We start from the raw sequence: 115343 nt of genomic DNA, 5'->3' as shown, positions 1-115343 counted from the left end.
CGACCTGCTGCGGCTGCATCGGCTGCGCCGGGAAACGCTCGGCGGGGCAAGCGCGTTCGACGCCTCCCGGCGACCGCTGCACGCGGCGCTGGCCGCCCGCGCGGCGCCGGGACGCGGGCCGTGTGCGCTGGTCGCCCGGGATCCGGCGGGCGTCGCGGTGGGGGTCCTGTACGGGTTCCTGTGGCAGGACACCTTCGCCTACTACCAGTTGGGCTGGGACCCGGCGTACGCCAGGGCGAGCCTGGGCACGGTGTTGTTCCACGAGACGCTCACCGCACTCGCCGGCCAAGACGTCGCCACCTTCGATTTCCTGCGCGGCGCCGAGGAGTTCAAGCATCGGTTCGGGGCGACGGATCGATACGACACGACCTGGTTGGTGGCCCGGGGTGCGGGTGGTGCGCTGCTCGGCGCCAAATCCGCGGCGCGCCGGGTCCGGGATCGCCGGTTGCGGCCGGTGTGGAGGGAATCGTGACGGACGTGCGGGATCGGATCAGGCTCGTCCACGTGGTGTGGCGGTTGAGCGTCGGGGGCGGGATCCCGCAGGTGAGCCGACAGGTGCTGGCCGGGCTCGACCCGGCCCGCTTCGACTGCCACGCGATCATCGCCAGGCCGGCCTGGGAGGAGGACGAACTCGGCGAGCTGGGACCGAATGTGACGGTGCATTCGCTCGACCACGAAGGGCCCACCCGGCCGCCGGACGAGATTCGGCTCGGGGTCCGGATCGCCGCGCGGGTACGCGCGTTGCGCCCGCACGTACTGCACGCGCACAGCGGCACCGCCCGACTCTCCCTGCCCGCCGCGCTCGGCTCGCCTCGGCTGCCTCGGGTGCTGGAGGTCCACGAGCCGCTCAAGGACGGCCTGCACTCGCGGTTGACCAACGGCATCGAGGTCGGCATGGTCAAGGCCGCCGGTTTCCGCCCGTTCGCGCACTCGACCCAGGTCCGCGATGCCACGGCGGCCATCGTGGGGTGGCGACCGTCTCGAATACCCCTGGTACCGCTGGGCGTTCCGGCACACGAGCCCGATCCGGCGGCGGGCGCCGCGCTGCGCGCCGAGTTGGGCATCGCGCCCGAGACACTCGTGGTGGTCGGGGTGGGGCGGGCCGCGCAGAAGAACATCCCGCTGATGGTCCGGGTCGGCGCGGACGTGGTGCGCGAACTCGGCGACGCGGGTCCGCCGGTGGTGTTCCTGATCATCGGCCGCCAGGAGCCGGAAATCCAGGCGCTGATCGACGAGTTGGGCGTCGGCAGGCAGGTGCGGGTGATTGCGCCGTTGCCTCGGCTGAGCGATGCCTTCGACGCGGCCGACCTGTTCCTGTCCACGTCCCACTACGAGGGCTTCGGCCTCGCGGTCGCCGAGGCGATGATGGCCGGCGTGCCGGTCGTCGGCACGGCGGTGGGCGGGGTCACCGACGTCGTGGCCGACGGCGTGACGGGCCGCCTGCTGCGGGCCGGCGACCGGGGCGGCCTGGTGGCGGCCTGCCGCGAGTTGCTCACCGATCGGGCGCTGCGCGCGCGGATGGGGGCAACGAGCCGGGAGCGGGTGCTGGCCCGCTTCACCCGCCGGCACATGCTGGACGGCTTCGCCGAGATCTACGAGCGAGCCGCGCTCCGGGGCCGCCGAAGCTGAACCGGCCGCCGGCCGATTGGCCTCAACCGCCGGCCGGGCCGAACTTCAGGTCCGTGAGAATCCGGTCCGCCACCCGCGGCCAGGTCATCGTCGCGCGCAGCTCCGCCCCCCGCGCCAACGCCCGCTCCCGGAACCGCGGGTAGTCCGCCGTGACCCGCTCCAGCGCCGCCACCAGCGCATCGACATCCCCCGGCGGCACGGCGACCCCCGCGTCACCGACGAGCCACGGCTGATTGCCGACCGTGGAGGCCACACACGGCAGACCCCGGGTCAGGCCCTCGACCAGGGCGATCCCGAACGCCTCCATGTGCGTCGGGACGACCACCACGTCCGCGTCGGCATACGCGGCGCCCATCGCGGTATGCGGCACCCGGCCCAGCGCCCGCACCCCGGGCGGCAACGCCCCCGCCGGGCCACTCCCGACCAGGGTCAGCCGCCGCCGCGGATCACGTGCGTACAGTCGGGCGAAGGCGTCGAGCAGGACCGGACCGCCCTTCAACTCCCATTGTGTACCGACGAACAACAACCGAGGCGGATCCGCCGGGCGCGACCCCGGATCCACCACCCCCGCCGGCGGCGCGTTCGTCCCCGCCCCCACCACCCGCACCCGGTCCGCCGCCAGGCCGTACTCCCCCACCAGCACGTCCGCCGTGCTCGGCCCCATCACGAACACCCGGTGCGCGCCCTGCAACAACCGCCGTTCCCGGGCCAACCACCCCGCCGTGTACCGGGATCGATGCACGCCGCCGACCGCGGCGCCCTCCAGGCCCACCCGGTCGGTGTACACGCCGTAGCGCACCCCCGCCGGCGGTACCAACGCGGGCAACGTCTGCACGATCAGCACCGGCCGATCCGGCCCGAGCAGCCCCCGCGCGCGCACCCGCCGATCCAGCGCCGCCGCCCACGCGCCGGTCTTGGTCCACGGCGTCCCGGGCCCGCCCCCGCGCGCCTCGCACACCGCCCGGACCCGCGCGCCGAGCAATCCGGGCGCGCGGGCCAGCGGCATCAGGTCGTACGCGTCGACCGCGGTCCGCTCCGCGAGCGCCCGGCGCAGCGCCGGCACCGATCCGGAGAACGCCCCGACGTGCAGCATGGTCAGGCCGTCCGACGAGGTCATCCGCGAGCGCCTCCGCGCCGATCCCGCACCTGCCGGCGCAGTGCCTGGCCGCGCTGTCCGGCCTTGAAGCCGACCAGTCGCCCACCGACCCGAACCGCCTCGCCGACCCGACCGCGCGCCACCGACCGGTCCGCGCAGGCCTGTTCGTACCACTCGACCAACCGCTGCGCCTGGCCGTCCAGCGCGAACCGCTCGTGTACCAGGTCGAGCGACCAGGCCCCGATCCGCTCCCGCTCGGCGGAGTTCCGCAGCAGTGCCGCGAGTTGGTCGGCCAGCGGGTCATTCGCCACGGGCACCCGGCCGGCGCCCAGGCCGTAGAACCCGAGCCCGTCGAACTCGCCGATCGTCTCCGCCGTGACCGGTTTGCTGAAGCCCTGCTCGCCGACCACGACGGTCGGCTTGCCGAAGGCCATCCCGCGCAGTGCCGAACTGCCCATCCCCACCACCACATCGGCCAGCGCGTAGGCCGGTCGCGGATCGGCCAGCTCGCCGGTCAGCACGATCGCCTGCCGGCCCAGCACGGCGTTCGACTGGGCGGCCCGGGCCTGGAGTTCCGACTCGATCGAGCCGCCACCGACCAGCACCAGACGCAGTCCGGGCAACTCGGGGGCCAGCCGGGCCACCGCGTCCATCGTGCGTTCCAGATGCTCCTGCTTGAGGTGCCGGGCCAGCCGGGACACCAGCACCACCGTCGGCGCGGGCTTGACCAGCCCGTGTTCCGCGGCGAATCCGGCCACATCCACCTCGGGCGCGCTGCCGTTGACGCCGAGCCCCACCGGGTGGTCGATCGTGGTGTCCACGGGCGGTTCGAGCAGATGCACGCGCGCGCCCTCCAGGCCGCGCAACTCGCCGGTCTCCTGGTACAGATCGCCGTAGCCGACGGTGAGCGGCACGCCGGTCCGCGGGAAGTACGGCGGCAGACTGCCCATCGACATGATCGTGCCGAGCACCGGCGTGCCACGCGGTACGAACGCGCCCAGGAACGCCTCGACCAGCGGCCAGTATTCGTACGTGTGCACCACGTCGATGCGATGCCGGCGCACCGCCGCGGCGATCGCCCGGGAGACCGCGGGCGAGGGCCGCACATGCGCCCGCTCGGGCAGCGCGAGCAGCGGCAGACCGGCGGCCGCGACCCGTTGCCGCAACGGGCCCTGACGGCCCATCACCCACACCTCGTGACCGAGGTCGCGGACCGCGCGGGCCAGGTCCACCGCGTTGATCGAGCTGCCGCCCAGTTGCATGTCGTGTGGGCAGACCAGGATGCGCACCGCCGTTCACCCCTCCCAGGTGTGGTCGACGTATACCGGCGCGGCCAGCACGACCGCGCGCGGCGGGGTGTCCAACTCGGGCCCGGCCACGTCGAATTGTTTGGCCGGATGCCAGGTGGTCAACGGATGTCCGTCCGGGTCGTACACCCCGATCCACAACGCGTAGCGTCCGCGCGGCAACGGCAGTCGGTCCAGGGTGCACTTGACCCGGTTGCCCGACGCGGCGAATCGCACGTCGCGGCGGGTGGTGAAGACCGGGCTCGCGGTGCCCTCGGTGACCCCGATGTGCACCGTGGCCGGGCCGCGGTAGTCGCCCGCGAAGTCGGCCTCGACCACCATGGACCGGTTCGTGGTCGGCCCGGCGGTATCCACGCCGCGCACGTCCACGAACGTGGTGCGGATCGCCTCGTCGGTGCGGGTGCGGGCCTCGGTCTCCTCCTCGACGCTGTCCCGATAGCCGCGCAGGGCCTGCCGGATCGGGCCGTCGGTGCGGATCTCGCCCTGCTCCAGCCAGATACCGCGCGTGCAGATCGATTCCACCGAGGCGAGGTCGTGCGAGACCAGGACGAGTGTGGTGCCCTGTTCGAGCACCACCCGCATCCGGTCCAGGCACTTCTGCTGGAACAGCGCGTCGCCGACCGCGAGTACCTCGTCGACCAGGAGCACATCCGGTTCCAGGAACGCGGCGACCGCGAAGCCCAGGCGCATCTGCATGCCGGAGCTGTACCACTTGACCTGTCGGTCGATCGCGGTGCCCAGTTCGGCGAAGTCCACGATGTCGTCGAAGCGTTTGGCCACCTCGGCCCGTTTGAGGCCGAGCAACGAGCCGTACAGGAACGCGTTCTCACGGCCGGTCAGGTCCGGGTGGATGCCCGCCCGGACCTCGATCAGGGCGCCGACCCGGCCGCGTACCTGAAGCCGGCCGGCATACGGGTACATCACTCCGGTGAGCATCTTGAGCAGCGTCGACTTGCCCGATCCGTTGGAGCCGATCAGGCCGACCGCCTCGCCGGGGTCGATGTGCAGGTCGATGTCGCGCAACGCCCAGCGCCAGTCGCCCTGATCGCGGCCGGTGACCTTGCGCACGATCCGGCCCAGGTTGTCCCGCAGCAACATCCGCCGGCTGTCCGCGCGAAATCGTTTCCACAGTTGCTCGGCCCGGATGGTGCCCGGCGGCAACAGGCCCGGCTTGCCCGGCGCTTCCTTGAGCACGGTCGGGCCGGCCGGCATCGGGCTAGGCGACATCGGCGATCCCCGCCTCGAGCTTCTTGAAGACCTTGTATCCGACGATCAGCAACACCGTGGCCGATCCGGCGGCGGCGCCGGTGAGTTCCCAGTCGGGTTGTTGTCCGTAGAGGATCGAACGCCGGTAGCCGTCGATCACCGCGGCCAGCGGGTTGCAGATCACGTACGGCAGCAGCCAGTCCCGGGTGATCTGGTCCATGCCGTAGGCGACCGGGGTGGCGAACATGCCCATCTGCATCAGCAGCGGGAGCACGTGTCTGATGTCGCGGAAGTAGACCACCGCCGCGGACAACACGAGCACCACACCCAGGGTGACCTCGAATTGGATCAGCAGCAGGATCGGCAACGCCCAACTGGTCGCGGCGGGCGGCGTGGTGTAGGCGGCGAAGAGCACGACCAGCACGGTGGAGGCGATCAGCATGTCCACGGTGGCCACGATCACCGTGGCGAACGGGAAGACCTCGCGCGGGCAGTAGACCTTGTTCAGCAGCGGCCCGTTGGACACCAGCGAGGACGAGCCCTGGGTGACCGAGGACATGAAGAACGTCCATGGCAGCAGGCCGAGATAGCTGAACAGCGGGTAGGGCACGTGGTACTTGTGCGCGGCGTCGCTGAGGTTGCCCACCCGCTGGAAGACGATGGTGAAGACCAGCATCAGCAGGACGGGGGTGATGATCGCCCAGGCAAAGCCGAGAACGGCTTGTTTGTAGCGGGCCTTGAGGTCGCGTTCGGCCAGGGTGCGGACCAGTTCGCGGGAGTGCCACAACTCGCGCATGCCGCGCAGCAGGCTGGTGCGGCGCTTGAACCTGAGTTCCGGTGGTGGTCCCTTGATCTCGGGGTCGGGTGCCTGGGCCGCGGCGATCCGGCCCGTGCCGTTGCCGACGCCCGCCGTGGGCGCTGCGGGTCGTCCGGTGCCGGTGCGACTGTCGATGGTCGGCGTGGTCGCTCCCCCGTGGCCCGCAAGGGGCGCTCCGTTGACGTGTGTTCGGTGATCGGCGGGTTCGTCGACGCCGCCCGGCCGGGCGTGCCGGCTCGCCCGGTCGACGCCGCCCGCGCGGCTCAGGCCGTTGCTACTGCCGTCGCCGGGCATGCCGACGGCACCCCCCACATACTCCCCCACGGACTCCCCCTCCCTGGTTCGAGAACAACCTTGGCACATGCGACATCCCCACGAGTCGCATTCGGCCGCACGGGAGGTCGGTCCTCCCGCCCTTTGTCAGCCCGGCCGTTGGCGTCCGGACCTCATCGACACTGCTCGTCGAGCAGCGCCGTCCACGCGTCCACGACGGTCTCCATCGTGTGCCGTTCCAGGCAACGGGCCCTGGCCGCCTGCCCCATCGCATCGCGATCGGCCAACACCCGGCGGATCGCGGCGACCAGGGGCGCCGGGTCGCCGGGGCCCGGACCGACTTCGGCGAGGGCTCCGGTGACCCCGTCCACGACCACGTCGCGGACGAAGCCGACATCGGTCGCGGCGGCCGGGATCGCGGTCAGTCCCGCCTCGACCAGCACGCCGGGCACCCCCTCACTGGTACTGGACAACACCAGCACGTCGCCCGCGCGATAGACCGGGCCCAGGTCGGCGAGATTGCCGGTGAAGGTGATCCGGCCCGGCGCGCGCCGCTCGGCGAGCGATTCCAGGGCGGCCCGTTCCGGGCCCTCGCCGGCCACCAGCAGGTGACACGGCGGGAGTTCGGCCATCTCGCCGGAGCCGGAGCCGGAGCCGGCGCCGGCACCGGCGGCGAGCAGCGCGAACGCCTCGATGGCCAGCGCCACCCGCTTCTCCACGGCCAGCGCGCCGACCACGATCAGCACCGTGGCGTCCACCGGCAACCCCAACTCGGCGCGCGCCTTGGCCCGATCGGTCGCGTCCGGCGGGGGAAATCGTTCCGGGCGCCGCCCGTTGGGGATGGCCCGCACCCGCGCCGGCGCCAACCGGTAGGTGTCCAGGAGGATCTGCCGACCCGTCGGGGACACCGAGGCGATCGCCGCCGACCGGCGCAGCAGCAGGCCCACCCGGGCCCGGCGCAGCGGGTCCCGGGCCCAGTGCCGGGGATCGCCGATGTTGACGTAGACGAATGGTGTCCGGGTGCCCGCGAGGGCGATCCCGCACGCGTCCAGGGTGGTCGAGCCGTGCGCGATCACCACGCCCGCGCCCGACGCGCGTCGGCGCAGCGCGCGCAGCGTGCTCGGATGCAGCCGGCCCGGCCCGAGCAGCGGGATGTCCATCTCGCCGGAGCCCGCCAGCGCGACGATCGACGAGGCGCGCCCACGATCGCGCAGGGCCGCGTCCAGATCGTGCGCGAAGGCCTGTGAGCCTCGGCGTCGGGGGTCGGTGACGACGTGCAGGACCGCACGCCGGTCCGTCGGTGCTCCCATGAGGTGACAGGTTGTCACGAATCCCGCCCCGCCGGGGGCGTATCGATGACATGCTCAGCCGTGCGGGGTGGGGGCGCCCCGGCGTCGGCGGCTTCGGGTGCGGTCGGCGGGGTGGCTGGTGGGATTGCCGGCGGGGGGATGGCAGAGGTGATGCAGTGCACGTGCTCCAGGTGATCGACAGCGTGGACCGGGTCGGTGGGGCGGAGCGGGCGGCGGTGGCGATGGCCCCGCAGCTGATTCGGCGAGGGATCACGCTCGATATCGCGTATCTCCTGGATCTGGACGGGTTTCAACCGGAGTTGGCCGCCGCGGGCGCGACCTTGTTCGGCGTGCATCGGGGTTCGCGGGCCGGTTCGACACACGGGCTGGCCCGGCTGATCCGGGATCGGCGGCCGGATCTGGTGCACACCACGCTCTACGAGGCGGATGTCGCCGGGCGGATCGCCGCCCTGGTGACCGGTGTTCCGGTGGTTTCCAGCCTGGTCAACACCGCGTATGGCGCGGAGATGCGGGCCCAGCCGGGGATTCGGCCGTGGAAGTTGCGCGCCGCGCAGGGCCTGGACGCGGCCAGCGCGCGTGGCGTACGCCGGTTCCACGCGCTCACCGACCATGTGGCAAATGTGATGGCCCGCCGGCTCGGGGTGCGCCGGGCGCGGATCGAGGTGGTGCCGCGGGGCCGCGATGGCGAACTGCTGGCCACCGCCCGGGATCGGCGCGCGGCGACGCGCGGCGCGCTCGGGTTGGCCGAGGATGTCCCGGTCCTGCTCACCGCCGCCCGGCAGGAGTACCAGAAGGGGCTGGACGTACTGCTCACCGCGTTCGCCCGGGTCCGCCGCGAACTCCCGGACGCGGTACTGCTGCTGGCCGGTCCGCCGGGTGGGCAGACCGAACTGTTGCGCGAGTCGGCGGCGCGGCTGGCGCAGGAGTCCCCGGGTGTGCGCGAACCCGTGCGGTTTCTGGGACATCGGGACGACGTGCCCGATCTGATGGGCGCGGCCGATGTGTTCGTGTTGCCCTCGCGCTGGGAGGGGCTGGGCAGCGTACTGATCGAGGCGATGGGGGTCGGGACGCCGATCGTCACCAGCGATCTGCCGCCGGTGCGCGAGATCACCGGCTCCGGCGACTGCGCGGCGCTGGTGCCGCCGAACGCGCCCGAGGCGCTGGCGACGGCGCTGGTCGCGGCCCTGACGGAGCGGGAGAAGACCGCGATGCGCGCGGAGGCGGCGTATCGACGTTTCGGCGAGGAGTACACGATCGACAGTGTGTGCGACCGGATGGTCGCGTTCTATGCCCGAGCCCTCGACCCCCGAGCCGGCCGTGACGCGTCGTCGGGTTCGGTGCGGTGAGCGGCGCGCAACCACCTCGGGTCGGATCTCGACGGAATCTCCACACTTCCGGCACCGTCCCGGGCCCGATCGGCATCGCGTTTGCTCTACGTTTGGCCTGCCTCGCGGTCCGCTCGCGGGACGGGAACTCGAACCGGAGGGGGACCGGTGGAAACCTCTAGCTACTTCTCCGTACTCCAGCGCCGTTGGCCGCTGGTGCTGGCGTGTCTGGCGATCGGCCTGCTGGCCGGCCTGGTGCTGACCCCATCGGACCCCAAGGGCACGGGCAATCAGTGGACCAGTTCGGTCAATGTGCTGCCCGCGGCCAACTCGGCGAAGGACTTCAATCTTGCGCCCGTACAGCTGATGACCGACGGCGGCGAGGTGGCCCGCCGGGTGGCCAAGCGGCTGAACAATCCGGATCCGGCCGTGCTGGCGGCCAAGGTCACCTCACAACTGAACCCGAATCTGGGCCTGGTGGCCATCTCGGCCAAGTCGCCCTCCCGCAGGACGGCCGAGGATCTGGCCACCGCCTGGGCGCAGGAGACGGTGTCCGCGTTCGCCGATTCGCAGCGCCGCACCCGCCAGGGTCGGGCGGACGGCATGACCGCCCAGTTGGACAAGCTCAGGAACGACCTCGACATCCTGGATCGCATCGTCACCAAGAAGGCCACCCAGCAGGCCGAGTTCGACGCGAAGCGCGGGCAGTACACCACGCTGGTGGGTCAGCAGCAGGATCTGCTCAATCCGCTGAACGACCCGAAGATCGAGGTGATGGACGGCCTCAAGAGCACGCCGAACTCCACCACGAGCATCCTGGCGCCCACGTCGCGGCCGTTGCGGATCGGCCTCGCGGCGGCGCTGGGGCTCGCGCTCGGGTTGATCGCGGCGCTGATGGTGGACCGGATGGACGTGCGGTTGCGCGGCCGGATCCGGTTGGAGGACGCGTTCGGGCTCCCGGTGATCGCCGAGGTGCCCAGGGCGACCCGGCGGCAGCGGGCGGGACACGCGGTGCTGGTCGCGGGTCGCCCGGAGAGCCCGGTGGCGGAGGCGTATCGCACGCTGCGTTCGGCGCTGCTGCTGTCCGGGCCGCCCGGGCTCGCCTACCGGCTCGGCGGCACCGATCCGCGGCACAGTCGCGGCACCACGATGCCGGCGCGGCGGGTCGGCGATCCGGCGCCGGTGATCCTGGTGGTGTCGCCGCGACCGGGTGACGGGCGCACCAGCACGGTGGCCAACCTGGCCGCGGCGCTGGCCGAGGCGGGTCGTTCGGTGCTGGTCCTGGACTGCGACTTCCGCAACCCGGCCACCCACCTCTACCTGGGCGCCAAGCCCGGCAAGGGCATGTCGGAGGTGTTGCTCGCCGAACAGGAGATCGACCTCGGCGACGTGGTGCGCGGGACGAACATCCCCAATGTTCGGCTGATCACGGCCGGCGCCCCGGCCGCCTATCCGGCCGCGTTGCTCCTGCGGGCCGGCGAGGTGGTCCAGCGGGCCCGCCATCACGCGGACGTGGTACTGGTGGACAGCGCGCCGCTGCTCTACGCGAACGACACCAACGACCTGGTGCAGCACGCGGACGCGATGCTCGTGGTGGCCCGGAGCGGGAACCTGACGGCCGATCAGGCGTCCCGGGTGGGCGAGCTGTTGACCCGGACCGGGGTACCGATCGCCGGGGTCACGCTGCTCGGGGTGGATGCGACCCGGTCGATGGGCGGTGGGCTCAAGCGCGGCCCGCGTAGCGGACCGGTGGGTCGTATGGGTTCGTCCGCGGGGCTGGTGCTGCGCGGACGCGGCGCCGGCTCGACGCCGGAGCCGGCCCAGGACACCGAGCGGGCCGCGCCCAGTTGGGCCAAACGCGGCGAACTCACCGAGGCCGCGCCGAAGTCGGCCGATGCCGAGGCCGGCGGGCACCGCGCCGATCCGCCCGCCGCGAGCGGGGAAACGTCCGGAGCGGGCTTTCGGGTGGAGTCCGCCGCCGAGCGGGCGCTGCGCAACGGCGCCGGCGACGGCGCGCATCCGGGACCGCACTTGGACACGTGGTCCGCCGTCGAACTCGGGTCGGAGGAACGCTGATGGGTGAACGCGTCCGCGTCCTGTGGCTCGCCAAGGGCCTCGGTCGCGGTGGCGCCGAGCAGTTGCTGGTCAACTGCGCGCGGCACCTGGACGAGGAACGCTACGAGGTCGAGGTCGCCTACGTACTGCCGTGGAAGGACGCGCTGGTGCCGACCCTGCGTGAGCTGGGCATCGAGGTGCACTGCCTGGGCGGCGGCCGGGCCTGGCCGGTGCGGCTGCGCGCGCTGCTGCGGGCGCGCCGCTACGGGCTGATCCACACACACATGCCGGTGCCCGCGGTGGCCGCGCGCGTGCTCGCGGGCCGGGTGCCGCTCGTGCACACCGAGCACAACATGTGGCCGCGCTATCGGCGCCCCACCCGGCTCGCCAACGCGTGGACGTATCGGCGCAACGCCGCGGTGATCGCGGTCTCCGCGGCGGTGGCCGAGAGCATCGACCGCACCCGGCTGCGGCGCGGGGTGGTGCCGACGGTGATCCACCACGGCCCGGACCTGGGCGACGCGTACACCGGGCCCGGCGCGCGCGAGCGGGCCCGGCAGGCGTTGCACCTGGACCAGGAGGCGTTCACCGTCGGCACGGTGGCCAACTTCACTCCGAAGAAGGACCAGTTGGGCCTGCTCGACGCGCACGCGCTGGTCCGGGCTCGGGATCCGGGCGCGGTGCTCGTGCTGATCGGCTCGGGACCGCTGGAGGCGACGCTGCGCGAGCGGGCGAGCCGGGCCGACCTCAAGGGTTCGGTGGTGTTCGCCGGTTCGCGCGGCGATGTGCCGGCGCTGCTGCCGGCGTTGGACGTGTTCGCGCTCAGTTCCCGGCAGGAGGGGTTGCCGGTGTCGTTGATGGAGGCGATGACGGTCGGTTTGGCGTCGGTGGTGACCGCCGTGGGCGGGATGCCGGAGATCGTCACGGACGGGATCGAGGGCACGGTGGTGCCGGCGGGTGATCCGGCGGCGTTCGCCGCCGCGTTGCTCGCGTTCGCCGAGGACCCGGCGCGTCGGCGGGCCTGCGGGGAGGCGGCGCACAAGCGCTCGGACGAGTTCGACGTCGCGGGCGCGCAGCGGCGGATCGAGGACGTGTACGCGAGGGTGTTGGAGGGATCGCGGTGAGCGGGCAACAGGTCGAGAATTCCCCTTTCACCGTCCGGGAGTTGGGCGAGCACGACGAACCGCGGGTGCCGGCCCTGCTCGGTGCGGCGCTGTCGGGTGGGCCGACCGGGGAACGCACCTCGGAGTTCTTCCGCTGGAAACATCGGGACAACCCGTTCGGTGCCAGTCCGGGGCTGATCGCCGAGGCGGCCGGTCGGGTGGTCGCGGTACGGCTGTTCCTGCGCTGGGAGTTCGTGCTGGGCGGCGAGGTGATCCGGGCGGTCCGCGCGGTGGACACCGCCACCCATCCGGACTACCAGGGCCGCGGCCTGTTCCGCCGGTTGACCACCGATCTGCTGGCCCGGATCGAGGCGGACACCTCGCTGGTGTTCAACACCCCCAATGGGAACAGCCTGCCGGGCTATCTGCGGATGGGCTGGCAGGAGGTCGGCAAGGTACCGATCTCGCTGCACCCGATCCGGCCGCTCGCCTTCGCGCGCGGGCTCAAGGAGTTGCGCGCCACCGGCGATCTGACCGGCGCCTCGCAGACCTGGAACTCGGTGGATCCGGGCGCCCGTTGCCGCTTCCCGACGGCCCGACAGTTCTTCTCCGACGCCAAGGCGGCGGTGGGCTTCGACGAGTTGGTCGCCGAGGCGGACGCGGGCGACGCGGCGATCGGGCACGACAAGCTGCGTACCGCGCTCACCGGTGACTTCCTGCGCTGGCGCTACGGGGACGCGCCCGGTTTGGACTACCGGGTGGTGGCCTCGTACAAGAACGGCGAGTTGACCGGTGTGGTGTTCGGCCGACCGCGGCTGCGCGGCCCGCTGGTCGAGTACACGCTGTCCCAGATGGTGGTTCGCCCCGGCGACCGGGACACCGCCCGCAAGTTGTTCTCCGGGGTGGCCATGTCCGGGTGCGATCACGTGGCCACCCATCTGGCCCGCGGCTCGGAGGCGGCCCGGGCGGCCCGCTACGCGGGATACGCCACGCCGCCGCGCACCGGCATGTTGCTGGTCGCGCGGACCGGGCACCCGCAGCCGATCGACGTCCACGACCTGCGCTCGTGGCAACTCTCCCTGGGGGACTTGGAGGTCTTCTAGCCCCGCGGCGGGCAGCCGCCGGACCGGCCGCAGCCGGCTCCCACGCGCACCGCCGCCCGACGTCGCGCCGGTTCGCCGTCCCTGCAAGGAGTTTCGTTGCCGTCCCGACTTGCGTCGTTCCACCGGTGGGTGCCGCCACCGCGACTGCCGTGGGGTTCGCTGCTCGCGCTCGCCGCGGTAGGCGTCTACGTCTCGGCGTTCGCGTGGGCGATGGAGCATCGCCCGTACGACATCTGGGGCGCGCTGATCGTCTTCCCGCTGCTGCTGACCATCAGCGTGCCGCTGTTGTCCCGGTTCTCCCGCGACGAGCCGCCGTGGGTACGGCGGTTGGTGATCGGCGCGCTGGTGGCCAAGCTGCTGGCCTGCTTCGCCCGCTACTGGATGTCGTTCGTGCTGTACGAGGGGCGCGCCGACGCGGCCACCTACGACCTGGTCGGGCGTACCATCGCGCCGCACTTCCGGGACGGCGACTTCACCGTGGACATCGGGCGCAAGGTGATCGGCACCGGGTTCATCATGATCGTCACCGGGATCGTCTACGCGATCGTCGGCCAGTCGTTGCTGGCGGGCTATCTGGTCTACTCCTGGCTGGGGTTCTGGGGCCTGTATCTGTTCTGGCGCGCGTTCAACGTGGCCTATCCGGACGGCGATCGGCGGCGCTACGGCAAGCTGCTGTTCTTCCTGCCGTCGCTGCTGTTCTGGCCGTCGGGGATCGGCAAGGACACCTGGATGATGTTCACCCTCGGCCTGTCCGCCTACGGCGTGGCGCTGCTTCTGGTGCGCAGGCGTGGGGCCTTCACGTTCCTGATCCTGGGGGCGGTGGGCACCACGATGGTGCGCCCGCATGTGACGGTGCTGCTCCTGTGCGGGTTGTGCGTGGGCTACCTGCTCCGCAATCGGCCGCAACAGGCGTCCGCGCTGGGCCCGTTGCGGGCGGCGTTCGGGATCCTGGTATTGGGCGTGGGCTGTGTGCTCGCGCTCCAGCAGGTGGGCAACTTCTTCGGGACGCCGGGGATCGGCGCGGCGCAGGCGAATCAGGTGATCGCCAAGACGCAGACGCAGACCGCGCAGGGTGGTTCGGCCCAGGTGGTGGACGACTCGGCGGCGTTGTCCATCTCGCCGGCCGCGTTGCCCCAGTCGTTGGTGACGGTGTTGTTCCGGCCGTTCCCGTTCGAGGCGCACAACATCCAGGCGCTCGTGGCGTCGTTCGAAGGCGTCGTGTTGATGGGGCTGTTCGTGGTCGCGCTGCCCCGATTGAAACGTATTCCCGGGCTGCTGATCCGAAGACCCTACGTGGCCTTCGTGATCGTCTACACGCTGGTGTTCGCGCTCGCGTTCGCGAACATCCGCAACTTCGGCATCCTCACCCGGGAACGGGTCCAGGTGTTCCCGTTCGTCCTGGTGTTGTTGGCGGTGTCGAAGCCGGATCGCACCGAGGACGAGGGTGTGGGAGGTCCCCGGCGGCGGGTGATGGGGCGCGGCGCGACGTCCCGCGCGGCCGATTCCGGGGTGGGGAAGTCGGGTTCGATCGATCCGGGGAGTCCCGGGGAGTCCAGGGGGGATGGGATATGGCGATGACCGGCAAGCCGGCGGTGCTCGGTGGGGACCCGATGTTCGCGGAGGGCCTGCCGCTGACGCGCGTGCGGGTGCCCGAGCGGGAGGAGTTGGCCCGGCGACTGGACACGATCCTGACGAGCGGTCAGTTGACCGACGGGTCCACGGTGCGCGAGTTGGAGGAGGCGGCGGCGGCGCAGTTGGGCGTGCCGCATGTGGTGGCGGTGTCGAACTGTACGAGCGGGCTGATGCTGGTGCTGCAGGCGCTGGGGGTGAGCGGGTCGGTGGCGATGCCCGGGTTCACCTTCTCGGCCACCGCGCATGCGGCGCATTGGGCCGGGGCCACACCGGTGTTCGCCGAGGTGGACCCGGATTCGCTGACGCTGGATCCGGGCGACGCGGCCGAACTCCTGGCCGAGTCGGGGGCATCCGCGTTGATGGCCACCCATGTGTACGGAACTCCCTGCCGGGTCGAGGAGTTGGCCAAGGTCGCGGCGGACGCGGACGTGCCGCTCGTCTACGACGCGGCGCACGCGTTGGGCAGCCGGCGGGCCGGTACGCCGATCGGCGGATTCGGGGTGGCGGAGGTGTTCTCGCTGAGCCCGACGAAGGTGGTCGTGGCGGGCGAGGGCGGATTGATCGCGACCCGGGACGAGGAGCTGGCGCGGGCCTGCCGGTTGGGGCGCGGCTATGGCAATCCGGGTGACTACGACTGCGTGTTCCCGGGGTTGAACGCGCGGATGTCCGAACTGCACGCGGCGCTCGCGCTGGTGTCGTTGCGGGGGCTGCCGGAGCGGGTCCGCACCCGTGCGGCGCTGGTCGAGGTGTTCGCGTCGGCGATCCGGGACGTGCCGGGCCTGCGGTTGCCCGCGCTGGCGGCGGGCGATGTGTCGACCTGGAAGGACCTGACGCTGATCGTGGATCCGGCGGCGTTCGGGATGGATGTGCCGACGCTGGCCCGGGCGTTGCAGGCGGAGGGGATCGACTCGCGACGGTACTTCCACCCGCCGGTGCACCGGCAGAAGGCGTACGCCCATCTGGCGGCTCGGCCGCTGCCGATCACGGACGACGTGTCGGCACGGGTGCTGACGCTGCCGCTGTGGTCACACATGGACGCGGGGACGGTCCGGTCGGTCGCGAACGCGGTGGTACGGCTGTGGGAGCACGGGGGTTCCGTGTAGGCGACGGGCGCGCCGTGGCCTCACGCGCCGGCCGGGCTGGTGTTGTGCTTGGCCGGCGCGTGCGGCGGTCGGCCGGGTCGGCGGTGCCGGCCTGCGGCCCGCTCGGCCTCACGCGCCGGCCGAGCTGGGGTCACACTTGGCCGTTGCGTGTGGATGCGGCCAGGGTCGGCGGTGCCGGCCTGCGGCCCGCCTGTCCTCAAGCGCCGGACGGGCTACTCGGCCTCAAACGCCGGCCGGGCTGGATGTGTGCCCGGTCGGCGTTTGGCGCTGCGGAGCCGAGTGGGCTGAACTCGGCTCGGTCGGCGATTCGGGCTCCGGAGCCGAGCAGGCAAAGAGACCAGACGCGCCCCTGAGCATCGTGCCGAGCCACACCTCCAGCCCGGCCGGCGTTTGAGGCCGAGCGGGCCGCAGGCCGGCCCCGCCGACCCGGGCCGCCGTCACACACCCGGTCAAGGGTGACCCCAGCCCGGCCGGAGCTTGAGGTCACGCGCGCCGGTCGAGCCGTACATCCAGCCCGGCCGGCGTTTGAGGCCAAGTAGCCGGTCCGGCGCTTGAGGACAGGCGGGCCGCAGGCCGGTCCGGCCGACCCGGGCGGTCCGCCACACGCGCCGGCCAAGCACAACCCCAGCCCGGCCGGCGCGTGAGGCCAAGCAGGCCGCAGGCCGGTGCCGCCGACGACCCCGGCCAACCCCCACACGCGCCGGCCAACTGCGACCCCAGTCCGCCGCCGCGTGTTTGCCGGGTGCTTTCGGGGGCGACCGTCGGGGGATGGTGGTCGGTCGTCGGGTGTTGGTGTTGCGCGTTGTCGCCTGCGTGGTTCTCGTGTTCGCCGTCGTCGTGTTGAGCGCGGCCGGCACCGCTCGCAGCACCGTGTTGAATCGGGCCTTCTATCAGGCGGCGCTCGACGACGAACACACCTACAGCCGGATGTACGACGAGGTTTTGGTGGATCCGGCCGCCGCGCAGGTGACCCGGGATCTGCTGGCCCGGATTCCGGTGCCGTCGTCCGTGGTGACCGCCAATCTCAAGACCGTGCTGCCGCCCGCGACGCTGCGCGGGATGGTGGACGAGCAGATCGCCGGGACGATCGGGTATCTGCGCGGTGAGCGGGACGAGTTGCGGTTGGTCGTGGATCTGCGGCCGGTGCTGACCAACGTCGGTGGGCTGGCCGAGTTGTACCTCGGGGACCTGGTCGCCAACGTGCAGGGCCGCCCGTCGGCGGACTTCGCCGCGTTTCGGGCCGGCCTCGAATCGACCCTCGACGAGTTGGCCGCCGGGCGGCGGCCGGCCGACTTCCCCGTCTTCCCGCTCGACGCCCCGAGCGTCGCCGCCACCACGGACGCCCTGGTCGCGGTGGTCCCGGCCCAGGCCCGCCCCGGCGTGCGGGTCCAGGTCACCGCCGCGCTGGCCACCGGCGACATCGCCGGCGCGCTCGCCGTGGTCGGCCCGTACGTACTGGGCGGCAACGCCGGTTCGGCGGGCGCCGACCTGGCCGGTCTTACCGACGACGGGCAATGGGACGTCCTGCCGGACCTGCGCCACGCCGGCCTGAACCTGAGCAGCATCTCGACCGCGCGCGGCTTCACCAGGTTGGCCCTGGGTCCGATCCAGACCCTCGCCACCGTGCTCGGCATCGCGGCCCTGCTCGTCCTGTGCTTCACCGGCCCGAAGTCGTGGTCCCGTCGGGTGCCCGCGATCGGCTGGTCGCTCGCCCTCGGCGGCGTACTGGCGGGCGCCCTGGTCCTGCTCACCCGCGTCCGGCTCCCGCGGGTATTGGCCAAACCCTCCCCCACCTGGCCGCATTCGGTGAACGCCCTGATCGGCGACGTCCAGCACGCCGCGATCTCGTCGCTGACCGGCGTCGGCCTGTTCGTCGCGCTCGTCCCGCTCGCCCTCGGCCTGGTCCTCGTCGCGGGCGCCTGGACCTGGCGTCGAGCCGCCGCACGCCGCGCGCTCGACCTGCCCCCACGCCACCGGATCGCACTCGCCGCCACCGTGGCCACACTCGCGATCGCCACCCTGGTCCTGGGCGCGACCGTGGTCCCGGTCGCGGCGGGCAAGAGCGAGGAGCGGCTGTGCCTGGGCTCGATCGAGCTGTGCGATCGCCGCTACGACGAGGTCGCCTACCTCGCCACGCACAACGCGATGGCGACCACCGCCGACCGCTTCATCGGCCCGCTCCAGGATCCGGACATCATCGCCCAACTCAACGCGGGCGCCCGCGGCCTGCTCCTGGACACCTACACCTGGGAGCAGCCCGACCAGGTGCAACCCCGGCTCAGCCTCTCCGGCTTCGCGCCGGACATGCAGGCCGAGATCGTCCGGCTGATCGACCTGGCCAACCCGCCACGCCCGGGCCTGTGGTTGTGCCACGCGCTGTGCCGCGCGGGCGCCCTCCCGCTGGCCCCGACGCTGCACCGGATCGGCGCCTGGCTGGACGCCAACCCGGGTGAGGTGGTCACCCTGATCCTGCAGAACGAGATCACCGGCGAACAGACCGAACAGGCGTTCCACGAGGCGGGCATCGAACGACTGCTCTACACCCCGTCCCCGGATCCGACCGCAAAGTGGCCCAAGCTGGGCGACCTGGTCCGCGACGACAAACGCCTGGTGGTGTTCGCCGAACGAGGCAGCGGCCCGGCACCGTGGTACCGCAACTTCTACGAGTACGGCATGGAGACCCCGTTCGCGTTCACCTCCCCCGCCGAGATGTCCTGCGTACCCAACCGCGGCGGCACCGACAAGCGGCTGTTCCTGCTCAACCACTTCATCACCAACCTGGGCGGCAGCCGACTGGACGCGGGCAAGGTCAACGCCCGCCAATACATCCTCGACCGAGCCCGCACCTGCGAGACCCAACGCGGCAGACCAGTGAACTTCGTGGCAGTCGACTACGCCACCATCGGCGACGCCGCCGGCGCCGTGGAGACCCTCAACGCCGCCCGGGGGCGCTCGGGTTGAGCCCCGAACGCGCCCGCCCCTATGCCCCACCCTCCCGCAGTGCCGGGACCCGGCTCGGGCGGCGGCGTTCGGCGGCTTCGAGCAGTGGGAGGGTGCGCATCGGGACCACCTCGGACAGGACGATGACGCTGGTGGAGCGGACCACCTCGGGGATGCGGTTGATGTCGATCAGGATCTGTTGCAGGTCCTGGTTGGACGTGGCGGCGATGCGGCAGTGCACGTCGGCGATGCCGGTGGTGCCGTAGGCCTCCAGCACCTGGGGGACGGCGGCCAGTGCGGTGGCGACGCCGGCCAGGCCGCCCTGGGCGATCTCCAGTGTGACGAAGGCCAGGACCGGGTATCCGGCGGCGACCAGGTCGACCTCCGGGCCGTAGCCGGTGATCACCCCCGCCGCCTCCATCCGCTCCAGGCGGGCCTGGACGGTGGCCCGGGACACCCCGATCACCCGGGACAACTCCAACATGCCGGCGCGCGGGTGCTGCCGGCCGGCCCGGATGAGACGTACGTCCAGTTCGTCGAGCGTGATGCGCGAATCCTGCAGATCGTCCCGCATATGGCCCTCTCGGCTAGGCAGTTTGTACAGCTCCCAGGTTTGATGTTGTCAGATGTTGCATTCGGAAGTGTACTTCCCGCATCCGTTCCTTTCCGAGGGGATCGTCGTCATGAGCACCTTCACCACCCTTGAGGACACCGACGCCCTCGTCGGCGCCGTCGAACACGACCCGGCGAACGACCCCTTCCCGGTCATCGCGGTCGACCACGTCCGCTTCTACGTCGGCAACGCCAAGCAGGCCGCGCACTACTACTCGACCGCGTTCGGGATGACCTGCGTCGCCTATCGCGGACCCGAGACCGGCTCGCGCGACGTCGCCGAATACATCCTGGTGTCCGGCAAGGCCCGCTTCCGGATCACCGGCGAGGTCCACACCGGCACCGAGGTCGGCGCCTCGATCGTCGCGCACGGTGACGGCGTCACCGACATCGCCATCGAGGTCCCCGACGTCGACAAGGCGATCGCCTTCGCCCGGGAGAACGGCGCGACCATCCTGGTCGAGCCGCACGACGAGAGCGACGAGCACGGCACGGTGCGCAGCGCGCAGCTGGCCACCTACGGCGAGACCCGGCACACCCTGGTGGACCGCTCGGCGTACCAGGGCCCGTTCCTGCCCGGCTTCGTCACCGCCGAGCCGCTGTTCCGCGGCAAGCCGGCCGGCCACCCCAAGCGCTACTTCCAGGCCATCGACCACTGCGTGGGCAACGTCGAGCTCGGCCACATGGACGAGTGGGTCTCCTTCTACAACCGCGTCATGGGCTTCACCAACATGAAGGAGTTCGTCGGCGACGACATCGCCACCGAATACTCCGCGCTCATGTCCAAGGTGGTCACCAGCGGCAACCACCGGGTCAAGTTCCCGCTCAACGAGCCCGCGGTCAGCCGCAAGAAGTCGCAGATCGACGAATACCTCGAGTTCTACGGCGGCCCCGGCGTGCAGCACATCGCGCTGGCCACCGGCGACATCGTCGCCTCCGTGCGGGCGATGGCGGAGATGGGCGTCGAGTTCCTGTCCACCCCGGACAGCTACTACGACACGCTCGGCGAGTGGGCCGGCGAGACCCGGGTGCCGGTCGAGACGTTGCGCGAGCTGAAGATCCTGGTCGACCGCGACGAGGACGGCTACCTGCTGCAGATCTTCACCAAGCCGGTCCAGGACCGACCCACCGTCTTCTTCGAGCTGATCGAGCGGCATGGTTCGCTGGGTTTCGGCAAGGGGAACTTCAAGGCGTTGTTCGAGGCGATCGAGCGCGAGCAGGAGCGCCGCGGCAACCTGTAGGTCGAAGCAGGACGGCTGCAGGGGCGCGGGGAGCGGACGGAGGAGTCGGGCAGTCATGGCGTACTACCGCAGTGTGGGCGAGGTGCCGCCCAAGCGGCACACCCAGCACCGCCGCCCCGACGGCGGCCTGTACTACGAGGAGCTGATGGGCGAGGAGGGCTTCACCTCCGACTCCTCGCTGCTCTACCACCGGGCGATCCCGTCGGCCATCGCGGACGCGAGCGTGTGGGAGGTGCCGGACCAGAGCATCACCGCCAACCACCCGCTCAAGCCGCGCCACCTCAAGCTGCACGAGCTGTTCGCGGACCACGAGTGGAAGGCCGTGGACGCGGTCACCGGCCGCCGGCTGGTGCTGGGCAACGCCGACGTACGGATCTCCTACGTCGTCGCCGGCAGCCCCTCCCCGCTCTACCGCAACGCGCTCGGCGACGAGTGTGTCTACATCGAGTCCGGCTCCGGCACGGTGGAGACCGTGTTCGGCGCGCTCACCGTGGGCGCCGGGGACTATGTGATCCTGCCGCGCGCCACCACCCACCGGTGGGTCCCCGGCACCGACGAGCCGCTGCGCGCGTACTGCATCGAGGCCAACTCGCACATCACGCCCGCCAAGCGCTACCTGTCCCGCTTCGGCCAGCTCCTGGAGCACGCGCCGTATTGCGAGCGGGACCTGTGCGGACCGGTCCGGCCGCTGCTCGCCGAGGGCACCGACGTCGAGGTGCTGGTCAAGCACCGCGGCCTGGGCGGCGAGATCGCGGGCACCCGATACGTCTACCCCACCCACCCGTTCGACGTGGTCGGCTGGGACGGGTGCCTGTACCCGTACGTGTTCAACATCTCCGACTTCGAGCCGATCACCGGCCGGATCCACCAACCGCCGCCCGCACACCAGGTGTTCGAGGGCAACGGCTTCGTGATCTGCAACTTCGTGCCGCGCAAGGTGGATTACCACCCGCTGTCGATCCCGGTGCCGTACTACCACTCCAACGTGGACTCGGACGAGGTCATGTTCTACTGCGGCGGAAACTACGAGGCCCGCAAGGGCTCCGGGATCGGCCAGGGGTCGATCTCGCTGCACCCGGGCGGGCACGCGCACGGCCCGCAGCCCGGCGCCTACGAGCGCAGCATCGGCATCGAGTTCTTCGACGAACTCGCGGTCATGGTGGACACCTTCCGCCCGCTGGGCGTGGGCGAGGGCGGGCTCGCGAGCGAGGACCCGGGCTACGCGTGGACCTGGGCCGGGAAGGCGCCGCGGACATGACCTCGGACGTCGACGCCCCCCAGGCCCTGCACCACTCGTTGTTCACCGGACTGTGGGACGACGCGGCGCTGTTCCCGCCCGGCAACGCGCCGATGGCCGAGGCGGTGCCCGCGCACCGGCTCTACCGCACCGAGTGGTTCGCCGGGTTCGTCCGCTACTTCCTGGTCGGCGTGGCACACCTGCCCGAACTGCCCCCACTGGCCGACGGCGCCGACCCGCTGCGGGTCGTGCTGGTGGCACCGGGCGGGCCGAGCACGGTGGGGCCCGCCGTCCGCACCATCCTGGACACCCCCGGGTTGCTCCTGGCGGGCATCGAGGTCGCCGGCGACGGCGAGATCGGCAAAGCGGTCGCGGTGCTGCACGAACACCTGACGGAGCCGACGGCGGGCTACGTCGAGGTCCGCAACGGCGCGGGCCTCGACGCGGACCTGGACGATCTCGCCGGCACGTACGGGCGGCCCAAGTTCCGCACCGGCGGAACCACCGCGCACGCGTTCCCGAACGAGGCCGAACTGGCCGCGTTCGTGCACGGGTGCCGGCTCCGCGAACTGCCGTTCAAGGTCACGGCCGGGCTGCACAACGCCGTGCGGCACACCGACCCGACCACGGGTTTCGAGCACCACGGTTACCTCAACCTGATGCTCGCCACCCACCACGCCGTCGCCGGCGCCGAACCAAACGCGCTCGCCGACCTGTTGGCCATCCGGGACAGCGCCGAACTCACCCGGATGGCACACGAGCTGACCCTGCCCGAGCGCACCCGCCTACGCGGCTACCTGACCTCGTACGGCACCTGCAGCGTCGCCGAACCGCTCCAGGACGCACTCACGCTCGGCCTGCTCGACGAACCCCCGCACCACCGCGACTGATCCGACCAAGGAGCCCGACGTCATGCCCACCACCTGGGTCCCGCTGCCGACCGACACGGGCTACGGCATCGACAACCTGCCCTACGGCGTGTTCACCACCGACCGGGAGCCGGACCGGCCCCGGATCGGCGTGGCGATCGGCGACTTCGTGCTCGACGCCGGCGCGGCGGCGCACGCGGTGGGCGCACCGGCCGAGGTGGCCGACGTGTTGACCGCGCCGAGCCTGACCGCGCTGCTCGCGGCCGGCCGGCCGACCTGGCGCGCGGTGCGCGCCGCGCTCGGCACGTGGCTGACCGACGCCGCGCTGCGGGCGGACGTCGAGCCGCAGTTGATTCCGCGTCAGGACGTGGTGTTGCGGCTGCCGTTCGAGGTCGCGGACTACGTCGACTTCTACGCCTCCGAACACCACGCGACCAACCTGGGCAAGATCTTCCGCCCCGGCTCCGAGCCGCTGACGCCCAACTGGAAGCACCTGCCGATCGGTTACCACGGCCGCGCGGGTACCGTGGTGGTCTCGCACACCCCGATCGTGCGACCCAGCGGGCAGCGCAAGGCGCCCACCGACGCGGCGCCCTCGTTCGGGCCCAGCCGGCGGCTCGACATCGAGGCCGAGGTCGGCTTCGTGGTCGGCGCCGGCACCGCACTCGGAACACCGGTGGCCCTGGGCGACTTCGCCGACCACGTGTTCGGCGTGTGCCTGCTCAACGACTGGTCCGCGCGCGACATCCAGGCCTGGGAGTACGTCCCGCTGGGCCCGTTCCTGGGCAAGTCGTTCGCCACGTCCGTGTCGCCGTGGGTGGTCCCCCTCGAAGCCCTCGACGTCGCGCGCGTGGCACCCCCCGCGCGCGACGTCGAGCCACTGCCCTACCTGGACGACCGCGGCGCCGAACCGTGGGGCCTGGACCTGGCCCTGGAGGTCCGGCTCAACGGACATGTGATCTCCCGGCCGCCGTTCGCCGCGATGTACTGGACCGCGGCGCAACAACTCGCGCACATGACGGTCAACGGCGCCTCGCTGCGCCCGGGCGACCTGTTCGCGTCCGGCACGGTCAGCGGCCCCGAGGTCGGCGAGCGCGGCGCGCTGATCGAGATCACCTGGAACGGCGAGAACCCGCTCAAGCTCCCGGACGGGTCGACCCGAACCTATCTGGAGGACGGCGACGAGGTCACGATCACCGCTACCGCCCCCGGTCCGAACGGCACTCGTATCGGATTCGGCGAGGTCAGTGGGCGAATCGTGACGGCGCGCTGACCCGATGCCGGCTCCCGCAACTTGCGGGAGCCGGCATTATCCTGGGGGGATCAGCAAGGGGCGGGCCACGAGGGGGTCCCATGTCGTCGTTCGTACGCTCTTCCTGGAGCAACACCGCCGTGTCACCGGTGTTGGCCGGCCTCGGCGGGGCCTTCCTGGTGGCCGGCCTGGTGGTCACCACCACGCTCGGATTTCCCTCCGGGATCGGGCTGTTGGCCGCCGTACCGCTGTGCGCGGGCGCCTCGATCATCCGGGTGCGGGTGGATTCGCGCGGGCTTACCGTCGAGTTCGGGCTGTTGCCGTGGCTACGCAAGCGGGTACCGCTGCGCGAGATCCGCTCGGCCGGTCACCGCGAGGTGCGCGCCTTCCGGGAGTTCGGTGGGTGGGGCTACCGGGTCAGGTCCGGCCGGACCGGCATCGTGCAGCGCTCCGGCGACGCCTTGACGCTCACCCTGCGTTCCGGGCGCGAGTTCGTGGTCACCGTGCCGAACGCGCGCCAGGCAGCGGCGGTGTTGAACAACCTGATCGGCACCAAGGTCTGAGCACGCGTCAGGGCTCCAGCCGGGCCGCGGCGTGTTCGGCGCGGATCAACTCCAGCAGCCGGCCCACCCAGTTGCGGCCGGTTTCACCGGACTCGCCCCAGAAGTCCGAGTCGATGTCCCGGTAGCCGATCCGCGCGTCGCCGGTCTCGGCGAGCACGTGCGCCAGGGCCGGGTCGGCGGCGAACTTGGCCCGCAGCAGCCTCGCCATCACCGCCGTGCGGGCCGCCGACCAGCCCGCCCGTACCGGCGCCTCGGCGGCGATCCGCTTGGCCTCGAACGGGTCCGCCGTCGCCGCGATCCGGGCCCGCGCGGCCGGGTCGGCGGTCGCCGTCGCCCAGTAGGCGTGCGCCACCGACGGACAACTCAGCGCGCCGACCTCGATCGCCACCGGATACTCGTTGCGCAGCACCAGGACACCCGGCTCGGCCGGCCACCCGTCCCGGAAGAACCGCGCCGGCACGTCCACCGTCGGCGTCCACGCGCCCTCCGGGCCGTCCCAGGGCGCCGGCGGCCCCGGCGCCGCGCGGCGCTCCGTACAGTAGGCAAGCGCCTCCGTGTACGCCTCGGCGGTGACCACGTGGTCCGGCCACAGTTCGCCGCCGATCCCGGTCACCAGCACCCGCAGCGGGTAGTCCTTGCGGTCCTGGTCCTTGAGCGCGTACCTCCGCTGCCCCTCGGGGATCGTGTGGTGCGCCCGGGACAGCGCGACCCGCCGCTCCTCGCCCGGTTCGGCGAGGAACTCGTCCAGCACCGCCAGGCACCGGGCGGTGGAATCCGGTCGGCCGTTCAACCGATCGACGATGTCGTGGACCTCGCCGAGCAACTCCTCGGCGCTGATCCACGACTCCGGCTCGTCGAAGCGCCACGACGCGGTCGAATCCAGCGAACCGCGCGCACCCGCCTCGAGCTCGGTCGCGACCCATCCGGACTCCACCTGCTCGGCGAATTCCGCGAGTGACACCAAACCCCAGCAGTCCACCATCGCGTCCGCGTACACGAACAGGTCGGTCAGGTGGTAGTCGCCATTCCTGATGAAGACGTGTCGCCACGTCCCCGGGACCCGCTCGCCGTCGACGTGCCGCCAGGTCGGTGGATCGATCGTCATGCGAGCAGGCTAGTCGTCCGTTCGGGCGAAACCACCGCCCGGTTCGGATCGGTTCAAATCGCTCGGTGCTGGCCGCTCTTGTCGTAGTAGCCGGGACCGGCCACCAGAGCGGTACGGAAGTACAGGCCCTCGCCGACCACGCCGTTGTTGTTGCCGTGTCCGGGCACGAACGGCTGCCACAGGGCCACCAACAACTCCGGAGCCACCAGCGACGCGCCCTCGGTCTCCACCCGAACGGGTGTCAGTTCACCGAGCAGTCGGGTGACGTCGACGGCCGGCGTGCCGAAGACGTCGACGCCCAGCAGGAGCACCGTGTCCGCGAAATCGTCCTCGGACCGATGCACCTCGATCGCCTCGACCAGTCCGTCCTTGTCACTCACCACATGAATCGAGAGGTCCGCCCCGAAGTGGGCGAACCCACGAGTGCGTCCCGACAGATCTCCTCCGAGTTCGCGCAGAGCCGCCTCTGCCTCGTCCATGGACATGCCGATCTTGATCGGCCCTACGCCGTAAGGCGGATCCAACTCAAGCTGCACGTGATCTCCCTCGCCTCGAACAACCGAGTATGACGCACCGTCATCGGGCACCCTCGCACCCGGTTGCCGGTTCGGCGCGGGAGGGTGACCCACGGCCTGCGCACGGACGGCAATGCTCCCGTCGACGCCGATCCCGGCTTCGCCTTTATACCCGTTCGGGCCAATCGGAAGACCGCCGGATCGGCCTCGACAGGGGGTCGATCCGGGGTCGGCTCGGGGAACACACGGGGTCGGCGCGGGGTCGACGCGACGTCGGCGCGGTTCAGCGCGGGGTGCCGAAGACCTGGGTCCAGGACGTGCCGTAGGTGCCGCCGGTGACGTAGCCGACACCGATCTCGGTGAACTCGGGGGTGAGGATGTTCTTGCGATGACCGGGGCTGTCCATCCAGCCCTGCACCACCTCGGCCGGGGTGCGCTGACCGCACGCGATGTTCTCCCCTATCCGGCTGTACAGATAGCCCGCCGCCAACGCCCGGTCCCACGGCTGTCGGCCGTCCGGATCGGTGTGCGAGAAGAACGCCCGGGTGATCATGTCCGCGCTGAACGCCTGAGCGCACACGGTCAGTTGCGGCTGCGGGGCGAGCGCCCGCAGGCCCTGCCGGCCGCGCTCGACATTGGTCAGCTCCACCACGCCGCGCTGGAACTCGGTGGGCGCCGACGGGGTTTGCGTCTCCTCCTCGACCTCGACGCCGAAGTCCCGGGCGATGCCCGCGAGGCCGTCCGCGTAGCCCTGGCCGAGCGCGCGTACCTTCCAGCCCGCGCCGCGCCGATAGATCTCGGCGAGCAACAACACCGTCTCGGTACGTGGTCGCGGCGGCGTGAACCGGGCGAGGAGCGCGCCGCTCGCGCCGGTGAGCGTCATCGCCGGCGGCGGCAACTCGCCCAGGGTGTGCGTGGTATCGGCCGGGCTGACTACCACGGTCACCCGGGTGGCCCCGGCGCGCAGCCCGATCGGGTCCACCGTGACGGTGTCCCCGCCGAGCCGTACGCCGGGCGCAAAGAGCTGGTTGAAGAAGACGAAGTCCGCGTCGCCGGACACCCGTCGGTCGTCGCCGGTGATCAGCGCGGAGATGTCGAAGGGGCCGGGCACGCGTACGCGCACGACGCCGCCCGGTAAGGATTGGTTCGCACCCGGCGGCAGTTCGTTCATGACCTCGGATTCTAACGAGGATGCCGACGGGGGTGCGGACGAGAGGTGCCGACGGGCGATGCCGGCCGAGGACACCGGCGATCGCCGGTGCCGGGCCCGGCGCTAGCTCTCGGTGACCCGGCCGGCCGCGACCTCGAGCCGTCGGGTGACCCGGACCGCCTCCAGCATCCGGCGGTCGTGGGTGACCAGGAGGAGGGTGCCCTCGTAAGCCTCCAGCGCGCTCTCCAACTGCTCGATCGCGGGCAGGTCCAGGTGGTTCGTCGGCTCGTCCAGGACCAGCAGGTTGACCCCCTCGGCCTGGAGCAGCGCCAGCGCCGCGCGGGTGCGCTCGCCCGGGGACAACGTCGCCGCCGGGCGCAGCACGTGCGCCGCCTTGAGCCCGAACTTGGCCAGCAGCGTGCGCACATCGGCCGGCAGCAGCTCCGGGACCACCGCGCAGAACGCCTCCAGGAGCGGTTGATCGCCCAGGAACAGCCCGCGCGCCTGGTCCACCTCGCCGACCACGACGCCCGAGCCGAGCGAGCCCTGTCCGGCGGTCAACTCGGCCCGGCCGAGCAGCGCCGCGAGCAGCGTGGACTTGCCCGCGCCGTTGGCCCCGGTGATCGCGACCCGATCCGCCCAGTCGATCTGCGTGGTCACCGGACCGAGGGTGAAGCCGCCGCGCTGGACCACCGCGCCGTTGAGCGTGGCCACCACGGCGCCGGCGCGCGGGGCGGCGGCGATCTCCATCCGCAGCTCCCACTCCTTGCGCGGCTCCTCGACCACGTCCAGGCGCTCGATCATCCGCTCGGTCTGCCGGGCCTTGGACGCCTGCTTCTCGCTCGCCTCGGCCCGGGTCTTCCGGCTGATCTTGTCGTTGTCGGTGGACTTGCGCCGCGCGTTGCGGGTGCCCTTGTCCATCCACCCGCGCTGCATCCGGGCCCGGGCCTCCAAGTCGCCGCGTTTGTCGGCGTATTCCTCGAAGTCCTCGCGGGCGTGCCGGCGGGCCACCTCACGCTCGGTCAGATACGCGTCGTAGCCGCCGCCATAGCTGCGGATCTGCTGCTGGGCCAGATCCAGCTCGACCACCCGGTCCACCGTACGGGCGAGGAACTCGCGGTCGTGGCTGATCACCACGGTGCCCGCGCGCAGCCCGGTGACGAACTTCTCCAACCGGTCGAGCCCGGCCAGGTCCAGGTCGTTGGTCGGCTCGTCGAGCAGAAATACGTCGTAGCGGCTGAGCAGCAGCGACATCAGCCCCGCGCGGGCGGCCTGGCCACCGGAGAGCGCGGTCATCTCCCGGTCCAGGTCCACCGCCAGACCCGGTTCGGCGGCGACCTCCTCGGCCCGCTCCTCCAGGTCCGCGCCGCCCAGGTCCAGCCAGCGGTCCAGGGCCACGCTGTACTCGTCGTCGGCGCCCGCGCGACCCTCGACCAGGCCCTCGGTGGCGGTGTCGAGCGCGGCCTGCGCGGCGGCGACGCCGGTACGCCGGGCCAGGAACGCCCGTACCGTCTCGCCCGGCCGGCGGTCCGGCTCCTGCGGCAGATGGCCCACCGACGCGGTCGGCGGACTCAGCTGTACGGTCCCCGCCTCCGGCTCGCCCAGGCCGGCCAGCAGCTTCAACAGGGTGGACTTGCCCGCGCCGTTCACCCCGACCAGGCCGACGACGTCGCCGGGGGCGATCACCAGGTCCAATCCGGAGAACAGGACACGGTCACCGTGTCCGGCGGCAAGGTCTTTGACGACGATCGTGGCGCTCATGAGGATATGGATCCTATCGGCCGCTGCGAGGATGACGGAGTCCGCGTACATCGGGCATACCTCCGGCCCGTGCGGCCGCCTTGGAAGGACGAAGCGATGACCACCGAGCCCCGCCCCGAACCGTACGAGCCGCTGCCCGAGGACTGGGAGCGCGCGGTGGCCATCGTCGCGCACCCCGACGACCTCGAGTACGGCGCCGCCGCCGCGATCGCCCGCTGGACCCGGCGGGGCAAGCGGATCACGTATGTCATGGTCACCAGCGGCGAGGCGGGCATCGACGGCCTGGATCCGGACGAGTGTCGCCCGTTGCGCGAGGCCGAACAGATCGAGTCGGCGCGGATCGTCGGGGTCGACACGGTCGAGTTCCTCGGCTATCCGGACGGGGTGATCGAGTACGGGCTGCCGCTGCGCCGCGACCTGTCCCGGGTGGTCCGCCGGCATCGCCCGGAGATCGTGATCACCGGCAACTTCCGGGACACGTGGGGCGGGGTGCAGCTCAACCAGGCGGACCACATCGCGGTCGGCCGCGCGGTGGCGGACGCGGTGCGCGACGCGGGCAACCGCTGGGTCTTCCGCGAATTGCTCGCCGAGGGCCACGAGCCGTGGGGCGGCGTGCGCGCGGTGTGGGCGAGCGGCTCGCCACAGTCGCGGCACGCGGTGGACACGACGGCGGACTTCGCCCTGGGCGTCGCCTCGCTGGAGGCCCACGCGGCCTACCTGGCGGGCCTGGGCCAGGGGCAGATGGCCGACGCGGGGGAGTTCTTGGAGGGCATGGGACGAACGGCGGGGTCCCGACTGGGGACCAGATTCGCGGCGGCTTTCGAGGTGTTTCCGATGGGGTGATGGGGGGTGGGGCGTGGGGGTGGGCGGTTCTTGCTCGACGGCGACCCGAATGGCTTCGGCGGCCGGGTCGACCTCCCGGCGCCCTTCGGGTTCGGGTTCGATACGGGTTCGGGTTCGATACGGGTGAGTGGGAGTCCTGGGCGGACTGATCGGCCGGCGGCGACCCCGGTGGGGTTGCGCGACAACGGTGTGGTCGGGGCGGGAGAATGCCGGTGATGCTTGGTGATGGAGTGGATCGGAACGTGACGATGTCGGTGGCGGCGCAGCAGGGTGGGCAGGATTCCGTGCATCGGCGGATCGCCGAGGAGCTCGGGGTTCGCGAGGGGCAGGTTCGGGCCGCGGTCGAGTTGCTCGACGGCGGGGCGACGGTGCCGTTCATCGCTCGGTACCGCAAGGAGGTGACCGGGACCCTGGACGATACGCAGCTGCGCAATCTGGAGGAGCGGCTGCGGTATCTGCGCGAGTTGGACGAGCGGCGCGTGGCCGTGCTCGCCTCGATCGAGGCGCAGGGGAAGCTGGACGACGCGCTCAAGGCGCAGATCCTGGCGGCCGACTCCAAGGCTCGGCTGGAGGACATCTACCTCCCGTACAAGACGAAGCGGCGGACCAAGGCGCAGATCGCCCGCGAGGCCGGTCTGGAGCCGCTGGCGCTCGGGCTGCTCGGCGACCCCTCGCGTGATCCGGTCGCCGCGGCGGCGGCGTTCGTCGACCCGGACAAGGGGGTCGCGGACGCGGCGGCGGCGTTGGAGGGGGCACGTTCGATCCTGGTCGAGCGGTTCGCCGAGGACGCGGACCTGATCGGCGAGCTGCGCGAGCGGATGTGGACGCGCGGCCGGGTCGTGGCCAAGGTGCGCGAGGGCAAGGAGGAGGCGGGCGCCAAGTTCGCCGACTACTTCGACTTCGCCGAGCCGTTCACCCGGCTGCCCTCGCATCGGATCCTGGCGATGTTCCGGGGCGAGAAGGAGGACGTGCTCGACCTCACCCTCGCGCCGACCCGGGACGACGGTGAGGTGGAGGGGCCGACCGAGTACGAGCGGGCGATCGCGCATACGTTCGGCGTCGCCAATCGTGACCGCCCGGCCGACAAGTGGCTGGCGGACACGGTGCGTTGGGCCTGGCGGACCCGGATCCTGGTACACCTGGGCATCGACCTGCGCGGTCGGTTGCGGCAGGCGGCCGAGGACGAGGCGGTACGGGTGTTCGCGGCCAACCTGCGCGACCTGCTGCTCGCCGCGCCGGCCGGCACGCGGGCCACGATGGGTCTCGACCCGGGCCTGCGTACCGGGGTCAAGGTCGCGGTGACCGACGACACCGGCAAGGTGGTCGCCACCGAGACCATCTACCCGCACGAACCGCGCCGCCGGTGGGACGAGTCGATCGCCACGTTGGCGCAGTTGGCCGCGGCCCACCGGGTGGACCTGATCGCGATCGGCAACGGCACCGCGTCGCGCGAGACGGACAAGCTGGCCGCCGAACTGATGGCCAAGCACCCCGAGTTGGCGCTGACCAAGGTGATGGTGTCCGAGGCGGGCGCGTCGGTGTACAGCGCCTCCGCGTTCGCATCGCAGGAACTCCCGGACCTGGACGTGTCGTTGCGCGGCGCGGTCTCGATCGCCCGGCGACTCCAGGACCCGCTGGCCGAGTTGGTCAAGATCGACCCGAAGTCGATCGGCGTGGGCCAGTATCAGCACGACCTGTCCGAGTTGAAGCTGTCCCGCTCGCTGGACGCGGTGGTCGAGGACTGCGTGAACGCGGTCGGGGTGGATGTCAACACCGCGTCCGCGCCGCTGCTCACGCGCGTGTCCGGGATCGGCGCGACGCTCGCCGAGAACATCGTGCAACACCGGGACACGAACGGCCCGTTCAAGACCCGACGGGACCTCAAGAACGTCGCCCGCCTGGGCCCGAAGGCATTCGAGCAGGCGGCGGGCTTCCTGCGGATCCCGGCCGGCGACGACCCGTTGGACGCGTCCTCGGTGCACCCCGAGGCATATCCGGTGGTACGCAAGATCGTCGCGGCGGCCGGTGGCGAGGTACGGACGCTGATCGGCGCGGCGCCGAGGTTGCGCGCGCTCGACCCGAAGGCGTTCACCGACGAGAAGTTCGGGCTGCCGACGGTGACGGACATCCTGCGCGAGTTGGAGAAGCCGGGGCGCGACCCGCGACCGGCGTTCAAGACGGCCACCTTCAAGGAGGGCGTCGAGAAGTTGTCCGACCTGCGACCCGGGATGCTCCTGGAGGGCGTGGTCACGAACGTGGCCGCGTTCGGCGCGTTCGTGGACGTCGGCGTGCATCAGGAGGGGCTCGTACACGTCTCGGCGATGTCGAAGACGTTCGTGAGCGACCCGCACGATGTGGTCAAGTCGGGCGATGTGGTGCGGGTGAAGGTGCTGGACGTGGACATTCCGCGCAAGCGGATCTCGTTGACGTTGCGGTTGGAGGACGAGGCGCAGGAGCGCGGGTCGCAGGAGCGCGGAGCGCGCGAGGGCGGGTCGCGCGAGGGTCGGTCCGGGGACGGGCGGCAGGCCGGCGCGCGACAGGGGCAGGGGCCGGGCGGTTCGCGTCGGGGCCAGGGACAGGGTGGTGCGCAGCAGGGCCAGGGTGGTCCGCGGCAGGGTCAAGGCGGCGGTGCCGACGGTGGCGGCCAGGGACGACGGGGCGCGCCGCCGAAGCAGAGCCGTGGGCCGCAGGCGCCGGCCGGAGGTGGTGGCGCGATCGCGGACGCGCTGCGGCGGGCCGGGCTGGTGGAGTAGCACGGTTATCGGTCGGCTTTGGCTTGGGCTTCCTCTCAGCTTGGGCTTCGGCTTCGGCTGATCGCGTACGTGCGCGCCGGGTGGGCTCGATGCGCCCGCCTGGCGCGCACGGGCGTGTCGGGGTCTCGGCTCGGGCTCGGGGTCTGGGGGGTGGGGGGTGGGGGGTGGAAAGTGGGGCCGAGATCGCCCCGACGGCCAGGGCCGAGGCTCCCGGACCGTCGACTACCGCTCGCCGACATGCGTCGCGCCTCGCACCTCGCACCTCGCACCTCGCGCGCCGCGCGGTCAACCCGCCTGGGCCTGTGGGGCCAGCGCCCGTAGCACCGTCATGCGGGTCACCCCGTGTTCGGCGAGGAGATCGGCGACCACGCCCGGGCGGGACGTGAGGGCGAGCAGGATGTGTTCGCCGCCGATGTGCTTGTCACCACGCTCGAGCGCCTCGCGCAGCGACTTCTCCAGCACCGCCTTGGCCCCGGCCGTGAACGGTCCCGCCGTCGACCGCCCACCGAACGGCCAGGTCCGCCGCCGGCGCGGCGCCACCGCCAACGCCCCCTCCCCGTGCACCCGTTCGACCCGGGCGACGATCTCGTCCACGTCGATGCCCAGGTCGGCGAGCGCGGCCTGATCGGCCTCCGACACCCCGCCGCGCCGGCGGGCCCGATCCAGCGCCCCCGCCACCTCGTCCCGATGCGCGACGAACCCGAGGGTCGCCAGCGCGAGCGCCGCGGGCGTCCCCTGCGCGTCCAGCAGTGCCGTGAGCATGTGCTCCTCCCCCACCGTGGCGGCCCCGGCCCGGCGCGAGTGCTCGGCCGCACCGCGGACGATGTCGCGGGCATCGGCGGCGAACCTCTCGAACATCAGTTCCTCCCGTGCTTCTTGTGCACTGCCTGACGACTCACGCCCAGCTCGGCGGCGATCTCCTGCCACGACCACCCCTGCACCCGCGCACTGCGCACCTGCACGGCTTCGAGCTGTTCGAGCAGCCGCCGCAGCGCGGCCACGGCCCGCAGGCCCACGCGTGGATCACGATCCCCCGCACGACTGGCGAGGTCGGTTGCTTCGGTCATGCCTGTCAACATACGTTGACATCCTCGACGCGTCAACCATCATTGACACGCGTGCCGCGCCCCGCGGTCTACCCACCCGCTCCCCGAACCGCTACGGTCGCCGACCATGCGAATTCTTGTGCTCGGAGGAACCGCGTTCATCGGACGGGCCATCGTCGAGGACGCGCTGCGCGACGGCGCCGAGGTGACCGTGTTCGGTCGGGGTCGGACCGGTCGGGAGTTGTTCCCGGATGTCCCCCGGCTGATCGGCGATCGCGACACCGGCGACTACGCCGCGCTGCACGGCGGCGAATGGGATGCGGTGGTGGACGTCAGCGGCTACGTCCCGCGCCACGTGGGCCAGGCGATGGCCGCGCTCGACGATCGGGTCGGCCGCTACCTGTTCCTTTCCACGCAGGCGGTATACGTACAGACGGGCGTCGGCCCCGACGCGGACGAGGACACCCCTCGGCGCGCGCCCGTACGCCACACCGAGGTGCTCGACAACGACACCTACGGCCCGTGCAAGGTGGCCTGCGAGGACGATGTGCTGGCCCGGTACGGCGACCGCGCCACGATCGTCCGACCGGGAAACGTGGTCGGGCCGCACGACGTCCAGGACACCATGACGTATTGGCTCCGCCGGGCCGCGCGCGGCGGGCGGGCGGCGCTGCCGGGACGGCCCGAACAGCCGGTGCAGGTGCTCGACGCGCGCGACCTGGCCCGCCTGGTCACCCGCCTGCTCCGCGACGATCGCCCGGGCGCCTTCAACGCGGTGGGCCCGGCCGAACCGACCACGCTGGCCGGGCTGATCGGGGCCTGCGCGCAGGCGGCCGGCGCCGAGGTGGAACTGGTGCAGATCTCCCCCGACGCCGCGCCGGGGCCGTTCCCCCTGATCCTCCCCGAGCCCCAGTGGCCCACCCGACAACGCAGCGCCCACCGAGCCCGCACCGCCGGCCTCCCCGCCACGCCCCTGACGACCACCGCGGCCGACACACTGACCTGGGACCACGCCCGCGGCAAACCCCCACTGCCCTGGGACCTGTCGCCCGAGGCCGAGGCCAACCTCCTCGAAGGCGCCTAGCCGGCCGATCCGGGACACCACCACGATCAACGCCCCGACCGACGCCCCGAACGGCCCGCCACGACCCCCGACGAACCCCACGAACCCCCCGCCAAGCCCCAGGTCAGCCCCCGTACACCGGCGTCCGATGCCCCTCCGGATGTTTGATATGGTTCTCCACGTCGCCGCACGGAACACCAGCGGAGACCACCCGGTCCGGGTGGCGGAATTGGCAGACGCGCTAGCTTGAGGTGCTAGTGCCCGAAAGGGCTTGGGGGTTCAAGTCCCCCCTCGGACACCGCGGGGCCGTTCTTGAGATGGCCCGAGATGAATTGACGAGATCCCGTTTCGACCGTTGAGGTCGGGCGGGATTTCGGCTTTTCCGGGTGTGTTCGCGCTGGAGTGCGGGGTCGGGTGGTGGTCGGTGGGGTTGCGCGGTGTGTGCCTTGGTGCTGTGGGTGTGCCGGGGCGCACCGTGGCGCGTCAGGGCGTTCATCGCCGGGACGTGTTGAGCGCATCCCCCCGATCGGCATGGTGGATCGTTGATCAGGACGGTCCGCTGCAGGTCTGCTTGGGGTGGTCGTTGCTGTTGTAGCCGGTGTAGTAGTTGTGCCAGCCCGTGTAGAAGTCGGTGGAGCCGATGCACATGGGGATGCCGCCGGTGGTGCCGATGTGCATGAAGGCCAGGCTGTGGTAGTAGAAGTTGCCCCTGTCGATGCTGATCAGCGCGGACACCTGCCCCGCCTGTCCGATTTGGTTGGTGACCTCGGCAGTTCCCGCCCTGTCCCCGTAGGCGTCGCGTACCTCGATGTATCCGTCGGTGGCGTCGGTCCAGTTCTTGTCCCAGAGGATCGACGCGTACTCGGAGCGACACGCGGGGCGGTACCACAGGTACAACGTGCCCATGTGCTGGGTGGTGATCCAGCCGTGGGCGTAGAGCTCGGTCGAGGTGATCTTGACGTACGCACCTGCACACGGATCGGCATGCGCGGTGCCCGGGCCGATTGGCCCTACCGCAAGTGCCGTTGTGGCGCCGACTGCGACGATGGCGGCCTGGATCGCCCTGATGACGGTAGGAAAGCGCATGGAGGGTCCTCCTTGTGTGTGGGTTCAGGTGCAGTAGGGGCGGGACGGCGGAGTGGAGGAGACGGCTCCGTAGTGCCAGCGCCCGGATTCGGTGAAGAACGCCTCTGTCCAGTAGCAGTAGCCGTGCCTGGTGACTCCGCCGCTGCCGGTGGACGGGTCGCCGTCGCTTATCGAGCCGCTGTACTGCCCGTTGCCGGGGAGGGTCAGGTTCCCGGAGGGGAACGTGTAGGAGATGTACCAGCCGTTGGCGAGGTCGTCGGCCGGTGCCTCCAGCACCGCAAATCCCATCCGGACGTCGGTACTTCCGCCACGGAACCTTGCCGATCGGGTGAGTTTGGCGTCGGGTATCCCGCCGCCCATCGGTGCCACCGTCAGGCAGGCGACGACCTTGTAGTTGTAGGCGGCCTGGTGGGGCGACCGGTCGTTGCAGATGGTGAAGTCGGGGTCGGCGTGTGCCGTGCTCGCCGATCCCACGACGGAGGTCATGGCGAGCGCCAGAGCTCCGATGGCCGGTGTCAGGGTGCGTTTCAGCGACATACTCGCCTCCTGCGTGGAATGAGCTTTTGCCGGGGCTGCACGAACTTCCGGGTCCGTCCGGATGCGGAACGGGCGCGGCCACGCGGGCCCACCCGAAGCCGCTTCTCGTGTGGCAAACTCGACCCGTCGACAAGCCCTACTCGGTGACGGAAGTGGCAACCGGATGCCCACACCCGTACTCGATCGCCGTCGCGCCCGAAGCAGCGGTGGCACCGGCCACGCCTGCGACGGCGGCGAGGACGGCGCAGACGAACCATCGACGAAGATTCGGACGAAGATTCGGACGAAGATTCATGAGGTCCCTCCGTTCCCATGGGGAGATCGTGCAATCCCGGCCTCGGCGAAGCCCAACGATTCGACAACCATCGACACTTGCCCCTTGACCGTCCGGAAGAGGTGTCATGATCCGGATCGACCTGTCGGCGGACGGACTGGCCCGCAGCCACTTCGCCATCTCGCCCGTGACCGTCACCGCCGACCTGCTCATGGCCCTGTACGAGCACCCGGCCGGCGTTCCGCGCGAGATCCGGGAACGGGCCGTCGAGGCGCTCACCGGCCGCGAGTTCGGCACGCTCATCACGCTGGGAGCCCCCGGCGCGCACGGCTACTGCCCGGACTTCCTGCGCCCGATTCCGGCCGCGCACACTGGTGACCTCGACGACGAGCTGCACGTCATCACCACCACCGGCACCGACCGGGTCCGCCATGAAATCGCCATCATCACCGGCGGTGGGAAGTTACCCGGCAGACTCGCCCGGGCGACGGAACAGGGCGAACAGCACCTCACGCAAGCTGCCGCCGATCAGCTCGCCCGGCTGTTCCACGCCGTCATCGCCCCCGACTGGCCGCGCATTCGCGACCGTTTGGAGGCCGACATCGCCTCCCGAGCACGTGCCGCGGCCGGCGCCGGGCTCATCGCCGCCATCGACAACCTCGACGCGTGTGTCGTCTGGAACGGCGGCGGCATCGACATCGGTTTGCGGTACCCGCATCCTCGCGGGGCCCGCCTCGCCGAACCGCGCATCATCTTCCAACCGTCACCGTGGTTCCACCGGACGAGGTTCGCCATCGACCCGCCCGAATCCCCCGACCGGCGCAGCCCCGTCATTCACTACCCGGCCGGCGCCGATCGACGTACCGGCCGCGACCGGCGGGGACGACGGCCGGCCGCGACGGGACTCGGTGAGGTGATGGGGGAAACCCGTGCGCTCATCCTCGCCGAATCGGGTGGCGGCACGACAACCGCCGAGGTCGCCACTCGGCTTCGGGTGGCGCGCTCCACCGCGTCGCACCACCTCCAACTCCTCTACCGGGCCGGGCTGGTCGACCGCCACCGCGACGGAAAACACGTCGTGTACCGGCGGGCGAGGCTCACGGCCATCGACGAGTGACCGGATTGGGTCCGGGCACGGCAGTGAGCTCCAACGCCGCCACGAGGAAGGTGATCAGCCGACCTCGAGGGCGGTGCCCAGGAGCCCGAGCGGCGGTGCGCCCAGGTTCAGCAGCGCGGCGTGGAAGCGGGGCAGCGAGAAGGCCGATCCCCAGCGCTGCCGGGCCTGTTCGCGCAGGTCGAGGACGGCGAACTTGCCCCACGTGTACCGCCCGTAGGTCGGATCGAACAGGCCGCGGCGCGCCTCGTGGGCGGCGGCCGGACCGGCCAGGGCGACGTCCTCGGTGAACCGGCGGGCGGCGTCGGCCACGCTCATCGCGCCGCTGTGCAGCCCGATCGCGCAGGCGAACCGGGTGACCCGGCGCAGTGCGTCCTGCGCGACGGCCACTGCGAAGGCGGGATCGGTGCGGAAGCCCTCGGTCAGTGCCAGTTCCTCGCAGTAGTGCGCCCAGCCCTCGATCAACGCCTCGGAGAGCAGGGTGCGCCGGACCTCGCTGCCCGCCCGGCGCATGGCCCGACCGTGGCTCAGGTGTCCCGGGGCCACCTCGTGCACCACCATGTTGGCCATCAGACTGCGGCTGAACCCGGTCCGCAGCCACTCCTCGGACTCGGTCGCCGACCATCCCGGCAGCGGCAGGCTGACCTGGAACCGCCCGGGTGCGTCGGCCTCGTTGGCGGCCGCCCAGGTCGCCCCGGCCAGCGACCGGCGCTGTGCGTCGGGCATCGGCAACACCTCGACCAGCACGTCGTGATCCGGCACCAGGTCGTGCGCGGCGGCCCACGCGACGGCCGCCCCGACCAGCTTGCGGAATTCCGGGATCACCTGGTCCGCGGCGGGATGGTCGTCCTGGAGGGCGCGGATCGTATCCGCGGGCTTCGCGTGCGGATCCACCCGTCGGCAGCTCTCGTCGCGCAGCTCGCGCAGCCGGTCGCGCTCGGCGTCGACCCGGGCGGCGAGCTGTGCCAGGTCGATCTCCAGGCCCTCGGCCGAGCCGAGCAGCCGAGCCAGGTCCGCGCTGCCGAGCGCGCCCGACGGCGGGCCCTCGACGGCGGCTCGTTCGAGGTGTCGGACGAAGCGGTCCAACGCCCGCTCCGCCGCGTCGTGTACGGCATCGGCGCCCGGCTCGACGTACCCCGCGAGTCCGCGTGCGAGCGGCAGGGTGGCTTCGGCCAGCGGCGCGGGCACCCGATCGAGGGCCTCGATCGCGGCGGCCACGCCGTCCGGCCAGCGGGCCAGGTGTTCGTGCCGGGCGCGGGCGCGCTCTGCGGCCGGGGCGTACTCGCGGTCGTAGCCGGACAGGTCGAGATTCTCGATGTGCCACAGGGGGTTGCTGCGGTGCAGTGCCAATTCGCCCAGGCGCACGCGCAGTGCCTGTTCGGCCGCGCCGGCCAGGGCCTCGTCGTGCGGGTCCGGGTAGGGCTGCGTGCCGCGCGGGCCGCCGAGCGCAGCCAGGGCGGTGCGTACCCCACTCGGCGACAAGTCCTGGATGGTGCCGTCGTATTCGTGGCGACCGGCGCTCTCCCGGGCGGCGAAGACGGACGCGTCGCAGATCGCGGCGAGGCGGGCGTCCGAAGGCGGGGTGTCCGAGGACCGGGCGTCCGATGGGCGAGTCTCCGAGGATCGGCTGCTCGAAGGCCGGGTGTCCGAGGGTCGGGTGTCCGACGATCGGCTGTCCGAGGGTCGCGTGTCCGAAGGCCGGCTGTCCGAAGACCAGGTCTGCGAAGACCGGGTGTCCGAGGGTCGGACCGAACTCATGTGCTGCTCCAAGTACTGTGAACTGGTGTGACACCGACCAGCCTGGGCCCGACGCCCTCGTTCGACACGAGCCAATGAGGCCGCAGGTGGACCGGATTTCGCCGGCGGCCGGGCCGATGGCGGTCGCCGACCTGGTCGAGTTGCTCGGCGACTGGACGTCGGGCGACGGCGAGGGCAAGGGCGAGGGCGCGCTCTATCGCCGATTGGCGGCGGCCACGACGCGGCTGATCGCGGACGGTGCGCTGCCCGCCGGGGCGCGGCTGCCGGCCGAACGGCCGTTGGCCCGGGCGCTGGCGGTGAGTCGGGCCACGGTGGTCTCGGCGTACGACGCGCTGCGCGCGGCCGGGCTGGTGGAGAGCCGGCGCGGCAGCGGGAGCAGTGTGGCCCGGCGGCCGGAGTTGCCGGCGGCGGCCGGGGACGGGCGGGTACGGGGCGGGCAGGCGACGGCGCTGTTGCAGCGCATGGTCTCCGGGCCGGGCGAGGTGATCTCACTGGGACACGCGGCCGACGCGGGCGGTCCGGATCTGGCCGGCGCGCTGCTTGACCTGGTCCGGGAGGATCTGCCCGGGCTGCTGCGCGACACCGGCTACCATCCGGCCGGCCTGCCGACGCTGCGGGCGGCGATCGCCGCGCGGTACACCGAGCAGGGGCTGCCCACGGAGCCCGCCCAGGTGCTGGTCACCACCGGCGCGACCCAGGCGATCGCGCTGGCCACCGGGCTGTTCGTGCGCCCGGGGGCGGGCGTGGCGGTCGAGTCGCCGAGTTGGCCGGGTTGCCTGGACACCTTCCGGGCGGCCGGCGCCCGGTTGGTCGCGGTCGGGTTGGACGACGAGGGGATCCGGATCGACCTGCTGGCCCGGGCGTTCGCCGAGCACCGGCCCGCGTTGTTGTTCGTGATGCCGACCTACCACAACCCCACCGGCCGGCTGATGTCGGCGAGTCGGCGGCGCCGGGTGGCCGCGCTGGCCGCCGAGTACGGGGTCACCGTGCTGGAGGACAGCGCACACGCGGCGGCCACTGCCCCGGGCGAGGTGCCGGCGCCGATCGCGGCGCACGCGGCGAGCGGCATGGTGCTGACCGTGGGGTCGTTGTCCAAGGCGGTCTGGAGCGGGCTGCGGATCGGCTGGCTGCGAGCGCCGAGCAGCACCGTCGAATCGCTCGCCCGGATCAAGGCCAGGACCGACCTGAGCACCCCACTCCTCGACCAGGCGCTCGCCGCCCGCCTGCTGCCCGGGCTACCCGCGCTCGGCGCCGCCCGAAGTGCCCTGGCCCGACACCGACTCGGCACGCTGGAGCGGCTGTTGGCGAACCGGCTGCCGAGTTGGCGAGTGCACCCGCCGGCCGGCGGCTCGGTGTTGTGGGTGGAGCTCCCGCCGGGCACCGACGCCCGGGTCTACGCACAGGTGGCCCTGCGGCACGGCGTGGAGGTCGTCCCCGGCGCGGCGATGGACGCCACCGGCGCGCATGACCACTTCGTCCGCATCCCGTTCGCCTTCGACGACGACGTACTGCACCGCATCGCCGAGCGCCTGGCCGCCGCCTGGCGCGAATCCACCGGCTCCTGACCCCCGGCTCCTGACCCCCGGCGCCTGCCGCTCCGCCCCCGGCAAAGCCCCTTGGCCCTGCCGGAGTTGCCGGCAGGGCCAAAGAGGGCCATACGTAAGGGATCGGCTCAGGCTGCGATCGCGGTGGGCCTTGCGGACTCGGTCGCAGTGCCCGTACCGATCGTGGTCGGTCGGGTTTCGTCGGCGAGGGCCTTGAAGCCGCGTAGGCGCAGGCTGTTGCTGATCACGAAGACGGAGCTGAAGGCCATCGCGGCGCCGGCGAGCATCGGGTTGAGCAGGCCGGCGGCGGCGAGCGGGAGGGCGGCGACGTTGTAGGCGAAGGCCCAGAACAGGTTGGACTTGATGGTGGCCAAGGTCTTCCGGGCCAGCCGGATGGCGTCGGCGGCGGCGCGCAGGTCGCCGCGCACCAGGGTGAGGTCGGCGGCCTCGATGGCCACGTCCGTCCCGGTGCCCATGGCCAGGCCGAGGTCGGCGCGGGCGAGCGCGGCGGCGTCGTTGACACCGTCGCCGACCATGGCCACGATCCGGCCCTCGGCCTGGAGTCGGGTGACCACGTCGACCTTGTCCTTTGGCATCACCTCGGCGTACACGTGCTCCGGGTCGATGCCGACCTGCGCGGCGACGGTGTGCGCCACCGCGGTGTTGTCGCCGGTGAGCAGGATGGGGGTCAGGCCGAGTTCGCGGAAGCGGCGGATGGCCTCGGCGGAGGTGGGCTTGACCGCGTCGGCGACGACCAGGACGGCGCGTGCCCGGCCGTCCCAGGCGACCGCGACGGCGGTACGGCCGAGGGCCTCGGCGTCGGCCATCGCGCGTTCCAGGTCGATCGGGAGGTCGAGGGCCCATTCGGCGAGCAGTCGGGTACGGCCCACCAGGACGGCGTGACCCTCGACGACGCCCTGCACGCCGAGCCCCTCGACGTTGGCGAAGTCCTCGGGGTCGGGCAGGTCGCCGACACGTTCGGCCGCGCCCTTGGCCACGGCCTGCGCGATCGGGTGTTCGGAGGCGTTCTCCAGTGCGCCCGCGAGCCGCAGGACCTCGTCGATGTCCTCGCCGGCGGCGAGGTGCGTCTCGACCAGGGTCATCCGACCGGTGGTCACGGTGCCGGTCTTGTCGAGCACGACGGTGTCCACGCGGTGGGTGGATTCCAATACCTCGGGCCCCTTGATCAGGATGCCCAGTTGTGCGCCGCGCCCGGTGCCGACCATCAGTGCCGTGGGGGTGGCCAGGCCCAGGGCGCACGGGCAGGCGATGATCAGTACGGCAACCGCGGCGGTGAACGCGCCGGCGATGCCCTGTCCGGTGCCCCACCAGAAGCCGAGGGTGGCGGCGGCCAGCGTGATCACGATCGGTACGAAGATGCCGGAGACCCGGTCGGCCAGGCGCTGCACCCGGGCCTTGCCGTTCTGCGCGTCCTCGACCAGCCGTGCCATCTGCGCCAGTTGGGTGTCGGCGCCGATCCGGGTGGCCCGCACGACCAGTCGGCCGCCGGCATTGACCGTGGCGCCGGTGACGGTGTCGCCGGGGCGGACCTCGACGGGGACCGATTCGCCGGTGAGCATCGAGGCGTCCACGGCGGAGGTGCCCTGTTCGACGATGCCGTCGGTGGCGATCTTCTCCCCGGGGCGGACCACGAACAGGTCGCCGACGGCGAGCTGTTCGACCGGGACGCGCTCCTCGCGGCCGTCACGCAGGACGGCGACGTCGCGGGCGCCGAGTTCGAGCAGGGCCTTGAGCGCGGCGCCGGAGCGACGCTTGGCCCGGGCCTCGAACCAGCGGCCGGCGAGGATGAACGTGGTGACGCCGGCGGCGGCTTCGAGGTAGATGTTGCCCGCTCCGTCGCCGCGTTCGATCGCGAACGAGAAGGCGTGGGTCATCCCCGGTTCGCCGGCCGTACCCCAGAACAGGGCGTATACCGACCAGGCGAGTGCGGCCAGGGTGCCCATCGACACGAGGGTGTCCATGGTCGAGGTGCCGTGCCGCAGATTGGTCCAGGCGGCCCTGTGGAACGGCCAGGCGCCGTACGCGACCACCGGCCAGGCCAGGGCGAGGGACAACCACTGCCAATCGGTGAACTGGAGGGCGGGAATCATCGCCATCGCGATCACCGGGACGGTAAGCACGGCGGAGACGAGCAGTCGATCGCGCAGTGCCCGGATCCGGCCCCCGTCCGGGTCCGCGCCGCCCGGCACCGGCTCGCCGGCGGCTGCGCCCGCGCCGGCGGCCCGGGCCGGGGCGGGGAGTTCGGCGGTGTAGCCGGCGGCCTCGACCTGGGCGACCAGGTCGGCCGGTCCGAGGTCGCCCGGGTAGGTGACCCTGGCCTTCTCGGTGGCGTAGTTGACCGTCGCGGTCACGCCGTCGAGCCGGTTGAGTCGCTTCTCGATGCGCATCGCGCACGAGGCGCAGGTCATGCCGCCGATCGACAGTTCGATCTGCCCGGTGTCCTGCGGCGTCGAGGTCTCGGTGGTCGAACTCATCGCCTGCTCCTGTCCGTGTCGGTGGGTCGTCGTCGTGGCCGTCGTGGGCCCGGGGGCGCCGGCGGCCGGGGCCGTCCCGCGAACACGACCCGACTATACCCATAGGGGGTATCCAAATGACAAGAGTCGACCTTGCCCCCGCCGTCCCGCGGATGTTTCTAGTGCGCGTGCTCGCCGTGCTCGCCGTGCTCCGGGTCGCCGGCCTGCGGTGCGACCGGCGTGGCCGGGGTCGCGTTCGGGGCGGCGTTCGGGGTCGCGTTCGGAGCGCCGACGGCGACGGTGAACTCGGCGGTCCGGACCGTGCCTTCGTGTTGGAAGTCCAGGTACAGGCGGTACGTCCCGGCGCTCGGGGCCTGGGCGTGGAAGCCGATGCCGGGCCCGGCCGGGGTCTTGCCGTCGCCGGGGGCGCCCTGCGGGTGTACGTGCAGGTAGGCCAGATCGCCCTGGCGCAGCGCGACCAGGTGGCCGTACGCGCCGAGGTAGGGCTGAAGGTCGGTGACCGGCCGGCCGTCCCGGCTCACCCCGAGCGTGAGCGGCGCGGAGGCACCCGCCGTGAGGTCGCCGGCCAGGGTCACGGTGTAGCCGTCGACGGTGGCGGTACGGGCCGGGGCGGGCAGCGCGGCCGGTTCGTAGTTGCCGGCCACGACCACGTCGGCACCGAGGGTGAGCGGGCCGGCCGGGTCGCCGGTGGGGGTGAAGTCGGCGAACACACGATACGTACCGGCGGTCGCGAAGGTCAGCGGGACGCTCCAGGTGCCGTCCGCGCCGAGCACGGGGTGTACGTGTTGGAAGCCGGACAGGTCGCGGCGGGCGACGATCAGGTGGAGGTCCTTGTCGTGGGCACGCTCGTAGCGCGTCCAGGGCCGCCCGTCCGGGCCGAGCACGCGGAAGCGGAAGTCGGTACGGGTGCCCGCCGGCAGTGGTTCGGCGGGCGGGACGAGGGTGTAGCCGCGTTCGGAGACCTGGAGACCGCCGGGCGTCTCCACGGCGGCACCGGCGGCGGCCGGAGCGGCAGCGGGCGCGGGCGCGGCGGCCTTCGTACCGCCGTGCTTCCCGTGCGCCGGCGCGGGATCGGAGCCGACCGGACCGACCGCGTGACCCACCCCGAACGCGGCCCCGAAGGCCAGGACGACGCCGGCGCCGAACGCGCCGACCTTGACAGCCGTGTTCATCGTTGCCTACCAATTCCTGATTTCGTCGTCACCCGGTCCACACACGGGCGATGACCCGCGGGGCCGGCGAAGGAGAACGGATGGGGCACCGGCACCGGACTGGCACCGGCGCCGGCACCCCGGGACGTCAGTGGCAACTGCCGCAGCAGCTCGCACCGGCACCGGCACCGGCCTCGACCTCGACCTCGGTCGGGACCGGCGCCACGACCTCGTACCCCGCCTCGCCGACCGCCGCGGTCACCGCCGCGTCATCGAGCGCCGCATCGGCGGAGACGGTCACCCGACCACTCGCGAGGTCGACCTCGGTGGAAGTGGATGTGCTCATGGGGAATCCTCCCGTTACCCGAATCCCCCCTCAGGGATCCGGTCGATGCACACCAAGATACCCCCTAGGGGTATCAAGTCAATCCCACTCACCATCACCCCAAACCCCAAACCCCGAAGACGCCGTGGCCAAGAACCCTGCTCGCCCGCCGCCGGCTCGACCCCGCCCGTCACCCGCCCGGTGTCAGGCCCGCACCACCGCGCAGTCGCTCCAGGTCGGAAGCCCGCACCTGGATCACGAACAGCGCGATCACCGCGGCCAACACGGCGAAGACCGCCGCCACCACGAACGCTGCGGAGACCCCCGTGGTGAGCACCTGGTGACTCCACGGCGGAGGCAACACATGCGTCCGGTCGAAGTTCGCCCGCTGCACCGGTGTCGCGTGCGCCAGGAACGCCGGGACCTGGTTCTTCGCCTCGTTGCGGTTGGCCGTGCCGAACGTGGTGACCAGGATGGACAGACCGAGCGAACCGCCCACCTGCTGCATCGCGTTGAGCAGCCCCGAGGCCGCGCCGGACTCGTGCGCCGCCACCCCGGAGACCGCCATCAGGGTCAACGACACGAACTGCATCCCCATCCCCACGCCGAACACCAGCATCGGCCCGAGAATGCTGCCCGCGTACGTACTGTGCACATCGGTACGGGTCAACCAGGCAAGGCCGCCCGCCGCGAGCAGCGCGCCGCCGACCATGAACGGCTTGGGCCCGTAACGCGGCAGCAGCTGCGACGCGAAGCCCGCGCCCACCGCGATCACCACGCTGATCGGCAGGAACGCCAGCCCGGCCCGGAGCGGGCTGAAGCCCAGCACCTCCTGCACGAACAGGGTCAGGAAGAAGAACATCCCGAAGATCGCCGCGGACAGGCACAACATCATGCCGTACGAGCCCGCCCGGTTGCGGTCCGCGAACATCGCCAACGGAGTGATCGGCTGCCGGGAGTTGCGCTCGATGGAAATGAAGACGAACAGCAGTACCACCGCCGCCGCGAACGCGCCGATGGTCACCGTGTCCCGCCAGCCGTCCTGCGCGGCGCGGATGAAGCCGTACACCAGCGAGCCGATGCCCAGCGTCGAGGTGAACGCGCCGAGCAGGTCGAAGTGGCCCGGATGCCGCTCGGACTCGCGGATGTAGCGCGGCGTGGCCAGCGCGATCAGCACGCCGATCGGCACGTTGACGAAGAACACCCACCGCCAGTCCAGCCATTCGACCAGGATCCCGCCGGCCAGCAGCCCGATCGCCCCACCACCCGCGGACACCGCCGCGAATACCCCGAACGCCCGGTTGCGGACCGGGCCTTCGGCGAACGTCGTGGTGATCAGGGCGAGCGAGGTCGGCGACGCGATCGCGCCGCCGATGCCCTGGATGGACCGGGCGGCAAGCAGCTCCGGCGCGCTCTGCGCGAGTCCGCCGAGCAACGACGCGAACACGAAGAGCAATACGCCGAACATGAACACCCGCCGCCGGCCCAGGATGTCGCCCATCCGACCGCCGAGCAGGAGCAGGCCGCCGAAGGTGAGCGTGTACGCGTTGAGCACCCAGGACAGGCTGGTGGTGGAGAAGGCCAGGGAGCGCTGGATGTGCGGCAGTGCGATGTTCACGATGGTGATGTCCAGGACCACCATCAGCTGGCAGGAGGCGATCACGGCGAGCGCCGCGCCATTGCCGCGGCTTCCCTTGGGTGCCGTGGCGGTCTGCGCGGATGTCGCGTACGGATGCGCCATGATGAATTCCAGCGTGGGTGTCCCACGCCCGTCTTCGGCACGCCGCCGAAGGCGGGGTGTACCACCCACTCGTTCGACCGTAAACCCGTGGCCGCGCGGCCACCACCGGGCGGATCGGCACGCGACCGACCCGTCACCCGACGTGCCGGCCGCGCCCGGCCGGGTGGAAAACCCGCCCAGGGCGCGAACAGTCGTAAGCCCGCTCAGTGCGCGAGCGAATGTGTCCGCAGGCCCGGCGGCTCGGTGCCCGCGAGCACCGCCCGGTGCGCCTCGCGCAACGGCTCGCCCGGTTCCAGGCCGAGCAGTTCGCGCAGGCGGGCCCGGCTGTCCCGGTAGACCACCAGGGCGTCCGCGCGCCGCCCGCATACGTGCAGCGCGATCATCAACTGCCGGGCGAACGCCTCGTGCAGCGGGTACTCCGCGGTCAGCGCGTACAGCCGGGCCACACTCTCCCGATACCGGCCGAGCTCGAACTGCGCCTCCACCAGCAACTCCTGGCAATCCAGCCGGGCCGCGTCCAGGCGCGCCGCATGGGCCCGGACGATCGGCCCCGCCTCGACCCGCTCGTACGGCGCCCCGCGCCACAACTTCAGCGCGGCCGCGTACCGTTCGGCCCCCTCCCGCCGCCGACCGGCCCGGCTCGCCTCCCGCCCCTGCTCGACCAGGTGGTGGAACTCATCCGCGTCCAGCGCCACTTCGGGCGTCGAGCGCAGCACGTATCCCCCGGCGGTGGTGACGATCGACCTGCTCCGCGCCGGGGCCGACGCCCGCAGGAAGGAGCGCAGCCGGGACACGTACACATGCACGGTCGGGCGCACCTGCCGAGGTCGCGCCGGATCGTCCGCCGCCCACAGCTCCGCCACCAACTGATCGACCGTCAACACCTGGTCCCGCCGCGCGAGCAGCGCGGCCAACAGGATCTCCGGCTTGGCCGCCGCGAGCGCACGCGCCCCGCCGACCCCGACCACCCGTACCGGCCCAAGGATCTCGTACCGCACGACTGCCCCCTCTCCACTCGGCCCACCCGCCCATTGGCGCCGACCGACCTTGCCTCTCGCTTAGGTCCGCCTTGACCGAACGGCCGGGTCCGCCTTGGCCGGATCGTCCCGAAGAACGCACTCGGCCCCGCCGCCCGATGGGCGACGGGGCTGCGAGGTGCGGCTGCGAGGTGGGGAACTCGCCCCGGGTCAGCCGACCTTCGGGGTGGCTCGGACGCCGAAGTGGATGTAGGGCGAGCCGTCGGGGAGGCGGTAGAAGACCACGCTGTCCCACAGGGGGCTGTCCTTGCGTCGGCCGACGAAGGTGGTCGCGTCGACCGGGATCAGCGCCATCTCGATCGGTTCCTGCAACTCGGCCAGCGCGCCGGTGACTTCGATGCGCAGGTGCAGTTGTCCGTCCCGGACCGTGACGGTGTTGCGCTGGCCGGTGCGCTCGTAGGTGCCGACGTAGGCGTCCACGTCGACCTCGACCGGCTGCTCCGGCGGGCCGAGCCGCTCGGGCAGCGTGACGTCCACGAGAGCGGCGAACAGTTCGGTGCCCAGGGTGTTCTGCAGCGCGCCGGTGGATCCGCCGTTGGCCAGCAGGACGACCACGGTGCCGGTGTCGGGCACCACCCACAACATCGCCGCCTGGCCGATGGTGTTGCCGGCGTGCGAGATCACCCGGTGGCCGGACCACTCGTCGAGGATCCAGCCGATGCCCCACTGCGGGCCGATCGTGTACGGGTTCGGCAGGTCGACCTGCGGCTCGGTCATCACCTGCGGCGCGGCCAGCAGATCGGTGCCCAGGTGTGCCCGGCCGAAGGCGACCACGTCGCTCGCCCGGGCGCAGATCAGGCCGGCCGGACCCATCGCCCGGGTCAGCCCCCACACCGAGGTCGGCTTGCCCTCCTCCAGGTGACCCGTCGCCGCGCCGAACCGCAGCACGTCCTCGGGCAGCGTCCAGGTGTGGGTCAGGCCCAGCGGCTCGCAGATCTGCTCGCGCAGCGCCTGGTCCCAGGTCTTCCCGGTGAGTCGCTCGACGATCCGGCCGGCTATCACGAAGCCGCTGTTGCAGTAGGAAAAGGACGCGCCGATCGGGTGGTTGCGGGTCAGGTCCGCACACGCCGCGACGTACTTCTCCAGACAGTCGTCCCCGCGCCCGCTGTCCAGGAACAGGTCGCCGTCGATACCGGAGGTGTGCGTCAGCAGGTGCCGGACGGTCACCGTCTTGGTCGTCTCGGCGTCGGCGACCTTGAACTCGGGCAGCAGGTCGACGACCGGGGTGTCCAGGGTCAGCCGACCCTGTTCGACGAGCAGCATCAGCTGGGTCGCCGTCCAGACCTTGGTCACCGAGCCGATCTGGAACAGCGAGTCGGCGGTGACCGGGGTGCGGGTGTCCCGGTTCAACACGCCGGCGGCGAACGTATACACCTCACCGTCGTGCAGGAATGCCAGGCTGGCACCGGGTACGTCGTACTCGGCGATCAGTTCGGCGAGGCGGGCATTCCAGTGCGCGGTGTCGACGGTTCCGGTCATGGGACCTTCTTTCGCGAGGGGCCGGACGGCGTACCGGCACGCTACGCGCGCGCGGCGGCGCCGCTGATGGCCGCTCCGACGAAGCCTGCGAGCACCTTTCGTGCGAACGCACAACTCGGCCGGTCGGGTCAGCCGGTCGCGGCGGTGTGCCCGACCCGGACCAGCCCGCACTCGTAGGCCAGGACCACGGCCTGGGCCCGGTCCCGCAGCCCCAATTCGGCCAGCACCCGCGCCTCGTACCGGTGTACCTCGGCGACGTCGATCCGCATCGCCTCGGCGATCTCCGCGTCCGCCCGACCCGCCGCGACCAGCCGCAGCAGCGTCACCTCGGTCGGGGTCAGCTCGGCCAGCGCCTCGGGCACACCGGCGACCTCGGCCCGGGCCGGCGCCGATGTCTCGGCCGGCTCCTCCCCCGCCACCGGCAGCACCGCGGCGACCCGAAACCCGCCGTCCTGGACCCGCCCGGCCTCGAACGACCCGCCGTGCACGGCCACCCGCTCCCGCATGCCGACCAGGCCGTGCCCGCCACCGGTCATCGCGTAGCCCCCACCGGACACCTCGCCGCCCCCGCCGTCGTCGCGCACCTCCAACCCGACCGCGCCGGGCCGGTACTCGAGGCGCACCGTCGCGGTGGCCAGGCTCCCGGCATGCTTGCGAGCGTTGGTGAGCGCCTCCTGGGTGATCCGGTACAGCGCCAACCCGATCGGCAGCGGCAACTCACGCCGAGTGCCGACGACGCTCAGTTCGGTCGGCAGGCCGGCCAGGCAGGATTCGGCGATCAGCCGGTCCAAATCGGCCACGCCGGGTTGCGGTGCGGCGGACGTGGTGTCCGGGTCGTGGTCGCTGCGCAGCACACCGAGCAACTGACGCATCTCGCCGAGCGCGACCCGCCCGGACGCCTCCAGGGTCAGCAGCGCGGCCCGGGCCGCGTCCAGATCCCGATCCAGACTGGCCCGGGCGCCGCCGGACATCAGATGCATCGTGGTGATGTGGTGCGCCACGATGTCGTGCAGTTCGCGGGCGATCCGGCGGCGCTCGTCGGTCAGCGCCCGCTCGGCCAGCAGGATCCGGTTGACCTCGACCTGTCCCTGCCAGTGCCGCACGCCCGCGCTGACCCCCAGGACCAGCAGGATCGCCACGATGTCGCCGCTGGCCATCCAGACGACGGATTCCTTGCCGTGCCGGTACTCGGTCGACTGGGCCGCCAGGGTGGCCAGCGCGGCGGCGACGATCGTCCACGGCCGGCAGGCCAGGCCGACCGTGTACAGCGCCACCGCCAGCGAGATGCCGAACCGCTGCGGCATCTCGATCATCAGGTTCGACGCGGACTGGAGGACCAGCACCACCGCCAGGACCACGACCGGCGCCTGCCGACGCACCATCAGGCACGCCGCCGACCCGGCCAGGAACAGCGCGCCGACGGTGGTGGTCCCGGCCCCCGAGTAGGGCGCGCTGATCGCGTAGCCGAGCAGGTCCACGACCCCTGCCACCAGCGCGATCAGGCCGTCGGTACGGGTCCGGGCCAGGAACGCGCGGCGCCCGGCACCCGGCCCGGACGGCGCGCCCGGATCGGTCGCGGGCAGGTCCCGGCCGGTGATCGCCTTGCCGAGTGTGGCCATGGACAAGGGGCCGAAGCCCATCCAGGGCCTCCTTCCATGGGGGAACGGCGTGCCAGTATTCCACCGCGCCGCCCATCCCCACCCATCCCCACGAATCACCCGAAGCCGATGAGACAGGCAAAAGCCCCGAATCACCCGGCCGGCGCACCCGGCCCCGCCGGCCGAGCGCCGGTCAGCTCGCGGAACGCGCGCCGGCGCCGGCCCCCGACGGCGCGTCGGCGAACGCCCCCGACAGCAGGTGGCCGGCCCCCGGCGCGAAGGCCGGCAGGTCCAAGGCCCGCAACAGCTGATGCACGGTGCAGACCGCCGCCGACACGACCGGCTTGCCCAGTCGCTGCTCGGCGTCCTCGATCGCGGCCAGCGACGGCATCTGCACGCAGGCCGACAACACCACGGCGTCCGCGTCCGCGTGTTCGAGCCGGGCGGCGATGTCCGGCAGCCGCAGCGGGTCGTGCGCGGCCACGTCGAGGTTGTCCGGGATCTCGAGCGCCGCGAAGTCGAGCACCTCGATGCCCTCGTGCCCGAGGTAGTCCACCACGGTGCGGGTCAGCGGCAACATGTACGGCGCGACCAGCGCGACCTTGCGGGCCCCGATCGTATGCAGCCCGTGCACGAGGGCACCCGCGCTGGTCACCACCGGCGCGGGTGCGCCGTTCTCGACGGTGCGGCCGTGCAGCCGCTCCTCGGACACCCGGTGGTATCCCGGGCCCATGCTCATGATCGCCACCAGGCACGCGTAGCCGAGCACATCCACGCGCGCGTCGGAGAGTTCGATCGCACAGCGGTCGGAGTCGGCGTCCATCGCCCGGAGTTGCTCGGGCGTGACATGCGTCATCCGCATCCGGCTGGAGTGGAAGGTGAACCGCTCCTCGGCGACCGCCTCGCGCGCCCGCAGGATCGCGGGTACCTCGGTCTCCATCGTGACATTCGAGCTCGGCACGATCTGGCCGACGCGGTAGGGGTGTTGACGCACGGAGGTCCTCCTGCTGATGCCGAGAAGAGAGGGGTGGGGTGGGCGATGGCGCCGGTCAGCGCGCGTCGATCACCGGGTTGGTCAGCGTGCCGATCCGCTCGACGGTGGCCTCGACCACGTCGCCGGGCCGCAGGTATTGCGGCGGGATCTGGGCGGCGCCGACTCCGGAGGGCGAGCCGGTGGAGATCACGTCGCCGGGTTCGAGGGTCATCCCGGAGGAGATGTCGGCGATCAGGCGCGGGATGTCGAACAACATGTGCCGGGTGTTGGACTTCTGCTTGACGTCGCCGTTGACCCGCAACGACAGGTCGAGCGCCTGCGGGTCGGGGATCTCGTCGGCGGTGACCACGACCGGGCCGAACGGCGCGTAGGAGTCCTGGCCCTTGGAGAAGAACCACTGCCCGGAGCGGCGCTGGTCGCGGGCGCTGATGTCGTTCATGATGCTGTAGCCGAACACGTGCTCCCACGCGTCGGCTTCACTCACCTGGTAGGCGGTGCGCCCGATCACCACGGCGAGTTCGCATTCCCAGTCGAGCTGCTCGGTCAGGTCACCGTTGTGCAGGATCGGCGCGCCGGGCCCGGTCACCGCGGTGGCCGGCTTGCCGAACAACACCGGCCGGTCCGGGAGTTCCTTGGCGGTGTCGAGCGTACGGTTGGACTCGGCCACGTGCTCCACGTAGTTGAGCCCGATGCCGATGATCTTCCCGGGCCGCAGCGGCGCGAGCAGTTCCACGTCGGCGCTCGCGTGCGCGCTGCCCGCCGGCCGCCCGGCCGGGTCGGCGGCGAGCAGGTCCCGCGCGGTGCCCAGCGCCTCGGCACCGGCCCGGATGAACGCCGCCAGGTCGCCGGGGAGTTCGACGCCCGCGGCGGTGGCGAGCGCGGGCAGGTCGAGCACGTGCGCGCCGTCCTCGACGCCCAGGCGGGGCGTCGAGCCGTCGACGGTGTAGGTGACCAGGCGCATGGGGGTGTTTCCTCACTGTCCGAGTGATAATCCGGATGGTTAGTGATTGTCCGGATGGGTGGCGAAGTCGGGATGGGTGGCGAAGTCGCGGTGGGCGGTGGTCAGTTCGACGGCGTCGGCTGATGCCCGTCGTGGTCGACGTATGCCTCTTCCCGGTGGAAGCCGAGCGAGCGCATAACCGGGAAGTCGTTGAACGAGAACAACACCGCGTCGTCGGCCGGGTCGAGGTTGGCGTGTTCGTGCCAGGCCCAGGCCGGCACCGCGAATACATCTCCCTCGTGCCACTCGAAACGCTGCCCGCCGACGATCGAGACGCCGTGGCCCTTGGCCGCGGTGTAGACCACCGAACCGGTGTGCCGGTGCGCCCGGGTCGCCTGCCCGGCGCGCAGCAGTTGGATGTGCGCGCTCATCGTGGGCATCACCGAGCCGCCGGTGGCGGGGTTGGTGTACTCCATGATCACGCCGTCGTACGGGGAGCCCTCGCTCGCCTTGGCCAGGTCGAGCAGCGCCTGGTAGGTGGGCTCCCAGGGCCAGGCGAGCAGCGGCGAGTAGGGCCGGGTCCAACGCTCCGCGCCATAGGGCACCAGGTTGCCGCCGAAGGTCAGGAGGGAGGAGTTCACCACCTTGCCGGGCACCTGGTACACGTCGGGGTGCACCTCGTAGAAGCCCGCGTCCAGCGCATTGACCAGCGGGATGTCCAGGCCGTCCTGCCAGATCACCGGCGTGTCGGCGGACTCGTTGCCGTGCTCGTGCCAGGTCCCGTTCGGGGTGATCGCGAAGTCCCGGGCGCCGACCCGCAGTTTCTCGCCGTCGACGATGGTCCAGGCGCCGGTGCCCTCGAGCACGAAGCGCAGTGCGGCGGCCTGATGCCGGTGTGCGGTCATCGACTCGCCCGGCCCCATGATCTGCAGGCCGGTGTAGAGCAGGCCCGCCGCCGCGCTGATGTCCCGCCGACCGGGGTTGACCAGCATCACCACCCGGCGACCGGCGTCGTCCCCCTTGACCAGGTCGAGCGCCTTGCGGACCAGCGGGCGCAGTTCGGCGTAGCGCCACAGCGTGGGCACCGACTTGGGCTGCGGGTACCACGGTTCGATCTCGTTCGCCACGGTCCACAACGCACCGGCCTCGCGGTCGGCCAACTCGGCGTAGTAGGCGCTCAGTTCCGGGGTGTCGGTGACTCGGGCCCGGCCGAGCATGGTGTCGTCCATACGGTCGTCCTCGGTGGTCATTTCTCCTCCTCGGGGGCGGGTGCGACGGGCGTGCGGGGGCTTTCGTGGGTGAAGGTGATCGGTTGTTGTGGCCGGTTGTCCACGCTCAGCCGGAAGACGTCGAAGCGGTTGTAGTGGCCGACGATGTCGTGCATCTGTTTGGGCTGGATGCACTTGGCGAGGTCGATGTCGCCGTAGACGATGCCCTCGTCGTCGATCAGCGGTTCGCCGACCGGGCGGCCGTCCGGGCCGAAGATGCCGGAGTAGGCGCTGCGTTCGCGGCCGAGCTGTTTGCGTACCTCGGCGTCGTCACCGGCGATGGCGTCGACGATCTCCGGCGAGATGGTCGAGCAGGCGACCACGGAGAACACCTTGCCCTCGAAGCTGTGCGCCGCGGTGCGCACCGCGATCGCGTCCGCCATGTCGTAGTCGGCGGGTGCCACGGGCAGCGCGATATAGCTTGCCGCGTGCACGAGTTCGCCCTGGGCGAGCAGGGTGAATCGGGCCAGCGTGTTGGTGTTCTCCCCGCACGCGAGCACCCCGAGCGGGCCGATCCCGGTCGGGTGTACGCGCAGTGAACTGCCGTCGCCGCCGGTCCAGGTCAGCTTCTCCGCCCAGGTGGGCACCAACTTGCGGTGTACGCCGATCAGTTCGCCGTCGGCGTCGATGGTGAGCATGGTGTTGTAGAGCACGCCCAGGCTGTGCGGGCCGCGCTCGTTGACGCCGATCACCACGACCGCCCCGGCCGCCCGGGCGGCGGTGCGCAGCGCCTCGATGTGCGGGCCGGGGATGTCCACCGAGGAGCGGTAGAGGCGTTCGTACCAGGGTGAGCCCTGGACCGGGTTCATCGTCCAGTTCCAGTAGGGGTAGCCGGGGACGAACGCCTCGGGGAAGACGATCAGTTCGGCGCCGTTCCCGGCGGCCTCGGCGATCAGCGCGACCGCCTTGGCCACGGTGGCCGCCGCGTCCAGGTAGACCGGCGCGGCCTGCACGGCGGCGGCCGTGAACCGGGGCGGGTTGTCGCGCTGCTCGCCGGTCAGCACGATCGGTGGGGTGGGGCTGGGACTGTCCATCTCGGGCTCCTCCGCTGGCTCCTCGTGGTCCACGATCGGGTCAGCGCCGGCCGGTTCCGGCGACCAGTCTGGGTTCGGCCTCCGGCCGCCACCGCCGGTGTACCGGTTCGACCGCCGCGCGCAACAGGTGCAGTCGGGGGGCCACCCGGTCGCTGCCCGCGCCGGGCGGCTTGCGGCTGCCCGGCCGCCAGGCGCTCGGCCAGGGCGCGGCGGGTCCGCTGTAGCCCTGTTCGACGGCGGCGTGCAGCGTCCACATCGGGTCGTACAGATGGGCCCGGCCGACCGCGCACAGGTCGGCGCGGCCCGCGAGCAGGATCGAGTTGACGTCGTCGTAGCCGGAGATCGCGCCGACCGCGATGGTGGGCACTCCGGTGGCGTTGCGGATCAGGTCGGCGAACGGCGTCTGGTAGCCGCGGCCGAAGGCGGGTCGCTCGTGCGGGACGACCTCTCCCGAGGACACGTCGATCGCGTCCGCCCCGGCCGCCGCGAGCGCGCGGGCGATCTGGACCGCGTCCTCCTCGGTGGTGCCGCCCTCGGCCCAGTCGCTCGCCGAGATCCGCACCACCAGCGGCTTGGTGGAGGGCCACACCGCCCGTACCGCGGTCAGCACCTCGATCGGGAAGCGCAGCCGGCCGGCGAGCGAGCCGCCGTACTCGTCGTCGCGCAGATTGGTCAGCGGGGACAGGAAGCCGGAGAGCAAGTGGCCGTGCCCGTACTGGAGTTCCAAGGCGTCGAAGCCGGCCCGATCGGCCCGCGCGGCGGCGCTCGCGAACGCCTCGGTGATCGTGTCCAGATCGGCCCGGTCGGCCGCGCGGGGCCGGAAGTCGCCCTCGGCGTCCCAGGGAATCGCCGACGCGGCCACCATCGGCCAGCCGGCCGAGCCGAGCGGCGCGGATCGACCGTCGGCGTCCGGCACGGTGGTCGCCGCACGGCGGCCGGCGTGGGTGAGCTGGATGCCCAACAGCGGGCCGTCCGGGGCCTGTTGCTTGATCCGGCCGACCAGCTCGCGCCAGGCGCTCTCGTGCGCGTCCGACCACAGGCCCGAACAGGCCTCGGTGGCCCGGCCGTTGGGCAGTACGGCGGTCATCCCGGCGAACACCAGGCCCGCCCCGCCGAGCGCGAGGGCGCCCAGGTGGGCGGCCTCGAACGGGCCCGGGATGCCGTCGGTGGCGGTGTAGGTGGCCAGCGGCGGGACCACGACCCGATTGCGCAGCCGTACCGAACCGAGCCGGAACGGCTGGAACATCGGTGCCGCGTCCACCCGGTCGGGCCGCCCGGCGGTGAACGCCGCGTCCACCTGCGCGACGAACCCGGCGTCCCGCTCGCGGAGATTGGCGTGGGTGACCCGGCGGCTGCGGGTGAGCAGGTTGAAGGCGAACTGTTCGGGCACCTGGCCCACCGCGCGGTCGATGTTCTCGAACCACTCCAGGCTGGCCTGCGCGGCCCGCTGGGTGGAGCGCACCACCGGCTTGCGTTCGGCCTCGTAGGCGGTGAGCGCGGCGGGGATGTCGGCATGCTCGTTCAGGCACGCGGCCAGCGCGAGTGCGTCCTCCATGGCCAGCTTGGTACCCGAGCCGATGGAGAAGTGCGCGGTGTGCGCGGCGTCGCCGAGCAGTACCACGTTCTCGTGCCGCCACGTGGCGTTGCGCACGGTGCTGAACCGGATCCAGCGCGAGTTGTTCGGGATCAGCCGGTGTCCGTCCAGGTGTTCCGCGAACAGCGCCTCGCAGCGCGCGATGCCCGCCTCGTCACTGGCGCCGCGCGGCAGCTCGCGACCGGCGAACTCGGCGAACCCGCCGCGCCGCCAGGCGTCTTCGGCGAGTTCCACGATGAACGTGCTGCGTCGGTCGTCGAACGGATAGGCGTGCACCTGGACCGCGCCGAAGTCGTGCCGCTCGACGATGAAGGTGAAGGCGTCGAACACCTTGTCGGTGCCCAGCCACATGTATCGACAGCCCCGCTCGTCGAGTTCGGGCCGGAAGGTGTCCGCGTAGCGTTCGCGGACCGCCGAGCGCACCCCGTCCGAGGCGACCACCAGGTCGTGGGTGCGGGCCAGTTCGTCCACCGGCGGGGCCTCGGTGCGGTAGCGCAGTTGTACGCCGAGCGCGGCGCACCGCTCCTGCAGGATGCGCAACAGCCGCTCGCGCCCCAGCGCGGCGAAGCCGTGTCCGCCGGAGGTGAGCGTGCGGCCCTCGTAGCGGATGTCGATGTCGGTCCAGCGGGCGAACCCCTCGGACATCGCGGCGAAGATCTCCGGGTCGGCCTGGGCGATGCCGTCCAGGGTCTCGTCGGAGAACACCACACCGAAGCCGAAGACGTCGTCCGGGGCGTTGCGCTCCCACAGGGTGATCTCCGACGCCGGCGAGAGCTGCTTGGCGAGGGCGGCGAAGTACAACCCGCCCGGCCCGCCGCCGATGACTGCTATGCGCACAGCGTCCTCCAATGTTCCCGGCCCATCCGAGCGTATGTAATAAATTCCACGGTCGTCAATGCGGCGCGATATTCGACGCGGGTGCGATATCCGACGCGGAAGCGGGGTGTGTGCTCCGTACCCGGTGTGCGCCGGCGCAGCGGTGGGTTCACCCGGTCGCGCACCGCCGGCCGCCTCGGGTGCCGGCCGCCTCCGGTGCCGGCCCGCCTCAGGTGTAGGACTCCGGCCGCTGCGGCCCACCGCGGGAGAGCGCGGCCCTGGTCTCGTCCGGCCACGGCAACGCGCCCTTGGCCTGCGGCGGACAGTGCACGACGGACAGCCGCCCGGTCGCGGCCGGCCCGTGCTCCCCGCGTACCTCGAACGTGTAGTGCAGGGAGCTGCTCCCCACCCGCTCGATCCGCAATGTGGTGTGCGCGGCCTCGCCGAACCACAACCGCTCGCGGTAGTCCGCCTCGAAGTGCACCCGGGGAATCCGGCCGAACAACTCGGCCACCCCGAGCCGTCGCAACAACACCGCCTCGGCCGCCTCGACCCAGCGCTGCACGGCGGAGTAGTGGTAGTGCCCGGCGGCGTCGGTGTCCTGCCACTCGACCCGCCGTTCGACCACGACGCTGGGCAACGACGGGGTTTCCGGGTGGACCGGGGTGGGGTCGGTGTCCTGCATGATCTCGCCTTTCACGTTGGGTCCGGGGCGGCCGGCGGTGTCGCCGGTGTCGCGGGTGTCGCGGGTGTCGCCGGTGTCGCCGGTGCGGATTCACCGGTCCGGGCCCAGGCGCGCAGTTCGGCACGGCGCAACTTCCCGTTGCCGGTGCGCGGCAGCGCGGCCACGAACTCGACGGCGCGCGGGTACTTGTACGGCGCGATCGTCTGCTTGACGAAGTTTTGGATGCGGGTCGCGGTATCCGCGTCGGGCGCGACGCCCGCCCGCAGTACGACATACGCCTTGACGATCAGCCCGCGGCGGGGATCCGGCGCGCCGACCACGCCGCACTCCGCGACGTCGGGGTGCGCGGCCAGGGCGATTTCCACCTCGGGGCCGGCGATGTTGTAGCCGGAGGAGACGATCATGTCGTCGCTGCGGGCCTGGTACCAGAGATAGCCGTCGGCGTCGCGGACGTACGTGTCACCGGTGATGTTCCACCCGTCGCGCACGTAGCCGAGCTGCCTCGGGTCGTCCAGGTAGCGGCAGCCGGTCGGGCCCTTCACGGCGAGTTGCCCGGGCGTCCCGTCCGGCACCGGCCGCCCGTCGGCGTCGAGCACCGCGGCCTCGAACCCGGGTACCGCACGGCCGGTTGCCCCGGGTCGGATGTCCCCATCCGAGGCGGAGACGAACACATGCAGCAACTCGGTGGCGCCGATCCCGTCGATCAGCTCGATCCCGGTGGCCGTGTGCAGGTCGTGCCACGTCTCGGCGGGCAACGACTCGCCCGCCGACACACAGCGGCGAACACCCTTGAGCAGGTCGGCCAGGCCCGCGCCGAGGATCGCCCGGTAGGCGGTCGGCGCGGTGAACAACACGGTCACGCCGTGCTCGGCGACGATCCGCGCCAGCCGCTCGGGCGTGGCGTGTTCGAGCAACAGGCCGGCCGCGCCGACGTGCAGCGGAAAGACCACGAGGCCACCGAGCCCGAAGGTGAAGCCCAGCGGTGGGGTCCCGGCGAACAGGTCGTCGGCGGTGGGCTTGAGGATGTGCCGCGCGAAGGTGTCGGAGTTGGCCAACACGTCACGATGAAAGTGCAACGTGGCCTTGGGCCGCCCGGTGGTCCCGGACGTGAACGCGATCAACGCCACGTCGTCGGCGGCGGTGTCCACGGCCACGAACTCGCCGCTCTTGAGCGCGCACCGTCGGGTGAGATCGGCGTCGTCATCGCTCCCGTAAAGCAGGGTGACCAAACCGGGCACATCCGCCGCGGCCAACTCCGCACCGAACCGATGATCACACAACGCAACCATCGGCCGGCTGATCTCACACAGCGTGGTCAGCTCGTGCGCCCGAAGCAGCGGCATGGTCGTCACCGCGACGCCACCGGCCTTCAGCACCCCGAACCAGCAGGCGACCAGCCACGGATTGTTCGGCCCACGCAACAACACCCGATTCCCCGGCACCAGGCCGAGATCCTCGGTCAACACCCGGGCGACCTGATTGGCCCGGCGCAGCAGATCGCCGTACGTCCACGTGTCGTCGAGGGTCAGCAGACACCGCCGATCCGGCCCGAGCCGATCGATGGTGTCGTCCAGCAGGGCCCGAGCGCAGTTCAACCGCGTCGGATAACGCAACTCCGGCAGTTCGAACCGAAGTTCGGGCCACTGCTCGAAGGGGGGCAGTCGATCACGACAGAACGTGTCGACGTGGGCGGAAGGGGACAGCTCCATGTGCGCACCTCATCCTGGTGTCAGCGGGAGTCGCGCAGCCAAGTATCTACCAATCCTGACGGCAGTCAATGGAACGCGATACTCCGAATGGGCCACGAGGCGAACGGGGTGCTTGGTCGAAGCCTCGGGAGCGGGACGCGCACCCCTGCCGGGGGCGGCCGAGCAACCATCCGGGGCGGGGCGGGCGGGCCGGATCGATGCGAAGCGCAACCGCGCGATACGTGGCCGTTGCTGTCCGGGTCGGCTTTGCTGGTTCGTGGTCGGGGGCGGTTGGCCGCTTGGCGTCGTGGTGTTGGGGTGGTGCGTGGTTGGTCCTGGGTCGGTTCGGCGGGGCCGGGTCGTGGCGGCTACCTGCGTCTCGTCGTTGCACGTCCCCTCCGGGGCCGGGTCTTTGCTTGGTGCTCCGCATCCGTTGTTGCCCGTCCACTACGTGGCCGTTGCTGCCCTGGACGGCTTTGCTGGCTCGTGGTCGGGGGCGGTTGTGCGTTGGGCGTCGGGGGGTTCGGCCGCTGCGCAGGCGTTGTGACCTCGTGCGAGGTGGTCGGTTTCCGTTCGGGGCGTGGGTTTGTTGGCTCGGGTTGCGCCTGCGGGTGTGCGAGGCGCTCGGTTCTCCGTCGGCGTGCGGCCCTTTTTGTCTTGTCGCGACTCGCTTTGGGCCCGGGGAGCACGAAACCGGCACTCACCGACCTGCCCAGACCCGAGCGCCGGGTAAAACCGCAGGTCACGCATCGCGCCGGGCCTTGGGGGTCTCGTCGGGATCCGGTTTCGGGCCCGGCGAGGGAGCGGGAGTCGGGATGGGCTGCGAGATGCGGCATGGCCGGCGGCTACCGGGGCCTCAGATGCCGAGCGAATCTGATACCTGCGTGACACGCAAGATCTCACAGTGCCTTGAGGAGCGCCGGCTGCGGGGCCTGAGTCCGGTCGACGAGTCGGAGGTCGAGCAGGATGCCGCAGCGGTCGCGACGCTCGGTTTTTGAAGCCCTGCCCCCGTGCCCCTCCTTGCCGTCTTGACCCGACCGCAACCAACGCGGTCGGAGACTCCCGCTCGGCGATCCGGGCGCGTGCCATCGACGGACCGCCACCGCCCCGGAGTCACTGCTGCCGGCGGACCGGTGGCGGGTTCTTCGGTTTCGGTGGCCGCTGCTACCAGAGCGTTTCGCCCTCGCGCATGGCCGCAGGCAGCCAGTCGGGGACCGGCATCGCGGCGTTCCGGGCCGCGATGATCCTGTCGTTCGCGGCGACTTCCGCGCGGAGGATGTCGCTGCGCTCGTTCTGGTCCGCATGGACCAGGAGCGCGGCGATCAGCGCGGGCAGTGTCCCGTCCGGAACGTGGAAGGTCTCGAACGCGTAGACGTCGCCGTCCGATTGCTCGTACCGGGCGACCAGGAGACCCGGGTTGTACTCGTAGTCGACGAGCCGTCCGGCGGGTTGGGGCATGATCTCTCCGAGAATCCGATCGTGGTGGGGCGGGGCCGGTCGGGTCCCTGGTCGACCGGCCCCGCGCCCGTGGTGCCTCGCCCGGCCGGACCAGAGCGCGAACTCCCGGCCGGGCGAGGGTCATGGGGGTGGTCCGGCCGCGCGGTCGCCCGGGACCCTGTGCGCCCAACCGCGGCTCGGAGGGGCGTGTTCGCGATCCAGGATCATGCGGACGTAGCCCGGGGAGAACCCGGTCGTGGCGGCGATCGTGTCGACGGGCACGCCGTCGCGGTTGGCGTCGGTGACCGCGTTGCGGACCGTGGCTTCAGCTTTGCGGCAGCGCTCCCGGTGGGTGTGCTGCTCGGCGTCCGATGTCGTTCTCGGATCGAGGTGGGTGCCGTGGAGTCGGTCGTGCCTCGCAGTGGCTGCGGCGAGGCGTTCGACGGCGGCCCGGCGGTCGGTGGTCCAATGCATGGCGCTCCCTTCGGACCGGGTCGGTGTGTGGTGAACAGGGCGTGGTTCCTCGCCCGGCCGGGCGTGCGGGGGTCTTCAGGCACCCGGCCGGGCAAGGAGTTGGGGCCCGGCCTCGCAGCTATGCCATGACTGCGAGGCCGGGTACCGCCCGCCCGATGCGGTCGGAACGGGCGGCGGCAGGGGACGGTTCGTCAGCCGCCCGAGTTCGCGATGCGGCCCAGTTGCAGAGGGTGGGACGTTCGGGCCAGTTCGACCTGCAATTGATGCACGAGGAACCGCGCTTGGTCGCGGTCGAGATCGTAGGTCGGGGCCTCACCCTCGTCGCCGACGTCGAGGATGACCCGAATCGGCCGCGCCGGATTGCCTGACACGTCCACCTGGATCATCAACGGCCTCTCGCTCACCGTGGTCTCCTCGTCTGCTCGCCTGCCGTCCCCACAGACTTGCGCCGCCACCACACGCTGCGGCAGGTGTGAGAACCGGCCTCGCATGTGCGTGATTCACACGGGGTGTGAAGTGCAAATCGTTAGGCTCGACGACCAGGGCTTGACGTGCGACACCAAGGGGACCCATGAGCCCGAACCACCTGCTCGCTGCTGCGCTCGACGATTCCGGGATGTCTCGCGCCGGACTCGCACAACGCGTCAACGCGCTCGGCGCCCGCGTCGGCCTCACGTTGCACTACGACCACACCTCCGTCGGACGATGGTTGAAAGGCCAGCGCCCACGCAGCCGTTCCATCGAGATGGTGTGCGCCGTTCTCAGCGAACGCCTCGGTCGCGAGATCACACCCCAGGACGTCGACCTCGACACCCGCACCGACGGATCCTCCGGAACGACCCTGCCGGCCTTCGTCGAGCGCGCTCCCGCATTGTGGACATCCGACCACCGGCGCGCGGCGACCGCCCAGGAGACACCCGCCGCCGTGGGCATGGCCGCGATCGCCCCCGTCTGGGAGTGGGAGAATCCACCTCACGACATCGACGTCTCCCATCGGGGGCCGGTTCACGTCGGCTCCGAGGATCTGGAGATGCTACGAGGGGCCCGGGGCCATTACGTGCGCATGTACCAGCAGGTCGGAGGGCTCGCCGCCAGGCCGCGCGTGATTCGGTTCCTCGCCGAGAACGTGACGCCGGCCGTTCGCGGAAGCTACCCCGATCGTGTCGGCCGCGAACTGTTCCGTGCGGCCGGCGGGCTCGTCGCGGTCGCGGGCATCTGCTCTTACGACTCCGACCAGCAGGGGCTCGCGCAGCGGTACTTCCATCAGGCCCTCCGCATGGCGAAGGCCAGCGGTGACCACGCGTTCGGCGGCTACGTCATCGCCCTGCTCGTCAACCAGGCCATCCATCTGCGCGACTACCGACAGGCCACGGCGTTCGCCGAGGCCGGGCTCCGCACGGCGGGCCCCTATCTCTCTCCGGCCCTGGCTGCGGACCTGTTCGCAATGCAGGCGAAAGCGTTCGCCCGTATGCGGCACCCAGCAGCTGCCCGCGACAGCCTCAGCCGAGCCGAGGAGGCATTCGGTCGGATCCGCCGCGCGGAAGAGCCTCCCGAAACCGGCTATGTCCAGGCGGGTCTCGTCGAAGCCCAGGCCGCCGAGACCCTGTTGAGCCTCGGCGACCACCGCCCCGCTCTTCGGTACGCCGAGGAAGCCGTCGACGCGCACAGCCATGCTCGCGGAAGGGTGCACCGCCTCGCGACCCTCACCTCGGTCGCCATCGCCTGTCGTAACCTCGACCAGGCCGTGGTCTCCGCATCGGCGACATTGGACGCGGCCCAAGGTATGGAGTCGCGACGGCTCTCGGATCGCCTCCAAGGGATGCACCGCAAACTCGCGGCGCACACCGGCGCGCCGGCTGTGCGCGAGGTGGCCGAGAGGGTCGAAACTGTCCTGGCGATGCCCTACTGACGGGCACCCCCGGGCCCGCAAGGAGACGCGCGTGAAGTGGATCAAGCACAGTGAGACCGACGTGTACGCCAACAAGTGGTTCGCGATTCGCCTTGCCGACGTCGAACTCCCCGACGGGCGCCACCTCGACCACTACCTCATCCGGCAACGACCCGTCGCACTCGCGACCATCGTCGACGAGCAGGACCGCGTACTCCTGCTCTGGCGCCACCGCTTCATCACCGACACGTGGGGCTGGGAACTCGCCGCCGGAGTCGTCGAAACCGAAGCCGGCGAGACCGTAGAGGGAGCCGCAGCGCGCGAAATGCTCGAGGAAACAGGCTGGCGCCCCGGCCCACTCCGCCACCTGCTCAGCGTCGAGCCTTCCAACGGCCTGTCCGACTCCGTCCACCACGTCTACTGGTCCGACCACGGCGAACACGTCGGCGACCCCGAGGACGCCTTCGAGTCCGACCGCGTCGAATGGGTCCCACTCAAGGAAATCCCCGACCTCATCGCACGCAGCGAGATCCGCTCGGCAAACGCCGTGGCCGCGCTCCTCATGCTCCACCGACTACGAGGGCTGTGACCTGATCTCCAGGGCTGTTTGCGGCGGGGCAGTCGCATATCCGGACTCGACCATGATGCACCGACACCCCGACAGCAGGGGAACGGCGCACACCGGGTCGCGTACTCCGGTCGTGTGCGCCGGCTACCGACCACGGGCGATGCGGTGCCACCCTGGACGGCATGCCTACCACCAGCGTTCGTGGCAAGACCATCACACTCCCCGACACCCTTGACGGGATCCGCGCCAACCTCCCCGAGGAACGCCGCGCCGAGTTCGACCGCGTCATCGGCTCCACACCGCTCCGGCAGATCGTCCAGGTCGCCCTCATGCAGTTCGCGCTGCCCCCTGAGGCCCAGGACGACGACGCGGCCGCCGGCGATCGGATCAGGGCCGGCGACTGGACCGGCGTCCACAACTCCGACGGCACCCCGTTCACGCCATGAGCTACCGGGTGACCTGGACCGACGCGGCAGAGCATGGCCTGGAGGGCGCTCCTCCTGCCGACCGGGCCGGCATCAGAAGCACGGTCGAGCGCGGCCTGTCGACGGACCCCTACGGCTGCGGGTCGACCCCGGTGAACCCCCGCGACCCCGACCGCCGCGACGCAAGCTTCGGTCGGGTCGTCGTCCGCTACGAGATATCCGGCGGCGTGACCACTGTCACGGTCCTGCGTTGCGCCGGCTGGTGATGTCGGGCCGGCCTCGTACAGTCCCGAGATGCACGACACCGCACCGACGCTCGCCGACCGCGAGCAGCACTTCACCGGCCTCACCGAGGCAATCCGCGAGCACGCCGCCCGGCACCCCGGCAGGAACGAGCCCGAGGACGACGTCGAACGTGAGCGGTGGGTCGGCGACCGCGCCGGTCGATTCTGAGGAGAGCATCGTGGGAGAACGCACACCCCTCACTGCCGACGACGTGGCTGCCAGGCTCGGCGAGCGGAAGGGCTGGTCGGGAGACACGAGCGGTATCACGAAGAGCTTCCGCGTCGAATATCAGGCGGGTGCCCGTTTCGTGGGAGAAGTGGCGTTGATCGCCAAGGAGTTGCAGCATCATCCGGATGTCGAACTCCACTGGGAGGAGCTTCGGTTCAGCATGACGACCTATACGGCGGGTGGCGTCGTCACGGAGCTCGACTTCAAGCTCGCCGACGCCATCGATGCGATCGTCAAGGGCTAGCAAGTCGTAGCATCAACCCAACCCGCAGCTGCCGGACCGGACCGAAACCCGGCAACCGAATCCCCCACCACGATGGCGGCGGGCCGCAGAGCCGCAGGGCGCACAGCCGGTCGCGTACCCCGGTCGTGTGCGCCGGCTACCGATCGCGGACGCCCCGATGCCACGCTGGGGGCATGGACAACGACCTCCGTGACCCCGACCGGCCCACCCTCACCACCACCATCGACGGACGACCCGCCAAACTGCCCGGCACCCTTGCCGACATCCGCGCCGCGCTCCCCGAAGACCAACGCGAGGCATTCGACAAGGAGATCAACAACGCGGCGCTCTTGGACATCGCCCCCCTCGCCGCCCACTGGGCCATCCCGCCCGACGAGCGCGCCCGCATCGAAGCCGACGCCGAGCGGGTTCGATCCGGGGACCTCACCGGCGTCGTCGACGTACACGGAAACCCCGTGCAGCCATGAGCTACTACGTGCAGTACACCGACCGCGCCCGCATCGAGTACAACGCCCTGTCCGCCAAGACACGCCGCGAGTTCGACACCGCTGTGCACGACATGGCCCGCAACCCCTACGCCCAGGGCGCCGCCATCCGCGGCAACAAGGACCGACGAAGCGCATGCCTCGCAGGTGTCATCACAGAGTACGAGATCAGCAGCAGCGTCCTGGTCGTGACCATGCTCAAGGCCATCGGGGCATGACACCGGATCGCAAGCCGCCGCACCCGCCGGCCGGATGCCGGACCTGGCGGGTGGCACCGGACGGATGCACGACACGCACGACACCGCCCCGACACTCGCCGACCTTGAGCAGCAGTTCACCGGCCTGACCGAGGCAATCCGCGAGCACGCCACCCGGCACCCCGGCAGGAACGAGCCCGAGGACGACGTCGAACGCGAGTGGTGGGTCGGCGACCGCGCCGCCTGGAGCACGAAATGGGCGCGGCTGTGGAGCGAGCAGCCGTAGCCGGCCGCGTGATCCACCCGCAGCGCGCGGATTCTGTCCGATTTCGGGCAGAACCCCGACCACGGAGAGCTACTACCAGCTCCCGCCGACCGGTTTCGGTCTTGTAGTCGGCCACAAGCTTCGGCAGGTTGGCGGCATGATCCTGCCGTTCACGCGCGAGGGTAAGAGTGGTTCGGTGCGGGTGGCCGTCGAGCGGGTCGACGATCCGGCGGCGGTCGGACAGACCGAGGAGGCCCGGGACTTCCCGTGCCTCACCGCGCGGATCGACTTCCCCGGACGCGGCTACGGCGCACTGTTCGGCTGGGTGCAGCTGGTCCGTTCCACCGACGGCGCGTCGGACGGCGCCGGCTTCGAGATGGACCCGTTCCCGCTGTTCGCCGCCGCGCGATCCCCGTACTGCTACTTCGGCCTCGCGCCGACCCTGTTCGACTCCCCGGCCCGGTTCGACCGCAAGCCGCTCTCCTGGCTCGCGCATACGTTCCTGGCCTGGACGCCGATGGCCGAGCGCGTCGAGCCGCATGTGGTGCCGCTGGTCGGGTTCTCGTGGGGGTTCGAGATCGACGACGGTGAGCGGATCGGTATTCGCGCCGCGCTACCGCTCGCCGCCGACGCCTGGGCCGAGCATCTCCCGCTCCTCCGGGCCGAGCATCCGGGTTGGACGTTTGCCGGGAAATCGGCCTGAACCAGGTCGGGTTCGTTCACCGAACCGACGGCGTGGAGTCGGATGACGGATGACGGCACCCGACCCGCAGCCGGGCCCCCGGCGGCGGATCGGGCTCGGGATCCTCGCGGGGCCGGTCGCCGGACTCGACTTCAGGCCGGCCGAGGCCAGTGCCGCGCCCGGCGCCGGCGATGGCACCGATGCCGTCAGGGCCGGTGCGCCCGGTCCTCGGGGCACGGCGCACCGCGCAGCGTGCGGTGGCACAGCACGCCCTCGCCGCCGGTGAACTCGACACCGGGGATCGCGAATTCGCGGGTCTCCTCGTGGAAGCCGAGCACCTCGTGCAGGCGCAGCGAGGCGGTGTTGCGGGCGTTGGCGAAGTACCAGGCGGACGACGCGCGTTCGGCGATCCAGTCGAGGCGCGCCGAGGTCAATTGGTGGCCCAGGCCCTGCCCTCGGGCCGCCGGGTCGACCACGATTCCGGCCAGGTAGTAGCCGATCGGGGCGGTCGGGGACGGGTCCAGGTGCAGCGCGCGGGCGTAGCCAACCACCGTCCCAGCCCGGTCCGTTGCCACCAGGAAGCAGGCGTCCGGGCGGTCGGACCAGCTCCGGACGCGAGCGAGGCCGTCGGCACCCGGCTCGTGCAGCAGCAACAACCGCGCGCACGCCTCGAGGTCGCCCGGTTCGGCGGCACGGATCGTATGGGCGGAAGTGGCGTTCAGGACTTGCTCCGTTCGTGGTGATCGGTCCCGTCATGGGGCCGAAATCCTTCTATGCACCGGTGTAGTCGAGACGGGACGATGTGTGCGCAAAGCGGAGTGCCAAGGGTGACGACTACGGACGAGTCGGACGTCGATCGGGCGGCCCGGCTCGGGCATCGGACCGGTGACACGTTCGAGTATCGCGGCGTCGCCGTCGATGCCGCCCGGCAGCGTCCCCCCAACGTCTGCCTAGGAGACCATCCGTGCTCTCGTTGCCTCGCACCACGTCCATCGCGGCCGTCGCCGCCGTCGTCGCGCTGACCGGATTCGCCGCGCCGACCGCCCACGCCGCCGCCGCGTCGAACTATGTCGCGCTCGGGGACTCGTACAGCGCCGGTGTCGGCGCCGGCGACTACTTCTCCGACAGCGGCTCCTGCAAGCGCAGCGCCAACGCCTACCCCGTGTTGTGGAACAACAGCCACCCCGGCGGCAATTTCACCTTCGCGGCCTGTTCCGGCGCGAAGACCGCCGACGTCCGCAACGGCCAACTGGCCGCGCTCAACGGGGCCACGTCCTTGGTGACCATCAGCATCGGCGGCAACGACGCCGGTTTCGTGGACACCGTCAAGTCGTGCCTGTTCGGCTCGGACGGCGATTGCTCCGCGGCCGTGACCAAGGCCAAGACCTACGCGACCACCAAGCTGCCCGCCGACCTGGACGCCACCTACGCACAGATCCACAACCGGGCCCCGAACGCCCGCCTGGTGGTGTTGGGTTACCCGCGACTGTTCGAACTCGGCTCGTGCTTCCTGGGCATGAGCGACGCCAAGCGCACCGTGCTGAACCAGGCCGCCGACACGCTGGCCGACGTCACCCGAGGCCGCGCGAGCGCCGCGAACGCCGACTTCGCCGACGTGCGCAACCGGTTCGCCGGACACGGGGTGTGCGGGTCCGACGAGTGGATCAACGGCATCACCTTCCCGATCGACGAGTCGTACCACCCCACCAGCACCGGTCAGAGTGACGGCTACTTCCCCGAACTCCAGGCCACCACCGGAGCGTTGACCCACTAGCTAGCGCCGCCCGACCAGATAGCCCACCTCCCGATCGAAGCCCACCACCACTCCCCCGGCGGCCAACAGCCCACCGAGCACCTCGCGCAGCGCGAGTCGCCAGGCCCGGGCCGCGGTCGCGTCGACCCGCCGGATCGCCTCGATGTCGGCGGGCACCCCGACCAGCACGACCGCGGCGTCCGTACGCCCGACCACCGGCATCCCGTCCCGCTCCGCCAGTGCCACCCCGGCAGCGCACGGCGGCGCCGGTGGCGGCTCCCGGCGTACGGCGGCGCGGACCCTCGGGTCGTCCAGCTCCCAGACGGCCAACACCCGATCGCTCGGGTCGCCCTCGTTGACCCGGTCGACCATCTCGCCGTAGAAGTCGGGCAGGTACTCCTCGGGCCGCGCGCCCAGCTTGACCAGGTTGAAGTAGGCATTGCGGCGGATCAGCGGGTCGTACGTCCAGGTGATCCGCCGCAACCCCCGCGCCAGCGCCCAGTCGCGCTGATGGGTCTTGAGCGCGAAGCCCACCCCGCCGCTCGCGGGCAGCACGCCGGTGACGTGCGAGTGCAACGTCTCGCCGAGCGGCGCGCCGAAGAATGCGACCGTGGCGCCGACCAGGCGGCCGTCCCGATACGCCCCGGCGACGTAGTTGCCCGCGTGCGCGAGCGCCCGCAACAACTCGGCGGCCACCGCATGGCCCTGCCCCGGCGCCGGTGGCCAGATCTCGTCGTACAGCCGCTCGACCTCGCGGAACTCGTCGAGCCCGCCCAGTTCGCGCACCGTCACCGCCGGGTCGCCCATGCGCCGCCACCTCGTTTCGCCCAACCACGCGGACCGGACCGTCCACACCCGGTCCATCGCTACCCGAAGCGAGCGCGCCCGGAACGGAGCGGCCGGGCACCGACCCCCTGGTGACGTGGTTCACACGCAAACTAAAGCGGATCGACACGCTGAGGCAGCAAGATCTTTGCGTCTTCATGGCAATTTGCCGCAAGGTACTTGCGTCCTGCCGGCGCCATTGGTGTGCTTGCCGAACCCCACCCCACCCCATCCGGTTTCGACGGAGGCTTCCGTGCGTGCAGATCAGGCTTCGCCTTCGGTGTCACTGGACGACAAGTACACCGCCGACCGGGGCCGCGTGCTGATCTCCGGCGTGCAGGCGCTGATCCGACTGACCCTGGAGCAGCGCCGGCTCGACACCGAGCGCGGCCTGGACACCCGGATCTTCGTCAGCGGCTACCAGGGCTCGCCGCTCGGCGGCGTGGACCTGGAGATGGGGCGCGCCAAGCGTTTCCTGGACCCGGCCGGTGTGGTGTTCCAGGCCGGGCTCAACGAGGAGCTGGCCGCGACCGCCGTGGCCGGGACCCAGTTGGTGGACCAGACGCCGGGCGCCCGGCACGCCGGGGTGACCGGGTTCTGGTACGGCAAGAACCCGGGCCTGGACCGGGCCGCCGATGCCATCCGGCACGCCACCATGGCCGGCACCGCCCCGCTCGGCGGCGCGGTGGCCTGGATCGGCGACGACCCGGGCAGCAAGTCCTCGACGGTGCCCAGTTCGTGCGAGCCGATGATGGAAAGCCTGTCGATGCCGCTGCTCGCGCCGGGCACGGTCGGCGAGATCGTCGAGTTCGGGCTGCACGCGGTCGCCATGTCGCGCGCGTGCGGGCTGTGGACCGGGCTGAAGATCGTCGCGGACATCGCCGACGCGTCGACCACGGTGGATGTCTCCCGGTGGGGCAAGGACATCCCGGTCCCGGCGGCGACCAAGCGCGGCACGCTGCCGACGCTGGTCGGCCCGGCCGCGCTCGACGCCGAGCACGACCTGATCACCCGCCGGCTCGACCTGGCCCGCGCCTACGCCCGCGAGCACGGCCTCAACAAGGTCGTGCACGACACCCCCGACGCCCGCCTGGGCATCCTCGCCGCCGGCGTGTCGTTCTCCGTGGTCCGCCGCGCGCTGGCCGACCTCGGCCTGGACCCGGACGCCGCCCTCGACGTCCGGCTGATCCGGATCGGCATGCCGTTCCCCCTGGACGACGCGGAGTTGGCGGAGCTCACCGCCGGCCTGGACGAGGTCCTGGTGGTCGAGGACAAGGTGCCGTTCCTGGAGGCCCGGCTCAAGGAGGCGCTCTACCGCCGCCCGGACGCGCCGCGGATCGTCGGCCGCCGGGACGACACCGGCCGGCCGCTGCTCACCGCGCGCGGCACGCTCGGCGCGGACGAGGTGGCCCGCGCGATCGCCGCCCGACTCGGCGCCGACCGGCTGCCCGAGGCGGCCACCACCTACCTCGCCTCGCTCGCCCCCAAGCGCCCGTCCCGGATCGCGCTGCCGATGCTGGCCTCGCGCACCCCGTACTTTTGTTCCGGCTGTCCGCACAACGCCTCCACCCGCACCGCCGACGACACCCTGGTCGGCGTCGGCATCGGCTGCCACGTGATGATCGCGCTGGACGGCAAGGGCCGAGGACATCAGCTCGGGCTGACCCAGATGGGCGGCGAGGGTGCCCAGTGGATCGGCCTGGCGCCGTTCACCGACGACAAGCACTTCGTGCAGAACCTGGGCGACGGCACGTTCCACCACTCCGGTTCGCTGGCGATCCGCGCGGCGGTGGCGGCGGGCACCAAGATGACCTACAAGCTGCTGTACAACGACGCGGTCGCGATGACGGGTGGTCAAAAGGCCGAAGGGCGCCTGGACGTACCGGCGTTGACCCGGCTGCTCGCGGTCGAGGGGGTGCGGCAGGTGGTGGTCACCACCGACGACCCGCGCGGCTACCGGGGAGTTCGCCTCGCGCCGATCGCGAGCGTCCGGCACCGGGACGACATCGCGGCGGTGGAGCTCGAGTTGGCCGCCGTCGACGGGGTGACCGTGCTGATCCACGACGACCGGTGCGCGGCCGAGGAACGCCGGCTGCGCAAGCGCGGGCAGTTGCCCACGCCGGCCGAGAAGGTGGTGATCAACGAGCGGGTGTGCGAGGGCTGCGGGGACTGCGGCGACAAGTCCTCGTGCCTGTCGGTGCAGCCGGTGGACACCGAGTTCGGCCGCAAGACGCACATCCACCAGGGCTCGTGCAACTCGGACTTCAGCTGCCTGAACGGCGACTGCCCGTCCTTCCTGCTGGTCGAGCCGGGCACCCGCAAGGCCCGTGCGATACCCGACCTGCCGCTGCGACCGGCGGCCCCGACCAGCCGGTTCGCCTCGGCCGACCTGCTGGTGCGGATGCCCGGCATCGGTGGGACCGGCGTGGTCACCGTGTCCTCGATCCTGCAGATGGCCGCACACCTGGACGGGCTGTACGCGGCCGGCCTGGAGCAGACCGGACTTGCCCAAAAGGGCGGCCCGGTGGTGTCCGACCTGCGCATCTCCGACCGCCCGATCACCGGCGCGCTGCGCGCCTCGCGGGCCGGCGCCGACGTGCTGATCGGCTTCGACGTGCTGGGCACCGCGGCGGAGAGCAACCTGGCCACCGCCGACCCGGAGCGCACCGTGGCCGTGGTCAACACCGCGATCGTGCCGACCGCCGCGATGGTGACCAACCAGATCGCGCTGCCCGGTTCGCCGGCCGAGACACTGGCCCGGATCGACGCGGCGACCCGGCGGGCGGACAACCTGCACCTGGATGCGCTCGGCCTGGCCGAGGCGCTGTTCGCCGACCACATGCCGGCCAACATGATCCTGATCGGCGCCGCGTTCCAGCACGGCTGCCTGCCGCTGACCGCGGACTCCATCGAGGCGGCGATCACCCTCAACGGCGCGGCGGTCGAGAAGAACCTGGCCGCCTTCCGCTGGGGTCGGGCGATGGCCGTGGACCCGGCCGCGGTGCTCGCCGCGGCGGTCGCGGCCCCGCCGCTCCCGGTGGTCGCAGTGGACCCGGCCGCGATGGCACTGGCCGACCGCGCCGGCGGCGACGCGGCGCTGCGCGAGGTGCTCGGCACCCGGATCGCCGACCTGACGGGCTACCAGGACGCGGCCTACGCCCGCCGATACGCCGACGACGTACGGACGATCCGCACCCTCGCGGTCGACCGGGCGGGCGCCGCGGGCGGTGCACGGGTCGCGGTGGCGTACGCGAAGGCGCTGCACCACCTGATGGCCTACAAGGACGAGTACGAGGTCGCCCGGCTGCACCTGGACCCGGTCGAACAGGCCCGGCGTGACGCCGAGTTCGGCCCGGACGCGGCGGTGTCCGTACTGCTGCACCCGCCGGTGCTGCGCTACCTCGGGATGAACCGCAAGATCCGGCTGCGCCGCACGGCGGTACCCGCCTTCCGGGCGCTGCGCGCGGCGCGCGGCCTGCGCGGCACCCGCTGGGACCTGTTCGGCTACGCCGAGGTGCGTCGGGTCGAGCGCGAACTGGTCGCCGAATACCGCGACCTGGTCCGGGGTGCGCTGCGGTCGCTGACCGCGGACAACGTGGCCGAGGTGATCGCCCTGGTCGCCCTGCCCGAGACGATCCGCGGCTACGAGGACATCAAGCTGGCCCGGGTCGCCGAATACCGCACGGCGGCGCGTACCGCACTGGCCGAACTGACCGCGCCCGCAGCGCAGTCGGCCCCCTCCGGCCCGCCGCTCGTCGCGGCCGGCTGACCTCGACCGGCACCCCCGCCGCCCCGCCCACCCCCGACCTCCGGAGCAGCCGTGACCGTCGACCGCCTCCTGCCGACCCGGGACGCCGAGGATCTGCTCGACCTCACCCGCACCGTCGCCGACCGCGAACTCGCGCCCAGAGTGGCCCGGCACGAGCGTGAGGAGTCGTATCCGGAGGGGTTGTTCACGATCCTGGGCGAGGTGGGCCTGCTCGGGCTGCCCTACCCGGAGGAGGACGGCGGCGGCGGGCAGCCGTACGAGGTCTACCTCCAGGTCCTGGAGGAACTCGCCGCGCGCTGGGCGGCGGTGGCGGTGGCCACCAGCGTGCATACCCTGGCCTGCTTCCCGGTGGCCACCTACGGATCCACCGAGCAGCGGGAGAAGTGGCTGCCCGAGATGCTGGAGGGGCGGCTGATCGGCGGCTACAGCCTGTCCGAGGCGCACGCGGGTTCGGACGCCGCCGCGATCGTCTGCAAGGCCCGGCCGATCGCCGACGGATACCGGGTCACCGGCACCAAGGCGTGGATCACGCACGGCGGAAAGGCGGACTTCTACGCGCTGTTCGCCCGCACCGGCGAGGGCAGCCGGGGCATCTCCTGCTTCCTGGCGCCGGGCGCGACCGAGGGCCTGGCCTTCGGTCGGCCGGAGGAGAAGATGGGCCTCAACGCGGTGCCCACCACCAGTGCGTTCTGGGACGGCGCGGTCCTCGAACGGGATCGGCTGATCGGCGCGGAGGGTCAGGGGTTGGCCATCGCGCTCAGCGCCCTCGACTCGGGCCGACTGGGCATCGCGGCGTGTGCCACCGGGCTGGCCCAGGCGGCGTTGGACGCCGCGGTCGAGTACGCCAACGAGCGCACCACGTTCGGCCGGCGAATCGTCGACCACCAGGGCCTGGGCTTCCTGCTCGCCGACATGGCCGCCGCGGTCGACTCGGCCCGGGCCACCTACCTGGACGCGGCCCGGCGCCGCGATCTGGGCCGGCCGTACAGCCGCCAGGCCAGCGTGGCCAAGCTGATCGCCACCGACGCGGCGATGCAGGTCACCACGGACGCGGTCCAGGTCTTCGGCGGTTGCGGCTACACGCGCGAGTTCCCGGTCGAGCGCTATATGCGTGAAGCCAAGATCATGCAGATCTTCGAGGGCACCAACCAGATCCAACGCATGGTCATCGCCCGGCAGTTCGCCCAGCCGAGCCGGTAGGGGGTCGGCGCCGGGCGGGGCTGGAAGACACGTCCTAGCGTCGGGTCCGGTCCGGGCGCAGGCGTTGCCAGGTCGGGTGGCGCAGTCGGCCGTCGTGGGTCCAGCCGGAGATGGTGACCTCGGCGATCAGCCGGGGCTCGACCCACTGCGCGCCGGGGACGTCGACGGGGCCGGCGAAGGGCGAGTCGGTGCGGGGCATCGCGCCCAGATACTCGCCGAGTTCGCCGCGTTCGGCCACCGTCGGGCCGTCCTCCACGGTGCCGACGAAGCGCAGCCCGTCCGGCGCGTCCACGCCCACGAGCAGGGCACCCGGGAGTCCGCGCAGCTCGCCGCGGCCCTCGACCCAGCCGCCGATCACCACGCCGTGCGTCTCGACGTGCTTGGCCTTGATCCAGTCGGGCGAGCGCCGGCCGGGCTGGTAGTGGGAGGCCAGTCGTTTGCCCACGATGCCCGAGTAGCCGTGGTGCAGGCTGGTCGCCCAGCCGCGCTGTACGTCGCCCTCGGTCCACTCCGGCGTCGACCAGCGCGGGCCGGCCAGATCGAGGCCGGCGAGAGACATCCGGCGCTCGCGGTAGGGGGTGGCGAGCAGCGACCGGCCGTCGAGGTACATCACGTCGAAGAGCATCAGGTGCACCGGCGCGTCGATGGTCAGCCGGGCCACCTTGCGCGGGTTCACCACGCCGGTGCGCTGTCGGAGCCGGCGCAGGTCGGGGCGTCCCCGGTCGTCGAGGACCACGATCTCGCCGTCCAGTACGGCCTGCCGCCGGCCGTGCTGCTCGCCGAGTCCGGCCAGTTCGGGATAGGTACGGGTGACGTCCGTCCCGTCGCGCGCGACCAGCCGTACCGCGCCGTCCCCCGTGCAGTACGCCACCGTACGGGCGCCGTCCCAGTCGACCTCGAACCCCCAGTCGAGGTCGTACCCCTCCCCGGGGAGTGGCCCGGTGGTGGCCAACATCGGCTCGATTTCGGGCAACACGGCATGCACTTGATCCTGACCGGCCATGCCTCGATCATCGACGGGCCCGGTGGGGGCCGCCGGCGGAGCCCGCACCCGGATTGGCGCAGGTGTTCGACACGACCCCCCGCGGACCCGGCCGCCCGGGACCGCCGCGCCCGATCGGCTCGGCGCCCGGCGGGGCCCATTCGAGCGAGCACGCGTCCCGGCTCTGCGGCCCTACGATCATCCGGCCCTACGATCATCCAGCGCTGCGGTCATCCGGCGCTGCGGTCATCCGGTCGCGGGTCGCCCCGTCGCCGCCGTGATCGCGTCGGTGATCCGCGCGGTGACCGCCGCCTGGTGCTCGGTCAGGTAGAAGTGGCCGCCGGTGAAGGTGTGCAGCGCGAAGGTGCCGTTGGTGTGCTCGCGCCAGGCCATCGCCTCGTCCAGGGTGACCTTCGGGTCGCTGTCCCCGGTCAGCACGGTGATCGGGCACTCCAGCGGCGCCGCCGGGGTGCAGGTGTACGTCTCGATCGCGCGGTAGTCGGCCCGCAGCGCGGGCAGCACCATCCGCAACACCTCGTCGTCGGCCAGGATGCTTGCGTCGGTGCCGCTCATCGTGCGCAGCTCTGCGGCCAGTCCGGCGTCGTCGAGCAGGTGCAGCCGCTCGTCCCGCTGCCGGTTCGGGGCCCGGCGCCCGGAGACGATCAGCGCGGCGGGGCGGATCCGCAACCGGCGGGCCACCTCGAAGCCGAGGATCGCACCCATGCTGTGGCCGAACAGGACCAGCGGGACCCGCTCGTCCAGCCATGGATCGAGGGCGGCGGTGATCCGGTCGGCCAGCGTGTCGATGTCGTCGATCAGCGGCTCGGCCCGCCGGTCCTGCCGGCCCGGATACTGCACGCCCAGCACCTCGACCCGGTTCGCGAGCGCCGCCGAGAGCGGGAACCAGAAGCTCGCCGAGCCACCCGCGTGCGGCAGGCTGACCAGGCGCGGCACCGGGTTCGAGGCCGGATGGAAACGGCGGATCCAGGTATCGGATACGGCGGAGGCGGTGCTCATGGCAAAAGACCTTCCTGATTCGTGGCCGCGCGACCGACACGACCCGTCGGTGCGCACGCTGCTGCCTGATCGCTGCCCCTCGACCGGGGCCGGGGAAACCTGCTCAGCCCGCCAGCGAGTCCGTGCGCACCCCGCGCGGCTCGACGCCGGTCAGCACCGCGTGCTGGACCTCGCGCAACGCCCGGGACGGCTCCAGGCCGAGGAGTTCGCGCAGTGCGCCTCGGGTGTCCTGGTAGACCGCGAGCGCGTCGGCGCGTCGGCCGCAGTGTGACAGGGCGATCATCAGATGGCGGGCGAAGCTCTCGTGCAGCGGATACTCCGTGGTCAGCGCGTACAGCCGGGCGACGCTCTCCCGGTAGCGGCCGAGCGCCAGATGCGCCTCCACGAGCAGTTCCAGGCACTCCAGCCGGGATGCCTCCAAGCGCGCGGCGTGTGCCCGGACGATCGGCCCGCAGGCCACGCCCGCGTAGGCGGATCCGCGCCACAGGTCGAGCGCGCCGGCGAACAACTCGGCCGCCTCGTGCCGTTGCCCGGCCCGTGCGCCGGCCCGGCCGCGTTCGACCAGGTCGTGGAAGGCGTCCGCGTCCACCCGGTCCGCCCCCGGATGCAGCGCGTAGCCGCCGGAGCAGGTGGTCAGCGGGCCGCTGCGGGCCGGGCCCGGCGCGCCCAGGATCGCGCGCAGCCGGGAGACGTAGACGTGCACCGTGGACTTGGCCCGCTGCGGCCGGGCGCCGGACCAGATCTCGCCGACGATTTGATCGACCGTCAGCACCTGGCCGCGCCGCGCGAGCAGGGCGGCCAGGAGGGTCTCCGGCTTGGGCGCCGCGATCGTGCGCGGCCGGTCGCCGTCGACGATCCGCACGGGGCCGAGAATCTCGTACCGCAACGGCTCTTCCCTCTCTATGGCGTCATGGGTCCATCGCTCCATGGCGCGTGCGCGGTCGGACCTTGCTCACTCGGACCTTGCTCACGCAGTGCTCGCGTCGTGCTCGCGTCGTGCCCACCCGACTTGCCCACCGCTCGCTCACCCGCTCGTTCACCCACGACGGTGACATATCGCGGGCGTGTGGCGTACCCCTGATCGACCCCTACCCGAGCTTGCACGGATCTTGCGTACGCCCCCGCTTCGCCGCGTCGCGCTTCCCCGCGCGCCGCGCATCCGTTTATGGTCGATCGATGAGCACTGCCCGTTCGCCCGAGCGCGCCCTGTACGCCGTCAGCGACCTGCACTCTTCCATCCCGTCCAACCGCGCACTCGTCGACGGCATCCGCCCGGGGACCGACGACGACTGGATCCTGGTCGCGGGGGACGTGGCCGAACACATCGACGAGACGGCGTCGACGTTGCGACTTCTCGCCGAGCGCTTCGCCCGGGTGGTGTGGGTCCCCGGCAACCACGAGCTGTGGGCCACCCAGGACGACCCGGTACAGCTGCGCGGCGAGCGGCGCTACCGCCACCTCGTGGCGATGTGCCGGGAGTTGGGCGTACTCACCCCCGAGGACCCGTTCGCGGTCTGGGACGGCCCGGGTGGACCGGTCACCGTGGCGCCGCTGTTCGTGCTCTACGACTACACCTGGCGCCCGCCGGGCACGGTCACCCAGCAGCAGGCGCTGGACGCCGCGTACGAAGCGGGCATCGTGTGCAGCGACGAGTTCATGCTCTACCCCGACCCCCACCCGAGCCGCGGCGACTGGTGCCGGGCCCGGGTGACGTACACCGAGGGCCGGCTGACGGCGGCGGCCGACCCGCGCGCACCGTTCCTGATGGTCAATCACTTCCCGCTGGTCCGGCAGCCCACGGACGTGTTGTGGCACCCGGAGTTCGCCCAGTGGTGCGGCACCGACCTGACCGCCGACTGGCATCGCCGCTTCCCGACCGCCGCGGTCGTCTACGGCCACCTGCACATCCCGCGGACCACGTGGTACGACGGAGTGCGCTTCGAGGAGGTCTCGTTGGGCTACCCGCGCGAGCGCAAGAACGGGCTGCGCCGACCGATCCCGCGCCGGATCGTGCCCGCCGAGACCGCCGACACCACCCGCCCCGGACAATCGGCCGGTGTCCGATGATCGCCCGCATACTGCCCGCCGAGGTCTTCGCCGAGGAGTCCTTCGACGACCCCGACGGACCGCCGCTGTTCCCCGCCGAGGAGGCGCTGATCGCCAAGGCGGTGGACAAGCGCCGCCGCGAGTTCACCACCGTACGGCGGTGCGCGCGGCGCGCGTTGGCCCGGATGGGGCTGCCGCCGACGCCGCTGCTCCCGGGCCTGCGCGGCGCGCCCGGCTGGCCGGCGGGTGTGGTCGGCAGCATGACGCACTGCGCGGGCTACCGGGCGGCGGCGGTCGCGGACGCGCGGGTCCTGCTCACCCTGGGCATCGACGCGGAACCGGCGGAGGAGTTGCCCGAGGGGGTGTTGACGACCGTCTCGTCCGAGACCGAACGCAAGCATCTGCTCGACCTGGCCGGCCGGCGGCCGGAAATCCCCTGGGATCGGCTGCTGTTCAGCGCGAAGGAGTCGGTGTACAAGGCCTGGTTCCCGCTCACCCTGCGCTGGCTGGACTTCGCCGAGGCCGAACTGGAATTCGACCCGGACGGCGGGACGTTCACCGCGCGGTTGTTGGTCGAGGACCGGCCGCTGGACGGGTTCGCCGGGCGCTGGCAGGTGGAGTCGGGGATCGCGATGACTACGATCGCGGTGGTTCGGGGCAGTTGACGAGGTCCTTCGCGGGGTGGCCGATCCGGATCCCGGGTGTGGTGGTGGCGCGGTCGAGTGGTTGGGGTTGTCATGCCGCCGGGACAGTTCGCCGGAGACCGGCAGCCGGCCGTGCGTACGGCCGATTCGCGGAGCCGAACACCGGACCCACCCGACCCGACGATCGTCGACGCCCACGTACACATCGCCTCGGCCGACCGCGAGCGGTATCCGCTCTCGCCCACCGGGGTGGGCAGCACGTGGTACCGGGCGAACGACGTGGGGGCCGGCGAACTGACGGCCGCGTTGGCCTCGACCGGGGTGGCGCGGGCGGTGGTCGTGCAGGCGGTGGGGGCGTACGGCTACGACTGCGCGTATGCGCTCGACAGCGTGCGGGCGGATCCGGAGCGGCTCGCGCTGGTGGGGGCGGTGGACCTGGCCGGGCCCGAACCCGCCTCGGCCCTTGTCGAGTTGGCTGGGGCCGGTGGTGGTCTGCTGCGCGGTGTACGGGCGTTCGGGGTGGCCGGTGATCCGCCGCACTGGCTGACCGACGGGCGGGCGGACGAGGTGTGGGCGCTGGCGGGCGAACTCGGCCTGACCGTCGTCCCGGTGTTGTTCCCGGACGCGCTCGGGCGGTTGGGCGAGTTGGTGGATCGGCATACGAACGTGCCGGTGGCGCTGGACCATTGCGGTTTCGTGGACGTTTCGGGCGACGCGGCGGGCACGTTGTTCGAGTTGGCCGCGCTGCCGGCGGTGCGGGTCAAGGTATCCACGCATGTCCTCGATCGGGCGGCGGCGGTGGGCGATCCGGCCGATGCGGTGGACCGGTTGGCGGCCGAGTTCGGCGCGGAGCGGTTGGCGTGGGGATCGGATCATCCGCAGACCGTCGGCTCGACCTATCCGGCGATGGTCGCCCTCGGGCGGGCTGCGGCACGCCGGCTCTCCCCCGCCGACCGGGCGCGCTTCCTCGGCGGTACCGCGCTCTCCCTCTGGTGGCCCGCCGGATGACCCTGCGTCGGCCCGATCGCCGCACGCCGACCGGAGCGCGATCCGCCGGACTGCTGTGAGCCAGGTCACTTGATGGCGGGCCGTGAGGATGCGCCGCCGACCGTGTCCCAACGACGTGGGAGGCCGGGGCGGCCTCGGGCTCGGGGTTCACATGGAGGAAACGTTGCGCGTCGACGAGTTGACGGATGGTTCGGTTACGGTCGACCTGCGCAAGGGACAGTTCACGGGAGATGTGTTCCCGGACCGACGGCTGACCGATCGTCAGGAGAACGCACCCATACCGGAACCGACCGGGCCGATCTACAACCTGATCCGCTGGCCGATCCGCATCGCCGCATTGCTCGTGCTGCTGCCGGCGCGGTTGGCGTGGGAGCTGCTCAGGTGGAGCGGACGGGCGGTACGGGATCGGCTGCTGTTCCCGGCGGGGCGCCTGCTGGTGGCGATCGGGCGCGGGGCCGGGGTCTTGGTGTGGGACTGGTTCCTGGTCCCACTCGGGCGGGCCTGCGCGGCGGTCGGGCGCGGCGCCAAGGTGTTGATCTGGAACTGGCTCCTGGTCCCGGCCGGTCGAGCCCTGGCGGCGATCGCACGCGGGGTCAAGGTCCTGGTGTGGAACTGGTTCCTGGTCCCACTCGGGCGGGCCTGCGCGGCGGTCGGGCGCGGCGGGAAAGTCCTGGCGTGGGACTGGTTCCTGGTCCCACTCGGGCGGGCCTGCGCGGCGGTCGCACGCGGGGCCAAGATCCTGGTGTGGGACTGGTTCCTGGTCCCGATCGCGAAGGCTGTCCGGGTCGGACTGCTCGGACTGGGCCGGGTGTTGCGGTGGTTGGGCGTCGACGTGGGGTGGGCCGGGTTGCGGTTGCTCGGGCGTTGCCTGATCGTGCTGCCGCTGCGCTGGGTCCGAGACGCGCTGATGCGGCCGATGAGCGCCGGGATGCTCGCGGTCGGGCGGTGGTTCGGCCGGGCGGGACGGTGGTTCGGCCACGCGGTCGGGCGCACGCTGTACTACCTGCTGGTGGTGCCGGGTCGGTGGCTTTGGCGGCTGGCCCGGACGATGGGTCGCGGCTTCGCGCGCTGGTTGTACTACGTGGTGGTCGTGCCGCTGAGGGCGATCCGGCGCGGCCTCGCCGCGTGCGGTGACATCGCGATGCGGGGGGTCGCGGTACTGGTCGGCGGCATCACGTTCGTCCTGCGGCACGCGGTGGTCATCCCGGCCCGGTGGGCGTGGCGCGGGCTGGTCGCGGCGGCCGGGCTGGTTCGACGAGGTTTGGTGGCGGCCGGTCGCGGCGTGCGACTGGCCCTGTACCACGGCCTGTTCGTCCCGGTCCGCTGGCTCGGCCGAGGCACCGGCCGCACCCTACGCCTGGTCGGCCGGGGCTGCGCCGTCGCGTTCACGCTCCTGGTGGTGCGGCCGGTCGGCTGGGCCTGGCGTCGGGTGGTCCGGCTGGTCCGCATGCTCGGCCGAGGCGCGCACTTCGTGGTCGTACTGCCGCTGAAGTGGGCGGCGGGTCGGGCCCGGCGGCTGGTCCGGCTGATCGGGCGCGGACTGCGTTTCGTGTTCGTCGGGCCCACGGTGTGGGCCTGGGGTCGGGGCGTCGCACTCGGCCGAGGCGTGTGGCGGTCGATCGCCCGGGTCGGCACGACCGTCCTGATCCCCGCCGGTCGCGCCGCGCGGCGCACTTGGCAGAGCACACTCGGGCCGATCCGGGCGATCTGCCGTACCGTCCAGGCCCAGTCCCGCCAGGCCGCCCGCGATGCGCGCCGCGCGCTGTCGTTCCGCGGCAGGCCGTCCGGCAAGTAGCCGCAGCGCAGCCGCTGATCGCCAGAAAAGCGGCAAAGCTCCTCTATCGTTGCCGGCATGTGGCACGACATGCTGGTCTCCGGCATCCCGTGGACCGAAAAGGCCCTGCGCACGATCGTGGTCTACCTGGCGATCGTGACCCTGCTGCGCTGGATGGGCAAACGTGATCTCGCCCAGGTCAACACGTCCGACCTGGTGGTCATGTTGCTCCTGTCCAATGTCGTGCAGAACGCCGTGATCGGCCCCGACAACTCGGTCTCCGGCGCGCTGTTCGGCGCCGTCGTCCTGGTCGCCGCGAACGCCGCCCTGGTCCGCTGCTCCGCCCGCTGGGACGGCTTCGCCCGCCTGTTCGAGGGCACCCCGACCGTGCTGGCCCGGGACGGCACGTACGACCAGGCCCGAATCGCCCGAATGGGCCTGCGTCTCGCCGACCTGGACGCGGCGGTCAAACGCCAGGGCGGCGACGACGTGGCCGAGACCACCTCGGTCACCCTCGAACCCGGAGGCGCCCTCCTGGTCGCCCTGCGCCCGGCCGACCAGAGCGCCGACAAGCAGGACATCGCCGACCTCGACGCCCGGCTGAGCCGCATCGAGGCCCTGCTGCGACACCGTCCGGCACCCTGACTCACCCGCCCGAACTCCCGCAAATCCGTGCGACTCAACCCAAGATCAAGCCCAACCATGGCGTGTCCATTGCCAACGACGGCTTCTGGAATGGGCCCAAATCTCGTTGAATGTCGTCGTGGATACGAATGTGGCGACGATTCGGCGTGTGACGACGGTGGCGGACGTGATCGCGGCCGGGGACCTGTTCGACGACCCGGTACGCCCGGACTGGGCGGCCCGGTTCCTGGGCGAGGCGGGCCATCACATACTGCTCGCGTACGTGGCCGCCACCCCGGTCGGGATGGTCACCGGCGTCGAGACGACGCACCCGGACAAGGGCACCGAGATGTTCCTGTACGAACTGGCCGTCGCCGAGACCCACCAACGCCACGGCATCGGCCGCGCCCTGACCGAAGCCCTGGCCGAACTGGCCCGCAAACGCGGCTGCTACGGCATGTGGGTCCTCACCGACCGCACCAACCCGGCAGCCCTCGCCACCTACCAGGCCGCGGCCGCCGACACCGAATCCGACCACGTCATGTTCACCTGGACGTTCGACAGCTGAGCACACGCGGGCGCACCGGACGCGCTGCGCGCCGGGCCGCCGTCAACACCGCCGCCGCCGACCGGCCGACCCGGCGATCGGCCTGGTGGGCCCGGGAGTTGTCGGGCCCACCACCCATTGGTCCGACTTCGCCCGCTCGCGTCCGGGTCGGCGGTGGTGGCTTGATCGTGCCGCCGGTCACGAGTGCGGCGTTCCGCTTTTGGCTTGTGCGTCCAACCGCTACGGTCGGTCCAGCGCAAGTGGGGGCGGGCGCGTGACAGCGCGCACGGTAGAGGTGAACTTCCTGGGGTGGGCATGGACGACTGGCGATTCGACGTACCTGTGAGCGGCAGCAAGCATCTGCCCCCGGATCCCGGGTACATCAAGGGACTCGCCAGTCAGGGCTACCGCTTCGAGGAGGCCGTGGCCGACCTGGTGGACAACTCGATCGACGCGGGCGCGTCCGAGGTCGTGGTGCATTTCCGGCGCACCGGCGACCTGTTGACCTCGCTGGTGGTGGTGGACAACGGACGCGGGATGACCGAGGCCGAGTTGGACACCGCGATGACCGTGGGCAAGCGGCGCGCCTACGGCGACCGGGCGCTGGGCATGTTCGGGATGGGCCTCAAGGCCGCGTCGTTCAGCCACGCCGAGAGTGTCACGGTGATCAGCCGGGCCAAGCGGGCGGGTACGGTCGGGCGGCGCTGGCGGACCGAGCAGGCGCAGGAGAGCTTCCAATGCGACATCGTCGAGCTGGAGTTCGCCAAGCGGTTCCTGGATCTCTACGACGAGTACGTGATGTGGAACGGCACCGCGGTGCGCTGGGACGGGGTACGCGACTTCCCGGCACGCGGTGACGCCGGGCAGACCGACATCTACGTCACCAAGACCACGCGCTCGTTGGCCGACCACCTCGGGTTGCACCTACACCGCTTCCTGGCGGACGGGCGCGTGCGGATCACCATCGCGGTGTCCGGCGGGGACGACGAGGTGCCGCCGACGATCTATCTGGTCCAGGCCGTCGACCCGTTCGGCTATCCGATCTCCGGACTGCCGGGCTATCCGCGCGAGTTCACCACCGTGTTCGATGGCGTCGGCCCGCTGCGGCTGACCGCGCACGTATGGGTGCCGCGCTCCAACGCCGAGCAGTTCCGCCTCCCCGGCGGCATCGTGGCCCGACAGGGCCTGTACGCGTATCGCAACGACCGGCTCGTCCAAGCCGGTGGCTGGCACGGGTTGCGCCAGGGCGAGCAACATCTGTCGCTGGCCCGGGTCGAGTTCGACCTGCCCGCCGACTCGGAGTCGGCGTTCGGACTGACCGTCAAGAAGGCCGAACTCCAGCCGATACCGGGCTTCGTGGACGCGGTCGAGCGGGCGACGGACGCCGAGGGGCGCACCTTCCTGGACTATCTGAAGGACGCCGAAGGCGCCTACCGGCAGGCCCGGACCACCACCCGTGAGCGCAAGGCCGTACTGCCGCCCGGCAAGGGCTTCGCCCCGGAACTGCGCGCCGCGATCGAGGAGGAACTCCCGTTTGTCGCAGGCGAGGAGCCGATCGAGGTGCGCTGGGTGCCGCTCGGCGGGGACGTGTTCTTCGCGATCGACCGGGACGAGCGCCGACTGTTGCTGAACAAGCAGTTCCGCGCCGCGCTGCTCGGTGGTCGGCGCGGCGGCCTCAACGACGTCCCGGTCCTCAAGACGCTGCTCTACCTGCTGATGAACGAGGCGTTCACGGGCGAGCGGATCGGCCCCCGGGTCAAGGACAACCTCGACCTGTGGCAGTCGCTGTTGCTTACCGCGGTCAAGAGCGAGACGGCGAAGTACGGTTCCGAGGGCGGCTCGTGAGCTCCGATCAACGCACCAGACATCTGAGCTGCGACGCGTTGCGCGATCATCTGGACAACCGGATGCCGATGTTGATCCCGATCGAAGGCGATCCGCCGCTCTACTGGCATCTGGAGGCGGGCGGCCGACGCCCCGCGCTGCGCATCCCGGTGCCGGCGGGCACGAAGGCACCACGCCTGGGCATGCAGGGCGTCCGGGCGGTGTGCGTCCTGGACGGCGGCGACCGGTTCCTGCAGGTCTTCACCGAACAGACGGCACTGCTGCGCGAGTTCCACATCGTGTGCTGCGAGATCGCGGACCGGATCCAGATGGAGGGGACGGCGCCGCTGGTCGCGGTACAGACGACGGTGCTGGCTTGGCGGAAGTTGTTGGCGCGGGGGCGGCGGATGTCGTTGGAAGCGGAGGTCGGCCTGTTCGGCGAACTGCTCACGCTGATCGGCCTGGCGAGCGCGCGGGGTTGGCACGCGGCGGTCCAGGCGTGGCAGCACCCGGACTGCGCGGACCACGACTTCACCGTCGGGCCCTACGACGTCGAGGTCAAGACGGTGACCGGGCGGGCCCGGATGCATACGATCCACGGGCTCGGTCAGCTCGCGCCGCACCAGGATCGGCCGCTGTGGTTCGTCTCGCACGTCCTGGACGAGAGCGATTCCGGGCGCTCGGTGCTCGGTCTGATCGAGGGCATCCGGTCCAGCATCCGGGTGCGGGCGCCCGGCACGCTGGACGACTTCGACACCCGGCTCAAGCTGGGCACCGAGAACGAGCACGCGATCCCCCGCGAACATCGCTGGACGCCGAGCGGGCCGCCCGCCGCGTTCCCGGTCGACGCCGGCTTCCCGCGCCTGACCGGGAGCATCCTGGCTCCGCTGCCCGAGTCGCTCGCGCTGCGCATCGTCGACATCGACTACCGGATCGACGTCGCCGACCTGGTCCCCTCGATCGCCCCCTCCCCCGACGGGCTCGATCTCGCCGTCGACCTGGCCCGGGTGCTCCCGCCCGATGTCGCCTCGGACCTGTCCGAGCCGAACCACCCCGAGGACGGCCCGCGATGACCGACGAATCCGCGCTCCTGGAGCTGCACCGAGCGGCCTTCGGCGGCATGGCCACGCACCCCCGGAACCTGGCCAAGGCGCTGGCCCATCAGGCCGACGAGCATCCCGGCCCGGTGCCCGACCTCGGCGAGGCGGCGCTGCGTCGGCGGCTGCATCACGCGCATCCGGACGACCCGCTGCTGATTCTGTGGCGGGACCGGCTCAGCCGCTGGGACTTCGCCGCCGGGGAGCCCGAGCCGAACACCGCCGAGCGCCGCGCCGCGACCTACGAGGCACTGGGTCTGGCCGCGGCCACCCGCGAACTCCTGGACCGACGCTCGCCGTTCGCACGCGGGTCGGGCGCGGTGGTGATCACCGACGAGGGCTGGGATCCCTGGTACACCGACGAGGTGGCCCGGCACCACAGCCACTACTGGGACGCCTATCGGGCGACCCTGCTCGACCACCGATGGGCCCCGGAGGCGGTCGCCGCCCTCGACCGCGACACCACCCGGGTGGTCGAGCGGCTGGCCGACCCCGCCTGCGAACAGCCCTACCAGGCGAAGGGGTTGGTGGTCGGCTACGTGCAGAGCGGCAAGACCGCCAACTTCACCGGCGTCACCGCGAAGGCGATCGACGCCGGGTATCGCCTGGTGATCGTGCTCACCGGCACCATCGAGGCACTGCGCGCGCAGACCCAGCGCCGGCTGGACATGGAACTGGTCGGGGTGGAGAACATCTACTACGGCCAGGATCCGGACTCGGGCACCCTGGCCTTCCGCGACTACGACTACCTCGACGACCGGGATCGGCTGGAGGGCAGGTTCCTGAAGCACGGCGCGTTGCCGTCCCGGCTCGGCGGGTTCGACATCGTCCGGCTGACTCGGCATCAGGACGACTACCAGGCGCTGCGCCAGGGGCTCAGCGCGCTGGAGTTCGAGAAGGCCGACCGGTTCACCCCGCTGTACGCACCGGAGAACCTGCACCGTAGTTCGGCCCGGCTGATGGTGGTCAAGAAGAACGCGTCGGTGCTCAAGAAGCTGGTCAAGGACCTCGGCCGGATCAAGACCGAACGCGGCGAGATCCCCACGCTGATCATCGACGACGAGTCCGATCAGGCGTCGGTGAACACGTCCGATCCGCAGAAGTGGGCGCAGGACCAGGTCCAACGCACCGCGATCAACGGAATCATCTCCGAGCTGCTCGGCATGTTGCCGCGTGCCCAGTACGTCGGCTACACCGCGACCCCGTTCGCGAACGTGTTCATCGATCCGGCCGACGCGGAGGACATCTTCCCCAAGGACTTTGTCATCTCGCTGGACCGCCCGGACGGCTACATGGGCGTCGCCGACTTCCACGACATCGACTCCACGATCCCCGCCGACGAACGCACGGTGGCCAATTCGGCCGGACTCGCGCACGTACGTTCGGTCCGGCCGCTGCACGATGACGACGACACGGATCTGCGGGCCGCGATCGACATGTTCGTACTCACCGGCGCGATCAAGCTGTTCCGCGAGGACCACGGCCTCGGCGCGGGCCACTTCCGCCATCACACGATGCTCGTGCACGAGTCGGTGAAGACGCATGTGCACCGCGATCAGGCCGAGTCGATCAACGCGATCTGGCGCCGGGCGGGCTACCTGGGCGCGGGTGCCCAGGCGCGGCTGCGGGAGCTGTACGAGCAGGACGTGCGGCCGGTCAGCGAGGCGCACGCGGCGGGCGCGGCGATCCCCGGCTCGTACGCGGACATCGCGCCCTACATCGGCATCGCCGCGATGCGGATCGAGGACTCGATCGGCAGTCCGGTCGTGGTGATCAACGGCGACAAGGATGTCGAGCGGCGCACCGCCGACTTCGACCGGGACAAGGTATGGCGGATCCTGGTCGGCGGCGCCAAACTCTCCCGCGGCTTCACCATCGAGGGCCTGACCGTCTCCTACTACCGGCGCAAGACCCTGGCCGCGGACACCCTGATGCAGATGGGTCGCTGGTTCGGCTTTCGCAAGAACTACCGCGATCTGGTCCGGCTCTACATCGGCCGGGACGAGGGCGGGCGCAACGGCGATCTGTACGAGGCGTTCGAGGCGATCTGTCGGGACGAGGAGGAGTTCCGCGACCAGCTCCGGCTCTACGCCGAACTCGTGGACGGCGCACCGCAGGTGACTCCGGCTCAGATCCCGCCGCTGGTGACCCAGCGACTGCCGTGGCTCAAGCCCACGGCACGCAACAAGATGTTCAACGCGGAGCTGGTGGAGACCCGGTCGCCGGGGTTGTGGGTGGAGCGTCCCGGATATCCGACGAAGGCGGCGGAACTGCGGCACAACGTCGAGCAGTTCGCCCCGGTGATCGAAGCCCTCGACCCGGCGCAGGTCGAGTTGGCGTTTCCCGTGGAGGATCGGCTGCGCCGTTTCCCGGCCTACCTCGGCCGGATCACGAACTCCCGGCTGCTGCCGGTGTTGCGCGAGCTGCGCTGGTCCGATCCGAGCCAATTCGGCCCCGATCTGGCCTACTTGGCGAATCCCCGGATCTCCGCGCAGATCGAGGATTGGGTGGTGATCGCCCCGCAGTTGCAAAATCCCGATCGCGACTCGGTGACCCTGCACGGCTTCGGTCCGCTCACGGTGGTGAGCCGCAGCCGACGCACCGGCACCCAGTTCAACCAGGTCAGCCCACCGCCACACCGCCATGCGGCCCGGCGGATCGCGGGCAGCGGGCCCTCGATCGGCGACCCGGTCGCGGACGGCCTGGCCGCGCCCCGACGTGGCTGTCTGCTGATCTATCCGACGATGGAACCCGACCGGAACGAACTCGTGATGGCCTTCGCACTGGTCCCGCCGAGCACCGCGACCTCCCCCGATCGCCGCCTGGTCGCCTTCCGTGCCAAGGACTCCTCCCGAGGCACGGCCGCCATCGTGGCGGCGCCGGCGCCGGTCTGACGGTGGGTCAGGGGCGCGGGTACGGACCCGGATACGGCCCCGGGTACGGACTCGGCGGCGCCGTCCCGTGCCGCGCCCGGTCGAACCGTCGTACCACCACGTGATAGCCGACCACGAAGACCAGCCCGAGGCCGATCATCACCACGGAGCCGACCAGCGCGACCACATCCATCGCATGCCGACCGAGCACGTGCCAATAGTCGATGTCACCGGTCCGGGCGACGGTGTCCAGGTGTTCCGGGTCGTAGCGCACGGTCAGCGTCCGCCCCTGCTCCAGCGGCTTCGTGGACAGCGCCAACTCGGCCTCGTGGGCCGCCCGCCCCTCGGGGGTGAAGCGCACCTTGCACCGCGCGGTGATCACCCGGGGCCCGGTCTCCGGATCCCCGGGCCCGGACTCCACACAGCTCGTGACCACGGCCCGGGTTTCCACCCCACGATCCCGCAGCGCGGTCTCGACCTTGGTATGGCTCGGGATGATGAGAAAGATCGTGGCCAGGAGCAACAACACCCCGAACCCCGGCAGCGAATAACAAAGATTCCTGATCTTGCGCCGGCTCATCGGCCCCCCGCGCCCGAACGAGCCCCGCGGCCCGCCCCACCCTGACCGCCCCAACCCCCGGAACGCCCGCACCGACACCCGGCCGCGATGGGTCGACCATAGCTGGCCGCACCGACTGCGGGGCGGCCCCACCTCCCGGTGGGGTCGCCCCGCGCGTGGTCCCGGCCGGCGATCGTCGCCACCGGCTACCGGATCGTTCAGTGCACCCAGAGCGACCAGACGGTGCCGCCGTTGTTGAGACACAGGTATACCGGGCCGTGCGCCGGGACCGTCGCCTTGCCGGCCAGGTCGCAGGATTGTTCGGTGGGGTAGTAGCCCCACAGGTAGAAGCCGCTACCCGAAGGCGGGTCCGCCATCGCGGGTTGTGCCGCGGCGCCCACGCCCAACAACGCCGCAGCCAACGCGACACCTGCCATAGCCTTGCGCATGTGCTCGACTCCATTTCTCGCACCGAGGGCAACTCGGTTTGCCGGAACGGTGATTCGGGCCGTGCAGCGTGCCGGCGCGCACCCGGACGACGCTAGTCCTCGGCCGTCTCGGCGGCAATAGGTCTATACCAATTGAATCGATCTCCCCGGCACTCGAACCGACGATCCGACCGGCGATCCGACCGGCGATCCGGATGTTTCTCGCGCGCTCGGCGGAATGGCGGGCGGGCCGGGATCGTTGAATCCAGGACGATCGGGGCCGGCAGCGGCACCACACCACGTCGGAGGAGATTCGCATGTCGACAACACCGCAGGGTCACCTGGTGACCACCGTGCACAGCACGCAGACCGTGACGGTCGAGATCGACGGCGAGGTGGTGGCCAGGTCGAAGCGGCCGGTCGTGTTGTACGAGACCGGACTGCCGATCCGCTACTACCTGCCGCCGGAGGACGTGGATCTGACCCGCTTCGAGGCCACCGACACGCACACCACGTGTCCGTTCAAGGGCGTGGCCTCCTACTGGACCTACCTGGGCAACGGCGACACCGGGCCGCGTCCGGACGTGGTCTGGGCGTACCCCGAGCCGATCGCCTCGGTCCCGGACATCGCGGGCCTGCTGAGCTTTTACGACACGGTCGCCCAGGTCACCGCGGAGGGCGAGCCGCCCGCACCGCCGGCCTGACGCCGGGCGCGCGGGGTGGGCCGGTCCGGTCCACCCCGCGCACCCGTCCGCACACTCAGCAGCTCAGGTTGCCGATTCTAACGTTCCAGATCACCTTGACCCATTAGTTCGCGTGAGGGTAGAACTGATCAAGCACCGCACCCTCCCGCCGACGAAGGTTGAGATCATGGGCACCACCGCCGCCGTTCCGCAGGTCGCACACCGTTTCGTGGAGGTCGACGGGGTCCGGGTCTTCTACCGGGAGACCGGGCCCGTCGATGCCCCCACCGTGCTGCTGCTGCACGGATTCCCGTCGGCCTCGCACCAGTTTCGGCGGCTGCTCGACGTGCTCGGGAACGACTTCCACCTGATCGCGCCGGACTACCCCGGGTTCGGGCACACCGAGGTGCCGGCCGGGTTCACCTACTCGTTCGACCGACTGGCCGACGTGGTCGAGCAGTTCGTGGACGCGGTCGGCCTGGACCGATACGTGCTCTACACCTTCGACTTCGGCGGCCCGGTCGGGCTGCGGCTCGCCGAGCGGCGGCCGGCCGCCGTCGCCGGACTGATCGTGCAGAACGCCAACGCCTACGCCGAGGGCCTGTCCGACCTGGCCCGCGACTTCACCACGCTCACGCCCGACGTGCCGGGCGCCCGGGAGAAGGCTGCCGAACTGCTCGTACTGCCGGTCACCCGCGGCCAGTACGAGGGCGGCACCGTCGATCCCACCCTGGTCGCCCCGGACGGCTGGACGCTGGACCAGCACTTCCTGGACCTGCCCGGCCGCAAGGACGCCCAGGTCGACCTGGCGCTGAACTACCACACCAACGTCGCGCTCTACCCGAGGTGGCAGCGCTGGCTGGCCGACCACCGCCCGGCGACGCTGATCATCTGGGGCCGCAACGACATCTTCTTCCCCGAGTCGGGCGCACACGCGTACCTCGCCGATCTCCCGGACGCCGAACTGCACATCCTGGACACCGGCCACTTCGCCCTGGAGGACCGCCTCCCGGAAATCGCCCCACTGATCGCCGACTTCCTGACCCGAACCTGGAACCGGCCCGAAGCCGGCCGCAATCCGGACGGGCCCGGGCGGCGCGGGGGCGTGCGTTCGGTTGGCGGTCGAGGCGCCGCCTCGCTAGGTTGAAAACCACGTTGTTGCCGATCGAAAGCGGTTCCCGGTGGATGTCGCCCGCGCCATGGCCCATGATCCGCATGGGGTTTTCGCTCGGATGCGGGAGGCCGCGCCCGTGCATACGATCGTCGCGCCGGACGGCAGTCCCGCGTGGCTGGTGACCCGGCACGCGGATGTGCAGGCGGCGCTCGGCGATCCCCGGTTCTCGCTGAACAAGGTGCATGCCAAGCCCGGCGGCTACAAGGGGTTCGAGCTGCCGCCGGCGCTCGACGCCAATCTGCTCAACATGGATCCGCCCGATCACACCCGGCTGCGCCGACTCGCCGGCCAGGCGTTCACCGTGCGGCACACCGCCGGCCTGCGCCCCGAGCTCGAACGTGCGGCCGAGGCCCTGGCCGACGAGCTGGCCGCGCGCGAACGGGTGGACCTGGTCCGGGAGTTCGCCACGCCGTTCGCGGTCGGCGCGATCTCCGAACTGCTCGGCGTCCCGCCCGAGTCGCGCACCGACTTCCGGGTGTGGACCAACGCCGTACTGGGCGCGGACGCCACGCGCGAGGGCATCCGCGCGACGGTGCGCGAGATGTACACGTTCTTCGTCGGGCTGCTCGCCGCCAAGCGGGCCGCGCCCGGTCCCGACCTGCTCTCCGCGCTGATCGCCGCCCGGGACGCCGACGATCGGCTCAGCGAGGACGAATTGACCTCGTTGTCCTTCCTGTTGCTGTTCGCCGGCTATGAGAACTCGGCCAACCTGATCGCCGGCGCGCTGCACGCGGTGGTGGACGACGGCGGGCTGCGCGAGGCGTTGCTCGAGGATCCGGCGGCGGTTCCGGTGCTGGTCGAGGAGGTGGCCCGGCACATGTCGCCCGCGCTGCTCGCGATTCGCCGCTTCCCGCTGGAGGACCTGGAGTTGGGCGGGGTGACCATCCCGGCCGGGGACACCGTGTTCCTGTCCATCGCGGCGGCCAACCGCGATCCACGCCGCTACGACCGCCCGGACCGGGTACAGCTGGACCGGCCGGACCCGGCCCGCCATCTGAGCTTCGGCCAGGGCATCCACTACTGCATCGGCGCGCCGCTGGCCCGCCTCGAGGCGGAGATCGCGGTGCGCACCGTGCTGACCCGCTTCCCCAAGGCCCGGCGGCACGCGCCGGTGTCCTGGCAGCCGTCGGTCCGGGTGCGCGGCCTGAGCAGCCTGCCGGTCGAACTGGCCGGCTAGGGCGTCTCTTCAAGCCCCCGCCGAGATCCGCCGGGCCGGGCCTCGGTGCAGTGAACCCCGGACAACTCCCGGGCGTTCTCAGGTCATTTACTCAGGGTTTCCACAGGGTTCGCGCGGCACGCTGGCCACATCGGCGACCCGCGCCGACGTGCCCGTGCCGTCGCGGCACCACCGGGCCGCAGAGGATCCGACGCGGCTCGCCGCGCCCGAAAGCCGTTTCCGGGCGCCGCGAGCAGGCGGTCCGCCCGCCCGCGGGCTCCCGCTTCGGGTCCTCGGCGGTCCGGTCCGGCACCGAAAGAACCCGGTAACCATGACCGCTCGCTCCGGAGCCGCCATCGACGGCGGCCTCTACACCGACATCACCGATCTCGCCCGGGACGCCCCCTCGTTCCTGAACACGGTGATCAAGGACTGGACCACCTACGGCCTGTTCGCCTTCGCCGTGCTGATCGTGGTCGCCTGGTGGGCCGCCCGCAGACAGGATGCGCGGCGGATGGCGCAGACCCTGTGCGCGCCGCTGATCGTGGTCGCGGCGTTCGCCGTCGACGACGTGATCAAGCTCATCGTGCGCGAGGAACGCCCGTGCCGCACCCTGCACCCGAGCAGCACCCTGGAGGCGTGCCCGGCCGCGAACGACTGGTCGTTCCCGAGCAACCACACCGTGATCGCCGCCTCCGCCGCGACCGTACTCCTGCTGCTGAGCCGCGTGTTGGGCGCGCTCGCGGCGCTCGGCACACTGGCCATGGCCGTCTCGCGCGTGTGGGTCGGCGCGCACTATCCGCACGATGTGCTGGTCGGTCTGCTCGTCGGCATCGCGGTCGCCTGGCCGCTGACCCTGGCCGCGGCCCGGGCCGCACCCGCGATCGACCGACTGCGCGCCACCTCGCTCCGCCCGCTCGTCGCCGCCGGTTCGTGATCGTCGCGGACGGCTAGCACCGGGCGCGGCACCAGCCGTACCGTCCTCGAACGCCCGACCCAGCCACCGGCGTTCGAGGACAGCGGCACCACCGGCGTTCGAGGACACCGGCACACCCGGCGCCGGCAACCGACCGGTCCCGGGCGACTACGTACTCGCCGCCTCCCCCGCTGCGCACGGCCGGACCGTTCGGATCGACGCGGCAATCCCCACCGGCGCCGTGGTGCGGATCCGGCTGCCGCTGCCGGCTCAGCCCGATGCGGCGCGTTCGTCGACGATGCGATAGCCGATGCCGCGCACGGTTTCGATCGAGGCCCGGTCGAACGGCTGGTCGAGCTTGCGACGCAGGTAGCCGATGTACACCTCGACCACGTTCGGCGCGCCGGCGTAGTACGCGTCCCACACGTTGGCCAGGATCTCGGCCTTGGTCACCACGTCCCCGGCGTTGCGCATCAGGAACGCCAGCAGCGCGAACTCGCGTGGGGTCAGTCGGACCTCCCGCCCCTCCCGCTCGACCCGCCGACGCGCCGGATCGAGCGTGATGTCCGCGACGGCCAGGATCGCCGGACGGGCGGGGGCGCCGCGCCGGACCAGCGCGCGCAGTCGGGCGATCAGTACGACGAAGCTGAACGGTTTGATCAGGTAGTCGTCCGCGCCCAGGTCGAAGGCGTCCGCCTGGTCGTACTCGCCGTCCTTCGCGGTCAGCATCAGCACCGGCGTCCAGACCCCCGCCTCGCGCAGCTTCGCGCAGACGTCGTAGCCGTTGAGGCCGGGCAGCATGATGTCGAGCACGATCACGTCGTACACGTTCTCGGTGCCCGCCCACAGCCCGTCGACGCCGTTGTGGAAGACCTCGACGTTGCAGCCCGCCTCGGTCAGTCCCTGCCGGACGGTCTCCGCGAGCCGAACCTCGTCCTCCACGAGCAGCACCCGCACCGTGCACCTCCGTGATCGATCCTCGGGGACCGGCCGTCGCCGGCCTCGGACTCCCTCGCCACCAGTCAACCGTCACAACTCTGTGAGAACACTGAGTGGCCCCCTGTTCCCGGTGACGCGACGGCCGAAAAGGACCGGACCGGGCACCGGCACGGCACGGCACGGCACGGCAGGGGATCGACGGGCTCGCCGGCTCGGCGGTGGGCCGTTCGGCGGCGGGCGGCTCAGAGGCGTACGGACTCCAGTACGCGGCGTAGGCCCACCTCCAGTATTTGCGGGTCGTCCCAGTCCCGGGTGACGTGGTCGAACAGCAGGCCCTGGAGTTGCGCAAGCAGGATGTGTCCGTCCAGGGTCGCGTTCGTCGAGCCCAGGGCCAGGACGACCAGTTCGGCGAAGCCGCGGAACTCGGCCTGGCAGCGGATCATCTCCTCGCGGATCAACGGCTCGCGCGCGCCGGAGAGTTCGAGTTCGAGGCGGGCCAGTTGGACATCCCGGCCCTCGGTCCACCACACCCGCATGAGGCCGGCGATCTGCGCGTAGTCGATCTCGACCGGTCGCACCGCGGTCATCCGCATCAGCTTGCCGGTCACCTCGCCGGCGAACCGCTTGTCCCGCGTGGCCATCCGGTCGATCACCGCCAGGATCAGCTGATCGCGGGTCTTGAAGTAGTAGGTGACCGAGCCGTTGGGCAGGCCCGCCTCCTCCTGGACCGCACGATGGGTGAGCCCGCGCAACCCCTGCGTGGCGATCACCTGGATCGCCGCGTCCAGCATCAGCGTGCGGCGGTCGACGCGCGCCGAGCCGGCGGGCGGGGTGGGCGGATCGGCCGGGGCGGGTTCGTTCATGTGGGGCATGAGTCCATTATCGCGGAACTTGACGCTTGTAGAAGTTTTCTCTACAACTAGAGAAATTAATTCTACGAACGTAGGAATGGTCGATGGCTACCTCTGGGATACCCGCCACCGAGTCCACGATCGAGGCCGAACCCCCCGAAGGCGCGCGATCCACCGCGTCCGCGGGCCGCCCGGTGAGTCCGAAGCTGGTCCTGCTCCTGGTCTGCGTCGCGCAGTTCGTACTGCTCGTCGACGACACGATCGTCAACGTCGCGCTGCCGACCATCGGGGACGACCTCGAATTCAGCCAAAGCTCCCTGTCCTGGGTCACCAACGCCTACTTCCTGACCTTCGGCGGTTTCCTGCTGATCGGCGGCGGACTGGCCGATCTGCTCGGCCGGCGGCGGCTGTTCGGGATCAGCCTGGTGCTCTTCGTACTCGCCTCCGCCGCGTGCGGGATCGCGCCCAACGCGGGCGTGCTGATCGCGGCGCGCGCGATACAGGGGGTCGCCGGCGCGCTGCTCTCCCCCGCGGCGCTGGCGATCCTGCTCGCCACGTTCCGCGAAGCGTACGGCGGCCGAACCGCTGTTGCCCCGGGCGCTGTTGCGGATGCGGGCGGTGGTCCTCGCCGACCTGCTGGTCCTGGTGGCGGCGGGCGGGTTGTTCGCGATGTTCTTCTTTCTGACCCTGTACATGCAGCGGGTCCAGGGGTGGTCGCCGATGCGTACCGGCCTGTCGTTCCTGCCGTTCAGCGTCGGCATGGGGCTGGGCGCGGCAGTGTCGACCAAGCTGACGGCCAGGTGTGGGCCGTTGCTCCCGGTCAGCGTGGGGCCGGCGATCGCCGCCGTGGGGATGTGGCTGATGAGCCGGCTGGACGCGGACAGCTCGTTCGTGGGGCACCTGCTGCCCGCGTTGGTGGTCACCGGGCTCGGCCTGGGCCTGGCCTTCGTGGCGATCATCGACACCGCGACCGGCGGTGCGGGCGAGGGCGACGGCGGGGTCGCCTCGGCCATGGTGACGACGTGTCAGCAGCTCGGCGCGGCGATCGGCATCGCGGTGCTGGTCACCGTCGCGACCGAGCACACCCGGGACCGGGTGGCGTCGGGCGTGGACCCGAGGCAGGCGGCGGTGGACGGCTTCGGCCGGGCCTTCGAGATCCAGGCCGGGCTGATGGGCCTCACCGCCGTGCTCGGCATCGTGGTCGGATTGGCCTTCGAACGACAGCGCGCCGCCGACCGGGCGTAGCTGCGCTACGCGGCGCCGGCTCGGGTGGGTGCCTCCAGCCGGCGCCGGCGGTAGGACCAGGTCACCGCCGCGAGCAGCGGCGCCCACAACACGAGGGGCAGGTAGAGCAGGCCGAGTACGTCGGCCCCGGCGTCGGTCATCTCGTCGTGCGGGAGCGCCCACCAGAACAGGAACTGACCCCACAGCAGGCACAACACGGCGACGCCGGTCCAGGCGACGCGGGTGACCAGGATCGGGTTCATCCGCCGACCGCCGACGAACGGGACCCAGTGCGGCGGTCGTTCGCCCCAGGGGCGGACCAGGCCGAGAGTGAGCAGGGCGGCGAGTTCGGTGCTCAGGCTGAGGAAGGTCACCCAGGGGGCGCCCCACCCGGTCATGTCCAGGTCGGTGTAGCCCTGTTCGGTGTAGCCGCCGTGATTGCCCAGGACGAGCCCGAAGCGCCAGATCGCGGACGGGAGCGGGGTCAGCGCCGCCACGTGCGCGGCCAGGACCGCCCAGCGGGGAGCGGGGGCGAGGGCGGACGCGGCGTCGGTCGGGGCCGGAGGTGGGGACGAGGACGGGGTCGTGGTTCCCCGTGGCGTGTTCATGATCGAAATCCTGGCATCGGGTGGCCGGCCGGGACTTCGGCTCGTGGACCGGGACCGAGGTCGGTCGCGGGAATGAGCCGGGTGGGCGGGACTACCGGCGAGGTCGGATCGACAGGCTCGAAAGGTGGATGTTCGGAATACTTCGAGGCTATCTGCAATGACTCGTAGAGATGCGCCCTGATACACCCCGATATAGACCGGATCGGTGTGTTGGTGCGGGCCGAACCGGTGAACCGGAGGGCAGTCGTCGCGTGTCCTGGTGAACCCGATCCCGGACATGTGCAAGACACTCGACATGGACACCACCGCTGCCACCTCGCGCCGCACCTTGCTGATGGGCGCCGCCGCCACGCTCGGCCTGCTCACCGTCGCCTCCCCCGCCGCCGCCGCGAACCGACAACCCTCCCCCCGCCCCGGCTTCGTCCCGGAACCGGTGAGCACCGTCGACGCCGGTCCGCAGCGCGTCGCGGTGACCTTCGACGACGGGCCGCACCCGGTCAACACCCCCGAGGTGCTACGGGTGTTGCGCCGCCACCGGGTACGCGCGACGTTCTGCGTCGTGGGCACCGAGGTGGAGAAGTATCCCGAGTTGCTGGAGGCGATCCACGACGCCGGGCACCTGATCGCCGGCCACTCGTGGTCGCATCCGAACCTGCAAAAGCTCACCCCGGCCGAGGTGACCGAGGAGGTCGAGCGCAACCTGGACGCGATCGACCAGGTGTTGCCCGGACTCCGGGTCAGGTGGTTTCGTGCCCCGTACGGCAACTGGTCGCCGGAGGTGATGGGCACCCTCAGCGCCCACGGCCTGCGCCCCCTGGGCTGGTCGGTCGACCCGAGGGACTGGTCCCGGCCCGGCGCGGACGAAATCGTCGACCGAGTGCTCGGCGCACTCACCACCGGCTCGATCATCCTCAACCACGACGGCGGCGGAAACCGGGACCAGACGGTCGCGGCCCTGGAGGTATGGCTGCCGAAGGCACTGGCGGACGGGTATCGGTTCGTACAGCCGGCGTAAGCACGCGGGTCGGCCGGTGGGGCGGATCGGCGCGGGCGGGTCGGCCGGAGGCGGAGCGGTCGGCCCGGGGTTGGGTGGGGCGGGGTGGGCGGTCGGCGTGGCGTTGCTCAGTGGTGCGCCGGGCTCCCGCTTGCGCAGCGGGCGCAGCGGCCGGTCAGGGCGACCGCTCTCGGGTCGAGGGTGAAGCCCTGTTCGGCGGCCAGGCGGGCCGCGACGTCGTCGAGCAGGTCGCCCGGTGCCTGGCCGACCGTGCCACAGCCGCGACAGCGGACCAGTACATGCGTACCGCCGACCAGGTGGCCCGCCAGGTGGTACGTGGCCGCGTCGTGTCGCAGGCGGGTGAAGGCGACCAGGTCGAGGCGTTCGAGGGCGTCCAGGGCGCGGTAGATGGTGGTCCGGTGTACGCCCGGTGCCGCGCGGGAGACGGCGGCGAAGATCGTGTCGGCGCTGAGCGGCTCGGCGGCGTCGGCCAGGACTCGGAGCACCGCGGTACGCGCCACCGTGACCCGCTCGCCGTGGGCGCGGATCTGCCGCACCGCCTCGGCCACCGGGTCGGGGGTGGGGTGCTGCACACCATCGTCCATATGCAACAGTGTCGCATCTGGCCGGTCCGCGATCGGCCCGGGGTGACCGGCCGGGCACCCCGCCGGCGAGGCATCGAGGCGTGACGAAGGGCGGTGGGTGGGGTGGCTGCGGTCCTGGTCCGCGATCGTGACGACGCCTGTCCGGGAGTCGTGGACACGTCGCCCGCCGACGACGGCCTGATCGCGCGCGTACGCCTGCCGGGCGGCCGGCTCGACCCCGCTCGACTGCGCGAACTCGCCGAGTTGGCCGAGCGGTTCGGTACCGGTTCGGTCGACCTGACCGCGCGCGCCAATATCCAGGTGCGGGGTTTGGCCGAGGCCGACGTACCAGCCTTCGCGCACGCCGTCGCGGCGGCCGGCCTGATGCCCTCGCGCAGCCACGACCGGGTGCGCAACATCCTCGCAAGCCCACTGGCCGGCCGCGACCCACTCGCCCTGCTGGACGCCGACGCGGTACTCGCCGCCGTCGACTCGGCCCTGTGCGCCACCCCCGAACTGACCGCCCTGTCCGGGCGCTTCCTGATCGGCATCGACGACGGCGGCGTACCGATCGCGTCCGCGCGCCACGACCTGGACCTGATCGCGCTCACCGGGGACACCTTCGCGCTGCACGCGGCGGGCCACGACACGGGTTGGCGCGTCACGCCGGCGAATGCGGCCGGCGCCATCGTCCACGCGGCGCGCGCGTTCCTGACCGCGAGAGCCGCCGGCGGCGCCTGGCACATCCGCGAACTCCCGGGTGGAGCAGCCGAGTTCGCAGCCTGCCTGGCCACGGACCCGGTTCGCGCGCAGTTGTCCGCGCCGGCCGGCACCGCGCCCCGGGAGCGCCCGCGCGCCGGCCGGTCCAAGCGGCCCCTGGTCGGGGTGTCGACCCAGTCCGACGGCCGGTACGCGCTCGGGGCGCTGGTGCCACTGGGCCGCCTGACGCAACATCACCTGGCCGCCCTGGTCGAGGTGGGCGCCGAACTCCGGATCACCACCGCCCGCGGCATCGTCCTGCGAGACCTGCTCGACCCCGCCGCCGCGACGGCCGGCCTCGAAGCGGCCGGCCTGCCCTGCGACCCGGCCTCCCCCTGGCGCGGGGTAACAGCGTGCAGCGGCCAGGGCGCCTGCCGCCGAGCCCGGTCCGACGTCCGCACCGACGCGACCCGACACGCCCTGGGCCACGCCCGGAGCACCACCGAGCACCTCGCCCCCCTCGGCGCGACCGACACCCACTGGGTCGGCTGCGCCCGCGCCTGCGGCCGGCCCGCCGGTGCGACATTGCTGGTCGCGTGCGAGGACGGCGGCTACGAGATCGTCCCGCCCGGCGGCACGCCCACCCCCGGATGACCGCCACCGCACACCCCACCCACACCACCACCCCCTCGGGCGAAGGAGCAGCCGACGTGGACGACTGGATCAAGGACGGAGCCGAGATCTATCGGCGTTCGTTCGCGACCATCCGGGCCGAGGCGGACCTGTCCCGCTTTCCCGAGGACGTCTCGCGCGTCGTCGTCCGGATGATCCACGCGTGCGGGATGACCGACCTGCCCCGCGACGTCGGCTTCCACCCCGACGTCGCCCGAGCCGGCGCCGCCGCGTTGCGGGCCGGGGCACCGATCCTGTGCGACGCGAACATGGTCGCGTCGGGGGTGACCCGCAAGCGGCTGCCGAGCGACAACGACGTACGCTGCCTGCTCGCCGACCCACGCACCCCCCTCCTGGCCGCCGAGCAGCGCACCACCCGCAGCGCCGCCGCCGTGGACCTCTGGGTGGACGAACTCGGCGGCGCCGTCGTCGCCGTCGGCAACGCCCCCACCGCGTTGTTCCGGCTGCTCGAACTGATCGACCAGGGTGCCCCGCGCCCGGCCGCGATCATCGGGATCCCGGTCGGCTTCATCGGCGCCGCGGAGTCCAAGCAGGCCCTCGCCGAGCACTCCGCCGGCATCCCCTACCTCGTCGTGCACGGCCGCCGAGGCGGCAGCGCGATGACCGCCGCCGCGCTCAACGCGCTGGCCAGCGAGCAGGAATAGCCGGCCATGGCCACCGCCGCCGACCGCGTACGCCGCGTGCGCATCACCCCCACCCCCAGGAGCACAGCGTGACCACCACCGGCCGGCTGTACGGCATCGGTCTCGGCCCGGGCGACCCCGAGCTGATCACCCTGAAGGCACATCGCCTGATCACCTCGGCCGACGTGGTCGCCTACCCGGTCAAGAAGGGCGCGCGCGGCGTCGCGATCACCATCGCCGAGCCGTATCTGACCGAGACTCAGCTGCGCCTCCCGCTCGAATACCCGGTGACCACCGAGAGCACCGATCACCCGGGCGGCTACGACGGCGCGTTGGCCGACTACTACGACTCGACCGCCGCCGAGCTGGCCGCGCATCTGGACGCCGGGCGCGATGTCGCGGTGTTGTGCGAGGGCGATCCGTTCTTCTACGGCTCGTACATGTACTGGCACGAACGGCTCGCGGACCGCTACCCGGTCGAGGTGGTACCGGGCGTGACCTCGGTCAGCGGCGCGGCGGCCGTACTCGGTCGGCCGCTCGTCCAGCACGACGAGGTGCTCACGATCCTGCCCGGCACGCTGCCGCCCGAGGTACTCGCGGCGCGGCTGCGGACCACCGACTCGGCCGCGGTGATCAAGCTCGGCAAGCGGCATTTCCCGGCCGTACGCGGCGCGTTCGAGCAGGCGGGGTTGGCCGGGCGGACCTGGTACGTGGAGCGCGCGACCACCGATCGCCAGCAGATACGCCCGCTGGCCGAGGTAGTCCCGGACGACGTACCGTACTTCTCCCTCGTCATCACGCCATCCGCCGCCCCCGGCGGCGAGTTCGCGACCAACCGCACACCGCGCCCGGCCGAGGCGGCGTACGTGTTGCCCGAACCCACCGGCGAACTCGGCTCGATCGACGTGGTCGGCCTGGGCCCGGCCGGTCCGCAATGGCTCACCCCCGACGCGCATGCCGCGCTCGCCGCCGCGGATCACCTGGTCGGCTACGGTCCGTACGTGGACCGCGTCCAGCCCCGACCGGGCCAGCAGCGGCACCGTACCGACAACCGGGTCGAGGCCGAGCGGGCCCGCCACGCCATCGCGTTGGCGGAGGCGGGTGGCCGGGTCGCGGTGGTCTCCTCCGGCGACGCGGGCGTGTTCGCGATGGCGTCGGCCGTACTGGAGGCGGCGCACGAGAGTGCGACCGAGGTCCCGGTGCGGGTGGTCGCCGGGTTGTCCGCGATGCAGGCCGTCGCGGCGCGCGCGGGGGCGCCGTTGGGCCACGACTTCTGCGTGCTCAGCCTGTCCGCGATTCTCAAGCCGTGGGAGGTGATCGAGCGCCGGTTGACCGCCGCCGCGCAGGCGGACCTCGCGGTGGCGATCTACAACCCGGCCTCCAAGACCCGGCGCACGCAGGTCGCCGAGGCGCGGGACCTGTTCCTGGCGCACCGCTCCCCGGACACCCCGGTGGTGGTCGGCCGGGACGTCGGCGGCCCCACCGAATCGGTTCGGGTGGTCCGGCTGGCCGACCTCGACCCGGAGGTGGTCGACATGCGCACGCTGCTGATCATCGGCTCGTCCCAGACCCGCGCCTACCCCCGCCCCGACGGCACGACCGGCGTGTACACCCCACGCCGCTACCCGGCCTGACGGCACGTGTCGGCACCTCCGCGCCGGGTCGGCGTACGGCGACCGACGCCGCCGCCCGGCGCCGGCGGGGGCGCGGGCCCGGCGCGCGGCCCGCGTGCTCGTGCGGTGGGTTCAGGACGCCGTCGGGGCGCCGGGATCGGCGTCGTGCGGCCCTGTGTCACAGTGACTGGCGTGTACGACTCAGCCCCCGGCCAGGACCCATCGCGCGGCGGCCTCGACGTCGCCGACCTGCCCCGGCGCGCGTACCTCGGGTCGGCGGATCACCACCACCGGCAGGCCCAGCTCGCGGGCGGCGGTCAGTTTGGCGGCCGTCAGCGCACCGCCGCTGTCCTTGGTCACGATCGCCTCGATGCGCCGGTCGCGCAGCAGCGCGATCTCCTCCTCGACCGTGAACGGACCTCGGGCCAAGAGGAGTTCGCACGCGCGTGGCAGCGCTCCGGTGGGCAGCTCGACGCTGCGCAGCAAAAACCACAGGTCGTCCAGGTGCGCGTACGGCGCGGTCTCCAGGCGGCCCGTGGTCAGGAACACCCGTCGGGCCAACTCCGGCAGCAGCCGCGCGGCCTCGTCGGCGGAGTCCACGGGATGCCAGCGGTCCCCCGGCCCGGCGGTCCAGCCCGGTCGTTGCAGGCGCAGCAGCGGTACGCCGACCTCGGCACACGCGGCGACGGCGTTTGCCGAGATCCGGGCGGCGAACGGATGGGTGGCATCGACGACGGCCGCCACGCTCCGCGCCCGCAACCAGGCCACCAGTCCCGGCACGCCGCCGAAGCCACCCACGCGGGACTCGCCGACCGGCAACACCGGCGCACTGGTACGCCCGGCCAAGGACGACACGACCCGGACCCCGGGCACGCCGTCGAGCCGCGCCGCCAACACCCGAGCCTCGGCGGTCCCACCCAACACAAGCACCACACGCCGCCCACCGGCCGGGCCTGCCGGGTCGGCCGCATCACCGGTAGCGGGGTCACCCCCGCCGCCCCCGGCAAGGGCGCTCGTACCGAACGACGTACTCACGATTGGCTCCTCGCACGATGACCCGATCCGAGACCCGATCCGATCCGCTGCGCCGGGGTTGGACCACCGGGGCCTGTGCGACCGCGGCGGCAACTGCCGCCTATCAGGCCCTGCTCACCGGGGAGTTCCCGGATCCGGTCACCGTCCACTTGCCGGGTGGGCAGACGCCCGCCTTCGCACTCGCCGTGGAGGAACGCCGGGCCGATGCGGCGATGGCGGGGGTGGTCAAGGATGCCGGGGACGATCCCGATGTCACGCACGGGGCGTTGATCCGGGCCACCGTGCGGTTCGCGGCGCCCGGCTCGGGGGTGGGGTTTCGGGCCGGGCCCGGGGTCGGCACGGTGACGTTGCCCGGATTGCCCCTCGCGGTGGGTGAGCCCGCCGTCAATCCCGTACCTCGGCAGTTGATGCGCGAGGCGATCGCCCGGGTGGCCGCGGCGCATCGCGGCAGCGGCGACGTGACGATCGAGCTGTCCGTGGACGACGGTGCCCGGATCGCCGAGCAGACCTGGAATCCGCGACTCGGCATCCTCGGCGGGCTGTCCATCCTGGGCACCACCGGGATCGTGATCCCCTACTCGTGCTCGGCCTGGATCGACTCGATCCGGCGTGGCATCGACGTCGCGCTGGCCACCGGCGAGACGCACGTCCTGGGCGCGACCGGTACCACCTCCGAGCGGGTCGGTGCCGAGCTGTACGGTCTGTCCGGCACCGCGCTGCTGGACATGGGCGACTTCGCCGGCGCACTGCTCAAGTACCTGCGCAGGCACCCGATTCCGCGCCTGACCATCGCCGGCGGCTTCGCCAAGCTCTCCAAGCTCGCCGACGGCCACCTCGACCTGCACTCGGGCCGCTCGCAGGTGAATCTGGACACGCTCGCCGACCGGGCCGCGGCCGTCGGCGGCGATGCCGACCTGGCCGCGCACATCCGCGCCGCGAACACCGCGCTGCACGCGCTCGAACTCGCCCGCGCCGCCGACGTCCCGCTCGGCGACGCGGTCGCGGAAGCCGCCCGGGACGCCGCCAAGGCCCTCCTGCGCGGCAGCGAACTCCCGGTCACCGTCGACGTGATCGCGATCAACCGCACCGGCACCATCGTCGGCCGCGCCGGGCCGGCCTAGGTCCTGTCCGGCGGATCTTGGCGGATCAGGCCGCGTCGTCTGGTGCCGTGCATCGGCGTGCCGGGGAAGCAGCCGCATAGTGGTTCTATTCGGCTGTTTCCCCGGTGCGGCGAGGTGCGGTACCAGGCGGCGCGGACCCGCCAAGATCCGCCGGACAGGGCCTAGTCGATCGGCCACGCTCACTTCACCGGTCGTGGCTCGATACGGTCGCGGATCTCGCTGTACAGGTGGCTGTCACAAAAGCCCGGTTCGCCCAGCACCCGGCCGACCATGATGATCGCCACCGCCCTGATCCCGTTGTCGCGCACCAGGGACACCAGGTCGGCCAGTTCGCCCCGGACGATCAGCTCGTCCGGCCGGGACGCGCGCGCGACCACCGCGACCGGACAGTCCGCGCCGTACAGCGGGGTCAACTCGGCGACCACACGCTCCACCTGACCCACCGCCAGATGCAGCACCAGCAACGCGCCGGAGCGCCCGAGCGTGGCCAGGTCCTCCCCCGGCGGCATCGCCGTCGCATTGCCCGCGACCCGGGTCAGGATCACCGTCTGACCCACCGTCGGCAGGGTCAACTCCCGACCCATCGCCGCCGCCGCGGCGGCGAACGCCGGTACGCCGGGGGTGATGTCCCACGGGATGCCCAACGCGTCGAGCCGGCGCTGCTGTTCGGCGACCGCGCTGAAGAACGAGGTGTCCCCCGACTGCAACCGCGCCACATCGTGCCCCGCAGCGTGCGCGGCCCGCAGTTCCTCGACGATCTGATCCAGGTTCAGCTCGGCGGTGTCCACGAGTCGGGCTCCCGCCGGCGCCGCCTCGACCAGTTCGCGCGGCACCAGCGCGCCGGCGTACAGGCACACCGGCGACGCGGCGATGATGCGCAGCCCCCGCACCGTGATCAGGTCGGCCGCGCCGGGACCGGCGCCGATGAAGTGGACGGTCATTGGCTGAACTGCTCCTTGCTGGAGGTGAGTTCGGGCTTCACAGCCACCCATTGGGTGACCGGCATCCCGGGCCGCCAACCGGTGAACCGGCCCACGGGTGCGGATCGGGTGACCTGGAGGCGGGTCAACTCCCCGCCGTACACGGCGCGATGCCGCAACAACTCGGCCTCGGTCTCGGCGACGACCGCATTGGCGACCAGTCGCCCGCCGGGGCGCAGCTCGGCCCAGCAGCGCTCGACCACGCCCGGTACGGTCAGCCCGCCGCCGATGAACACCGCGTCCGGTGCCTGACCGACAAGCACGTCCGGCGCCGACCCGACCACGATCCGCAGGCCCGGCACCCCGAGTGCGACCGCGTTCGCCGCCGCTCGCTCGGCCCGATCCTCGCGCGCCTCGAAGCCGACGGCCCGGCAGTTCGGATGTGCCCGCATCCACTCGATCCCGATGCTCCCGCTGCCCGCGCCCACGTCCCACAACAGCTCGCCCGGCCGCGGCCCGAGCGCGGCCAACGTCACGGCGCGGATCTCCCGCTTGGTCAACTGGCCGTCGTGCGCGTAGACATCGTCGGGCAGACCGGCCAACCGGCTCAGCCCGGGACCGGTGCCGCACTCGACGGCAACCACATTCAGGTCCGCGAACCGCCGTTCGGGAGCCGCCGCGAGCGCATCGGCGCTGCCCCGCCACACCGACTCGGCCGGACCGCCCAGGTGCTCCAGTACGGTCACCGTGCTCGTCCCGAAGCCGCGCTCCCGCAGCAGCACGGCCACCCGTCCCGGGGTCAGCCCATTCGCGCTCAGCACCAACACCCGTGCTCCGGAGGAGAGTTCAGCCGCCAACGAATCGACCGGCCGCCCCACCGCGCTGACCACCGATGCGTTCTGTACCGACCAGCCGAGCCGCGCGCAGGCCAGCGAGACCGACGAGGGGGCCGGCAGCACGGTGACCCGGTCGGCGCCCAGCTCCCGTACCAGTGTGGCCCCGACGCCGTGGAACAGCGGATCCCCGCTGGCCAGCACGCACACCTTCCGGGACCCGGCCGACTCGGTGACGAAGCCCACCGAGAACGGCGACGGCCACTCGACCCGCTCGGCCGTCACCCCCTCCGCGACCATGGCCAAGTGCCGTGCCCCACCCACCAGCACCTCGGCCTCGCCCACCAACGCCCGGGCCGCCTCGGTGAGTCCGGCCCAGCCGTCGTCGCCGATCCCGACCACGGACACCGGGCGGCCGAGCGAGTCGGCCGCCCCCTCCCGCTCAGCCAGCGTCCTCGCCGCCTTCGAGATCGCCCTCGACATCCAGGTACACCTCGCGCAGCCCGTCCAGCGTGGCCGCCTCCGGCTTTTCCCACATGCCTCGGTCGGCGGCCTCCAGGAGCCGCTCGGCGATCCCGCGCAGCGCCCACGGGTTGGCGGTGCGCATGAATTCGCGGTTGGTCTCGTCCAGGACGTATTCGCCGGCGAGCTTCTCGTACATCCAGTCCGCCACCACGCCGGTGGTCGCGTCGTACCCGAACAGGTAGTCCACGGTGGCCGCCAGCTCGAACGCGCCCTTGTAGCCGTGCTTGCGCATCGCCTCGATCCAGCGCGGGTTGACCACCCGGGCCCGGAACACCCGTGCGGTCTCCTGCTGCAGCGTGCGGGTGCGGACCGCGTCGGGCATCGTGGAGTCGCCGATGTACGCGGCCGGCGCGGTCCCGGTCAGCGCCCGGACGGCGGCGACCATGCCGCCGTGGTACTGGAAGTAGTCGTCCGAGTCGGCGATGTCGTGTTCACGCGTGTCGGTGTTCTTCGCCGCGACCGCGATTCGGCGATACGCGTCCTCCATGTCCTCGCGGGCGAACACCCCGTCCAGGCCCCGCCCGTAGGCGTAGCCGCCCCAGGTCGCGTACACCTCGGCCAGGTCCGCGTCGTCGCGCCAGGTGCGCGCGTCGATCAGCGGCAGCAGCCCCGCACCGTACGCGCCCGGCCGCGAGCCGAACACGCGCGTGGTGGCCCGCCGCGCGTCGCCGTGCCGCGCGGTGTCGGCCCGCACGTGTGCCCGGACGTAGTTGTCCTCGTCCGTCTCGGCCAACTCGGCGACCAGGCGCACCGCGTCGTCCAGGAGCAGCACCACGTGCGGGAACGCGTCCCGGAAGAAGCCGGAGATGCGCACCGTGACGTCCACGCGCGGCCGACCCAGTTCGGCGAGCGGGATCGCCTCGATCCCGGTCACCCGGCGCGACGCGTCGTCCCAGTTGGGCCGGACACCGAGGAGCGCGAGCACCTCGGCGATGTCGTCCCCGCTGGTCCGCATCGCGCTCGTGCCCCATACCGAAAGGCCCACGGAGCGTGGCCAGTTGCCGTCGTTGTCGGCGCGGTAGCGGGCCAACAGCGAGTCGGCGAGCGCCTGTCCGGTCTCCCAGGCCAGCCGGCTGGGGATCGCCTTCGGGTCCACGGTGTAGAAGTTGCGGCCGGTGGGCAGCACGTTGACCAGTCCGCGCAGCGGCGAACCGCTCGGTCCGGCCGCGACGTAGCCGCCCTCCAGCGCGTGCAGCACCGCGCCGATCTCGTCGCCGGTGCGGTCCAGGCGCGGCACGATCTCGGTCGCGGCGAACGCCAACACGTCGGCCACCGACGCCGATTCGGCGCCCAGTACCTCCTGCGTGACGGACAAGGCCTGTGCCGAGTCCCAGCCGCCCGCCTCCATCGCCGCGACCAGGCGGTGTGCCCGGTCCTCGGCGTCGTCGGTCTCGGTGCGCGACGCGCTGCCGCCCTCGACCAGGCCGAGCGATTCGCGCAGGCCGGGCAGCGCGGCGGCCTTGCCGCCCCATACCTGACGCGCCCGCAACATCGCGGTGACCAGGTTGATCCGGCCCTCGCCGGTGGGCGCGCTGCCCAGGATGTGCAGGCCCTCGCGGATCTGCGCGTCCTTGACCTCGCACAACCACCCGTCCAGGTGCAGGATCAGGTCGTCGAACTCGGCCTCGTGCGGCCGGTCGGTGATGCCCAGGTCGTGGTCCAGCTTGGTGGCCTGGATCAGCGTCCAGATCTGGCCCTGCAGCGCCGGGCCCTTGGCCGGGTCGAGCGCCTGCACATTGGCGTATTCGTCGAGGAGTTGCTCCAGCCGGGTCAGGTCGCCGTATGTCTCGGCGCGCGCCATCGGCGGCACCAGGTGGTCGACGATGATCGCGTGCGCGCGCCGCTTGGCCTGCGCGCCCTCGCCCGGGTCGTTGACCAGGAACGGGTAGACCAGCGGCAGATCGCCGAGCACCGCGTCCGGGCCGCATTCCGCGGACAGGCCCAGGTTCTTCCCCGGGAGCCACTCCAGCGTGCCGTGCTTGCCCAGGTGGACCAGTGCGTGCGCGCCGAACCCGCCCGGCCCGGCGGGCGCGTCCAACCACCAGTAGGCGGCCAGATAGTGGTGGCTCGGCGGCAGGTCCGGGTCGTGGTAGATGGCCACCGGGTTCTCGCCGAAGCCGCGCGGCGGCTGGATGATCAGGATCACGTTGCCCGCGCGCAGCGCCGCGAGCACGATCTCGCCCTCGGGGTCGCGGGAATGGTCCACGTACAGCTCGCCGGGCGGCGGACCCCAGTGCTCCTCGATGTTGGCGCGCAGCCCGAGCGGCAGTTTGGCGTAGCGCTCGCGGTAGTCGGCGGCCGAGATCCGGACCGGGTTGCCTTCGAGCTGACCTTCCGTCAACCACTCCGGGTCCTGGCCGCCGGCCGCGATCAGCGCGTGGATCAGCTTGTCCCCGTCCGGCGGTTCGAGGCCGGGCAGGGCATCGGCGCCGTCGAGCGCGCCGACGTCGTAGCCGGCCGCACGCATCGCGCGCAGCAGGGCGACGGCCGACGCCGGAGTGTCCAGGCCGACCGCGTTGCCGATCCGGGAGTGTTTGGTCGGGTACGCGGACAGCACCACGCCGACCTTGCGCTCGCCGACCGGGATGTGTCGAAGTCGGGCGTGCCGTACCGCGATTCCGGCCACCCGGGCGGCCCGCTCGGGGTCGGCGGCGTAGCGGGTGAGCCCGTCCGGACCGGTCTCCTTGAACGAGAACGGGACGGTGATCAGCCGGCCGTCGAACTCGGGTACCGCGACCTGGGTGGCCGCGTCCAGCGGCGACAGACCCGCGTCGCCGGCCTCCCATTCGGCCCGGCTGGTGGTCAGGTTGAGCGCCTGGAGGATGGTGATGTCCAGGCCGGCCAGCGCGCCGACGTCCCACTGCTCGTCGTCGCCACCGGCCGACACCTCGGCCGGCTTGGCGCCACCGGCGCCGCCCGCCGCGAGGACCGTGACCAGGAGTGCGTCCAGTTCCTCGAGCGCCGCGAACAGCGACTCGTCCGCGCCGCGCAGCGACGCGCACCAGATCGGTACGGGTCGCCCGCCCGCGTCCTCGATCGCGTCGCACAACGCGGCCACGAACGCGGTGTTCCCGGCGAGGTGGTGAGCGCGGTAGTACAGGACGCCGACGGCCGGGCCGTCGATCGGCCGCGCCGGGCGGTCGAGGCGATCGATTGGGTCGGGTCGGTCGAGTCGGCCCCAGGACGGCACCTCGACCGGCGGCTCGAAGCCGTGGCCGGTGAGCAGCAGGGTGTCGGAGAGGAAGCGGTACAGCTGGGTCAGGTTGGCCGGGCCGCCCTGGGCGAGGTAGGCGTGCGCCTGCGCACTCACCCCGGCCGGCACGGTGGCCAGTTCCATCAGCGCGGCGTCGGCGGCGAGTTCGCCGCTGAGCACGACCACCGGTCGCGGGCCGGCGAGCAGCGTGTCCAGGCCCGCCTCCCAGGCGCGCCGGCCACCGAGCAGCCGGACCACGACCAGGTCGGTGCCCTCAAGGAGCGCGGGCAGGTCGGCGACCTCGACCCGGGAGGGGTTGGCGAGCCGCCAATCCCCCTCGCTCGCCTTGGCGCTGAGCAGGTCGGTGTCGGATGTCGACAGGAGCAGGATCACCGGGCGCCTCCGCCGATGCGGGCGTGGCGAACCACGGGGTGGGTGCTGCGGGCGGGGGTGGCGCCGAACCCGGTGTCGCGGGAGCGAGCGTCGCGATCGTGGGCGACTCGGTCGTCAGCGACGCGGTCGTGGCAGTCGGGCATGCAAGAACGCCGGCAGGACGAAATCGTCACCTGGAGCGCCTCTCCGGGGTCCTCGCCCCATCGGACTCGGGGTGAGACGCGCAGTTCCTGACTCCCGGTCCCGTCGTACCCATCGCCTGACGTGGTACTTCGGAGCCGGTCACAGTGGCGGGACCGTCCCGGGATCACACCGGGTTCCTGCCACGCCCTCCCCGCGCCGGTAGGGCCGGCGCGGGGCCAGCATCGCTCAGCGGCCCGCCTTGACGCAACACACCTCGATCGGCGTCGGCCCCGGTGGTGACACATGTCACCGCCGGCGCCCGGATGGGGGCAGGCTGGTCAGCGGCTCTTGCGCACCCGCTCGACGAACGCGCCGAACTCGTCGGCGACCTGGTCGGCGGTCCACTCCAGGGCGGATTCGGCAACGGTGATCTCGGCGAACGAGCGGCCCGGCAGGCCCGGCTCGGACCACCCGCCGGCCAGCCATACGCCGCGCTCGGCGGCGATCTCCAGGCCGACCCGGGCGAGCAGTTCGGCCGGGTACGGCAGCCAGAGCTGGAACTGGTGGGTGTGCGGGACGACTGGGAACACGGTCGCCTCGGGCACGCGGGCCAGGCCCGCCGCGACGGTCGCGGCATGCCCGACGTAGGTGGGCAGGCGTGGCAGCGTCCGGTCCAGCGCGGCGAGCGCGTCGAGGGCCATCGGCCAGACCTGGAACGGTCGCCCGCCGTAGCGGTGCCGCCACGCGTGCGCCTCCTCGATCAGCTCGGCGCTGCCCGCGAGGGCGGCCCCGGCGCTCGCGCCCAGGCCCTTGTAATAGGACACGTAGACCGAGTCGAACAGGTCGACGATCTCGGTCAGGTCGCGGGCGAAGTGGGTGCTGCTCTCCCACAGCCGGGCGCCGTCCAGGTGCAGTGCGGCGTCCCGGTCCCGGGCGGCCTGCACGGTGGCGATCAGCTCGTCCCACTCGGGCAGGACGAACCCGTGATCGCGCAGCGGGAGTTCGTAGAACAGGGTGCCGAACCGCTCGCCACTGGTACGAATGTCCTCGGCGGTGATCTGGCCGGGACCCTGAGTGAGCGTCAGCGGCCGGAGCCCGGACAGGATCGAGATCGCGCCGCGCTCGTAGGTCAGCGGGTGGGCCCTGGGGTGGATGCCGACCACGTCGGACCCGGTGGCCCCGGCATGGCAGCGCAGCGCGACCTGCTGGGCCATCGTGCCGGTGGGGAACAACAACGCGGCCTCGGTACCGAGCAGTTCGGCGGTGCGGGCTTCGAGACGGGCGACCGCGCCGCCGTCGGCGTAGAGGTCCGGCCATTCGTCGGGGTCGACCCGGTCCTGCGCGTAGGCGGTGAGGTTGGCCAGCCGTTCGACGACCGTGGTGGGTCGTACCCCGGACAGGATCCGGTCGCATCCGCGGATCACGCGCAGCCTGCGGGTTTGCTCGTCGCTTCGGATGTACGCCATGCCTGCATCATGCAGGGTCGGTCCACGCATGCGAACGCGGCCCGCACCGGATTCGGTGCGGGCCGCGTTCGTGCGCGATGTGTGTCGTCAGACGGTGATGTTCTCCGCCTGCGGGCCCTTCTGGCCCTGGACAGCGTCGTAGGAGACCTTCTGGCCCTCGGTCAGCTCACGGTAGCCCTGCGACTGGATCGCCGAGTAGTGCGCGAAAACGTCCGGGCCGCCGTCGTCCGCCTGGATGAAGCCGAAGCCCTTTTCCGCGTTGAACCACTTCACGGTTCCAGTAGCCATACAAATCTCCTTCGTGGTGCCAAATGAAAGCGCGCACTTGCGCACTCCCAAGTCGCAACAGCAATCCATTCTTCACATGAATCCGGTTCGACATAAACAAAAAACGCCCGACGGTCACGACCGTAAGGCGCTCACAAAATTCATGGGAACCACTACTGCAACTGCTCCCGAGGCTAGCACGGAAAAGTCGACGACCTCGGGTGGCCGGAAATATTTTCCGGCCCGCACCCGGGTTCCGCTCAGGTCGCCGGCAGGCCCAGTTCGGCCAGGATCGCCGCCGTATGCTCGCCCACCGCCGGGATCGGGCCCATCGCCGGCTCCCGGCCGGTCACCGTGACCGGCGGCAACAGCGCGCGCAGCGGACCGACCGGGGACCCGATCTCGCGCAGTCGGTCGCGCGCGGCGTGTTGCGGGTGGTCGGCGAACTCGGCGACGGTGCGCATCCGGGCGTTGGCGATGCCGACCGCGTCCAGGCTCGCCTCGATCTCCGCGGCGGTACGGTCCGCGAAGGCCGCCTCGATCAGTTCGGTGAGCCGCTCGTTGCCGGCCACCCGCAGCGAATTGTTGCGAAACCTCGGATCGTCGACGAGATCGGGCCGACCGAGCACCCGCTCACACAGCGCGACCCACTCGCGGTCGTTCTGTACGCCGACGAACACCTGGCTGCCGTCGCCGGCCCGGTACGGACCGTAGGGCGCGATCGCCGCGTGCCGGGCGCCGGTGCGCGGCGGGGGCGTGCCGCCATAGCCGGCGAAGTAGTACGGAAAGCCCATCCACTCGCCGAGCGCGTCCAGCATGGAGACCTCGAACGAGCAGCCCTCGCCGGTGAGTCGGCGCTCGTACAGGGCGGTCAGCAGACCGCTGAAGGCATACATCGCGGCGGCGATGTCGGCGATCGGTATGCCGGCCTTGGCCGGTGCCTCGGGCGTACCGGTGATCGAGAGCAGCCCGGCCTCGCACTGGACCAGGAGGTCGTACGCCTTCTTGTCGCGATAGGGGCCGGAAGTCCCATAACCCGATATTCCGCAGATGATCAACCGAGGAAATCTGGCCCGCAAATCCGCTGCGCCCAGGCCCAGTCGATCGGCCGCGCCGGGGGCCAGATTCTGCACGAAGACGTCGGCCCGGGCGAGCAGCCGGTCCAGGATTTCCGCCGACCGCTCGTCCTTGAGGTCGAGCGCGAGGCTTTCCTTGCCACGATTGACCCAGACGAAATGGCTGGACATGCCCTGCACGGTTTCGTCGTACGCCCGGGCGAAATCGCCGGCGCCGGGACGCTCGATCTTGATCACGCGCGCACCCAGGTCGGCGAGTTGCCGGGTCGCGAAGGGCGCGGCGACGGCCTGTTCGAGGGAGACGACGGTGACACCGGCGAGGGGAAGCTGCACACGTCCATCTTGACAGGGGTCGGCGGGGTGGAGTCGGTGCGGGACTCCGTGCTGGGCTCGGTGGTGGGCCTCGGTGGTGGGCCTCAGTGGTGGGCGTCCGTGCCGGGCTCCGGTGCCGGGCTCCGGTGCCGGGCTTCGGTGGCGGACCTCCGTGCCGGCCCCCGTGCCGGGCCTCGTGCCGCCCTTCGGTGTGCGCCGAAGCGTCGCGGGTCGATGATGGCGGCATGGACTCGCTCGCACGTGCCACCGACCCGGACTCGGTCCCTCGACTCGCCGCCCTCGCCGCGCTGCTCGCCGACCGGACGCGCGCGGCGGTGTGCCTGGCCCTGCTGGATCGGCGGGCCTGGACCGGCGGCGAGTTGGCCCGGCACTGCAAGGTCGCGCCGTCCACGATCAGCGAGCATCTGACCCGCCTGGTCGAGGGCGGCCTGCTGGTCCGGGAACGGCAGGGCCGACACCACTACGTGCGACTGGCGGACGCGGGGGTGGCCCGGCTGGTCGAGGACCTGGCCGCGTACGCGACACCCACCACGCCCCCTCGCCCGGCCGGCTCGCTGCGCGCCCACTCGGCGGGCGCGGCGCTGGCCAGGGGCCGTACCTGCTACGACCACCTGGCCGGCCGGCTCGGCGTGGCGATCACCGACGCGCTCACCACGCGGGGCCTGCTCCGCCAGGACACCGGCTTCGCGATCACCGAGGCGGGCCTGACCTGGCTCACCGACCTGGGCGCCGACCTCACCGCATCCGGCAAACGTCCGTTGGCCCGCCCCTGCCTCGACTGGACCGAACGCCGCCCCCACCTGGCCGGCACCGCCGGCGCCGAACTGTGCCGACTGTTCCTGGCCCGCGGCTGGACCGAACGAGTCGGCACGGGACGGGCGGTCCGAGCAACGGAGGCAGGGCGCACCGAACTCGGGCGGCTGCTGGGCATCCGACCGGCGGAACTGGAGTTGGCGGCCGGCTGAAGATCGCCGGGGCGGATCCGGGTCTCAGATTCGGGTGAAGGCCGCTCGGTAGGCGCTGGGGGTCAGGCCGGTGCGGCGGACCAGGTGTTTGCGGAGGGAGTCGGTGGTGCCGATGCCGCTG

General features: G+C 71.7%; 104 protein-coding genes, 1 tRNA gene, 1 pseudogene and 1 riboswitch (2 of these 107 cut by a window edge). Of the genes and pseudogenes, 55 read left to right on the top strand and 51 right to left on the bottom strand.

Annotation, left to right across the window (positions count from 1 at the left end):
• Positions 1 to 472, top strand: the end of a protein-coding gene (locus ABIA38_RS15660; protein ID WP_424639230.1) for a GNAT family N-acetyltransferase. Its footprint begins 605 nt before the window's first position; the window shows 472 of its 1077 coding nt (coding positions 606-1077); the start codon falls outside the window, past its left edge; the stop codon is at positions 470 to 472.
• Complete coding sequence (locus ABIA38_RS15655) at positions 469 to 1629, top strand: glycosyltransferase family 4 protein (RefSeq protein ID WP_424639229.1); 1161 nt, start codon at positions 469 to 471, stop codon at positions 1627 to 1629. The genes ABIA38_RS15660 and ABIA38_RS15655 overlap by 4 nt, the downstream gene beginning before the upstream one ends.
• A 22-nt stretch (positions 1630 to 1651) precedes the next feature.
• Here the strand turns inward: ABIA38_RS15655 and ABIA38_RS15650 are convergent, their stop codons facing one another.
• The 5 genes from ABIA38_RS15650 to ABIA38_RS15630 form a co-directional block, all read right to left on the bottom strand.
• A complete protein-coding gene (locus ABIA38_RS15650) occupies positions 1652 to 2746 on the bottom strand; it encodes a glycosyltransferase family 4 protein (RefSeq protein ID WP_424639228.1) in 1095 nt (364 codons plus the stop codon).
• Positions 2743 to 4014, bottom strand: a complete 1272-nt coding sequence (locus tag ABIA38_RS15645; protein ID WP_424639227.1) for a glycosyltransferase family 4 protein — start codon at positions 4012 to 4014, stop codon at positions 2743 to 2745. The genes ABIA38_RS15650 and ABIA38_RS15645 overlap by 4 nt, the downstream gene beginning before the upstream one ends.
• 6 nt (positions 4015 to 4020) lie before the next feature.
• Complete coding sequence (locus ABIA38_RS15640; RefSeq protein WP_424639226.1) at positions 4021 to 5259, bottom strand: ABC transporter ATP-binding protein; 1239 nt, start codon at positions 5257 to 5259, stop codon at positions 4021 to 4023.
• The gene (locus tag ABIA38_RS15635; RefSeq protein ID WP_424639225.1) at positions 5249 to 6379 is read right to left on the bottom strand and encodes an ABC transporter permease; all 1131 of its coding nucleotides are present in this window, start codon (positions 6377 to 6379) and stop codon (positions 5249 to 5251) included. Before ABIA38_RS15635 ends, ABIA38_RS15640 begins: the two co-directional genes overlap by 11 nt.
• Positions 6380 to 6501: 122 nt before the next feature.
• Positions 6502 to 7638, bottom strand: a complete 1137-nt coding sequence (locus ABIA38_RS15630) for a glycosyltransferase family 4 protein (protein WP_424639224.1) — start codon at positions 7636 to 7638, stop codon at positions 6502 to 6504.
• A 155-nt stretch (positions 7639 to 7793) separates the two neighbouring features.
• Here ABIA38_RS15630 and ABIA38_RS15625 point away from each other — a divergent pair, with 155 nt between their 5' ends.
• From ABIA38_RS15625 to ABIA38_RS15595, 7 genes are all read left to right on the top strand, one after another.
• On the top strand, positions 7794 to 8984 hold the full coding sequence (locus tag ABIA38_RS15625) for a glycosyltransferase (protein WP_424639223.1): 1191 nt from the start codon (positions 7794 to 7796) through the stop codon (positions 8982 to 8984).
• Positions 8985 to 9131: 147 nt separating this feature from the next.
• Positions 9132 to 11039, top strand: coding sequence for an AAA family ATPase (locus ABIA38_RS15620; RefSeq protein WP_424639222.1), 1908 nt, complete (start codon positions 9132 to 9134; stop codon positions 11037 to 11039).
• Entirely contained in the window at positions 11039 to 12142 is a 1104-nt protein-coding gene (locus ABIA38_RS15615) for a glycosyltransferase (protein ID WP_424639221.1), read from the top strand. The genes ABIA38_RS15620 and ABIA38_RS15615 overlap by 1 nt, the downstream gene beginning before the upstream one ends.
• On the top strand, positions 12139 to 13224 hold the full coding sequence (locus tag ABIA38_RS15610; protein ID WP_424639220.1) for a GNAT family N-acetyltransferase: 1086 nt from the start codon (positions 12139 to 12141) through the stop codon (positions 13222 to 13224). The genes ABIA38_RS15615 and ABIA38_RS15610 overlap by 4 nt, the downstream gene beginning before the upstream one ends.
• A 96-nt stretch (positions 13225 to 13320) precedes the next feature.
• Positions 13321 to 14802 (top strand): hypothetical protein, encoded by a 1482-nt coding sequence (locus ABIA38_RS15605; RefSeq protein ID WP_424639219.1) that lies wholly within the window; start codon positions 13321 to 13323, stop codon positions 14800 to 14802.
• Positions 14799 to 15959 carry a DegT/DnrJ/EryC1/StrS family aminotransferase gene (locus tag ABIA38_RS15600; RefSeq protein ID WP_424639218.1) on the top strand — a complete coding sequence of 387 codons (1161 nt, stop codon included), beginning with the start codon at positions 14799 to 14801 and terminating at the stop codon, positions 15957 to 15959. Before ABIA38_RS15605 ends, ABIA38_RS15600 begins: the two co-directional genes overlap by 4 nt.
• 768 nt (positions 15960 to 16727) lie before the next feature.
• Entirely contained in the window at positions 16728 to 18920 is a 2193-nt protein-coding gene (locus ABIA38_RS15595) for a hypothetical protein (protein WP_424639217.1), read from the top strand.
• Between the two features lie 19 nt (positions 18921 to 18939).
• Here ABIA38_RS15595 and ABIA38_RS15590 read toward each other — a convergent pair whose 3' ends face one another.
• A complete protein-coding gene (locus tag ABIA38_RS15590) occupies positions 18940 to 19473 on the bottom strand; it encodes an Lrp/AsnC family transcriptional regulator (protein WP_424639216.1) in 534 nt (177 codons plus the stop codon).
• Between the two features lie 109 nt (positions 19474 to 19582).
• Here ABIA38_RS15590 and hppD point away from each other — a divergent pair, with 109 nt between their 5' ends.
• The 5 genes from hppD to ABIA38_RS15565 all read left to right on the top strand — a co-directional run bounded on the left by hppD (position 19583) and on the right by ABIA38_RS15565 (position 24673).
• Positions 19583 to 20752 (top strand): 4-hydroxyphenylpyruvate dioxygenase, encoded by a 1170-nt coding sequence (hppD, locus tag ABIA38_RS15585; protein ID WP_424639215.1) that lies wholly within the window; start codon positions 19583 to 19585, stop codon positions 20750 to 20752.
• Positions 20753 to 20807: 55 nt separating this feature from the next.
• Positions 20808 to 22010 carry a homogentisate 1,2-dioxygenase gene (locus ABIA38_RS15580; protein WP_424639214.1) on the top strand — a complete coding sequence of 401 codons (1203 nt, stop codon included), beginning with the start codon at positions 20808 to 20810 and terminating at the stop codon, positions 22008 to 22010.
• The gene (locus tag ABIA38_RS15575) at positions 22007 to 22879 is read left to right on the top strand and encodes a hypothetical protein (RefSeq protein ID WP_424639213.1); all 873 of its coding nucleotides are present in this window, start codon (positions 22007 to 22009) and stop codon (positions 22877 to 22879) included. The genes ABIA38_RS15580 and ABIA38_RS15575 overlap by 4 nt, the downstream gene beginning before the upstream one ends.
• 22 nt (positions 22880 to 22901) lie before the next feature.
• Positions 22902 to 24131 (top strand): fumarylacetoacetase, encoded by a 1230-nt coding sequence (gene fahA / locus ABIA38_RS15570; RefSeq protein WP_424639212.1) that lies wholly within the window; start codon positions 22902 to 22904, stop codon positions 24129 to 24131.
• 80 nt (positions 24132 to 24211) lie between these two features.
• Positions 24212 to 24673, top strand: coding sequence for a hypothetical protein (locus ABIA38_RS15565; protein ID WP_424639211.1), 462 nt, complete (start codon positions 24212 to 24214; stop codon positions 24671 to 24673).
• Positions 24674 to 24680: 7 nt separating this feature from the next.
• On the opposite strand, the gene ABIA38_RS15560 is transcribed toward ABIA38_RS15565, so the two are convergent.
• The 4 genes from ABIA38_RS15560 to ABIA38_RS15545 all read right to left on the bottom strand — a co-directional run bounded on the left by ABIA38_RS15560 (position 24681) and on the right by ABIA38_RS15545 (position 29204).
• Complete coding sequence (locus ABIA38_RS15560; RefSeq protein WP_424639210.1) at positions 24681 to 25778, bottom strand: DUF7638 domain-containing protein; 1098 nt, start codon at positions 25776 to 25778, stop codon at positions 24681 to 24683.
• Between the two features lie 53 nt (positions 25779 to 25831).
• Positions 25832 to 26314: a hypothetical protein gene (locus ABIA38_RS15555; RefSeq protein ID WP_424639209.1), complete on the bottom strand. Its 483-nt coding sequence runs from the start codon at positions 26312 to 26314 to the stop codon at positions 25832 to 25834.
• Positions 26315 to 26576: 262 nt separating this feature from the next.
• Entirely contained in the window at positions 26577 to 27464 is an 888-nt protein-coding gene (locus ABIA38_RS15550; RefSeq protein ID WP_424639208.1) for a CAP domain-containing protein, read from the bottom strand.
• A 102-nt stretch (positions 27465 to 27566) separates the two neighbouring features.
• Positions 27567 to 29204, bottom strand: coding sequence for an ABC-F family ATP-binding cassette domain-containing protein (locus tag ABIA38_RS15545; protein ID WP_424639207.1), 1638 nt, complete (start codon positions 29202 to 29204; stop codon positions 27567 to 27569).
• Between the two features lie 96 nt (positions 29205 to 29300).
• Here ABIA38_RS15545 and ABIA38_RS15540 point away from each other — a divergent pair, with 96 nt between their 5' ends.
• A complete protein-coding gene (locus tag ABIA38_RS15540; protein WP_424639206.1) occupies positions 29301 to 30047 on the top strand; it encodes a PIG-L deacetylase family protein in 747 nt (248 codons plus the stop codon).
• 248 nt (positions 30048 to 30295) lie between these two features.
• Entirely contained in the window at positions 30296 to 32800 is a 2505-nt protein-coding gene (locus ABIA38_RS15535) for a Tex family protein (protein ID WP_424639261.1), read from the top strand.
• A gap of 285 nt (positions 32801 to 33085) precedes the next feature.
• Here the strand turns inward: ABIA38_RS15535 and ABIA38_RS15530 are convergent, their stop codons facing one another.
• A complete protein-coding gene (locus ABIA38_RS15530) occupies positions 33086 to 33658 on the bottom strand; it encodes a Clp protease N-terminal domain-containing protein (protein ID WP_424639205.1) in 573 nt (190 codons plus the stop codon).
• A complete protein-coding gene (locus tag ABIA38_RS15525; RefSeq protein WP_026218136.1) occupies positions 33658 to 33867 on the bottom strand; it encodes a helix-turn-helix domain-containing protein in 210 nt (69 codons plus the stop codon). Before ABIA38_RS15525 ends, ABIA38_RS15530 begins: the two co-directional genes overlap by 1 nt.
• A gap of 106 nt (positions 33868 to 33973) precedes the next feature.
• Between ABIA38_RS15525 and ABIA38_RS15520 the strand changes: the two genes are divergently transcribed.
• Entirely contained in the window at positions 33974 to 34930 is a 957-nt protein-coding gene (locus tag ABIA38_RS15520) for an NAD-dependent epimerase/dehydratase family protein (protein ID WP_424639204.1), read from the top strand.
• A 193-nt stretch (positions 34931 to 35123) separates the two neighbouring features.
• A tRNA-Leu gene (locus tag ABIA38_RS15515) sits at positions 35124 to 35207 on the top strand.
• A gap of 248 nt (positions 35208 to 35455) precedes the next feature.
• Here the strand turns inward: ABIA38_RS15515 and ABIA38_RS15510 are convergent.
• Both ABIA38_RS15510 and ABIA38_RS15505 read right to left on the bottom strand, forming a co-directional pair.
• Positions 35456 to 35995 carry a hypothetical protein gene (locus ABIA38_RS15510; protein WP_424639203.1) on the bottom strand — a complete coding sequence of 180 codons (540 nt, stop codon included), beginning with the start codon at positions 35993 to 35995 and terminating at the stop codon, positions 35456 to 35458.
• Positions 35996 to 36019: 24 nt separating this feature from the next.
• Positions 36020 to 36532 carry a hypothetical protein gene (locus ABIA38_RS15505; protein WP_424639202.1) on the bottom strand — a complete coding sequence of 171 codons (513 nt, stop codon included), beginning with the start codon at positions 36530 to 36532 and terminating at the stop codon, positions 36020 to 36022.
• Between the two features lie 401 nt (positions 36533 to 36933).
• On the opposite strand from ABIA38_RS15505, the gene ABIA38_RS15500 reads away from it, so the two are divergent.
• On the top strand, positions 36934 to 37923 hold the full coding sequence (locus ABIA38_RS15500; protein WP_424639201.1) for an ArsR/SmtB family transcription factor: 990 nt from the start codon (positions 36934 to 36936) through the stop codon (positions 37921 to 37923).
• A gap of 54 nt (positions 37924 to 37977) precedes the next feature.
• Here the strand turns inward: ABIA38_RS15500 and ABIA38_RS15495 are convergent, their stop codons facing one another.
• Positions 37978 to 39402 carry a DUF885 family protein gene (locus ABIA38_RS15495; protein WP_424639200.1) on the bottom strand — a complete coding sequence of 475 codons (1425 nt, stop codon included), beginning with the start codon at positions 39400 to 39402 and terminating at the stop codon, positions 37978 to 37980.
• Here ABIA38_RS15495 and ABIA38_RS15490 point away from each other — a divergent pair.
• A complete protein-coding gene (locus tag ABIA38_RS15490) occupies positions 39380 to 39709 on the top strand; it encodes a hypothetical protein (RefSeq protein WP_424639199.1) in 330 nt (109 codons plus the stop codon). The genes ABIA38_RS15495 and ABIA38_RS15490 overlap by 23 nt on opposite strands.
• Before the next feature lie 55 nt (positions 39710 to 39764).
• Complete coding sequence (locus ABIA38_RS15485) at positions 39765 to 41243, top strand: PLP-dependent aminotransferase family protein (protein ID WP_424639198.1); 1479 nt, start codon at positions 39765 to 39767, stop codon at positions 41241 to 41243.
• A gap of 107 nt (positions 41244 to 41350) precedes the next feature.
• On the opposite strand, the gene ABIA38_RS15480 is transcribed toward ABIA38_RS15485, so the two are convergent.
• The 17 genes from ABIA38_RS15480 to ABIA38_RS15400 all read right to left on the bottom strand — a co-directional run bounded on the left by ABIA38_RS15480 (position 41351) and on the right by ABIA38_RS15400 (position 62382).
• Positions 41351 to 43717 (bottom strand): heavy metal translocating P-type ATPase, encoded by a 2367-nt coding sequence (locus tag ABIA38_RS15480; RefSeq protein WP_424639197.1) that lies wholly within the window; start codon positions 43715 to 43717, stop codon positions 41351 to 41353.
• Positions 43718 to 43875: 158 nt separating this feature from the next.
• Complete coding sequence (locus ABIA38_RS15475) at positions 43876 to 44889, bottom strand: hypothetical protein (protein ID WP_424639196.1); 1014 nt, start codon at positions 44887 to 44889, stop codon at positions 43876 to 43878.
• Positions 44890 to 45016: 127 nt separating this feature from the next.
• Positions 45017 to 45214, bottom strand: coding sequence for a hypothetical protein (locus tag ABIA38_RS15470; protein ID WP_424639195.1), 198 nt, complete (start codon positions 45212 to 45214; stop codon positions 45017 to 45019).
• 169 nt (positions 45215 to 45383) lie between these two features.
• Positions 45384 to 46934: an MFS transporter gene (locus tag ABIA38_RS15465; protein WP_424639194.1), complete on the bottom strand. Its 1551-nt coding sequence runs from the start codon at positions 46932 to 46934 to the stop codon at positions 45384 to 45386.
• Positions 46935 to 47137: 203 nt separating this feature from the next.
• Positions 47138 to 47932, bottom strand: a complete 795-nt coding sequence (locus ABIA38_RS15460; RefSeq protein WP_424639193.1) for an AfsR/SARP family transcriptional regulator — start codon at positions 47930 to 47932, stop codon at positions 47138 to 47140.
• Between the two features lie 189 nt (positions 47933 to 48121).
• Positions 48122 to 49450, bottom strand: coding sequence for a serine hydrolase (locus ABIA38_RS15455; protein ID WP_424639192.1), 1329 nt, complete (start codon positions 49448 to 49450; stop codon positions 48122 to 48124).
• A 128-nt stretch (positions 49451 to 49578) separates the two neighbouring features.
• Complete coding sequence (locus tag ABIA38_RS15450) at positions 49579 to 51090, bottom strand: hybrid sensor histidine kinase/response regulator transcription factor (RefSeq protein WP_424639191.1); 1512 nt, start codon at positions 51088 to 51090, stop codon at positions 49579 to 49581.
• Between the two features lie 151 nt (positions 51091 to 51241).
• Positions 51242 to 52042 (bottom strand): maleate cis-trans isomerase family protein, encoded by an 801-nt coding sequence (locus ABIA38_RS15445; protein ID WP_424639190.1) that lies wholly within the window; start codon positions 52040 to 52042, stop codon positions 51242 to 51244.
• Positions 52043 to 52097: 55 nt separating this feature from the next.
• On the bottom strand, positions 52098 to 53003 hold the full coding sequence (locus ABIA38_RS15440; RefSeq protein ID WP_424639189.1) for a fumarylacetoacetate hydrolase family protein: 906 nt from the start codon (positions 53001 to 53003) through the stop codon (positions 52098 to 52100).
• A gap of 101 nt (positions 53004 to 53104) precedes the next feature.
• Positions 53105 to 54232: a cupin domain-containing protein gene (locus ABIA38_RS15435; protein ID WP_424639188.1), complete on the bottom strand. Its 1128-nt coding sequence runs from the start codon at positions 54230 to 54232 to the stop codon at positions 53105 to 53107.
• Positions 54229 to 55284, bottom strand: a complete 1056-nt coding sequence (locus tag ABIA38_RS15430) for a carbon-nitrogen hydrolase family protein (RefSeq protein WP_424639187.1) — start codon at positions 55282 to 55284, stop codon at positions 54229 to 54231. The genes ABIA38_RS15435 and ABIA38_RS15430 overlap by 4 nt, the downstream gene beginning before the upstream one ends.
• Before the next feature lie 40 nt (positions 55285 to 55324).
• A complete protein-coding gene (locus tag ABIA38_RS15425) occupies positions 55325 to 57715 on the bottom strand; it encodes an FAD-dependent monooxygenase (RefSeq protein ID WP_424639186.1) in 2391 nt (796 codons plus the stop codon).
• Between the two features lie 208 nt (positions 57716 to 57923).
• The gene (locus ABIA38_RS15420; protein WP_424639185.1) at positions 57924 to 58379 is read right to left on the bottom strand and encodes an acyl-CoA thioesterase; all 456 of its coding nucleotides are present in this window, start codon (positions 58377 to 58379) and stop codon (positions 57924 to 57926) included.
• 11 nt (positions 58380 to 58390) lie between these two features.
• Complete coding sequence (locus tag ABIA38_RS15415) at positions 58391 to 60088, bottom strand: AMP-binding protein (protein WP_424639184.1); 1698 nt, start codon at positions 60086 to 60088, stop codon at positions 58391 to 58393.
• Positions 60089 to 61231: 1143 nt separating this feature from the next.
• Entirely contained in the window at positions 61232 to 61525 is a 294-nt protein-coding gene (locus ABIA38_RS15410; RefSeq protein ID WP_424639183.1) for a hypothetical protein, read from the bottom strand.
• A 120-nt stretch (positions 61526 to 61645) separates the two neighbouring features.
• Complete coding sequence (locus ABIA38_RS15405; RefSeq protein ID WP_424639182.1) at positions 61646 to 61978, bottom strand: hypothetical protein; 333 nt, start codon at positions 61976 to 61978, stop codon at positions 61646 to 61648.
• A 191-nt stretch (positions 61979 to 62169) separates the two neighbouring features.
• Positions 62170 to 62382, bottom strand: coding sequence for a hypothetical protein (locus ABIA38_RS15400; protein WP_424639181.1), 213 nt, complete (start codon positions 62380 to 62382; stop codon positions 62170 to 62172).
• 167 nt (positions 62383 to 62549) lie between these two features.
• Here ABIA38_RS15400 and ABIA38_RS15395 point away from each other — a divergent pair, with 167 nt between their 5' ends.
• From ABIA38_RS15395 to ABIA38_RS15350, 10 genes are all read left to right on the top strand, one after another.
• Positions 62550 to 63887: a transcriptional regulator gene (locus ABIA38_RS15395; protein WP_424639180.1), complete on the top strand. Its 1338-nt coding sequence runs from the start codon at positions 62550 to 62552 to the stop codon at positions 63885 to 63887.
• Positions 63888 to 63918: 31 nt separating this feature from the next.
• A complete protein-coding gene (locus tag ABIA38_RS15390) occupies positions 63919 to 64455 on the top strand; it encodes an NUDIX hydrolase (protein WP_424639179.1) in 537 nt (178 codons plus the stop codon).
• Between the two features lie 161 nt (positions 64456 to 64616).
• Entirely contained in the window at positions 64617 to 64880 is a 264-nt protein-coding gene (locus ABIA38_RS15385) for a hypothetical protein (RefSeq protein WP_424639178.1), read from the top strand.
• A complete protein-coding gene (locus ABIA38_RS15380; protein ID WP_424639177.1) occupies positions 64877 to 65125 on the top strand; it encodes a hypothetical protein in 249 nt (82 codons plus the stop codon). The genes ABIA38_RS15385 and ABIA38_RS15380 overlap by 4 nt, the downstream gene beginning before the upstream one ends.
• 28 nt (positions 65126 to 65153) lie before the next feature.
• Positions 65154 to 65312, top strand: coding sequence for a hypothetical protein (locus ABIA38_RS15375; RefSeq protein ID WP_424639176.1), 159 nt, complete (start codon positions 65154 to 65156; stop codon positions 65310 to 65312).
• Positions 65313 to 65322: 10 nt separating this feature from the next.
• Positions 65323 to 65616, top strand: coding sequence for a 4a-hydroxytetrahydrobiopterin dehydratase (locus ABIA38_RS15370; RefSeq protein ID WP_424639175.1), 294 nt, complete (start codon positions 65323 to 65325; stop codon positions 65614 to 65616).
• 173 nt (positions 65617 to 65789) lie between these two features.
• On the top strand, positions 65790 to 66083 hold the full coding sequence (locus ABIA38_RS15365; RefSeq protein WP_424639174.1) for a hypothetical protein: 294 nt from the start codon (positions 65790 to 65792) through the stop codon (positions 66081 to 66083).
• Positions 66080 to 66319 carry a hypothetical protein gene (locus ABIA38_RS15360; RefSeq protein WP_424639173.1) on the top strand — a complete coding sequence of 80 codons (240 nt, stop codon included), beginning with the start codon at positions 66080 to 66082 and terminating at the stop codon, positions 66317 to 66319. Before ABIA38_RS15365 ends, ABIA38_RS15360 begins: the two co-directional genes overlap by 4 nt.
• A 64-nt stretch (positions 66320 to 66383) precedes the next feature.
• Positions 66384 to 66584 (top strand): hypothetical protein, encoded by a 201-nt coding sequence (locus tag ABIA38_RS15355; RefSeq protein WP_424639172.1) that lies wholly within the window; start codon positions 66384 to 66386, stop codon positions 66582 to 66584.
• A 136-nt stretch (positions 66585 to 66720) separates the two neighbouring features.
• Positions 66721 to 67266, top strand: a complete 546-nt coding sequence (locus tag ABIA38_RS15350; RefSeq protein ID WP_424639171.1) for a hypothetical protein — start codon at positions 66721 to 66723, stop codon at positions 67264 to 67266.
• A gap of 185 nt (positions 67267 to 67451) precedes the next feature.
• Here the strand turns inward: ABIA38_RS15350 and ABIA38_RS15345 are convergent, their stop codons facing one another.
• On the bottom strand, positions 67452 to 67901 hold the full coding sequence (locus ABIA38_RS15345; protein WP_424639170.1) for a GNAT family N-acetyltransferase: 450 nt from the start codon (positions 67899 to 67901) through the stop codon (positions 67452 to 67454).
• Between the two features lie 308 nt (positions 67902 to 68209).
• Between ABIA38_RS15345 and ABIA38_RS15340 the strand changes: the two genes are divergently transcribed.
• Positions 68210 to 69019, top strand: coding sequence for an SGNH/GDSL hydrolase family protein (locus tag ABIA38_RS15340; protein WP_424639169.1), 810 nt, complete (start codon positions 68210 to 68212; stop codon positions 69017 to 69019).
• On the opposite strand, the gene ABIA38_RS15335 is transcribed toward ABIA38_RS15340, so the two are convergent.
• Positions 69020 to 69805, bottom strand: a complete 786-nt coding sequence (locus tag ABIA38_RS15335; protein WP_424639168.1) for a GNAT family N-acetyltransferase — start codon at positions 69803 to 69805, stop codon at positions 69020 to 69022. It lies immediately after the preceding gene.
• Positions 69806 to 70076: 271 nt separating this feature from the next.
• Here ABIA38_RS15335 and ABIA38_RS15330 point away from each other — a divergent pair, with 271 nt between their 5' ends.
• Together ABIA38_RS15330 and ABIA38_RS15325 are read left to right on the top strand one after the other, a co-directional pair.
• Positions 70077 to 73592, top strand: coding sequence for an indolepyruvate ferredoxin oxidoreductase family protein (locus ABIA38_RS15330; protein ID WP_424639167.1), 3516 nt, complete (start codon positions 70077 to 70079; stop codon positions 73590 to 73592).
• Between the two features lie 51 nt (positions 73593 to 73643).
• The gene (locus ABIA38_RS15325) at positions 73644 to 74792 is read left to right on the top strand and encodes an acyl-CoA dehydrogenase family protein (RefSeq protein WP_424639166.1); all 1149 of its coding nucleotides are present in this window, start codon (positions 73644 to 73646) and stop codon (positions 74790 to 74792) included.
• Between the two features lie 34 nt (positions 74793 to 74826).
• Here the strand turns inward: ABIA38_RS15325 and ligD are convergent, their stop codons facing one another.
• The 3 genes from ligD to ABIA38_RS15310 form a co-directional block, all read right to left on the bottom strand.
• Positions 74827 to 75795 carry a non-homologous end-joining DNA ligase gene (gene ligD, locus ABIA38_RS15320; protein WP_424639165.1) on the bottom strand — a complete coding sequence of 323 codons (969 nt, stop codon included), beginning with the start codon at positions 75793 to 75795 and terminating at the stop codon, positions 74827 to 74829.
• 225 nt (positions 75796 to 76020) lie between these two features.
• Positions 76021 to 76791 (bottom strand): thioesterase II family protein, encoded by a 771-nt coding sequence (locus ABIA38_RS15315; RefSeq protein WP_424639164.1) that lies wholly within the window; start codon positions 76789 to 76791, stop codon positions 76021 to 76023.
• A 103-nt stretch (positions 76792 to 76894) separates the two neighbouring features.
• Positions 76895 to 77677 carry an AfsR/SARP family transcriptional regulator gene (locus ABIA38_RS15310; protein ID WP_424639163.1) on the bottom strand — a complete coding sequence of 261 codons (783 nt, stop codon included), beginning with the start codon at positions 77675 to 77677 and terminating at the stop codon, positions 76895 to 76897.
• Positions 77678 to 77967: 290 nt separating this feature from the next.
• Between ABIA38_RS15310 and ABIA38_RS15305 the strand changes: the two genes are divergently transcribed.
• The 9 genes from ABIA38_RS15305 (at position 77968) to ABIA38_RS15265 (ending at position 89249) form a co-directional block, all read left to right on the top strand.
• A complete protein-coding gene (locus ABIA38_RS15305) occupies positions 77968 to 78858 on the top strand; it encodes a metallophosphoesterase family protein (RefSeq protein WP_424639162.1) in 891 nt (296 codons plus the stop codon).
• Positions 78855 to 79502: a 4'-phosphopantetheinyl transferase family protein gene (locus tag ABIA38_RS15300; RefSeq protein ID WP_424639161.1), complete on the top strand. Its 648-nt coding sequence runs from the start codon at positions 78855 to 78857 to the stop codon at positions 79500 to 79502. The genes ABIA38_RS15305 and ABIA38_RS15300 overlap by 4 nt, the downstream gene beginning before the upstream one ends.
• Positions 79503 to 79574: 72 nt before the next feature.
• Complete coding sequence (locus tag ABIA38_RS15295; RefSeq protein ID WP_424639160.1) at positions 79575 to 80489, top strand: amidohydrolase family protein; 915 nt, start codon at positions 79575 to 79577, stop codon at positions 80487 to 80489.
• A gap of 151 nt (positions 80490 to 80640) precedes the next feature.
• A complete protein-coding gene (locus tag ABIA38_RS15290) occupies positions 80641 to 82284 on the top strand; it encodes a hypothetical protein (protein ID WP_424639159.1) in 1644 nt (547 codons plus the stop codon).
• A gap of 57 nt (positions 82285 to 82341) precedes the next feature.
• A complete protein-coding gene (locus tag ABIA38_RS15285) occupies positions 82342 to 82908 on the top strand; it encodes a DUF421 domain-containing protein (protein WP_424639158.1) in 567 nt (188 codons plus the stop codon).
• 148 nt (positions 82909 to 83056) lie between these two features.
• On the top strand, positions 83057 to 83455 hold the full coding sequence (locus tag ABIA38_RS15280) for a GNAT family N-acetyltransferase (protein WP_424639157.1): 399 nt from the start codon (positions 83057 to 83059) through the stop codon (positions 83453 to 83455).
• Positions 83456 to 83749: 294 nt separating this feature from the next.
• Positions 83750 to 85279, top strand: coding sequence for an ATP-binding protein (locus tag ABIA38_RS15275; RefSeq protein WP_424639156.1), 1530 nt, complete (start codon positions 83750 to 83752; stop codon positions 85277 to 85279).
• A complete protein-coding gene (locus ABIA38_RS15270; protein WP_424639155.1) occupies positions 85276 to 86331 on the top strand; it encodes a PD-(D/E)XK motif protein in 1056 nt (351 codons plus the stop codon). The genes ABIA38_RS15275 and ABIA38_RS15270 overlap by 4 nt, the downstream gene beginning before the upstream one ends.
• The gene (locus ABIA38_RS15265) at positions 86328 to 89249 is read left to right on the top strand and encodes a Z1 domain-containing protein (protein WP_424639154.1); all 2922 of its coding nucleotides are present in this window, start codon (positions 86328 to 86330) and stop codon (positions 89247 to 89249) included. The genes ABIA38_RS15270 and ABIA38_RS15265 overlap by 4 nt, the downstream gene beginning before the upstream one ends.
• Before the next feature lie 7 nt (positions 89250 to 89256).
• Here ABIA38_RS15265 and ABIA38_RS15260 read toward each other — a convergent pair whose 3' ends face one another.
• Together ABIA38_RS15260 and ABIA38_RS15255 are read right to left on the bottom strand one after the other, a co-directional pair.
• On the bottom strand, positions 89257 to 89808 hold the full coding sequence (locus ABIA38_RS15260) for a hypothetical protein (protein ID WP_424639153.1): 552 nt from the start codon (positions 89806 to 89808) through the stop codon (positions 89257 to 89259).
• A 197-nt stretch (positions 89809 to 90005) separates the two neighbouring features.
• Entirely contained in the window at positions 90006 to 90236 is a 231-nt protein-coding gene (locus ABIA38_RS15255; RefSeq protein WP_424639152.1) for a hypothetical protein, read from the bottom strand.
• A gap of 296 nt (positions 90237 to 90532) precedes the next feature.
• On the opposite strand from ABIA38_RS15255, the gene ABIA38_RS15250 reads away from it, so the two are divergent.
• From ABIA38_RS15250 to ABIA38_RS15235, 4 genes are all read left to right on the top strand, one after another.
• Positions 90533 to 90919: a DUF427 domain-containing protein gene (locus ABIA38_RS15250; RefSeq protein WP_424639151.1), complete on the top strand. Its 387-nt coding sequence runs from the start codon at positions 90533 to 90535 to the stop codon at positions 90917 to 90919.
• 166 nt (positions 90920 to 91085) lie between these two features.
• Positions 91086 to 92045: an alpha/beta fold hydrolase gene (locus ABIA38_RS15245; RefSeq protein ID WP_424639150.1), complete on the top strand. Its 960-nt coding sequence runs from the start codon at positions 91086 to 91088 to the stop codon at positions 92043 to 92045.
• A gap of 103 nt (positions 92046 to 92148) precedes the next feature.
• Positions 92149 to 93249, top strand: a complete 1101-nt coding sequence (locus ABIA38_RS15240; protein ID WP_424639149.1) for a cytochrome P450 family protein — start codon at positions 92149 to 92151, stop codon at positions 93247 to 93249.
• A gap of 310 nt (positions 93250 to 93559) precedes the next feature.
• A complete protein-coding gene (locus ABIA38_RS15235) occupies positions 93560 to 94165 on the top strand; it encodes a phosphatase PAP2 family protein (RefSeq protein ID WP_424639148.1) in 606 nt (201 codons plus the stop codon).
• Between the two features lie 249 nt (positions 94166 to 94414).
• On the opposite strand, the gene ABIA38_RS15230 is transcribed toward ABIA38_RS15235, so the two are convergent.
• Together ABIA38_RS15230 and ABIA38_RS15225 are read right to left on the bottom strand one after the other, a co-directional pair.
• Entirely contained in the window at positions 94415 to 95101 is a 687-nt protein-coding gene (locus tag ABIA38_RS15230; RefSeq protein ID WP_424639147.1) for a response regulator transcription factor, read from the bottom strand.
• A 224-nt stretch (positions 95102 to 95325) separates the two neighbouring features.
• Complete coding sequence (locus tag ABIA38_RS15225; RefSeq protein ID WP_424639146.1) at positions 95326 to 95955, bottom strand: TetR/AcrR family transcriptional regulator; 630 nt, start codon at positions 95953 to 95955, stop codon at positions 95326 to 95328.
• Between the two features lie 83 nt (positions 95956 to 96038).
• Between ABIA38_RS15225 and ABIA38_RS15220 the strand changes: the two are divergent.
• Positions 96039 to 96458, top strand: a pseudogene (locus ABIA38_RS15220) (MFS transporter); the annotation flags it as partial.
• An 85-nt stretch (positions 96459 to 96543) separates the two neighbouring features.
• Positions 96544 to 97179, top strand: coding sequence for an MFS transporter (locus ABIA38_RS15215; protein ID WP_424639145.1), 636 nt, complete (start codon positions 96544 to 96546; stop codon positions 97177 to 97179).
• 5 nt (positions 97180 to 97184) lie between these two features.
• On the opposite strand, the gene ABIA38_RS15210 is transcribed toward ABIA38_RS15215, so the two are convergent.
• Positions 97185 to 97766, bottom strand: coding sequence for a hypothetical protein (locus tag ABIA38_RS15210; RefSeq protein ID WP_424639144.1), 582 nt, complete (start codon positions 97764 to 97766; stop codon positions 97185 to 97187).
• A 277-nt stretch (positions 97767 to 98043) separates the two neighbouring features.
• On the opposite strand from ABIA38_RS15210, the gene ABIA38_RS15205 reads away from it, so the two are divergent.
• Complete coding sequence (locus ABIA38_RS15205) at positions 98044 to 98781, top strand: polysaccharide deacetylase family protein (protein WP_424639143.1); 738 nt, start codon at positions 98044 to 98046, stop codon at positions 98779 to 98781.
• 107 nt (positions 98782 to 98888) lie between these two features.
• On the opposite strand, the gene ABIA38_RS15200 is transcribed toward ABIA38_RS15205, so the two are convergent.
• A complete protein-coding gene (locus tag ABIA38_RS15200) occupies positions 98889 to 99365 on the bottom strand; it encodes a Fur family transcriptional regulator (RefSeq protein WP_424639142.1) in 477 nt (158 codons plus the stop codon).
• A 102-nt stretch (positions 99366 to 99467) separates the two neighbouring features.
• On the opposite strand from ABIA38_RS15200, the gene cobG reads away from it, so the two are divergent.
• The 3 genes from cobG (at position 99468) to ABIA38_RS15185 (ending at position 102993) form a co-directional block, all read left to right on the top strand.
• On the top strand, positions 99468 to 100697 hold the full coding sequence (gene cobG, locus ABIA38_RS15195; protein WP_424639141.1) for a precorrin-3B synthase: 1230 nt from the start codon (positions 99468 to 99470) through the stop codon (positions 100695 to 100697).
• Positions 100694 to 101380: a precorrin-8X methylmutase gene (locus tag ABIA38_RS15190; RefSeq protein WP_424639140.1), complete on the top strand. Its 687-nt coding sequence runs from the start codon at positions 100694 to 100696 to the stop codon at positions 101378 to 101380. The genes cobG and ABIA38_RS15190 overlap by 4 nt, the downstream gene beginning before the upstream one ends.
• 68 nt (positions 101381 to 101448) lie before the next feature.
• Positions 101449 to 102993, top strand: coding sequence for a precorrin-2 C(20)-methyltransferase (locus ABIA38_RS15185; RefSeq protein WP_424639139.1), 1545 nt, complete (start codon positions 101449 to 101451; stop codon positions 102991 to 102993).
• 180 nt (positions 102994 to 103173) lie between these two features.
• On the opposite strand, the gene ABIA38_RS15180 is transcribed toward ABIA38_RS15185, so the two are convergent.
• Positions 103174 to 103905 carry a cobalt-precorrin-6A reductase gene (locus ABIA38_RS15180; protein WP_424639260.1) on the bottom strand — a complete coding sequence of 244 codons (732 nt, stop codon included), beginning with the start codon at positions 103903 to 103905 and terminating at the stop codon, positions 103174 to 103176.
• 119 nt (positions 103906 to 104024) lie between these two features.
• Between ABIA38_RS15180 and ABIA38_RS15175 the strand changes: the two genes are divergently transcribed.
• Positions 104025 to 105128: a cobalt-precorrin-5B (C(1))-methyltransferase gene (locus ABIA38_RS15175; RefSeq protein ID WP_424639138.1), complete on the top strand. Its 1104-nt coding sequence runs from the start codon at positions 104025 to 104027 to the stop codon at positions 105126 to 105128.
• Between the two features lie 179 nt (positions 105129 to 105307).
• On the opposite strand, the gene cobM is transcribed toward ABIA38_RS15175, so the two are convergent.
• The 6 genes from cobM to ABIA38_RS15145 form a co-directional block, all read right to left on the bottom strand.
• Positions 105308 to 106069 (bottom strand): precorrin-4 C(11)-methyltransferase, encoded by a 762-nt coding sequence (cobM, locus tag ABIA38_RS15170; protein ID WP_424639137.1) that lies wholly within the window; start codon positions 106067 to 106069, stop codon positions 105308 to 105310.
• Positions 106066 to 107364, bottom strand: a complete 1299-nt coding sequence (cbiE, locus tag ABIA38_RS15165; RefSeq protein ID WP_424639136.1) for a precorrin-6y C5,15-methyltransferase (decarboxylating) subunit CbiE — start codon at positions 107362 to 107364, stop codon at positions 106066 to 106068. Before cbiE ends, cobM begins: the two co-directional genes overlap by 4 nt.
• Positions 107324 to 110992 carry a cobaltochelatase subunit CobN gene (gene cobN / locus ABIA38_RS15160; RefSeq protein ID WP_424639135.1) on the bottom strand — a complete coding sequence of 1223 codons (3669 nt, stop codon included), beginning with the start codon at positions 110990 to 110992 and terminating at the stop codon, positions 107324 to 107326. Before cobN ends, cbiE begins: the two co-directional genes overlap by 41 nt.
• Before the next feature lie 224 nt (positions 110993 to 111216).
• Positions 111217 to 111315: riboswitch (cobalamin riboswitch) on the bottom strand.
• A gap of 138 nt (positions 111316 to 111453) precedes the next feature.
• A complete protein-coding gene (locus ABIA38_RS15155; RefSeq protein ID WP_424639134.1) occupies positions 111454 to 112581 on the bottom strand; it encodes a threonine aldolase family protein in 1128 nt (375 codons plus the stop codon).
• A gap of 87 nt (positions 112582 to 112668) precedes the next feature.
• The gene (locus tag ABIA38_RS15150; protein ID WP_424639133.1) at positions 112669 to 112869 is read right to left on the bottom strand and encodes a cold-shock protein; all 201 of its coding nucleotides are present in this window, start codon (positions 112867 to 112869) and stop codon (positions 112669 to 112671) included.
• Between the two features lie 239 nt (positions 112870 to 113108).
• On the bottom strand, positions 113109 to 114257 hold the full coding sequence (locus ABIA38_RS15145; protein WP_424639132.1) for a CaiB/BaiF CoA transferase family protein: 1149 nt from the start codon (positions 114255 to 114257) through the stop codon (positions 113109 to 113111).
• Between the two features lie 224 nt (positions 114258 to 114481).
• Here ABIA38_RS15145 and ABIA38_RS15140 point away from each other — a divergent pair, with 224 nt between their 5' ends.
• Complete coding sequence (locus ABIA38_RS15140; protein ID WP_424639131.1) at positions 114482 to 115222, top strand: ArsR/SmtB family transcription factor; 741 nt, start codon at positions 114482 to 114484, stop codon at positions 115220 to 115222.
• A gap of 24 nt (positions 115223 to 115246) precedes the next feature.
• Here ABIA38_RS15140 and ABIA38_RS15135 read toward each other — a convergent pair whose 3' ends face one another.
• Positions 115247 to 115343, bottom strand: partial view of a GlxA family transcriptional regulator gene (locus ABIA38_RS15135; RefSeq protein WP_424639130.1) — the 3' portion only. Its footprint extends 857 nt past the window's final position; 97 of the gene's 954 nt are visible here — the last part of the coding sequence; its start codon lies beyond the right edge, outside the window; its stop codon occupies positions 115247 to 115249.

Origin of the sequence: Embleya sp. AB8 (assembly GCF_049739465.1) — a bacterium.
Classification (GTDB): Bacteria; Actinomycetota; Actinomycetes; order Streptomycetales; family Streptomycetaceae; genus Embleya.
Note: the sequence above shows the minus strand (reverse complement) of the source record. Positions and strands in the feature narration are given on the sequence as shown.

Coding starts and splice junctions, on each gene's coding strand:
- ABIA38_RS15650 (WP_424639228.1), bottom strand. CDS start 2,746: ATGACCTCGTCGGACGGCCTGACCATGCTGCACGTCGGGGCGTTCTCC.
- ABIA38_RS15640 (WP_424639226.1), bottom strand. CDS start 5,259: ATGTCGCCTAGCCCGATGCCGGCCGGCCCGACCGTGCTCAAGGAAGCG.
- ABIA38_RS15630 (WP_424639224.1), bottom strand. CDS start 7,638: ATGGGAGCACCGACGGACCGGCGTGCGGTCCTGCACGTCGTCACCGAC.
- ABIA38_RS15615 (WP_424639221.1), top strand. CDS start 11,039: ATGGGTGAACGCGTCCGCGTCCTGTGGCTCGCCAAGGGCCTCGGTCGC.
- ABIA38_RS15600 (WP_424639218.1), top strand. CDS start 14,799: ATGACCGGCAAGCCGGCGGTGCTCGGTGGGGACCCGATGTTCGCGGAG.
- ABIA38_RS15595 (WP_424639217.1), top strand. CDS start 16,728: ATGGTGGTCGGTCGTCGGGTGTTGGTGTTGCGCGTTGTCGCCTGCGTG.
- ABIA38_RS15590 (WP_424639216.1), bottom strand. CDS start 19,473: ATGCGGGACGATCTGCAGGATTCGCGCATCACGCTCGACGAACTGGAC.
- hppD (WP_424639215.1), top strand. CDS start 19,583: ATGAGCACCTTCACCACCCTTGAGGACACCGACGCCCTCGTCGGCGCC.
- ABIA38_RS15580 (WP_424639214.1), top strand. CDS start 20,808: ATGGCGTACTACCGCAGTGTGGGCGAGGTGCCGCCCAAGCGGCACACC.
- ABIA38_RS15575 (WP_424639213.1), top strand. CDS start 22,007: ATGACCTCGGACGTCGACGCCCCCCAGGCCCTGCACCACTCGTTGTTC.
- fahA (WP_424639212.1), top strand. CDS start 22,902: ATGCCCACCACCTGGGTCCCGCTGCCGACCGACACGGGCTACGGCATC.
- ABIA38_RS15565 (WP_424639211.1), top strand. CDS start 24,212: ATGTCGTCGTTCGTACGCTCTTCCTGGAGCAACACCGCCGTGTCACCG.
- ABIA38_RS15560 (WP_424639210.1), bottom strand. CDS start 25,778: ATGACGATCGATCCACCGACCTGGCGGCACGTCGACGGCGAGCGGGTC.
- ABIA38_RS15550 (WP_424639208.1), bottom strand. CDS start 27,464: ATGAACGAACTGCCGCCGGGTGCGAACCAATCCTTACCGGGCGGCGTC.
- ABIA38_RS15545 (WP_424639207.1), bottom strand. CDS start 29,204: ATGAGCGCCACGATCGTCGTCAAAGACCTTGCCGCCGGACACGGTGAC.
- ABIA38_RS15540 (WP_424639206.1), top strand. CDS start 29,301: ATGACCACCGAGCCCCGCCCCGAACCGTACGAGCCGCTGCCCGAGGAC.
- ABIA38_RS15535 (WP_424639261.1), top strand. CDS start 30,296: ATGTCGGTGGCGGCGCAGCAGGGTGGGCAGGATTCCGTGCATCGGCGG.
- ABIA38_RS15530 (WP_424639205.1), bottom strand. CDS start 33,658: ATGTTCGAGAGGTTCGCCGCCGATGCCCGCGACATCGTCCGCGGTGCG.
- ABIA38_RS15525 (WP_026218136.1), bottom strand. CDS start 33,867: ATGACCGAAGCAACCGACCTCGCCAGTCGTGCGGGGGATCGTGATCCA.
- ABIA38_RS15520 (WP_424639204.1), top strand. CDS start 33,974: ATGCGAATTCTTGTGCTCGGAGGAACCGCGTTCATCGGACGGGCCATC.
- ABIA38_RS15510 (WP_424639203.1), bottom strand. CDS start 35,995: ATGCGCTTTCCTACCGTCATCAGGGCGATCCAGGCCGCCATCGTCGCA.
- ABIA38_RS15505 (WP_424639202.1), bottom strand. CDS start 36,532: ATGTCGCTGAAACGCACCCTGACACCGGCCATCGGAGCTCTGGCGCTC.
- ABIA38_RS15500 (WP_424639201.1), top strand. CDS start 36,934: ATGATCCGGATCGACCTGTCGGCGGACGGACTGGCCCGCAGCCACTTC.
- ABIA38_RS15480 (WP_424639197.1), bottom strand. CDS start 43,717: ATGAGTTCGACCACCGAGACCTCGACGCCGCAGGACACCGGGCAGATC.
- ABIA38_RS15475 (WP_424639196.1), bottom strand. CDS start 44,889: ATGAACACGGCTGTCAAGGTCGGCGCGTTCGGCGCCGGCGTCGTCCTG.
- ABIA38_RS15470 (WP_424639195.1), bottom strand. CDS start 45,214: ATGAGCACATCCACTTCCACCGAGGTCGACCTCGCGAGTGGTCGGGTG.
- ABIA38_RS15465 (WP_424639194.1), bottom strand. CDS start 46,934: ATGGCGCATCCGTACGCGACATCCGCGCAGACCGCCACGGCACCCAAG.
- ABIA38_RS15455 (WP_424639192.1), bottom strand. CDS start 49,450: ATGACCGGAACCGTCGACACCGCGCACTGGAATGCCCGCCTCGCCGAA.
- ABIA38_RS15450 (WP_424639191.1), bottom strand. CDS start 51,090: ATGGGCTTCGGCCCCTTGTCCATGGCCACACTCGGCAAGGCGATCACC.
- ABIA38_RS15440 (WP_424639189.1), bottom strand. CDS start 53,003: ATGCGCCTGGTCACCTACACCGTCGACGGCTCGACGCCCCGCCTGGGC.
- ABIA38_RS15435 (WP_424639188.1), bottom strand. CDS start 54,232: ATGACCACCGAGGACGACCGTATGGACGACACCATGCTCGGCCGGGCC.
- ABIA38_RS15430 (WP_424639187.1), bottom strand. CDS start 55,284: ATGGACAGTCCCAGCCCCACCCCACCGATCGTGCTGACCGGCGAGCAG.
- ABIA38_RS15420 (WP_424639185.1), bottom strand. CDS start 58,379: ATGCAGGACACCGACCCCACCCCGGTCCACCCGGAAACCCCGTCGTTG.
- ABIA38_RS15415 (WP_424639184.1), bottom strand. CDS start 60,088: ATGGAGCTGTCCCCTTCCGCCCACGTCGACACGTTCTGTCGTGATCGA.
- ABIA38_RS15410 (WP_424639183.1), bottom strand. CDS start 61,525: ATGCCCCAACCCGCCGGACGGCTCGTCGACTACGAGTACAACCCGGGT.
- ABIA38_RS15405 (WP_424639182.1), bottom strand. CDS start 61,978: ATGCATTGGACCACCGACCGCCGGGCCGCCGTCGAACGCCTCGCCGCA.
- ABIA38_RS15395 (WP_424639180.1), top strand. CDS start 62,550: ATGAGCCCGAACCACCTGCTCGCTGCTGCGCTCGACGATTCCGGGATG.
- ABIA38_RS15385 (WP_424639178.1), top strand. CDS start 64,617: ATGCCTACCACCAGCGTTCGTGGCAAGACCATCACACTCCCCGACACC.
- ABIA38_RS15380 (WP_424639177.1), top strand. CDS start 64,877: ATGAGCTACCGGGTGACCTGGACCGACGCGGCAGAGCATGGCCTGGAG.
- ABIA38_RS15375 (WP_424639176.1), top strand. CDS start 65,154: ATGCACGACACCGCACCGACGCTCGCCGACCGCGAGCAGCACTTCACC.
- ABIA38_RS15365 (WP_424639174.1), top strand. CDS start 65,790: ATGGACAACGACCTCCGTGACCCCGACCGGCCCACCCTCACCACCACC.
- ABIA38_RS15360 (WP_424639173.1), top strand. CDS start 66,080: ATGAGCTACTACGTGCAGTACACCGACCGCGCCCGCATCGAGTACAAC.
- ABIA38_RS15355 (WP_424639172.1), top strand. CDS start 66,384: ATGCACGACACGCACGACACCGCCCCGACACTCGCCGACCTTGAGCAG.
- ABIA38_RS15350 (WP_424639171.1), top strand. CDS start 66,721: ATGATCCTGCCGTTCACGCGCGAGGGTAAGAGTGGTTCGGTGCGGGTG.
- ABIA38_RS15335 (WP_424639168.1), bottom strand. CDS start 69,805: ATGGGCGACCCGGCGGTGACGGTGCGCGAACTGGGCGGGCTCGACGAG.
- ligD (WP_424639165.1), bottom strand. CDS start 75,795: ATGGCCGGTCAGGATCAAGTGCATGCCGTGTTGCCCGAAATCGAGCCG.
- ABIA38_RS15315 (WP_424639164.1), bottom strand. CDS start 76,791: ATGAGCACCGCCTCCGCCGTATCCGATACCTGGATCCGCCGTTTCCAT.
- ABIA38_RS15305 (WP_424639162.1), top strand. CDS start 77,968: ATGAGCACTGCCCGTTCGCCCGAGCGCGCCCTGTACGCCGTCAGCGAC.
- ABIA38_RS15300 (WP_424639161.1), top strand. CDS start 78,855: ATGATCGCCCGCATACTGCCCGCCGAGGTCTTCGCCGAGGAGTCCTTC.
- ABIA38_RS15295 (WP_424639160.1), top strand. CDS start 79,575: ATGCCGCCGGGACAGTTCGCCGGAGACCGGCAGCCGGCCGTGCGTACG.
- ABIA38_RS15290 (WP_424639159.1), top strand. CDS start 80,641: ATGGAGGAAACGTTGCGCGTCGACGAGTTGACGGATGGTTCGGTTACG.
- ABIA38_RS15285 (WP_424639158.1), top strand. CDS start 82,342: ATGTGGCACGACATGCTGGTCTCCGGCATCCCGTGGACCGAAAAGGCC.
- ABIA38_RS15275 (WP_424639156.1), top strand. CDS start 83,750: ATGGACGACTGGCGATTCGACGTACCTGTGAGCGGCAGCAAGCATCTG.
- ABIA38_RS15265 (WP_424639154.1), top strand. CDS start 86,328: ATGACCGACGAATCCGCGCTCCTGGAGCTGCACCGAGCGGCCTTCGGC.
- ABIA38_RS15260 (WP_424639153.1), bottom strand. CDS start 89,808: ATGAGCCGGCGCAAGATCAGGAATCTTTGTTATTCGCTGCCGGGGTTC.
- ABIA38_RS15255 (WP_424639152.1), bottom strand. CDS start 90,236: ATGCGCAAGGCTATGGCAGGTGTCGCGTTGGCTGCGGCGTTGTTGGGC.
- ABIA38_RS15250 (WP_424639151.1), top strand. CDS start 90,533: ATGTCGACAACACCGCAGGGTCACCTGGTGACCACCGTGCACAGCACG.
- ABIA38_RS15245 (WP_424639150.1), top strand. CDS start 91,086: ATGGGCACCACCGCCGCCGTTCCGCAGGTCGCACACCGTTTCGTGGAG.
- ABIA38_RS15235 (WP_424639148.1), top strand. CDS start 93,560: ATGACCGCTCGCTCCGGAGCCGCCATCGACGGCGGCCTCTACACCGAC.
- ABIA38_RS15225 (WP_424639146.1), bottom strand. CDS start 95,955: ATGCCCCACATGAACGAACCCGCCCCGGCCGATCCGCCCACCCCGCCC.
- ABIA38_RS15215 (WP_424639145.1), top strand. CDS start 96,544: ATGCGGGCGGTGGTCCTCGCCGACCTGCTGGTCCTGGTGGCGGCGGGC.
- ABIA38_RS15210 (WP_424639144.1), bottom strand. CDS start 97,766: ATGAACACGCCACGGGGAACCACGACCCCGTCCTCGTCCCCACCTCCG.
- ABIA38_RS15205 (WP_424639143.1), top strand. CDS start 98,044: ATGTGCAAGACACTCGACATGGACACCACCGCTGCCACCTCGCGCCGC.
- ABIA38_RS15200 (WP_424639142.1), bottom strand. CDS start 99,365: ATGGACGATGGTGTGCAGCACCCCACCCCCGACCCGGTGGCCGAGGCG.
- ABIA38_RS15190 (WP_424639140.1), top strand. CDS start 100,694: ATGACCGCCACCGCACACCCCACCCACACCACCACCCCCTCGGGCGAA.
- ABIA38_RS15175 (WP_424639138.1), top strand. CDS start 104,025: ATGACCCGATCCGAGACCCGATCCGATCCGCTGCGCCGGGGTTGGACC.
- cobM (WP_424639137.1), bottom strand. CDS start 106,069: ATGACCGTCCACTTCATCGGCGCCGGTCCCGGCGCGGCCGACCTGATC.
- cbiE (WP_424639136.1), bottom strand. CDS start 107,364: ATGTCGAGGGCGATCTCGAAGGCGGCGAGGACGCTGGCTGAGCGGGAG.
- ABIA38_RS15155 (WP_424639134.1), bottom strand. CDS start 112,581: ATGGCGTACATCCGAAGCGACGAGCAAACCCGCAGGCTGCGCGTGATC.
- ABIA38_RS15150 (WP_424639133.1), bottom strand. CDS start 112,869: ATGGCTACTGGAACCGTGAAGTGGTTCAACGCGGAAAAGGGCTTCGGC.
- ABIA38_RS15140 (WP_424639131.1), top strand. CDS start 114,482: ATGGACTCGCTCGCACGTGCCACCGACCCGGACTCGGTCCCTCGACTC.